We start from the raw sequence: 115,343 nt of genomic DNA, 5'->3' as shown, positions 1-115,343 counted from the left end.
TTTGCTAAGTATTTGATATAGCGCTCGATCAATGTGTTGTTGATGCCAAGGATTTTGTCATCTGTAATGTATTGACCCCAAGCGATTTCATTTTCTGTACCTTCGTGAAGCATTTGTGTCAATTCAGCCTCTAGTTCAGGAGTGAATAGTTCAGGGCGTTCGATGCGAAGCTCACGGATAATGTTTTGGAACAATACTAAGTGAGTCACTTCATCGCGATTGATGTATTTAAAGATCGTGGAAGTTGCGGTCATTTTACCTTGGCGAGCCAATGTGTAGAAGAAGCTAAATCCGGAGTAGAAATAGATGCCTTCTAAAATGTAGTTTGCCATGATAGTGCGAATCAAATTGTGCTCTGATGGTTCATCGCTAAAACGTTGGTAAATGTCAGCGATGAAGCGGTTACGAGCTAGTAAATGTTCATCTGTACGCCACTCATCATAAATGCGGTCACGAGTAATTGGATTCGTTACGGTATCTAAAATGTAAGAATAGGATTGGGCGTGAATTTCTTCTTGGAAGGCTTGGATGTTCAATAAAGAAGCCACCTCAGATGCCGTAATATAACGGCTCAAATTTGGTAAGTTCTCGCTTTGAATGGAGTCCAAGAAGTTCAAGAAAGAAATAATTTTGTCGAAGGCACGGCGTTCGCTGTCCGTTAAATAAGGGAATTGCTTAATATCTTCGTTCAAAGAAATTTCTTCAGGAATCCAGAAATTGTTCAGCATCGTGCGATACAATGTATTCGCCCAATCGTACTTAATACGATTCCATTCCCGTAAATTCGTCGTATTACCGCCCACCATACTTTGCGTGCCACGGTCGCCATGTTCATTAAAAATCAGTTTCTTTTCCATGAAAGTAACTCCTACCTTATCTATAATAACAATATATTTATAAATTATTATGAAAGCCTAGACATGATATGCTTTCATAGATTTGCAGTTCTTAAACTATCTTCTATTATACTAAAAATGCATACTAAAAAGATAGGGGGAGAGACGATTAATAGATAGAGTGTTGTGAGCTTTGATGTATTAATGGAGACATCCCGATGTTTATTTTTTAAATACTTTTTAATACTAGTTGCTGAAATGGGGACCCTATATTTTGTATCGTAAATGATAGGATTCGATTATACTCGAAATATATGTATATTCCAATGGTGATTTCGACTATACTCGAAAGTGTAAAAAGGTATTAGTATAGTCTCGATCATAAACAAAATACATATCAATCGTACTATATATAATACCTTTTAAATATCAACATATCGCAAATATTTGTGTTATAATAAAACCATAGAAGAGTCATCAACGTGAGTTGGGCTCATCTCTTCCTACTATGGGAGGAGGTGATACTATGACGAAATATGAAACAATCAGCTTGATCATTTCTATTTTATCTTTAGTAGTTAACATTATTGCTTTATATAAATAATGAAAACGCCTAACGTAAAGAGGTATCTCACCACCTCAACACGTTAGGCCATTTCATTTCATCATTTTTTTGAGATGAGCCTAACGCCACCACACGTTGAAGACTCTTCTTGTTTCTAAGTCAAGTATACCATAGTTACTTACAGAATACAAACATATCTATAAATGATGACCAATTTTTCATCGATTTTAAGTTTATTTACCCACTGTATCAAATCTAGGTATGTTCTTGAGGCTGAAAACTTACTGAGAATAGTTTAATGATAGAAACTTTAACCGTGTGCAATTCGACACGTTTAGAAAACAGTTAATAATAGAATTATCAAAGAAACTAACAAGAGAATATGGTAAGGGATTTTCAAGATAGAATTTGCAAAATATAAGGAACTTTTATTTGTTATATCCAATTTGCCAGATAGTGTCTAGCAAATTAAGTTGGTCACTAGGACAATACTATAGACATACCAAAAGAGCACAGTGTGCCCCGAACAAACATCATGAAATGCCGTTTGTGAGGAGCATGCCGTGCTCTTATATGTATCAGGTTTAACCCCACCAAAGATTAGGAGGAACAGCTAGTGCATTCATCCATTTCTAAGGATTGGTTACGGATATAGTAAATTGTCTTAATGCCTTGTTTATACGCTTCCACATATAAATCTAGAATTTCTTTTGCTTTCATTTGTGGCGTAATGTACAAGTTGAAAGACTGTGCTTGGTCGATGTGGCGTTGACGGATACCGCAAGCCTTGATGGACCATTGTTGATCAATCGTGTGGGCTTCTTTGTAGAACCACATGGTTTCGCTGCTCAAATCAGGTGCTGTTTTTGGTGTAAAGCTACCTTTTTTCTCTTCAATGAAGAATTTTTTGAAGATAGGATCGATACCAGCTGTGGTGTTAGCAATGTTGGATGTACTACCTGTTGGAGCGATAGCCATTAAGTAACCGTTACGGATACCGTATTTTGCCACATCTGCTCGCAGTTGTTGCCATCTTTCAGAGGTGTAACCACGGCGTTCAAAATATTCTCCCGTTTCCCATTGAGAACCTTTGAAAGCAGGGTAAGCACCTTTTTCTTTCGCCAATTCCATGGATGCCTTGATGGCAGCGTAGGCAATATTTTCAAACAATGTATCAGCCACAGCCAAATGCTCATCGCTTTCCCATTGTACTTTATGTTTCACCAAGTAGTGGTGGTAACCGCTAGTGCCTAAGCCGATAGCGCGATATTTTTCACTAGTTACGCGTGTTTCAGGCACAGGGAATTGGTTGATAGTAATAACGTTGTCTAACATACGGACTTGTAAGGCGATATTTTCTTCCAATTCTTCATCAGAGGTTTGACCTAGGTTGATAGAGTTCAAGTTACACGTTACCATGTCACCTGCTTTTGTGCGAGTCACGATGGATCCATCGTCTTGGATAATTTCTTCATCTAAATCGGTGAAACCAACGTTTTGTGCGATTTCATGACACAAGTTGGACGCATAAATCATACCTGCATGCTTATTAGGGTTCGCACGGTTCGTCGTATCTCGGAAGAAGATGAAAGGTGTACCAGTTTCTACAGCAGAACGCATAATTTTTTTCATCATATCCAAAGCACTGACTTCGATGCCGTGTAAATCTGGGCTAGCTTCACAAGCTAAATATTTTTCTGTGAATGCTTTATTCGTATCGTCATCGTAATAGTCTTCTAATTGGAAGCCCATCACACGAGATACTTCATGTGGATCGAATAAAGTGAAGTGCTTACGATTGATAACACGTTCCATGAAAATATCTGGTACAGATAGAGCAGGGAAAATGTCGTGTGCCTTACGGCGATCGTCACCATTGTTCGTACGAAGTTCAACAAATTCGTAGAAATCTTTGTGCCACACGTCAAGTGTTACTGTAGCACCGCCTTTGCGTTTTCCTAACTGGTCTACCGCAACGGCAGTATCATTGTATAAACGAATCCAAGGGATGACACCGCCAGAAGAATTTTTATAGCCACGAATGTCAGAGTTCAAGGCACGTACTTTACCAAGATAAATACCAAGAGCGCCACCATGCTTAGACACACGGGAGAATTTTGCATTCACATCGTAAATGGACCATAGATTATCTTCTACACCAGAAATAAAGCAAGAGCTTAGTTGATGAAATGGTGTACCAGCATTCGCCAATGTTGGTGTAGCTGTAGTCATTTTTAATTCGCTCATCAAATCATAGAACTTTTTAGCGTAGTAGACTTTTTTGTCCCCTTCGATGACAGCTAAATGCATAGCGATAGCCATGAAACGCTCTTGTGGAAGTTCGTAAATTTCTTTGTTGAAACCTTTCACTAGATAGCGGTCTGCCAATAATTTAATACCTTCATAGTTAAATAAATAGTCACGTTTTGGCTTGATATAGTCGCCAAGTTCTTCTAATTCAGATTCTGTATATTGTGTTAAGAAAAAATCTGCATAGCGACCAGCAGTAACTAAGGTTTTTACTAAATCAGTGAAGTTGCCATACCCAAAAGCTTTGTACTTGCGGTTAATAGCAGCTTCTTTGTATAAATCGAATAAGTATAGACGAGCAGCCACGAATTGCCAATCTTGGTTCATGCGGTTTACCATGTTGCCAAAACCATCGTCTACTTTTTGGATGACTTTCTCGATGGCAGTTTGAACAAGAGTTTGTTGAATTTGTTTCGTAGTCATGCCGTCCACGAACTGCAATTTACAGTCCATTTCAAGCTCGATAGGGTCACAAGAGTCTAAGCCTAAACAAGCAAAGGCAACCATTTTCTTCGTTTTTTCTACCGACAATGGCTCATAATGGCCATCCCGTTTCTTGATCATAATGCTCATGAGAGTCTCCTTTTTCTGACGATGTAGTTTTTGTACCTGTTGTAAAGATTATCCACATATATTGAATATATGTGAAAGCATATCCGGTTAACATAATGTATTAGGCCTTGACCATAAAAGGACTCCCATTTACGAATCGCAAATGAGAGTGCATAGATATGTTTTCACATGGACTCAATATCAATATGTTGTATAGAGATAAAGTGCTTTGGCACAACATCTTCTAAAATTATACTATATCAGTCATTTTTTCACAACGCCCTCAGCATGTCAAAAATGCATACCATAATGAGGAAAAGATACTTTACAAAATAAAGAGAATGAAAAATTTCGTCGTTTTTGTATAAGATAGTTTTAATGGGTACTTTTAGAAAAAGAAAATGGAAAAAAATAGATATGACTTGTAGTCGAGGTGTGATAAAAATCAATATATTGTAATATGAGTTTTAGTAATCTTAATAATGCAAAATAAATATATAAAATAAGGAAAATAAATTATGAGAAAAACTATCACATAATAAAAATGAGTAATTTTAGAAATAGTAAGAGGAAATTATTTCTAAAGAAACTTTTAATAATGACAAAAAATTATATAACCTAAAAAATTGTGTAATAACAAGATAGTTGGGGGAAAAGATAAAAGTACACTGTATAAGTATAAATTGAATGAGAATTACCTTGAAAATAATATATTGTTATATACTTACTTAAAACCTATGAAAAACGTTATCAAAACCGCTTAATCCCTTGTAAAAAGAGGGTTTTTAAGGGCTGCTGTGACAATTGTAACACTTTGGAATACCGTATATAATAAGGCTATAGATTGATGCATATATCAGTCATATATGCAGTTAAACATAGTTCCTTATTTTAAGAACAGTATGTAAGAGGTATAGTTCAAAATAAGACAAGTGTTTTTGAGGAGGTACGTATGGAACAATATGATGTTCTCGTAGTAGGTAGTGGTGGAGCAGGCCAACGAGCTGCTTTAGAAGCTGCACGACGTGATGGTTTGCGTGTAGCATTAATCACAAAAATTTTCCCAACACGTTCTGCCACAGCAATGGCACAAGGTGGTGTTAATGCGGCGTTAAATAACGTAGCAAAAGAAGACTCCACAGAAGTTCACACATTCGATACTGTAAAAGGTTCTGACTATCTTGGCGACCAAGATGCTATCGAATTCTTCTGTCAACGTTGCCCAGAAGGCGTATTAGAAATGGATTTCATGGGAACTCCTTTCTCTCGTACAGACGAAGGTAAAATCGCACAACGTAACTTTGGTGGACAATCCTATCCACGTACATGCTACAGTGCGGATAAAACTGGTCACGTAATTCTTCATACAACATATGAACAATGTCTTAAAGAAGGCGTACATTTCTTACAAGAATGGTACCTATTAGATATCGTTGTAAAAGACGGTAAAGCTGGTGGTGCTATTATCTGGAATATGAAAAAAGGTAAAGTAGAAATTATCAAAGCTAAATCCATCGTATTATCCACTGGTGGTGCTGGCCGTGTATTCTGGACTCGTACAACTAACCCATTCCTTTCTACTGGTGACGGCATGGCAGTAGCTTTCCGCGCTGGTGTAGGCTTAAAAGATATGGAAATGATCCAATTCCATCCAACTGGTCTTGGTAAAACTGGTATCTTGATGTCCGAAGCTGTTCGTGGTGAAGGCGGATACTTGTTAAATGTTGAGGGCGAACGTTTCATGAAAAAATACGCTCCTAACAAAATGGAATTAGCGTCTCGTGACGTTGTAGCAAAAGCAATCGAAGATGAAATTGCAGCTGGTCGTGGTTTCAATGGTTCTGGCCTTGATGCATACGTAGTAGCTGACCTTCGTCACTTAGGACCTGAAGTTATCATCGAAAAACTTCATGGTATCCGTGACTTGGCTCTTTGCTTTGAACATTGCGATCCTTTAACTGATCCAGTGCCAATTCGTCCTACTTGCCATTACATCATGGGCGGTATCGACGTAGTAGACTACAAAACTTGTGCCACAGAAGTTCCTGGTATCTTCGCATCTGGTGAAGCATCTTGTATCTCTATCCATGGTGCTAACCGCTTAGGTGGTAACTCTTTGGCAGACGGCGTTGTATTCGGTAAAGTATCCGGTGCGGGTGCTGCTGATTATGCACAAGCTAGCGCATTCGCAGATTGCGATGCTGAATTGAAAGCAAAAGCTGATGAGTGGGAAGCTAAATTCGTTGAAGTTACATCCCGTACATCTGGTCGTCCAGTAGCTGAAATTCGTGATGAATTAGCTGTGGCTATGTGGAATAAAGTAGGTATCTTCCGTAACGAAGCAGGTATCACAGAAGCTCTTGAAGTGATCGATCGTTTGACAGAAGAATATGAAACTTGCTATGTAGGTGACTCTAACCGTACTTACAATATGGCATTCGTAAACTACGTAGAAATCAAATCTATGTTGACAGTTGCGAAAGCTATCGCTTTGGGCGCTTTACATCGTAAAGAATCTCGTGGTGCTCACGTTCGTGAAGAATTCCCTAAACGTGATGATTCCCAATACTTAAAACACGCTATTTGGAAACTTGGCGAAAATGGCGAATACGTAATGTCCGAACGCGATGTAGTGTTCACTAAATATGAACCACAAGAAAGGAAGTACTAAGATGAGACAAATTACTTATCATATCCACCGCTTTAACGAAGGCCGCGCGTATGTACAGTCTTATACTTTCGATTATGAAGCAGACCGTACTATCCTTTGGGGCTTACAAAAAATTAAAGATACATTAGATCCAACATTAACTTTCGTAGCAGCTTGCCGTTCTGCAGTATGTGGCGCTTGCTCCGTGAAAGTTAACGGTCAAGCAATGCTTGGTTGTGAAGCTAAAATTGATGAAATTACAGAACGTTTCGGTTCTGATGAAATCACAGTAGCTCCAATCGGTAACTTTGATGTAATCCGTGACTTAGTAGTTGACTGGGAAGCAAAAGTTAGCCGCTTGAAAGAAGTAGCTCCTTGGATTTTCGTAAAACCAGAGTTCACTACTAAAACTGGTACACGTCAATCTGCTGCAGACTTCAAAAAATTCGTTATGAACACAGAATGTATCCTTTGCGGATGCTGTGCTTCCGAATGTAATAAATTGTCTGCTAACCGTGAAGACTTCTTGGATCCATATGTATATACAAAAGCTAATCGTTTTGTAATGGATTCCCGTGATGTGTCTCCAATGGCGCATACTACACCAGCTTTCAATCATGGCTTGTGGAAATGTGTGCATTGTATGAACTGTATCACTCGTTGTCCAAAACATTTGAAACCAGAAAAAGATATTTCCAACCTTCGCCGTGTAGCGACACAAGCAGGCTTGTCCAATAAAGGTACTCGTCATGCTATCGCGTTCAAACAAGACTTGTTAAAAACTGGTCGCCTAAACGAAGTAACAATGAGCTTGAAAACAGACGGATTATTGGATTCCGCAAAACAAGGTCTATACGCTCTTCGTTTATGGAAACATGGCAAAATCAATCCATTCGAATTGGTAGTTCCTCATAAACCAGTGAATGGTATTGAAGGTGTTCGTACAATCGGTCGTGCAGTAGAGGAGGCTGGAAAATAATGAAATACGGATTTTTCCCAGGTTGCGTATTAGAAGGCGCATCTAAAGAAGACTACTTAGCAACCGTTGCAGTAGCGAAAAAATTAGGTATCGAAATCCAAGAATTAGATGGATGGACTTGTTGCGGCGCATCTCATGTTCAAGATATCGATCCATTATTGACTCTTTCCACTAATGCTCGTAACATTGCGTTAGCTGAAAAAGAAGGCTTAGATATTCTTACAGTTTGTAACACTTGTACGTTAATGCTTCGTGAAGCTAAAAAAGAGCTTGATGACCATGAAGTAACTCGCCAAAAAGTCAACAACATTCTTGGCGAAGCTGGTATGAGCTACAAAGGTACTAGCGAAGTAACACATTTCTTGTGGGTACTTATCCGCGAATATGGTTTAGATAATTTGAAAGCAAAAGTGGTTCGTCCATTGACTGGTCTTCGTGTTGCTGAATATTATGGTTGCCATATCCTTCGTCCAGAAGAAGAAATGGGCTTCGAAGATATGCAAATCCCAACAAGCTTGGCAGATTTGATTACAGCATTAGGTGCTACTCCAATCGATTTCTCCCGTAAATTAGATTGCTGTGGTTTCCATGCAGTATATCCTGCACATGATTCTGTAATGCAAATGACTGGTTCTATCAATGCTGATGCGCAAAAAGAAGGTGCTGATTGTGTCGTAACACCATGCCCACTTTGCCAAATGCAATTGGATATGTTCCAAAAAGAAGCAAAAGCAACTGTTCCAATGAATGGTGATATGCCTATCATCCACATGAGCCAATTAATTGGCCTTGCATTGGGTTGCACTCCAGCAGAAATGGGTATGACAGATCGTCACTTGGCAAGCACTGCTTCCTTGAACCGTTTCTTATAATCAGAAATACAATCGTATTACACAAACTTACAACAGGTTGTCCCTCGGGGCAACCTGTTTTTTGCGTGCTCATGGAAGCCTTATATTGTAATTGTACATGTCTAACTGTGGCTTATAGGACAAAATGAGTTTGTTTTAATAGAGGTAATCCTAGTTAAATACTAGCTTCGTTGTATGTTAAAGTTGTTTTAAAAACGTTGAGGTCGGATATAATGAGATGAATTTTCTAGTGATAAACCAAGTCAAATACAGGGTGTATTGTGTAGTTATCTTTTTAAAATATAGTAAATTACTATACTATTGTAAGAACAATATACCGAACATATATATTGAAAATATAGAACAAATATGCTACTATACTAGTATGGAGGAGGGATAGTATGGCAGTGTATATGTGTTTAGATTTGAAGAGTTTTTATGCTTCTGTGGAGTGTGCAGATTTGGGGGTAGATCCCTTTACGACCCCATTAGTTGTAGCCGATGCATCACGTGGGCTAGGGGCGATTACACTAGCTATTTCTCCGGCATTAAAGCAATTAGGCGTCAAGAATCGATGTCGGTTGTTTGAGATTCCATCTACTATTGAGTATATGGCAGTAAAGCCTAGGATGCGACGATATATGGAAGTATCTGCCTCTATTTATGGCGTCTTATTGGACTATGTGGCACCAGAAGATATCCATGTGTACTCTATTGATGAGTATTTTATTGATGTGACTCCTTATAGCCGATTGTATAAGAAAACATGGCGAGAACTAGCATTGCTCTTTAAATATAAGGTATTAGAACAGACTCATATTCATGCTACAGTTGGATTAGGAACTAATTTGTTTTTAGCTAAGGTAGCTCTCGATGTGTTGGCCAAGCATGCACCACAGGGAATTGGTATTCTTAATGAGAAGCTATTTAAAGAAAAAATATGGCATCATCAACCGATTACAGATATTTGGCAAATCGGAAGGGGAATCGCAAGCCGGTTACATAAGTATGGCGTAGTGGATTTACATGGTATTACGACTGTGCCTGACGAACGCTGGTATAAGGAATTTGGGATTAATGCGGAGCTACTCATTGACCATGCTTGGGGGTGTGAGACGTGCACTATGAAAGAGATTCATATGTATCGACCAGCGAAACACTCTTTGTCGAGAGGGCAAATTTTGCTGAGGAATTATTCCTACGAGGAGTGTTTTGTGCCTCTTCAGGAGATGGTGGAATCTTTATTATTGGAACTGATTGCAGAGAAAGCGCTGACAAAATATATTTCCTTAGGGGTGCGGTATGCAGATAGAATGGTGAAAGGTACCGGTGGATCGAGACGGTTATCGAAGTATACGTGCTCCTTAGAGGGACTTTCACAGGCAGTGTTGGAGTTGTATAAAAAAACTACTCACCCTCATCAAGAGATTCGGCAGTTATCGGTGGGATTTGATGATTTGGTCAGTCGTGAAGCCGTACCTTGGGAAGAAGATTTGTTTTCTACGTCTCAGGATAGGGAAGAAAAAGCATACCAAGTGGAACGGACCGTATTGTCGATTAAGGAAAAATTTGGCGGTAATTCCATACTTCGTGCTAGCAGTTTGCAAGAAGAGGGGACCATGCAGTTTCGTAATACCTTGGTGGGAGGACATAATGCAACATAAACGACCAAAGATGACATTGTTACAGAGGGCTAAACAATTTATGCCCTTTGCTGCATTGAAAGGATTTCAAGAGTTATTGGAGGAAACAGCGCGATACAAAGAGAAACGTAAAGAACTTTCAGAGGAGCAATTGGAAGTATTGGATGCACAGTGTAAGGGGCTAGTGATAGGAAATGTAGTCAGTGTAGTCTATCACAATGGACGAGTTTATGATACGGTGCAAGGGCGATTACAACAGATTGATACAGTGTATCGAACGATGACTGTAGGAGATGTGCTTGTACCTATGTCTCATATTATGCGAGTCACCATCATCGGTTGAGTATTGACCATTTTTGTAAATCATGTAGAATGGTACATATAAGCTATGTGCTAGATATGCGAGCCATAGCGAACACATGAGAACAGGATGGACATAATGAAACAAAAGCGATATAGAACCTATGGGTGGTGGGCTATAGGATTGAGTCTAATCTTGGCTTTGCTAGGGTTAGGCTGGAATATGTATGTGAAATATACAACGCCGGTGACGAAATATGTGGTAGAAGCAGGCGATTTTGAATTGCAAATCCCTAAGTTAGGCATAACTAGTACAACTATCTCTTTAGCTTGGAACCCAGTGAATGATGACAGATTGGCGGGATATGATATTTACGTTAATCAAGAAAAAGTGAAAGAAATTCGTCCTAGTGCAAAGGGCGTATCTATCATTCCTAGAATAGAGTTGAAGGGATTAGAATCTGATACAGTATACTTAGTGCAAGTAAAAGCTGTGGATGATAGGGGCGCTACTTTGTCGGACTCTTCTAAGGTGCCAGTTAAAACATTGCCGAAAGAACCGCGTTTAGAGGCTACCGCCTATGGCGCTGTAGGAGATGGAATCACGGATAATACGTTAGCGTTACAAAAAGCGATACGTGATACCCCAGCGGGAGGTATCTTACATCTTAGTAAAGGGGTATATCGTACAGGAACGCTATTCTTGCACAGTTATATGACCTTAGAATTAGATGAGGATGCTGTGCTGATGGCGGTTAATGATAGCGCTGCCTTTGTGAAACCTAATTATGTGGTGACAGGAGGTACGCCATATTTAGGACTTTTACAGTTAGAAGGCGATGAGCAAGGACCTATCGAAAACGTTGTCATTCGTGGTGGTACTATTGATGGATATGGATGGAAAGAAGACCTTTTACAAGAGGAGAATACACTCGAAGCGGATGCAGTGACGCAAGATGTGCTTGATCATACTGGTTTGTTAAGTAAGTCGGAAGTACAAGCTGCTATGCGTAGAGGGGCTAGTTATGAAAAAGGTAATTCTACACGGTCTTCTTTAGTGGTTATCCATCATGGTAAGGATATTTTTCTGAAAAATACGGTGTTAAAAAATGCATCAGCTCATATGGTGGAGGCTACACAAGTGGATCAACTAAGCATCCAAGAGGTGCGTATGGAAGGTAGGCACAGTGGTGATGGCTTACATTGGGATGGTGTAGGGTTACTGACACAGAATCTTGTGATGGAACGTATGCAACAAGGGATTGTGGTATTAGCAGGACACCCTGTAGGATCCAGTGTAACGGAGCTGTGGAATGCGTACAATTTACAGATTCGTCATAGTCGCGTAGGCATTGCCTTTGCTAATACAGGAAATACTTGGATTCAACATATGTATTTACAAGGATTGACTATGGAAGATGTACTACTCGCTATGCGTGTTCGTGAGACTACAACCATAGGAGGCGGCATTCGTGATATTGTGGTACGAGATACTCAACTGCGAGGGATTGCACAACAAATAGATATAGGAAACAAACGAAATAGTCCTACAGAATGGATTCATACTACTGTAGAGCCCCTAAATTAACAAATAATAAAGGAGAGTTGATATTTCAACTCTCCTTTATTGTAAGTGTTTTATTTCTTGAGATTAGATTTGTTTTTGTAATGGATTGTAGAATAATCCTTGTTGTTTTTTGCGACGCTTATTAGGTACGTAGACCTGTAAAAACTTAGGCAATACTTCTAAGTCTACTGGTGCATCAGGTCCGATATCGCCATCCATGTTGGTGGACGCATCCATGGTGTCACACACTTCGATGCGAGCTTGTTTGACTTTTAATATGGTTACATATTTTGAATTATAAATAGAACCACTTAGAATGAGTGGCAAGATGAAGAATAGGTTCATGATGAAGTATTCTTTGAAAATAATAATACGCATATACCCATCATCTACGGAAGCAGTAGGCATAAAATGTTCAAAGCTAGATACCACATTAGTCAGTAAGGCGATGACCAATGGGGACATAAATTCTTGGGTCCCTTCTTCGGTAGTGATGCGGAATTTATAATCCTTGGTTGTAAATAAAGCTTGTCCACCTTTGGCAAAGTAGGCTAAGGGGCCCAGTAATTGTTTTTCTTTTGGAGTGACGGAGGCCACAACCTCAGGGATGACCCCAATGGCGATATTGTTGCAAAAAAACGAATCGTTACAACGACCTACATCGACATGGCGAATGGTACTATTTTTTAAGCCGTGAATAGCTTCTAATGGTTGTAAGGGGATGCCCAAAGCACGGCTCATATCATTGACAGTGCCAAGGGGAATGAAACCGAATTTAGAGCGACAGCCAGCTTTCACAATACCATTGACAGTTTCATTGATGGTGCCATCACCGCCCATACAAAAGATAGCATCGAACCCTTCGTTGGAGGCTTCGATGGCGAAGCGGGTGGCGTCGCCGGATTGTCGGGTAAATTTTACTTCTAAGCGATCAAAGAGCGCGCTTAGTTGCCATTGTAGTTCCATTACGTATCGGCGAGCCCGACCGCCGCCTGATACAGGGTTTATAATAATTAGACAACGACTCATGGTTGATTCCTATGTTAAACATAAATATAGTAGTTATTACTATTATAGCATAGGAAATTTAATTGTGGGAAAGGGTTGTTTCTGTAGATTTCATTGATTTTTAGGACCTACTTCACGTATAATGAAAGAAATGTGTTACGTATGCCAGACTAGGTGAAAATATAGAAAAGTAACATCCTGGAGGGGGATTCGATGGATAAGACGGAAGAGTATCGTTTGCATAGTATTGACTCAATTGGGCGACTGCCGTTGAGTGAGCAAGTATATATGTCGCTAAAGCAAGCTATTTTAACGGGTTCTTTAAAGCCAAAAATGAAATTAAGTGAAGTGCGTATTGCAGAGCAATTAAATGTGAGTGCCACACCGGTACGTGAAGCATTTCGTAAGTTAGCGAAAGATAATTTGGTAGTTATCAAGCCATGGAAAGGTGTGACGGTAAAAGGTTATTCTCCAGAAGAGATTGTAGCCATGTATCAATGTCGTGAAGTAATGGAAGGCTTGGGTGCTAGACTTTGTGCAGAACGATGCACAGAGGAGCAACTAGTAGAGTTACAAGAAGTGTGCGATGCAGGGATTCACACGGAAGATCCAGAAGAACGGGTAGCTATTAATAGTCGCTTTCATACGTTAATTGCAGAATTTTCTGGAAATGATCGTGTAGCAGATTATCTAGCAGATTTTCGGGAAATGGTCAATCGCGATATGTACATCAGTACATCAGATAAAACTCGAACAATCTCTTGTGACCTAGAACATCAACAAATTATGGAAGCTATCCATGATCGCAATGGACAGCTGGCAGAAGAACGAATGCGAGCTCATGTACGGAATGCGTTTGTATTTAAAAAGGCTCATGCAGAGTTATTAGCAAAACAGAAAGAGAAGTAAATATCCTATTGAAAGAATATTAATAGGCTATAATATAAATATTTTATAATGTTATATGTAAAAAATATATAAAAAAGCTTTAAATTTATGGTTCATGTGTTTACTTTTAAAGTATCATTTGCTATAATAACTCAGGCAAAGGGTTCACACTACCTTTGCTAGATAAAGATCTCTCTCTTTATCTACCTAACTTACAATAGGGAAGGGTTGATCTTATACCTTCCCAGGTAAAAGACCCTACTTTTACCGAAGGGGCGCCCCCCCCATTGCCCCAACAAAACATTTGAAGCTATTTCAAATGTTCTCTCTCTTTTTTCTCAAATACAAAGACCTCGGCTGTATTCTCTTGGCCGAGGTTTTTGTATTTTTTGCTTATAAGGAATGTCTATATATAGAGATTATTATATATGTTTAGAAAATAGATGTATAAATAGTCTTTAAGTGGCGCAAAAATAGTTTATAAATATAGGGAATATGATTGATGAAAAACGGTAAAAATGCTATTATTAAAGATGAACTTTGAGAGATTGATGTGTATCGAAAACACTTAATAAATAACAGTCTTTCTGTGGTCCTATATTACAATCCTAAGGAGGGTGAATCTCTTGCAAAAACGTAAAGATTTTATCTGGAAAATGGGCGGTCAGCAAGGTGAAGGTATTGAAAGCTGTGGCGAAATTTTAGCTACGATTCTTGCCAAAGAAGGCTATTCCTTGTACAGCCAACGTTTGTTTGCATCTCGTATCAAAGGTGGTCATACAACATTTGCATTACGTATCGCATTAGAACAAATTATGACAGTAGGCGAGCATATCGATTTCTTGGTAGCGCTTGACCAAGAAACTGTAGATATGCACGGTAAAGAAGTACGTGAAGGTGGCTTTATCATTTGCGATAGCAAAGTAAATCCTAATTTTGAAGCTTTCACAGGCACAGGTGTGACTTGTTTGGCCTTGCCGATTTCTGAAACGGCATTACAACAAGGTTCCTTGTTGATGCGTAACATCGTGGCATTGGGGATGTCTGTTGCCTTATTAGGCTTTGAAACAGAATTATTCTTAACAGCTATTAAAGCTCGCTTTGCGAAAAAATCCGAAGATATTATTAACAAAAACTTACAAGCATTCCAATTGGGTTATGATCTTGTAAAAGAACAATTGGGTGATGTAGAAGTAGATACATTGGACAAACCAACACCAAAAGATCAAATGTTCTTACTTGGTAATGAAGCCTTAGCATTAGGTGCGATTGCAGCGGGATCCCGTTTTATGGCGTCCTACCCAATTACACCGGCTTCTGAAGTAATGGAATACATGATTAAGAAAATGGATAAAGTTGGTTCTACTGTGGTACAAACAGAAGATGAGATTGCTGCATGTATGATGGCTATGGGTGGTGTATACGCTGGTGTTCGTGGCTTTACATGTACATCTGGCCCTGGCTTGAGCTTGATGGCGGAGTCTTTATCCATGGCATCTATGGCTGAATTGCCAATGCTTATCATCGATGTGCAACGTTCTGGCCCATCTACAGGCATGGCTACAAAGGTAGAAACATCTGATATCGATGCAGCTTGCTACAATGCGCATGGCGATTATTCCAATATCGTTATCGCACCTACAAGCATTGAAGAATGTTTCTACGAAATTCAACATGCCTTCAACTTGGCAGAACAATACCAATGTCCAGTTATTTTCATGCCTGATTTACAACAAGGCTTGAATAAACAATCTGTACCAACATTTGATTTGAACCGTGTTGGTATTGAACGTGGTAATTTAATGAAAGAAGAAGAATTGCCAGCATTGGAAAATCCTAAGTATTTCAAACGTTTTGAAATTACTGAAAGTGGTATTTCCCCTCGTACTATCCCAGGTATGAAAAATGGGCTATTCTTGTCTACTGGTCTAGAGCATAACGAAGAAGGTAAACCAGCAGAAGCCCCTTCTATGCACGTGGCACAAACAGATAAACGTTTCCGTAAATTATCTACAGTAGCAGATGTATATGAACCATTCTTAAACAATGCAAAACATGAGGAAGCAGATGTTCTTGTTATCGGTATCAACTCTAGCCGTGGTGCTATTGAAGAAGCTGTGGTGGAATTAGAGGCAGAAGGCCATAAAGTGAACCATTTACAACTTCGCTTGATTAAACCATTCCCGAAAGAACAATTGCTACCATTCTATAACAGTGCTAAAAAAGTTGTGATCTGCGAACAAAATGCTACAGGTCAATTGACTAACTTATTCCGCATCAACATGCCGAATAAAGAAAAACTTTCTAGTTGCTTAAAATATGATGGTAATCCATTTACAACATCTTATGTAAAAGCGGCAATTAAGGAGGTTTTATAATGGCTACAGCAAATGAATATAGAAATGATATCCGCCCTAACTGGTGTCCAGGTTGTGGTCATTATGGGGTACAAGCAGCCATCGCTGATGCAGTAGCTGCTCTTGATATTGCGCCTGAAAAATTGGCTGTTATCTCTGGTATCGGTTGTTCTAGCCGTATCGGTGGTTACTTCTATGCCTATGGTGCGCATACAACACATGGTCGTGCACTTCCTTATGCACAAGGTGTGAAATTAGCAAATGAAGATATGAACGTTGTGGTTTGCGGTGGTGACGGTGATGCATTTGCTATCGGTATGGGTCATACGATCCATGCGTTCAAACGTAATGTAAATATTACGTATGTGGTTATGGATAACCATGTATATGGTTTAACCAAAGGTCAAACATCTCCTCGTTCTGACGTGGGTTTTGTGACAAAAACGTCTCCACATGGTTCTTTTGAAAGTCCATTGCCAATCTGTGAAACAGCCATTGCTTCTGGTGCTACTTTCGTAGCACAAAGTTACATGGTAAACCGTGCACAATTGGTGGATTTAATTAAACAAGGTATGCAACACGAAGGATTCTCTTTCATTAACGTGTTCAGCCCTTGCGTAACGTACAATAAACAAAATGGCTATGATTACTTCAAAGATAATCTAGTAAACTTGCCAGAAGGTTACGATCCAACAAACCGTGCAGAAGCATTTGCTATGTTAGGTGAAACCAATGGTCTTGTAACAGGTTTGATTTATCAAGATACAACAAAACCATCCTTTGAACAAGCATTATATGCTGCCAACGGTGGTCCACATGCGCGTGCATTAGTACATGATGTGGTGAAACCAGATGCAGAGATGTTTGCATCTCTTTGCAACGAGTTTAAATAGAAACAACATATCTCGTTTGAGGATATGAAATGTGGCGAAAAGCCGTACAACTTCAGAAAACTGCCCTACGCGAAAGTTTTCTTGAAGTTATACGGCTTTTCTTTTGCATATAATACTCCGGGAGGAGATATGTTGTTTTATAGTTTGTGAATTTTTGCTATACTGTAGATGTTACCTCCCCAATACTGGTGACAGGAAGGGGGTGAACCAATGGACTTCTTAATCAGCTTTACAATCTCTGTTATGGCAGGAATAGTTAGTTATTATTTTTGCAAATGGCTAGACAGGAGATTTAAGGGTAACTAGCCTAATATGGAGGTAGCTCTCTAAAAAAAGCAGAAACCCCACAGCTGCAACTGTGGGGTTTCGTTGTCCCAATGGAACTTAATCAACTTGTTGGTTATAGTATATCATAAATAAAGAGAATTGTCATCTAAAAAAGTAGAACCTCCACAGTAGCCGCTGTGGGGTTCTTTATTTCGATGGAAACACTCAACCTATATGTCTGTAGTATAGCACAAGTCAAGAAGGCTGTCATATAAATGTTAAACTTCTTTTTGAGGTATATGTACAATATATGCCGAAGGTTTAGATTAGTATAGTCTATAAGGTTAGTTGCTTTCAAAACCTCAATTGTATTGTTATAATGAGAGTATATTGAAATGAGGAGTGATAATTAGATGAAATCTGTTTTATATACGATGATGATAGCGGCGTTTTTAAATCCCTTTGTATCGAGTTCTCTCACCATGTCTTTTCCAGATATGATGCAAGAGTTTGGGGCTACTACGAATGATATGGCATGGGTGGTGGAATCTTTTTTACTGTGCTGTACGGTGGCGGTGATTCCTGCTGGTAAACTAGCGGATATCTATGGAAAGCGCAAGCTATTTTATATAGGTAGTATTGTATTTACGATGATATCTGGGTTTATGTGCTTTGTTGACTCAGTAGAGATGCTGACGGTGTATCGAGCCTTGCAAGGGATTGCCTTAGGGGTTGTGTATACTACGTCTATGTCTATTTTGACTTTATCGGTACCATTAGAACGGCGTGGTTACGCATTTGGTATGATCGGAGGTATGGTCTATTTGGGGTTATCCTTGGGGCCGGCCGTAGGTGGATTTCTAAATTATTATTATGGTTGGCGCAGTATTTTTGTGTTTACTACCTTACTAGGTGTTGTAGCAAATGTGATGGCTTTTCGCTCTTTGCATGAGGAATGGGTACATACACCAGATAGTAGTATTTCTACGAGAAGTTTACTTTTATACGCCTTGGGTATCAGTGCAGTGATGATTGGTATTACGGAATGGGTTCGATTTTGGTGGAGTGCCTATGCTGTGGGAGCTGGTATACTAGCATTATGCCTATTAGGTTATGTAGAGTGGAATAGTAAAGATCCACTCATACCAGTTAGAATGTTCTTGTCTAATATAGTATTTACGATGTCCAGTATAGCTGCGATGATGAACTTTAGTGCCACCTTTGGTGTAGGTTTTGTATTATCTTTATTTTTACAAATGATTATGGGATTTGATTCTCGTATGACAGGATTGATTTTGTGCATACAAACCGGAATTATGGTGTTCTTGGCACCTCGCATGGGCGCACTGTCTGATCGATATAATCCCGTAGTATTTGCTCGTTGGGGCATGGTACTCATCGGTGTAGGTTTACTAGCTATGGCGTATGGCACTTTCACTGAAAGCATGACAATCATTATGGTGAGCTTAGCTGTTGTTGGTATTGGAGTTAGTTGCTTTGCACCGCCGAATAATAATCTAATTATGAGTTCTGTACCGAAAGAGTACATCGGTTTTGCATCGTCTACCATTTCCACAGTGCGGCTATTGGGGCAGACATTGAGTATGGCACTTATAGGGATTATTCTTGCGTATACAATAGAAGGAAGAACGGCGCTACAAATGATGGCGTATAACAGTACTATCGCATTAGTTGTGTTTGGTATTATTTGCTTGGTTGGGGCGATTCCTGCTGGATGGAATAAAAAGAGTATATAATGCAAATGTACTTGATTATGGTTTTTCATCATGAGATAACGAATAGTAGTGCATAGAGATTGATTAGAACAGCCATGTTGTTTCTAAAAACTTTCACGTAGGGTAGTTTTTAGAAGTGATGTGGCTGTTCTTGCCATGTGCTAGTTTGATATAGTAAGAGAGTTGATAGAGTGGTTTCTGCTGCTAAGTGGTTGTTAACTATTAGTTGACAACCACTTTATACTTGTGGGATCACGAACTAATAGCTGACAGTTGGCCCTGATTTTTGTATAATGATAAAGTAATATAGAATGCCCTAAGGGGATGTACAATGGATAATAAAATATTTCTATAAGGAAACGGATTAGATAAAGGAGTTATAGTATGATTAATCGCTACACTCGTGAAGAGATGGGACATATTTGGAGCGAACGCAATGAGTTCGATACGATGTTATTAGTTGAAATTTTGGCATCGGAAGCGCAGGCAGAATTGGGGATTATCCCAAAAGAAGCGGCCGTAGCGATTCGTGAAAAAGGGGACTTTCAAGTAGAACGGATTCGTGAGATTGAACGAGAAACGAATCATGACATTATTTCCTTTGTCACTGCTGTAGGCGAATACGTAGGACCTGAGTTTGCGAAATACATTCATCTTGGTTTAACGTCCACAGATGTAAAAGATACGGCCTTGGGATACATGATGAAACAAGCTTGCGACTTGTTGTTAAAAGGCTTGCGTAATTTCCGTGAGGTCCTAGCTCGCCGTGCGGTAGAGTTCAAATATACGCCGATGATTGGCCGTACGCATGGTATTCACGGGGAACCGATTACATTTGGCGTGAAGCTAGTGAACTGGATGTCCGAAATTGATCGTGACATTGCTCGTTTAGAACAGGCTCGTCAATCCGTAGCGGTAGGTAAATTGTCTGGTGCTGTAGGAACATACTCTAATATTGATCCATTTGTGGAACAATATGTATGTGAAAAATTGGGGTTAGAACCAGTGAAAGTAGCTACACAGGTGGTATCTCGTGACCGTCATGCAGAATTGTTGTCTATGATTGCAGTTATTGGTGGTACTTTAGATCGTATCGCTTTGGAAATTCGTCACTTACAACGTACAGAAGTCCGTGAAGCGGAAGAGTATTTTAGCCCAAAACAAAAAGGGTCCTCTGCAATGCCGCATAAACGAAACCCAATTACATGTGAAAGAATTTGTGGTCTAGCACGTATCTTGCGTGGTCATGCACAAGCAGCCTTTGAAGACCAAGCTTTATGGCATGAGCGCGATATTTCTCACAGCTCTGTAGAACGTGTGATTTTACCAGATGCGACAATTACATTAGATTATATGATTCATCTAGCTACCCGTACGGTAGATAAATTATTGGTATATCCTGAAAATATGATGAAAAACTTGAACTTAACAGGTGGTCTTGTATTTAGCCAAACGATTTTAACGCATTTGGTGGATAAAGGTGCTGTTCGTGATGAAGCCTATCGCTGGGTACAACGTCATGCTATGGCTCGTTGGTTAGAAGGCAAAGATTTCGCTACAGGATTGAAATCTGATCCAGAGATTGCAAAATACCTAAGTGCAGAAGAAATTGATGCCTGCTTTGATCCAACACCATTGTTACGTCATGTAGATACCATTATGGCTCGCTTTGGATTATAATAAGGGATAGCATGTATTTTAAACGTGAATGGTATATAATTAGGATAGTAAAACTAGGCATTGACTTCAACATGTTGTCAAACAAAAAAGGACGGTGGCTGCCGTCCTTTTTTTACGTTCTACTTCTTGTACTACCCAGTATCCTCTGTGGTAACAAGCAAACGTGTTCACAATGCACAAGCATTCCCAATCGATTACTATTTAATGACGAAGGATATTACTGTTGACTAAATATCTTAGCAAATTTTATTCATGATGTCCTTTTGATGAGAAACGTAAAACTATAAAAAAAGAAACATAAGTGAGGCTACTTTGTTATACCTGAAATCAGTTATATATCATGCATCTCACTTATGTTTCTTTTTATTTTTTATAGTTACATTTTAGACAGCTCTTATATGCAAGAAACTGAACATAGTATACCTTTATTCTACAGTGGTGTCTTTTGTAATCACATAGTAGTCAATAGGGAATACTTTCACATTTTTTACTCGTTTTGTTGTTACTACATTGGCACTTGGATAGTATAAGAAATAACCAGCGCTATCTTCAAGCAACACATTTTGAATATCCTTGACAATCGCTGTGCGTTCTTCTTCGTTAAATGTGGTTGTCATTTTATTAATTAACTCATCAACCTTCGGATTCGAATAGTCGCCACGATTGGATTTGGCACCACTTTTGAAAGCTAGGCTAAGGAACCAATATGGATCATTTGTGGACATTGTTACCCAGTTTGTTTCTCCCATATCAAAACCATTAGGAGCTAAAGTTAGTAATTCATCAGGACCTTGTACACGTTTTAATTCGACTTCAACACCAGCTCGTTTTAAATCATCTTGAAGTTTTTCGTAAACGCTACTATCTTTACCAAAAAGAGCTAACACTAAGTGTAATGGTTTGCCATCTTTCATGTAGGTATCACCTTGTTTTGTGTAACCAGCTTGTTTTAGTAATTCATCTGCTTTAGCTAAATCTTTATGTTGTTTATTTTTTAGCTCGTCAAAGCCTAGGTTGGCTGTTGGAGGGAATGGGGCACCTCCAGTAACGGCACCATTACCGATTACTTTTGCTAATGCATCATAATCGATCATATTTGCGATAGCTGCTCGTACGGTTGGATTTGATAATACATTGCCTTCTCGGACATTCAACTGTAGCATATATGTGCGAACCCCTGCGGACTCAATGATGTTATAATCCCCCTTTTCAAATAAACTTCGATTAGCACTATCTACCTTTTGAATCATATCTACATCTTTAGACTGTAGAGCCATAGCACGTTTATTATTATCTTCTAGATCTTTAACTGTTAAAGAATCTAAAGCAGGTGTTCCACCCCAGTATTCTTTGAACTGCGCCAACTGAATTTCTTCTTTTTTTGTATGTTTTACAATTTTGTAAGGACCAGTCAAAATTGGCGTATTATCCATATCTGTTGTACCTTGTACATCTACGATGACAAAAGCAGGCTCAGTTAAACTAGCTAGTAAATCAACATTTGGTTCTGTTGTTTTAATAATTAGATTTTGACCATCCACTGTAATAGAGGCTATCTTTATAGCTTCTTTGGAACGCTTGCTCTCGGCGATTGTACGTTCAATAGATGCTTTTACCGCCGTAGGTGTCATCATAGAACCATTATGGAATTTTACGTTTTCGCGAATATGGAATTTCCATGTTAAAGGATCTACCACTTCCCAGGAATCGGCTAACTGAGGTTCAAATTTCATATCTGAACTTACCGTTGCCAACGTTTCACCCGCACCGATTCGTGTTAATGTCCACGCATCCCATTCATGTGTAGGGTTCAATGTTTCACCAAACCAATATAAACCAAGATTTAAATGCTTGCCATTTTTGCTTGATTCATCAGAACCACAGCCAGCAATTAAACCGATAGCAACAAACAGCGTCATTGCTAGTGCAACCCATTTTTTCATATATCCTCCTTATAAAAAAACTAAAGAATAATTATAGTATACTGTATTCCTAGATAAAAGACAATGATTCTCATAAAAATTGATGCATATTGGGAGTATATAATTTACTAAATGCTTTTGCAATTCTATATTTAATCATATGTAGGGCATAAAATTAAATTGTTATATTTACAAAGAGAGGCTCTATCCTATATACTTTAATAGAGAATGTATATAAGAAAGGTGGATTGATATGGTACGGGTATTATTATATAAATTGGCATCTATGGTGGGTGTATTATTGGCAGTCACATTGGGAACGTTTCTCTTAATGCAAATGTCTTCTGTAGATCCCGTATCGGCACGGTTTTATCTGCAAGGTATGACACCAGATCCCACTATAGTGGAACAAATTCGACAAGAGTTAGGCCTTAATGATCCTTGGTATATACAATATGGTCGTTGGTTGTGGCAAATGTTACATGGAGATTTTGGGCAGTCTATCTTCCTGAATGTACCCGTTGTAGATTTGTTGCAAAGTGCTTTGCCAAGGACCTTATCCTTGGTGGCGGTTTCCATTGGTTTAGGCAGTATCCTATCGATAGGGTTAGGAGGACTGGCAGCGCATTATAAAGATACTTGGGTCGACTATGTGGTGCGTATAGTATCTTTTCTAGCATTGGCAGTACCAGCATTTTGGGTAGGATTGTTGTTATTATATGCGCTAGCTGTGAAGATTCCTATTTTCTCTGTGACAAATACGAAGGGGTTAAGTGCTTACGTGTTGCCGAGTATTACCTTGGCGATTTGGTTTTGTGGCTTATACATTCGTCGCGTTCGCAATGCAGTGGTGCAAGCGTATGCATCGTTGCCGGTGATAGGAGCAAAAACGATGGGTATACGTACTGCATATATCTATCGTGATTACATCATTCCTCAAGTGCGCCTTGTGCTGTTATCCATGTTAGGGATTACGACCGGCGCTATGTTGGGCGGTTCTGCAGTGATTGAAACGGTATTTTCTGTCAAAGGGATGGGCCAACTCATGGTGCATGGTATTATTAGTCGTGATTATATTGTGATTCAAAGTTATATCGTATGGATTTCTCTAGTCTATGTGGTGGTCAATACATCAGTGGATATATGGATGTACTTACTTCATCCTGAAAGAAGATATGGAGGGCGCCCATGATTCGTTTATGGAAACAAGATAAGCTACTCTTAGGGGCCATTTTACTGACTATACTTTGGATGGGACTCTTTCTATTTGGTTCTCAGTTAGCTCCCTTTGACCCTAATGAAACAAATTTAGGGGCTCGATTACAAGATGTAAGTGCAATGCATTTATTAGGCACGGACCAATTGGGGCGTGATGTACTTTCACGAATATTATGGGGCGGACAAGATTCGTTGTTCATAGCCATATCCATCATTGCCATTAGCAGTATCATTGGCATTTGTATCGGTGGTTTGCTAAGTATGAGTCCTTGGTATATTGATGAATTGGGATCTCGTTGCATCGATATGATACTAGGGTTCCCCAGCATGATTGTGGCCATTGCCTGCATCGGTATATTGGGGCCGTCTGTGGAAAATATTATCATTTCACTGTGCCTAACTCGTTGGGCAGAATACGCAAAGATTACGCGGAACTTGGTGAATTTGGAAAAACAAGCACAATATGTGGTTGTAGCACGTATGTCTGGAGCTTCCTTGTGGCGCATTATCCGTCGCTACATGATTCCCAATCTTCGAGGGACTCTATTGTTGGTCATCATTCAACATATGGGGGACACGATTATTACGGTGGCAAGCTTTTCCCTGATCGGCATTGGTGTACAACCGCCTACACCAGAATGGGGTGCTATCTTGCTGAATGCTCGAGATTTCTTGCAAACAGCGCCTTGGCTGTTGATCTATCCAGGGTTAGCAATTTTTATCACTGTTGTGTTATTAAATTACATTAGTGATGCCTTACAAGATGGTAGGCATGTGTAAAGGGCGAAATATTAGCCCCAATTTGATTCTTATGTAATGACAAAGGATAGTACCATTGACTAATACAGATTTAGTAAGCGTAGACAATTTATCCGTCTCTTACGATGGAGTAAAGGTCGTGAAAGAGGTATCTTTCACGTTAAAACAGAATGAAACCTTTGCCATCATTGGTGAAAGTGGGTCCGGAAAATCTACTGTAGCGAAAGCTCTCTTAGGTTTGTTAGAACAGGCAGACCTAACGGGAGCCATCCACTATGGGGGAGATAATTTGCTCACTTATGGACCTAAGGAATGGCAAGGTGTACGTGGTGTACATATAGCCATGATTTACCAAAATCCAGGTAATTATTTAAACCCATTCAAACGCATTGGGGAGCAGATGAAAGTAATCTTAGCCTCCCATGGAAAGGCCTACGATGAAGGTGATATTTTGAACCTGCTAGAGGCTGTTTCCTTACCACGAGGAAAGGCATTGCTTGAGTCCTATCCATTTCAACTGAGTGGGGGCATGCAACAGCGTGTGGCCATCGTTATGAGTTTACTCATACATCCACAACTACTTATTGCAGATGAACCGACTAGTGCTCTTGATGTATTGGTGCAACAGGATATTGTGAAAGTCCTAGAAGAGGTGCAACAGCGGTTGCAGAATACGTTGCTGTTTATCACACACAATATTCAGATCGCCCGTAGATTGGCGGATCGCGTAGGTATTATGCATGAAGGTGTGTTAGTTGAAATCGGTAAGACCGAAGAGGTTTTATCGAATCCGCAACATGAATATACGAAACTACTTTTACAGTCCTTGCAGGAGGTGAAAGTATGATACTAGAAGTTCAGGGCGTCAGCAAACTATATACCCGCAAAGGGGAAACGGTGACAGCACTGCAAGATGTGAGTTTGTCCGTGCAAGAACGAGAGCGCATCGGAATTGCAGGTGGCAGTGGATCTGGTAAAAGTACCTTATTGCGATTGCTATCCTTGCAAGAAGAGCCAACTTCAGGGAACCTTTCTTTGTTTGGAAAATCTGTTTCCCAATGGAAAGGAAATGAGAGAGAGCTCTATCGTTCCTTGCAAGTGATGTTCCAAAACTCCTTTCACAGCATTAGCCCTCGCATGGCAGTAGGTGAATTTATGCTAGAGCCTTGCGTGAATTTTGGGATAGGCACAAAACAAGAGGCGAAAGAGCGCTGTGAATGGTGGCTTTCAAAGGTGGGATTGGATACATCGGTGTGGAAGAAATACCGCCATGAATTGAGCGGAGGCCAGTTACAGCGATTGGTTTTAGCCCGCATGATGGCAGTCGGGGCTGAGCTTGTCTTATTTGATGAGCCGACGAGTGCCCTCGATGTGTGCAATCAAGCGCGGGTTATCGAACTGATTCAAAACGTTTACGAAGAGCAACCGTTTACCTATGTGTTCGTCAGCCATGACCTAGGCGTTTTGCAAACTCTCACCGATCGTATTATTGTGATGAAAGAGGGTACGATTGTAGAAACCTTGGCATCAAAAGATTTGGGATTGGCAACGCATCCGTATACAAAACAATTATTGGCAGCTAGCCGTGGGTAAATGGCTATCGTTTATACAGTAGCAAAGACCACAACATTTCCTTGTGAAAGTGTTGTGGTCTTTTTTTGATATAAATATTATCCTAGTGATAGCATGAATTGTAAAAAAATAGTATAATTGTATTTTAGAATATACGATACAAGTGATATAGAAGATGATAGGGAGGAACGTATGAAAGAAATCAAAGATGTGTCGAAACTGACTTACACGCATGTACAAGGTGGTCAGTTTCGTTGGATAACGGTGAGTACCATCATGCTAGCTTTGGGAACGATTTTACATGCTGTATCCCCAAGTGTGGCAGGGGTCACACCGAACTGGACTATAGCTACTTATTGCGTAGCTATCAACTTAACGCGTCCAACCCTTAGACAAAGTTTAGGTATTGGTTTGGTAGCGGCCTTGATTAATGTATTCACGTCAAAATCGGCATTGCCATATGGTAACCTGATTAGTGAGCCTTTGGGGGCTTTCACTTGTGCCGTGTTAGTGCATTATATTTCTAATCTGAAAATTGGTAGGCTAAATGTAATGCCGATTTTAAGTGCTTTCATCAGTACTGTAGCATCTGGTGGAGCTTTTATTACTTGCTTATATCTCGTGTTAGGATTGCCTAGCAATGTGTATTGGAATGCTATGTGGCCATTGGTGTTGATGGTATCCCTTTGTAATGCGGTAGTGGCACCATTCTTGTACATTCCAGCGCAAAAATTATTGGCTCGTCAAACTGTGAAAGGACAAGAATTGACGGACAGCAGTGATCACAGTGATTTACATATTGTACCGTCTGTGAAAGCACCGATTGTTATCGAGCATATGAGTTATCGCTATGGGAATCAAAGCCAGTATGCTGTGAAAGACATTAACTTAGTGGTACATGAAGGAGATTTCCTTGTCATTACAGGACCAGCAGGCTGTGGTAAATCTACCATCTGTATGGCTATGGCGGGAGCTGTGCCAAAGTTCTATGGGGGTACCATGGAAGGCATGGTATTCATCAATGGAAAAGCAGTGACGCAATTAGAAATTCCAGATGTAGCAGATGATATCGGTATCGTCTTAGCTGACTATGATACACAACTAGTGACCATGACAGTGGCAGAGGAAGTAGCCTTTGCCCTTGAAAATCGTGGCTATACAGCGGAGGCGATTCAAGAGCGTACAGCCATCGTGTTAGAACAAGTAGGCTTAACTGGATTGGAAGACCGCAATGTGTACAGCTTGTCTGGGGGGCAACGTCAGCGGTTGGCCATTGCCTCTGTGTTAGCTGTAAACCCATCTATTTTAGTGTTAGATGAACCGACTAGCTCTTTAGATCCAGAAGGCACAGAAGAATTATATCGCTTAGTAGGTTCCTTGAATCGTGACCATGGTATTACCGTTGTGGTTATTGACCACGATTTACACGCTGTCTTACCGTACGCAAATCGTATGGTATTAATCGATGGTGGGGAGCTAAAAATCGACAGCTCTGTAGAAGATGTATTGTCTTATATGTATGATACGAACACATACGTAGATGCATTGCCATCCTTATTTGTGACCTATAAATCCTTAGCAGCAAAAGGGATTGATTTAGATACACCATGGTTGTCTTTAGCATCTGCGCAGTCTAGTCTTATGAAAGGAGAACGCTAATATGTTGACAGTTGAAAATTTGCGCTTTTCCTATGTACCGGGACAAGATATTATGAAAGATGTAACTTTTACCATAGGAGATGGAGAATTCATTACATTAGGTGGCCGTAATGGGTGTGGTAAAACAACGGTAACTCGTTTATTAGTGGGTTTGGAAACACCCGTAGAAGGTAAGATTTCTTACGACGGCCAAGATATTACGAATATGCCTACCTCTGAAAGAGGACGTTTTATTGGCTATGTATTTCAACAGCCAGATCGTCAAATGTTCCGCCAGACTGTGGCAGAAGAGGTGGCATTTGGTCCTGAACAATTGGGATACGACAAAGCAACGGTAGACCGCATCGTACAAGATGCTCTAGAACGAGTAGGTATTTCCCATTTAGCAGAATCCTATCCATTAGGCTTACGCCGAGGGGAAAAGCAACGAGTAGCGATTGCCTCAGCGTTAGCGATGCAGTCTAAACTGTTGATTCTTGACGAACCTACTAGTGGACAAGATGGAACAGAAACAAAAGGTTTACTTGTGTTGTTACAAGAATTGCAAGCCCAAGGTTTGACCATATTACTCATTACCCATGATATGGAAATTATGGCAGAATATTCTACAGGAGTGATCATTATGGGATATGGCACAAAAGCCTTCGATGGATCCCCGGAAGAATTATTTACAAGCCGTGAGGACTTGTTGGAACTTGGTTTGACAAAACCGCCGAGTGTGGTGCTTAGTGAAACGGTACCAGACTTAGGGTATTGCAAATCGATGAAAGAGTTTGAACTGCGCTATGCAGAGTATGTGAAAGGATAGGAGGAGACCGATGAAATTTGTACCATTAACAAAAATTTGGGCAACAATCTTCGTGTCCATCTTAGCCATTGCTATGAAAACTCCGGAACTATTGTTAGCATTATTTGGAGTAGAATTGCTGGTAATGCTGATTGGTGGTATCTTGTTGCGTCAATGGAAAGCATTATTCGCCTTAATCGGGTTTTCTGCGTTCTTAGGTATTGTACAGTACTTGGGTAGCTGGTCCGTGGACTCCGCGGTTGTAACAGCTTTGCGTATGTTGACGATGACCACTATCTTTATGATGCTTATTGTAACAACGAAAACACAAGATTTAACAGTGGCTCTTGTACAACAATGTCGCATCCCCTATGCGTATGCCTTTATGTTTACAGCGGCCCTACGCTTTGTGCCTGACTTTTTACGTGAAAGTAAAGCGGTGCAAGAAGCACAGGCCTGTCGAGGTATGTCGTTAGAAGGGAATTGGCTGACAAAGATAAAATCTTACATGACGGTCATTCAACCGTTGATGCTGAAATCATTGAGTCGTTCGGAGACAATGGCATTGTCCTTGGAACTTCGAGGCTTTGGAAATCAGCAACATACATTTATGCGGAAAGTTAGCTTGCAAGGTATTGATTATGTGGCGGTTCTTGTTATGTTGGGCATCACATATGCTGTGATACATTACATCGTACTATAAGGGTCACTGGTGATGCTATACACCTTGTGGGGTGTCACTAGTTCCGCTATGCATCCTGTGGCGTTCGTAATTGAATAAGATAAAGGGAAGACCGTAACACACCCCTTCTCAAACTATACAGTGGTTATGTTTGTTCAGGGGTATGTTACGGTCTTCTTACGTTTGTATTATTTAGATAGTAAAGGAACGCCACAAGGTTGCTACTCGTAACGGCGTTCCTTAAAGGGAATCATTTGTAAACTTGTGCTTTGCTTAGTTTGCTTTATGGTAATAAAACGCATAAACAATACGAATATATTATGCTATAATGTAAATATGAAGGGTCAACAACGTGAGTTGGGCTCATCTCTTCCTATTGTAGGAGGAGGTGATACTATGACACTATTCGAAGTTTTAATGTTATTAATTCAATTCGGATTGCTTGTTGTAGCAGTTTTAACTTATATGCAAATGTAAGTGAAAAGCCTAACGTCAAAATAAGTGTCGGAAGCACTTATACACGTTAGGCACATTTCACTTTATAGAATTCTGAGATGAGTCTAACGCCACTACACGTTGATGACTCTTCTTTTGTTACCTATAGTATATCATATATTTAGAATATATGACAATTGTTTTGAGCTTGGTTATACAGCTTCTGGTAGTGGCATCTATAAATCTGCGTTTTACTGGGGTTGCTTAGGAAATGTCGTATTTACTTTGGTCGAGCTAAGTTTTTAATAATAACTTTCAAAATTATTCTGCAAGTACTTGAAATGGACATGGCTGTTAGTGCTATAATAGAATAAGGTAAGTTCGTGCAGGGGTTGAAAGGAGAATTGATGGATTATAAAGTAGCAGCTTCTTTTTGGACAGAGAAGGATAAAACTGCAAGAAAGATGGACCCACGTGAATTGCATGTTGAGATTGTTGATTTTTTGAAAGCCCATCATACGTGTGCTTTGTCGACGCATAGTGAAACAGGTGTCCGTTGCACTCCATTATCGTATACGGTACATGGTGGATACATTGATATTTTCTCTGAAGGTGGTGAGAAATTCTTTCATTTAGAAGAAGATAAAAATGTATCTCTTACTGTGTTCGATTCTTATGAGGGTCCAGGTACGGCGAAGAGTGTTCAGATTCAAGGTGTAGCAACGGTGCTAGGCCCTGATGATGAAGAGTATGCTAAGGTACTAACAGAAATTGGTATGGAAAAATTATTAGACCGGGATGATGCGTTGTATTTGATTCGTGTGAAATCGAATGAGATTGTTTACTTGAATGGTTCCTTGCGAGCACGTGGCTATTATATTCGCCAAGTTTTGGCGAGATAGGGTAGATTCTTTTTGCACATCTGCGTCAAGTATGATATAATAAATAAAGACCGCCGTTAGAGGTTTCATCTAACGGCGGTCTTTATTTTAGAAATGGAGACAATTAATGAATATACAACGTATCTTACTGAGTGCTCTATTAGGAGCAACGTTAGTAGTGACGGCTGCTTGTGGTACTGACGCAGCTCAGCAAGCAAAATCTGAAGTAGGAAAAGAAGTGAAAGTAGAAACAAAAATGCCTATCTTTGATGCGACACCAATTGCTGATGAATATGCTACGATTCATACGAATAAAGGCGATATCAAAGTGCGTCTATATGGTAGTAAGGCACCTATTACTGTGAAAAACTTTAAAAGTTTAATTGAGCAAGGATATTACAATAATCTAACCTTTCACCGTGTTATCGATGGATTCATGATCCAAGGTGGAGATAATAAAAAAGGCGGTCCTGGGTATACAATTCCTGATGAAGTAAGCAATGATTTGCACTTTAACAAAATGGGGATTTTGGCGATGGCTAATGCAGGCCCTAATACAGGGAATGCTCAGTTCTTTATTACAGTGGCACCAACGCCTTGGTTAGATAATAAGCATACCATCTTCGGAGTGGTTGTGCAGGGTATGGATGTAGTAGAAGCGATCAGTCGTGTGCCGAGAGATAAACGGGATACTCCAAAAGAACCAGTGGTGATTCAGTCTGTTGATTTAGCACCAATCCCAGCTGGTGAGTAAGATGGAAGAAAAATTTTACACCTATATGGTACGCTGTGCAGATGGCTCTCTCTATACGGGATGGACTACGGATTTAGAAAAACGTATACGAGCCCATAATGGTGAAATTAAGGGGGGCGCCAAGTATACACGAAGTCGAAGACCAGTCACTTTGGTATGGAGCACAGCTTTCAGTAGAAAGCAAGACGCTCAATCCATGGAACAGCAAGTAAAGCGCATGGAACGGTCCCAAAAAGATGCCCTCATTGCGGCAAATTGTGATATAATGAAATGATACAGATAGTGCGTGAATACGAGAGGAGGAATGCTAATGAAACGAGTCATTGTGTCCGTGAAAAGTACGCAACGTGATGCGGATGGAGAAGATACGGTGGTGGAATTAGTATCCTCTGGTAAGTATTATGAAACAGCCTTGGCGAAACACATCATTTATGATGAAAGTGAAGTCACTGGTTTGGGGAATACAAAAACAACCATTAAAGCCTATAAGGATTCGGTGGTACTCCTAAGAACTGGTGAATTTTCTATGCGCCATGAGTATCAACTGGGGAAGACTAACATTGCAAGTTTGGAAACGCCATATGGGGCGGTAGAACTAGCTATGTTAACCCATGAATTAGACATAGATTTGAAAGATGGCAAGGGCCATATTTGTTTAGGATATGATATCTCTGTTGGTGGTGAATGGCAATTTTACAACCAGCTATATGTAGAGATTCGGGAGGATGTACATTATGGACATGAAAGAAGTTTTGAAAGCAGCCATTAAGGATGCTTTGCAGATAGCTCTAGAACAAGGAGAATTACCAGAAGGTGCCTATCCAGAAGCACATTTGGAAGTGCCACCGCAGAAAGAATTTGGCGATTTTTCTACGAATATTGCTATGCAATCTGCACGGATAGCGAAATCCAACCCACGTGCTATTGCGGAAACGATCATTTCCCATATGAATTATGATTGGTTAACGCGCGCAGAAGTAGCAGGTGCGGGATTTATTAATTTCTTCCTAGCCTCTGATGTGATTTACGATACTTTAAAAAATATATTAACAGCTGGTGAAACATACGGTAATGTACCACTTCGTGAAGAAGATACTGTGCAAATCGAGTATGTGAGCGCAAACCCAACAGGATTGTTACACGTAGGTCATGGCCGTGGTGCTGCGTATGGTAGTGCCTTGGTAAATTTAATGCGTGCAGCTGGATATAATGTGTTTGCTGAATATTACATTAATGATGCAGGTAAGCAAATCGACAACTTAGCGGCCTCTGTGAATGCTCGTTATTTAGAACTATTAGATATGAAACATGAGTTCCCTGAGTCTGGCTATCGTGGTCAAGATGTCATCGATACAGCGCAGGAATTGATTAACTGGAGAGGTGATTTCTTTGCAGTACTTCCAGAAGAAGAGCGTGTTCCATTCTTTAAAGAATTTGCTTTAACAGAAAAATTAAATGGATTACGCAAAACATTACGTAATTTCCGTGTAGGGTTTGATCGTTGGTTTAGCGAACGTAGTTTGCATAAAAGCGGTGAGATTCGCACATTGGTGAATCAGTTATTAGAGTCTGGCGGAATGTATGAAAAAGATGGGGCTTACTGGTTGGCATCTATGCAATATGGAGATGACAAAGACCGTGTAGTTATCCGTGACAATGGAGAGCCAACATACTTAGCCGCAGATATTGCGTACCACAAAGATAAATACGAACGTGGTTACAAACAATTAATTAACATTTGGGGTGCTGACCATCATGGTTATATTGCTCGTGTGAAAGCAGCTATGGAAGCGCTTGGATTCAATCCAGATAAATTAGAAGTTCTGTTATTACAAATGGTATTCTTATACCGTGATGGGGAACTTGTAAAAATGTCCAAACGTACTGGTGAAACGATTACTTTGGATGAATTGATTGAAGACGTAGGAGTGGATGCAGCAAGATACTTCTTCTTGATGCGCTCCTTAGATAGTCAATTGGACTTCGACATCAATTTGGCATCCTCTAAATCTAACGACAATCCAGTGTACTACATCCAGTATGCACATGCTCGTATTCATAGTATTTTTGGACAAGTAAAAGAAGCGGGTATTGCCTATGGTGACTGGGCAAATACATCTTTTACAGCATTGCAAAGTGATCAAGAAGTAGAATTGATTAAAAAATTAGCGGCTTATCCAGAAGAAATTCAACTATCTGCTAATAATAAAGCGCCACATCGTATCGCTAAATACTTGTACGATGTAGCAAGTCTATTCCATTCCTTCTATAAACAAGGTCGTATCATGGGCGTTGAACCAGAATTGCAACAAGCTCGATTAGGCTTGATTACGGCAACAGCACATGTATTACAACATGGTCTTGGTATCTTAGGTATTTCCGCTCCTGAAAAAATGTAATCAGAAGCGCATAATTTATTAGGGAGGCATCATGTCAACAAAGTATATTTTCGTAACAGGTGGCGTCGTATCATCATTAGGTAAAGGCATTACTGCAGCATCCTTGGGACGTTTGTTGAAAAACCGTGGATATAAGGTGACAATTCAAAAATTTGATCCATATATTAATATTGACCCAGGTACAATGAGTCCCTATCAACATGGTGAAGTGTTCGTCACTGACGACGGTGCAGAAACTGACTTAGATTTAGGTCATTATGAACGTTTCATCGACATTAACTTAGGTAAAACATCCAATATTACAGCTGGTAAAGTATATTGGTCTGTCATCAATAAAGAACGTAAAGGTGAATATCTTGGCTCTACTGTGCAAGTTATCCCTCATATTACGAATGAAATTAAAAATGCTGTGTTCCGTGTAGGTAAAGAAGATAATGCAGATGTGGTGATTACAGAAATCGGTGGTACTGTAGGTGATATTGAAAGCTTACCGTTCTTGGAAGCTATCCGCCAAGTGAAAAAAGAAGTCAACCGTGATGATGTGTTATATATCCACGTAACATTGGTACCATATATTAGTGCAGCTGGTGAGTTGAAAACAAAACCAACACAACATAGCGTAAAAGAACTTCGTGGCATCGGTATTCAACCAGATATCATTGTATGCCGTACGGAAAAAGAAATTTCCCGTGAAATGAAAGATAAATTGGCATTATTCTGTGACGTGGATCCAGATGCTATCGTGGAAAACCGCACTTGCAGCACGATCTATGAAGTGCCTTTGATGATGCAAGATGAAGGATTAGACAGCATTGTTGTACGTAAATTGAACCTAGAAGATCGTCCTGCAGATATGACAGAATGGAAAGAAATGGTTCATAAAATCTTACATCCTAAACAAGAAATTACCATCGCTCTTGTTGGTAAATACGTAGCATTACATGATGCGTACATTTCTGTAGCAGAAGCGTTGGGTCATGCAGGTATCGTAGAAGATACAAAAGTGAACATTAAATGGGTTGATTCTGAAGCGGTAGAAGCTGAAGGTACTGATTTAGCCGAAGTATATAAAGATGTAGATGGTATCTTAGTACCAGGCGGTTTTGGTTGCCGTGGTGTAGAAGGTAAAATTGCTACGATCCAATATGCTCGTGAGCACAAAGTGCCGTTCCTTGGCATTTGCTTGGGCATGCAAACATCTGTGATGGAATTTGCTCGTTCCGTATTAGATATGAATGGCGCTACTTCTACAGAATTTGATGAAAGTTGCCAGTTCCCTGTGATCGACTTAATGGACGATCAAGTAGATGTAGATGAAAAAGGCGGTACAATGCGTCTTGGCGTATACCCATGTAAAACAGTACCTGGTACAAAAGTACATGAAGCATACGGCGAAGACTTGATTTACGAGCGCCATCGTCATCGTTGGGAATTCAACAATGCCTATCGTCAACAATTGACAGATGCAGGCTTGATTATCTCTGGTACATCCCCTGATAATCGTCTAGTAGAATGCGTTGAAGTAGCTGATCATCCTTGGTTCGTAGGCGTACAATTCCACCCAGAATTGAAATCTCGTCCAAACAATGCACATCCATTGTTCAAAGGATTCGTGAAAGCGGCCATCGAAAATAAAAAATAAGACATAGTGAGTATGTAACATAGAAAGGACTGTAACGAGAATACAATAGATTCTGGGTGCAGTCCTTTTGTACTATATAACAGAATTTATTCGTATTGTGTATACATCCAAAATAAAAAATACATTAGTCTATTGACAAGCGACTCAAAATACTATAGAATAGTCTTCAGTTACATAAAGCAAATGCGATGAACAGGTATAAAGATATAGTTAGTTGCTTTCAGAGAGCTACTGGTTGGTGTGAAGTAGTAGAACGGTTATATTGAAACTCCCCTGTGAGCAGCGATGGTGAAATCAAGTAGTCATCGACGGTAGTTCCGTTATAACTGTGAGAACCAACTAGGGTGGGACCGTGTTATTGAAATGATAATGCCCCTTGATGTGCGTTGCACATTGAGGGGCTTTTTGTATCATAGGTTGATTAGTGTTTCTTACATTTTACGATGAGATCTGTATAAGGTATGCAGTACAAGTAGACTCTATTAGAATGTTCTGATAGTTGTAAGTATAGCTTACTAGCAGTAGAATATGCGGTTGGTTGTGAACAAACCGCTACACAAGATAGAGAAAAATCTGTGATGTAGTACTACTAAAACTATAGTATGTAAAATGTAAAAACCTCTATGAAACCAATACGCTACATATAACGCCCCTAGGGATGCATAGTCATCTCTGGGGGCGTTTTTTATTTTTAGAAAGAGGAATCATCATGGACAACAGAATTTATTTTTTTGATACTACACTACGCGATGGGGAGCAAACACCAGGTGTGTCCCTTCAAACACCAGAAAAAGTAGAAATTGCACAATCTCTTGTACGCCTTGGATTAGATGTCATCGAAGCGGGGTTCCCAGCAGCATCGGAAGGTGACTTTGAAGCAGTATCTACGATTGCGAGAGAGGTACGTGGATGTACGATCGCAGCCCTTGCTCGATCCAACGAAAATGACGTGACAAAAGCAGCAGAGGCGCTAGCTAGTGCAGAGCGGAGTCGTCTTCATGTGTTTATTGCTACTAGCGATATTCACCTAGAATACAAATTAAAGAAAACTCGTGAAGAAGTACTAGCGATAGTGAAACATATCCTTGAGTTTGCGAAAGGTAAATTTGATGAAATCGAGTTTTCCGCAGAAGATGCATCTCGTACAGATTTAGATTATTTATGCCGTGTCTTTGAAGTGGCTATCGAAGGTGGAGCTTCTATCTTGAATGTGCCAGATACAGTAGGGTATATGACTCCAGAAGAGTTTGGCAATCGTATTCGCTACATTAAAGAGCATACGAAAGGTATCGAAAAAGCAATCATCAGTGTACATTGTCACAATGACTTAGGTCTTGCGAATGCCAATACGTTGGCAGCTATTGAAGCTGGGGCTCGTCAAGTAGAATGTACTATGAATGGCTTAGGAGAACGAGCTGGTAATGTGGCTATCGAAGAAGTAGTAATGGCCATTAAAACACGTCATGACCACTATCCATTTGATGTACACATCAACACACCACTATTTACTCGTACTAGCAAATTGGTGAGCAAACTTTGCGGAGTTGCCGTATCTCCTAATAAAGCTATCGTCGGAGCGAATGCCTTCGCTCATGAGTCTGGTATTCATCAACATGGTATGTTGAATAATCCAACTACCTATGAAATCATGACACCAGCTAGTGTAGGAGCGGAAAAAACGTCTATCGTATTAGGCAAACATTCTGGTCGTCATGCCTTTGAAGATCATCTAGTGAATTTAGGCTTTCAGTTAGAAGAAGAACGAGTGAATGAGCTATTTGTGCAGTTTAAAGCCTTAGCAGATAAGAAAAAACAAGTTTACGATGAAGATATCTACGCTTTGGTGATGGATACTATGCATCACGAACAAGCATTTCACGTGGTACAACACGATTACCGTTCCGATCAAAATGGATACGTTCTTGCTAGCATTCGTGTATTAACACCGAGTGGGGAACGCATGGATGCCGCTGTTGGTGATGGTCCAGTAGATGCTTCTTTCAGAGCTATCGAACGGTTAGTGAACACACCGTTTGTATTGGAAGATTTCCAAATCCGTTCCGTAACAGTGGGTAAGGATGCCCTTGGTGAGGCGGTTGTGAAAGTTAACTACAATGGCCGCAGATTCCAAGGCCGTGGGGTGAGCACAGATATCGTAAAATCTAGTGTAAACGCCTATATCAACGCAGTGAATGCCATTTATTTAGCAAAAGAATTAGAACAAGAGTTTGGAAACCAGGAGGGTTAATGTCATGGGTATGACCATAACAGAAAAAAATATGGCTCGTCACGCAGGGCTAGCAGAAGTAAAAGCAGGTCAAATGATCGAGTGTCAATTAGATTTCATCTTAATGAACGATATTACATTTCCGCCAGCGAAAAAAGAGTTTGAAAAAATTGGTAAACATGTATTCGATGCAAACCGCATCTATTTAGTACCAGACCATTTCACACCGAATAAAGATATTAAATCTGCTACACAAGCCAAAGTAATGCGCGATTTCGTGCGACAACATAAGATTACGCACTATTTTGAAGTAGGTCGTATGGGTATTGAGCACGTATTGTTACCAGAGCAAGGTTTGATTGGTCCAGGGGAAATGATCATTGGCGCCGACTCTCATACTTGTACCTATGGGGCATTGAATGCCTTTGCTACTGGCGTTGGTTCTACAGATGCTGGAGTAGCTATGGCAGAAGGTAAAACTTGGTTCAAAGTGCCAGAAACGATCAAAGTCGTGTTAGAAGGGAAACCTGCTAAATGGATTTCCGGTAAAGATATTGTATTGGACTTAATCGGTAAAATCGGTGTGGATGGAGCTCGTTATAAAGCTCTTGAGTTCCATGGTTCTGGTGTGCAATACATGACGATGGCAGACCGTTTGACCATCTGTAACATGGCCATCGAAGCGGGTGGTAAATGTGGTGTATTCCCCTACGATGCAGTGACAGAGGAGTATATTCAAGGTCGCATCACACGCCCTATTGAACCGATTGCAGCAGACGAAGATGCAGAATATTGCCAAGTAGTAACCATCCAATTGGACGAATTAACACCAGTGGTAGCGTACCCACATCTTCCTTCCAATACACATTACATGAAAGACATTGTGAAAGAAGACCGCATTCAAATCGACCAAGTCATCATCGGTTCTTGTACGAATGGACGCTTTGAAGATTTAGAAATGTGCGCAGAAATTTTTAAAGGTCGCAAGGTAGCGGATTTCGTGCGTTGCATTGTCATCCCAGGGTCCCAAGATGTATATAACCAAGCTGTAAAAGCAGGATTAATGGATATCTTCATCGAAGCAGGTTGTGCTGTAAGTACGCCAACTTGTGGTCCGTGCTTAGGTGGTTACATGGGTATCATGGCAGAGGGAGAACGTACCGTGTCTACCACAAACCGTAACTTCCGTGGTCGTATGGGACACGTGGACAGTGAAGTATATTTGGCAAGTCCCTATGTGGCGGCAGCAAGTGCAGTAGCAGGGTATTTAGCAAGCCCTGAGGAGGTATAATATGGCAGACTTTCAAGGAACAATTTGGCGCTACGGCGACAATGTAGATACAGACGTAATCATCCCAGCACGCTATTTGGCAATCGCGGATATGGCGGAATTAGCAGAACATGCTATGGAAGACATTGATACGACTTTTGCACCGAATGTGAAAGCTGGTGAAATTATGGTGGCTGGTAAAAACTTTGGTTGTGGTTCTTCTCGTGAACATGCGCCAGCGGTGATTAAAGAGAAAGGTATTTCTTGTATCGTAGCAGATAGCTTTGCTCGTATTTTCTTCCGCAATGCTATCAACATCGGTTTACCAGTGATTGAAATTGGTGATGCAGTGGATCGCATTCAAGAAGGTCACGAAATCGCTGTGGAAATGGCCACAGGTGTTGTTCATAATGTGACTACCGGTGAAAGCTACCAAGGAACAGCATTACCACAATTTGTGCAAAATATTGCCAAAGCAGGTGGACTGGTGAATTTTGCAAAAACAAGACAGGAGTAATATGATGAGTGAAAAACAAATTGTCCTAATTGCTGGTGACGGCATTGGGGAAGAAATAACAAATTCGGCGCGTGCTGTGGTGGACGCAGCTTTTGCCAAAGCTGGTGTAACAGCAAACTGGATTGAGAAAAAAGCAGGTGGTGCGGCTATCGATGCTTTTGGTGAGCCATTGCCACAAGATACTATCGATGCATGCCAAGCAGCAGATGCTGTATTATTAGGTGCTGTAGGCGGCCCTAAATGGGATGATGTAGATCCATCCATCCGCCCTGAAAAAGCCATCCTTGGTTTGCGCAAAGCATTGGGCTTGTTCTGTAACTTACGTCCAGTGAAAATCTATCCAGCATTGCGTGAATTTTCTCCGTTGAAACCAGAATTGGTAGAAAACGTTGATTTCGTTATCGTTCGTGAATTAACAGGCGGAATCTACTTTGGGGAACGGGAAGAAGCACAAGGAGAAGGCCCAACAGAATTTGCTTGGGACAAAGAGACTTATGCTCGTTATGAAGTGGAACGCATCATGGACGTAGCAGTAGAAACGGCACGTAAACGTTCTGGCAAAGTGGTGAGTGTAGACAAAGCTAATGTATTGGCGTCTTCTCGTTTATGGAGAAAAATTGCAAAAGAAAAAGCAGAAGCGAATCCAGACATCAATATGGATTACTACTATGTAGATAACACAGCCATGCAATTGGTAACAAACCCAGGTCAATTTGATGTACTAGTGACAACGAACTTATTTGGAGATATCTTGAGCGATGAAGGGGCTGTTATCTCTGGATCCCTTGGCTTGTTGCCATCTGCCTCCATCGGTACAGGTACTTCTTTGTATGAACCAATCCATGGATCGGCACCAGATATTGCAGGACAAGGCATTGCTAATCCACTAGGAACAATCTTGTCTGCTACTATGATGTGTCGTTACTCCTTGGACTTGCCAGCAGTAGCAGACTCCATTGAAGAAGCGGTGACAGCTGTTCTTGATGCGGGCTACCGTACAGGAGATATGTACCGTGAAGGATTTACGAAAGTGAATACTCAAGGCATGACTGATGCTGTCATAGCGCACTTAGGGTAAAGCATTATATAGGATATAAAAAATCGCGGCACACTCCTCCACAAACTGATACGATCGTTAAGTTTGCTCCGGAGCATGCCGCGCTTTTTTCATATATTGTTGTATAGATACCACTAACATCGCCTAGGGGCGCTATGAGGGAACTAGAGAAAAGTAGCTATGTATAATTTTAGGGAAAAGAGGAAGGTCTGTACAGACCTATCTCACAAGAAATATATATACTAGTTAAGGTTTCATGTACTTTTGTGTATAATAGTGTACATATGTCAGTGTTGGGAACGGAATGTAGGAGGAGTTACTATGTCAGATGAACGAGTTACAGATCTACAGTTGGCACACTCTGTGCTAGGCTATACAGGTGTACCTGGGGCTTATGCTTATGAAGTGTTACAGAATGTACTTTCAAAATATATAGAAAAAGGCGGATCCGTGGAAGGACAACGGATTGAGCGCTGTCAAAGTCATCGTGAGCTCGTACAGGCTGTTCACGAAGGGCGCATCGATTATGCTATATTGCCTATTGAAAACTCCATTGTTGGAGAAGTGCGAGATAGTACGGATTTAATCAAGGATAAGAATATCCACATCGTAGGAGAAGTACGACATCGTATTAGCCATAGTTTGTTGGGGATACCGGGGGCTAGCCTTGACACGATTCAAGAAGTGTACTCCCACGAGCAAGCACTCATGCAGTGTTCACAATTTTTGGCGACACACAGTTCGTGGCAACTAGGTCCTATGAACAATACCGCTATGAGTGCGAAATATGTAAGCGATACCCAGGATATCACGAAAGCATGCATTGCCAATGCATCCGCTAAAGAACTATATGGACTCACATTATTGGCGCCAGACATTGCGAACTTCAAGGAAAACTTTACACGATTCTTCATTATTACCCACAAGGATGTAGTGATTCATGATGCCCATAAGTTAAGTATCATTGTACAAACACCGAATACTCCAGGAGCACTGGTGAAAGTATTACGAGTCTTTGAAGATCATCAGCTGAACATGGTGAATATCAAGTCACGACCATGTATGCACACGCCGTGGGAGTACTTTTTCTACATTGATATAGAAGGGGAAGGCCGTGAAGAAGTAGTACAACAAGCTTTAACAGAAGTGCGAGAACTGTCCAATTACTTGCAAGTGTTAGGACATTATAAAATCTATAATGTACTGTGAGGGTTCAATCAGAATTTTGATGCTATAGAATGCTAATATAGAGACATAATGTTTTGCGATTTCTAGATGTTGTAATGATGGGTAGTATAAGAGGAGTAATTTAAAAGTTTGGTGAAGTTTGGATTTACCCCCTTGCCCACAGAAATAGAGGTATGATACTATATTTCTATGAACTATATAGAAATATATAGATATACTGTGTAGATGTATTATGCAGACATATTATACTAATGTACTATGCAAATCTAGTATAGGCGATCGCCAATTTCTATGTGAGTATTAAGAATGTGAAATTTGAGTAAGGAGACATAGTATGAAACGAAGCATTATTTCTTTTTTAGTAGGCGTAATCGTGACAGGTTGTGCAATGGGGTGGTTCTGGTATCACGATCGTGAACAGTATACACGTGCCATTCCAGCTGTAAAAGGGTCAGTCCAAGTAACGCCAGTGGTGAATGGGACACCAGCAGGAACGACAAGTAACGCTGTACAACAAACTGGAGCTGTAGCGCCACAAGCAACGCAGCAACAAGTACAAATTACGCAAGAAAAAGCGATGGAAATCTTCAAAACAGCATACCCTGACTATCGAATTGAAAAAGTCAAGTTCGATACAGATCATGGTCGTGCTCATTATGAAATCGATGGGGAAACCTTAACACGGGAAGTAGAAATTAAAATCGACGCTGTTACTGGGGAGATCTTCCAAGTTAAAGAAGGGCATTAATAGTTTTTATTTTAAATACGATAGTCTTTAACACTGTGGTACCGAAACGAGTAGGCAATGTATTGCAAGCGACTACTGTTGTGCCAGTACAAATTGCAGAATAATACCTAGTGACAGATTCTTATGATATAGAATATCATTGGATGCATTAAGAATACCTAACCTAAGTTTTGGGTTAGGTATTTTTTGCTTCTATGGATAGAGTTTTAATAGCTAAGTAGTATTATGTATAGGATACTTAGTACCTGTGTTAGTAGTCATCATAGCATGGATAATGAATGCGAGGTATCATAAACTAAGTCCATAGAATATTCGCAAAAATTAGGATACTTTGCTATAATTAAATTGATTACATTGAATATAAGAAATGTTATGACCTTATAGATTAGATTGTTCTATGTAGAAAATATAAGAGAGGAATTATAAATGAAGTTAAACCAAAATACATCGATTACAAAAGAAGAAACAGAGGTAATCGAACACTTAAAAAATTCCTATAATGAATTAGTGTATCCGTCTAAATCTTTTGGGGTTACCTCTATTAACAGTTTAGAAGCAAAGGCAAAATTGTGGGGGTTAAATCCAGTTCCAGCTAAAGAGGCTCGTGTGTTAGAACTAGGTTGTTCTATGGGTGGGAATATCATTGGGCAGGCTGTGTATCACCAAGGGGCTACTTTTGTAGGGGTGGATCTTAGCGAATCTCAAATTGAAATTGGTAACGAAATCATCAACGCTATGGAGTTAAAAAATGTAAAATTAGTAGAACAAGATATTCTAAAAATTGACAAAGACTTTGGAACCTTTGATTATATTATCGTTCATGGGATTTGGTCTTGGGTGCCAGATGTGGTAAAAGATAAAATTTTAGAAATCTGTAATGTAAACTTGTCCGAACGTGGGGTAGCCTATATTTCTTATAATGTATACCCAGGTTGGCATCGATTGAACCAAGTTCGTGAAATGATGATGTTTGCCACACAAAATGATCAAGGTATGGATTTATTAGAACGTACAGAAAAAGGAATTTCCTTTGTATATCATATGAATGAGCTTATTAAAGAGTCTAAAGATATTGTTCCTACCTTGGAGTGGAAAACAAATAGCTTTGATTCAGCATTGAATCATAAAACCTACTATATTGCTCATGAATATTTAGAACCTATCAATGATCCGGTATATGTGAGTGATTTCATTAAGAGATCTAAAAACTATAACATGGTATATGTAGCGGATACAGATTTCCAATTGTCGGCGATTACTTGGATGAAACAAGAACGCAGAAAATTAATTAATACTATGTCAGGTGGAGATTGGAATACAAAGGAACAAATTCTAGATTTTTATTATGATACACAATTCCGTCGTTCCCTATTATGCCATGAGTCGCAAGCTCATTTACTACGCCATAATGAAGAGTTTTTAATTGAAACTTTAGATTCTTTGTATTTTGGTATGGTTAATAAAGGTAAAGAGTTGAAGGATACTGACAATGCTATAGAGCAAGCCGTTGTAAATCAATGCCGAAAAGGAGAATTCTTTAATGTCACAGATTGTAAAGCAGAACTGGAACGATTGCAGAATGGTGCAGAATACAATGAAATAGAATTATACAGTATGCTTATTCGTTTCTTGTTATGTGGATTCATTGTACCTGTGACGGAGAAAAAAGACATCAATACATTCCAAGAAGGTATGTCCACAGTGCCAAAAGAGATGGCTAATTATGTACAAACTGTTGTGGATAGAGGCGGCCATAAGTTCATCAATATCTCCGACTTATACAACGACAGCATTACAGGCTTTAACTCCGCCCATGTACTGATGATGAAAGAATTGGAAACACCTAAAACGTTGGAAGAACTTTACAAAGTAGCGGATAAAATTTTGAAAGTAGATGAAACGAAACCATCTGGTGAAGTAGTGCCGTTACAAGGCCATACTGTGGTAGATAGTACATTAGATGATTTAGGTCAACTTGGTTTCTTGCGTAATAACTAGAACTATTGGCAGATAGCTTAGGTAGTGGAAGCAAGATGATTATAAAAAGAGCTGTACTAGCATGTCTAATTGACATGTGAGTACAGCTCTTTTATTGATTATGTTATTGTAATTTTTCTAATAAGGTTAATAAGAATTTAGATACTGTATCTACTGCTGGCAAGTGTAACCGTTCTTTTGGAGTATGAGCACCTAAGATAGTAGGACCAAAGCTAATCATTTGTGTATTCGGTAATTGTGCTTTTAATAAGCCACATTCAAGGCCTGCATGTACGGCTGTTACGTGAGGTTCTACACCGATTACCTCTTTGTATAGAGCAATCGCTTGTTCTTCTAAACGGCTACCACGTTCGTATTCCCAAGCTGGGTAATGACCTTGCTCGGAAGCCGTGAAGCCATGTGCTTTTGCCAATGTCATGATGCGGTCACGTAGGTATGCTAGTTGACTCATAGTCAAGCTACGTACGGAGATAAGAATATCTAATTGTGTGTCATTATCTTCTACGATAGCGATATTGTTGCTGGTATCTACTAAGCCCTCTAACTTTTTACTCATACCAAATACACCATGAGGTGCTAAGTATAAGAATTGCAAGAAGGTGTGTGCTTGTGCATCACTATAGATTGTAGCAGGTGTGTCACAAGGAGTGACTTTCACTTGTAGATTTGGATCTTGTGGAGATAATTCGTGACGAATGATCTCAGCGTTGCCTTGAATATGAGCTTGTAATGCATCTGCATCAGAAGGTTGGCAAAGAATAGTTGCCTCTGCAAAGCGAGGAATCGCATTATGTTTAGAACCACCTGTAAAATGGCTTAAAGAAATAGGGGATTCTTGTTGTGCTTCCACTAATAAGCGAGCTAGGATTGTCACAGCATTACCAAGTTGTTCACCAATTTCAATGCCGGAGTGACCACCATGAAGTCCATCTACGGAGACTTTCAAAGCAGTTAATCTAGCTGGTGTTGGTACAGCATTCGTTGGTAAGGTAAGGTCCAAACGACAGCCCCCAGCACAGGCTACAATAAACTCATGTTCTTGTTCTGTATCGATATTGAGCAAATATTGTCCGTGTAAGCGGTCGCCTTTCACAGCCATGGCACCATTCATACCTGTTTCTTCATTAGTGGTAAATAGGCATTCTAAAGGTCCATGCGGGATGGTTGGATCATCTAGCACGGCCAGTGCCATCGCCACAGCGATGCCATTATCGGCACCTAGAGTAGTTTCGTTGGCGTGCAACCATTCACCTTCTTCAATCAGCTCGATGGGGTCCTTGGAAAAATCGTGAGTGGATGTGTCAGATTTTTCTGCCACCATATCGATATGACCTTGTAAAATGATGGATGGATGATTTTCATAGCCAGCAGTTGCATTAGCACGAATGATGACATTTAATTCTTCGTCTTGTTCTGCTTCTAAACCTCTATCTTTGGCAAATTGCATTAGAAAATCGCTAATACCCTGCTCATTGCCAGATTCACGAGGGATTTGACTGATTTCACGGAACCAGTGTAATACATTAGTTGTATAGTTAGTATGTGTCATAATAAACCCTTTCTTAGGATGGATGAAATATTCAATAAAATAACTATACTCTATTAGCCGTAAGGGGTCAATATAAGAATAAACGATTCTTTTATGATGAAAGTCTATGTCAATGGTATGCCAAGGAATGCTATAATAAGAATAGTGATTTCAAAGGAGGTTATCACATGAAGGATACAAAGATTATGATTATAGGCACAGGAGGTACCATTGCAGGTACAGGAAATGGGTCTAGTGCATTAACGGAATATAGAGCGGGATCGATTGGTATAGATGATTTGATGCAGGCTGTGCCTGCCTTGAATGAGTATGGTCCTTTTGAAAGTGTGCAATTCTCTAATATAGATAGTTCTGAAATGAGCCCTTATCGTTGGGTACGGTTAGCATTACTTGTGAATGAAGTGGCTGAGCGAGATGATATAGGTGGTATTGTTATTACCCACGGCACAGATACGATGGAGGAAACTGCGTATTTCTTGCAATTGACAGTACATACGAAGAAACCGGTTGTGATGACTGGTTCCATGCGTCCTGCAACAGCACTTAGTGCTGATGGTCCGGTGAATTTGCTGCAAGCAGTGCAAGTGGCGCGCAGTGAAAGTGCTATTCACCAAGGTGTTCTTGTGGTGATGAATGGATACATTGATAGCGGTAGAGAGGTAGCAAAGTTACATACCACCGATGTGGCTACCTTTGGAAATGCCCAATTAGGTCATATGGGGTGCATACAAAATGGAAAGGCTTATTTTTACTATACTCCGTGTCGTAAGCATACAAGTGACAGCGAATTTATTTTGCGTGAGGAAGTGGAATTGCCACAAGTGGGAATTGTGAATCTCTATGGAGGTATGGATACAGAAATACTAACTATGGTAGCAAGTCGATCACAAGGGTTAATTGTGGGTGGTTTTGGGCATGGCACATTGCCACAGGCTGTACGAGATACGCTCAAAAAAATTACCATTCCCAAAGTACGATCATCTCGCATTGGAAATGGTATTGTGTCCAGTAATTCATCAGATGTAAAAGAAGGCTTTATCGTTAGCGATTCCTTGTCACCTGTGAAAGCTAGAATTCTTTTGATGTTGGCTTTACAACAAGAACGAAGTCGAGAAGATTTAGAGAGCTTATTTGCACTCTATTAAGGCATCTCTTGTTCTGCTATGCATTCTATAGAGGTCTAGGTTAATGAAATGGTAGCAAAAAGCCCGTATATTTATAGATCCAAGGTAGCTGTGTTTTCTAATGCTTTTTCTATAGCACTTCGCACGGCTTTAGCTAAGGTGTCACCAAATTGGGAGAAGGTTCCTGTATCTGTCAGAAGCTCTCCGTTTGGGTCGATGGTCATGATGACGCCATCTGTGGATGTACCAGTGGCAGGCTGATTAGATAGAACGCTAGTGATTCCTATAGATTGAAGTGCCACTGTTTTGGCTTCGGTAATTGTGAGAAGTGATTTTGTAAGTGCTCCATCAGTAAGTGCACAATTAGTAAAGACTAAGAGATTGATGGTGCCTCCAGCGTGAAAAACTCCATCTTTTTCATAGTAGGTATACCCATCACCAGCTCGATGAGCTGTTTTTTCAACCCCCGCTGTAGCGATTACTTCTATGATAATGGAACCCTCTGACTGACAGACATAGGCGTGACGATTCATAGAGGCAGTGGTTAGTAAAGCGGTACAGAAATGGATGGGTAAGTCTAATTGAACGCACTCTTTTGCTAAATAGGCAGAGGTGGACCCACCAGGCAATTCACTTTCATCGTTGACGAAAAATGTGAGTTGTTGATTGCGTACTGCCATGACATGGTGCAGGCCACCGTTGAAAGGGCTCGTGCTGATGGCATAATAGGGCATATCATAGGTCACGGTAATGGCTGAACTATGGATATCCACGTAGCCACCACTACGTAGTGTAGTAGGAACCTTGTATTGATTGTAATTGGGCATATATCCTCCTAGTAAGTAACATGTTATTTTATATAGTTATAGTACCATAAAAAGAACTAGGATAGTATAATAGATTATATAATTATTGAGGAGGAGTCTATCATGGAAGAGAGTCATTTTTTTGCGCTATTGCAGCGTATGAAATATATTCAGCGCTGGAGCTTAATGCGCAATACAGAAGTAGAAAACTTACAAGGCCATAGTTTGGAAACAGCTATGATTGCGCACCAATTAGGCGTGTTACGGAATACCTATTTTGATGGGGCTGTAGATGTGAACCGATTAGCGGTATTGGCTATGTATCACGATGTGAGTGAAGTTTTTACAGGAGATATGCCGACACCGGTAAAATATTTTAACCCTAAGTTGCGCGCCCTCTATGGGGAAGTAGAACAGTTGGCAAATGAAACTTTGTGGCACACATTGCCAGAAGAGGTTCAACCGTGCTATGAGGAAGCTTTATTAGGTAGCTCTGATGAATATGTAGTCTTAATTAAAGCAGCAGATACGATGTCAGCATTTATGAAATGCGTCACAGAAAAAGCTGCTGGTAATGATGAGTTTAATGCAGCCTATGACAGTATTTATAAACGTTTGCAGGATATGAATTTACCAGAGGTGAATTTATTTTTGAAAGTGTATGTTCCGAGCTTGACAAAGTCTTTAGATGAAATGAATGTGTCTTTTACAAAGTAAGAGTGTACTTATTACTTTTCATGTATGCAAAGGACATGTTACCTATACGAGTACAACTATGCAGGCTTTAAAGGTGTCTAAAAAGAACCCTGGGATTGTTATTAAGGGGAACCTGTACTATCTCTAGAAAATATAGAGGGTTTATAGTTTGTCATATTGACGTCATTACATGCTTTCACGTATACTAATATTATATAGATAATGACTAAGAAGAGGAAAAATCTTTTGAACGCATCACAGAGAGCATTGGGTTGGTGGAACAATGTATGTAATAGAAAGAGGGTAGCCTCGGAGTTGGCATGGTGAACTAGAGTAAGTGTGCCCGCTGATCAGCGTTAACGATAATGAGTGATTGCTACGGCAATAATCTAGGTGGTACCGCGGAAGTATAGACCCTTTCGTCCTAATGGACGAAGGGGTCTTTTTGTATATACTAAAGAATATCTATCATTTTTGCGACTCTGCAAGTTTATCATAGAAATATGCTGATTGAAGGGTAGCAATGTAAAGATATATTTGAAGTAGGAGGACATATGAAGGAATATAAAAATCTCACAACTTACAATCCAAAAGAGATTGAACAACAATGGTATACATATTGGGAAGAGAAAGGGTACTTTCACGAGGAAGTAGATACGAATAAAGAGCCGTTTAGCATTGTGTTACCACCACCAAATGTAACAGGCCAATTACACATGGGTCATGCCCTTGATAACACCTTGCAAGATATTTTGATTCGTACGAAACGTATGCAAGGCTATAACGTGTTGTGGATGCCTGGTACAGACCATGCAGGGATTGCAACGCAAGTAAAAGTAGAAGAAAATATCATGAAAATAGAGGGAAAATCTCGTCATGATTTAGGTCGTGAAGAGTTCTTGAAACGTGTATGGGAGTGGAAACAAGAGTACGGTAGCACCATCGTAAAACAAATCCGTAGTTTAGGTGCTTCTTGTGACTGGACGAGAGAGCGTTTTACCTTGGATGAAGGTTACCATGAAGCAGTATTAAAAGTATTCGTAGAGTTATACGAAAAAGGTTTAATCTATCGTGGAGAACGCATCACTAACTGGTGCCCTAATTGTTTGACAGCTTTATCCGATATCGAAGTAGAACACGAAGATGAAAATGGTCATTTATGGCATATTAAATATCCTGTGATCGGGGAAGAAGATGTATTTTTAACAGTAGCTACCACACGCCCTGAAACGATGTTTGGTGACGTAGCCGTAGCGGTGAACCCTAACGACGAGCGCTATGCCCATTTAGTAGGCAAAGAATTATTGCTTCCATTCGTGAATCGGCATATCCCAATCATTGCTGATGAATACGTAGATCAATCTTTCGGTACTGGTTGCGTAAAAATCACTCCAGCTCATGACCCTAATGACTTTGAAATGGGACAACGCCATAACTTAGAAAGTATCGTGGTGATGAACCCAGATGGCACCATGAATGCAGGAGCAGGTCACTTTGTGAACATGCCTCGTGAATTAGCGCGTAAACAAGTAGTAGCAGAACTTGAGGCTCAAGGTTTATTAGAAAAAGTGGAAGAACATGGGCATAGTGTAGGTCATTGTTCTCGTTGTAACACGACAGTAGAACCTATGGTGTCGAAACAGTGGTTCGTATCTATGGAGCCATTGGCAAAACCTGCCTTAGAAGTGGTACGTGATAAATCTATTGAATTTGTACCAGAACGTTTTACTAAAACATATACCAACTGGTTAGAGTCTATTCGTGATTGGTGTATTTCTCGTCAATTGTGGTGGGGACATCGTATCCCAGCGTGGTACTGTCAAGATTGTGGGGAAACGATTGTAACGACAGAAACATTGACAGAATGTCCACATTGCCATGGCAAAGTAGAACAAGATCCAGACGTACTAGATACATGGTTCAGCTCCGCTTTATGGCCATTTGCCACAATGGGTTGGCCTGACAATACAGAGGAAGTGAAACATTGGTATCCAACTAGCGTCATGGTAACAGGGTATGACATTATCTTCTTCTGGGTAGCTCGTATGATTTTTATGGGCTTAGAATTTAAAGAAGAAATTCCTTTCAAACACGTATTCATTCATGGCCTAGTACGTGATAGCCAAGGTCGCAAAATGAGTAAATCCTTGGGCAATGGTATCAATCCATTAGAAGTGATCGAAGAATACGGTGCCGATGCGTTGCGCTTTACCTTGGTAACAGGCAATACACCGGGGAACGATATGCGTTTTTACATGGAACGTGTGGAAGCAAACCGTAATTTCGCTAATAAAATTTGGAATGCATCCAAATTTGTGTTGATGAACTTAGAAGGCTTTGATGAAAGTTTTGTACCAAGCGCAGAAGACTACACATTGGCAGATAAATGGATTCTAGAAGAATACAATAAAACAGTCACAAACATTACGAATAACCTTGATAAATTTGAATTAGGGGAAGCAGCGAGCGCTGTATACGATTTCATTTGGAATACGTACTGCGACTGGTACATTGAATTAGCGAAACCTCGTTTGTACAACAAAGAAGGTGGCCGTGACCGTCAAACAGCTCAATACCTATTGGTATCCATTCTTCGTCATATGATGGAATTATTGCACCCATTCATGCCATTCGTAACAGAACATATTTGGCAACACTTGTCACATGAAGGGGAGAGCATCATGGTTGCTCCATGGCCAAGTACATTATCCATGGAAGGTTTCGGCTCTGCAGCGGCACATATGAATGTGATGATGGACGGCATTAAAGGTATCCGTAACATGCGTGCAGAAATGAATGTACCAATGGGCAAACGTTCTGAAGTTATCTTAGTGCCTGCTACAGAAGAATTGAAAGGTATCTTAGAAACCCATGGTGATTACTTCCATACCTTAGGTTGGGCAGAAAAAGTAACAGTACTTTCACCAGATGCGCCAAAACCAGAAAACGCTACAGTAACTGTGGTGAACGGCTTAGAAGTGTACTTGTTGTTGAAAGATTTAATTGACGCAGACAAAGAAAAAGAACGTATCGCCAAAGAACAAGCCACAGTATTGAAAGAAATCGCTCGTTTAGAAGGTAAATTGAACAACCAAGGATTCTTAGCGAAAGCTCCTGAAGCGGTAGTAGCGAAAGAAAAAGAAAAATTGGAAGAATACAAACAAAAACAACAAGCCTTGAACGAACGTGAAGAGTTCTTAAAAACATTAGCATAAGGAGATCCATCATGAATTATACGGAAGCGATTGCCTACCTAGAAGAGGTAGCCTCCTTTGGGATTCATCCAGGATTAGAACGGATTACAGCGCTATTAGAAGAGCTAGGAAATCCACAACATACATATAAAACGATTCATGTCACAGGAACGAATGGAAAAGGGTCTGTTTCTACTTATATTACCTATGGCTTGTATATGAGCGGGCTTCGAGTGGGGATATTTACGTCCCCGCATCTGCAATCCTACACGGAGCGCATGCGTGTGAATACGGCCTGCATTACAGAAGAGGCTTTTGCTGATTTGATTGAACGTGTAAGCCATGCTGTGAAAACCATCATGGATCGCGGTGTGGAAGCACCCACACAATTTGAAATCTTAACAGCAGCGGCATTCCTATTCTTCCAAGAACAAGGTGTGGACTATGCCGTTATCGAAGTAGGCTTAGGTGGATTACTAGACTCTACGAATGTCATCACTCCAGAAGTGGCAGTAATTACAAATGTGACCATTGACCATCAAGCGTACTGTGGAGATACCGTAGAGGAGATTGCCCGCCATAAAGCAGGTATCATCAAACAAGGAGTACCTCTTGTAACAGCAGCTCAAGGGAGCGCTCTAGATGTGATCAAGGAAACGGCTCGTTCTCTAGGCGTGACCTACCATGTGTTCAATGAGGACTTTACCATCGATAGTCGCAGTGCGATGGCGATGGGACAAATGATTACTGTAAAAGATAAAGAAGGACATAAAGACATGCTCTTTACTTCTATGCATGGTATCCATCAAGCCCTGAATTTAGCGTGTGCAGCAAGGGTATTGCAAATCCTGAAAGACAAAGAACAAGCAGTGAGCGAAGAAACGTACCGTGAAGGCTTAGCTCGTGCTACTTGGCCAGGACGGTTTGAAACCTTCAAAGTCCATGGCAGGACAATCATTTTAGATGGGGCTCATAATGCGAGCGGAGCAGAAGCCTTTTCTATGACTTTCAATGAACTGTATCCAGAAAAAGCGAAAACTGTGGTTTTATCAATTTTGGAAGATAAAGATGTATCCACTATGGTTAGTTATTTAGTGGGACAAAAAGACCGTGTTATTACGGTGCCAGCACCAACACCACGAGGCATTGCGCCGCAACAGTTGGCAAAACAAATGCCCGTCCAAGCAGATCCTATGGAGACAATCCAAGAGGGCTTAGACCATGCTATGAAAATAACTAAGGAAGGCGATATCATCGCTGTGGTGGGATCCTTATATATTCTTGGGGATGTGCAACAATGGCTCGCCCAAGAAATGGGGCACTAATGGATGCCCTACGTAGACTATCTGTGGACCAATGGATAGTCTACCTCCTCTATGGAGCCACCGTGTGCATTCCCTTAGTACCCATAGGTGGCAATATTCTTGTCCTTGTGGCGGGGATACTAGCATTGCTATTTGATAGGCAACGATTTTCTGGGGCCTTACATTGGCTACAATGGGCAGTTCTGGGGTTTATTCTTTGGACGGGATTTTCTATCGTTAATTCCATGAATATACAATGGTCGGCTATGAGCTGGTTTTACCATATAGGTATGTATGGCAGTATCTATTGGTTGATGACATATTATATAGATAATGAATTACGGCAGAAAACGTTTTTGTCCTTATTTTGTATGACTGGAGTTCTCGTGTGCTTAGGTGCGGGGTATCAGTATTTTTATATGACTCCGGAACATATTCATGAATGGGTGGATAATGTTCATTTTCCAGGACTCATGCGACGCATGTATGGGACGTTACAGAACCCTAATTTATTGGGTGAGTATTTATTGTTTGTCCTATCCGTTGGTGGATTAGGAACGATACAGGTATTGAAAGCTAAAGATTGGAAACGCTTTACCTGCATGGCATTAGCAGTCATATGTATGCTACTATGCCTTGTTCTTACTTATTCGAGAGGCATGTGGCTTAGTTTGGCTATTGTTGTATTTGTGGCAGGTATTTGTGTAGAGCGAAGACTATTATATGCTCTTCTAGTAGTGCCGTTAGTGTTATTCTTTTACCATGGGGAAGTATCCAGTCGATTATGGTCGCTTTTTAGTGGGCAAGATACATCGGTCATGCTCCGGTGGGCATTATGGGATAGCACTATGTACATGATAGAAGATTTTCCTATCTTTGGTATTGGTTGGGATGCATTTTGGATGACCTATCCAGACTATAATTATTTTATCCAAGATCCAACGGTCATAATCTATCATGCCCATAATTTGTATTTGCAAGTGGCTGCAGAAACGGGTCCGATTTCCTTGTGCTTGTTGTTAGCAATTTTATTAGGGCATAGTAGAAATATACAAAAACAAAAGCACCTTGCCATTCCATATCGCTATAGTATGACCTTGATTACCGTAGTTGTTTTGGTAAGCGGTCTCTTTGATCATGCTTTATATAGCCAGCAAGTAAGTATGGTCTTATGGCAACTATTAGGCTTTTCTATGAGTGTCATACGAAATAAAAAAATAATATAAAACTTAAAAAGTATAGAGAAGGTCTTATGACTATCTCTATACTTTTTATATGTAGTAATCATTGTATTTAGATTGTATATTGTCTATAACAATATTTGCATACATCAATTGTTATAGAAGAGTATGAATATTGAATTAAGAAATATGAAAAGTGATACTGTTGTTTTGAAGTTAAAGGAATCATTAATTATATAGCTTTGAGTGGACCAACACAGTAAACTAAAAAACTATAACTTGGGAAATAACAAAAAAGAATAAAAGCAAATAACTGTTAGTTATGAATAATATAACACGTAGAAATGCATAAACATAAATAGAGTGTATGTGTAAGAGTTGAAATATCGAAAAAAGTTGTACTACACCAACATTTATAGATATAGGTAGATAAAGGGTATAACAAAAAGTTATACTCGCATTGGATTTATCTGTTCTGTATGCTTATTATGCATATATTTGCATATATGGTTGACAATAATAAGAAAAATGAGTAGTATTTATGAGAATTAACAAATGTCACACTTTGAGTAGATATTTAATCTTATATTTCTATAACAGTTTTGTAAGTAAGAAATTTCTTTCATAATAGAAATAAAAGAATTGAATGTATAGTGTGATTGTTAGATAGCTGAATAAGTCATTCAAACTAAAGGAGATGGTAGTATGATCGACATTTTAGATCGCGTGCAAGGCGCAGCGTTGCAAGCAAAAATTACTACAGCAGAAGAAGCAGCTAAATTGATTAATCCAGGAGACCATGTAGGTATCAGTGGTTTTACACCATCTGGTTACCCTAAAGCAGTGCCATTGGCTCTAGCAAAACGCATGGAATCAGATCCTTTCCAAATTGATCTTTGGACTGGTGCATCAGTTGGTGATGAAGCAGACGGAGCGTTAACTCGTGTAAACGGTATTCGTCGTCGTTTCCCATATCAAACAAATAACGATACTCGTAAAGCTTTAAATAGCCAAAAAATTCGTTATATTGATATGCACCTTAGCCAAATGGCTCAACAAATCCGGTATGGTTTCTTCGGTGACACTGACGTAGCTATCATTGAAGCGGTTTGCATCCGTGAAGATGGTGGTATCGTTCCTAGTACATCCGTTGGTAACTCTCCAACATTTGTTAGCCAAGCTAAAAAAGTTATCGTAGAAGTGAACGTATCTCAACCAATGTCTTTGGTAGGTATGCACGATATCTATGAACCACAAGATCCTCCATACCGTGAGCCATTCCCAATCAAAGCGGCTGGCGATCGTATCGGAACAGATTACATCCCATGTGATCCTGCGAAAATCGTAGCTATCGTTCCATGTGATGTACCTGACACAACTCGTCCACTAGCACCAATCGATGATGATGCAAAAGCGATGAGTCAACATTTGATTAACTTCTTCTTAGAAGAGGTAAAAGCAGGTCGCTTACCTGAAAACTTATTGCCATTACAATCTGGCGTAGGTTCCGTAGCAAATGCTGTTGTGTCTGGCTTGGCGGAAGGTCCTTTCACAAACTTATCCATTTTCACAGAAGTTATCCAAGATGGTATGTTGGACTTAATCGATGCAGGTAAAGTAACAGATTGCTCTGGTACAGCATTATCCCCATCCCCAGATGGATTGAAACGCTTCTATGACAATATTGAAAAATACAGCAAACATATTCTCTTGCGCCCACAAGAGATTTCCAATAACCCTGGATTAGCTCGTAGACTTGGTGTTATCACTATGAATACAGCGATTGAATTCGATATCTTTGGTAATGTAAACTCTACTCATATCATGGGTAGCAAAATGATGAATGGTATCGGTGGTTCCGGGGACTTCACTCGAAATGGTTATATCTCCATTTTCTGTACGAACTCTGTAGCAAAAGGCGGAGACATCAGTTCCATCGTTCCTTTTGTATCCCACATTGACCATACAGAACATGATGTACAAGTATTCTGTACAGAACAAGGTATTGCCGATGTTCGTGGTTTGGCTCCAATTGAAAGAGCATACAAAATCATTGAAAACTGTGCTCACCCAGACTACAAACAAGAATTACTTAACTACCTCGAAAGAGCTATTGAAAAGACAAATGGCGCCCATACACCTATCTTATTAGATGAAGCTCTTTCTTGGCATAAACGCTTCACTGAAACAGGAAGCATGAAAAAACAAGGTTAATTTTATAGGAGGATGATGAACATGGCTAATGACAACTTAAAAGCCAAACTTGCTGAATATGATGCAGCGTACGCTAAAAACTGTGAGAAAGTACCTGCTCGTCAAAACTTACCAGAACAACCGGTATACACACCGCTTGATTTAGAAGGTTTTGATTATGAACGTGATCTTGGATTCCCAGGATTCTATCCTTACACTCGTGGTGTGCAACCTACTATGTACCGTGGCCGTTTCTGGACAATGCGTATGTATGCTGGTTTCGCAACTGCTGAAGAGTCCAACAAACGTTACCGTTACTTAATCGAGTCCGGTGCAACTGGTCTTTCTTGCGCATTCGACTTACCAACACAAATCGGTTATGACTCTGATGATGTTATGGCTGAAGGCGAAGTTGGTAAAGTAGGTGTTGCGATTGACTCCTTAAAAGATATGGAAATCTTGTTCCAAGGTATCGACTTAGGCAAAGTTTCCACTTCTATGACAATCAACGCTCCTGCATCTGTACTTCTTGCTATGTACATTGCAGTTGCTGAAAAACAAGGTGTACCTTCCACTGAACTTCGCGGTACAATTCAAAATGATATTTTGAAAGAGTACGCAGCTCGCGGAACTTACATCTTCCCTCCAAAACCATCCATGCGTTTAATCACTAATATTTTCGAATATTGCTCTCAATATGTGCCAAAATGGAATACTATCTCCATCTCCGGTTACCATATTCGTGAAGCTGGTTCCACTGCTGCGCAAGAAATCGCTTTCACAATTGCTGATGGTATTGCATACATCGAAGCAGCTCTTAAAGCTGGCTTAGAAGTTGACGATTTTGCAGGTCGTTTATCCTTCTTCTGGAATGCACACAACAATGTATTAGAAGAAGTTGCAAAATTCCGTGCATCCCGTCGTCTATGGGCACATATCTTGAAAGAACGTTTTGGTGCTAAAAAACCTAAATCCATGATGTTACGTGTACATACTCAAACAGCTGGTTCTATGTTGACTGCACAACAAGTTGACAACAACATCGTTCGTGTTGCTCTTCAAACTGCAGCTGCTGTAATGGGTGGTACTCAATCCTTACATACTAACTCTCGTGACGAAGCATTGGCTCTTCCAACTGAAGCATCTGTACAAATCGCTCTTCGTACTCAACAAATCGTTGCTTACGAATCCGGTTTAGCTGACGTAGTTGACCCATTGGGTGGTTCTTACTATGTAGAAGCTATGACTAATGCTATCTATGAAGAAGCTAAAGCATACATCCAAAAAATCGATGAAATGGGTGGCGCTGTTGAAGCTATCGAAAAAGGTTACATCCAAAAAGAAATCCAAGAGTCTGCTTATAAATGGCAAATGGAAGTGGAATCTGGCCTTCGTACAATCGTAGGTGTTAACAAATTCCAAGTTGAGGAAAAACCAGTTGAAGGTCTTCTTCGTATCGATGCTTCTGTAGGTATCAACCAATCTAAGAAAACACAACAAGTTCGTGCAGACCGTGATCAAGCAGCAGTTGATGCAGCATTAGCAGCATTAAAAGCTGGTGCAGAAGATGAATCTGTAAACTTGATGCCATTAATCTTGGCTGCCGTTAAAACATATGCTACATTAGGTGAAATTTGTAACGTATTGCGCGGCGTATTCGGTGAATACCAAGCTCATTCCACACTATAATTAATCGAACCTATTTGGAGGTATAACATCATGGCAGAAAAACGTATCAGAGTAATCGTAGCAAAACCAGGTCTTGATGGTCATGACCGTGGTGCAAAAGTAGTAGCACGCGCACTTCGCGATGCTGGTTTCGAAGTTATCTACACAGGTCTTCGTCAAACTCCAGAACAAATCGTTGAAGCTGCTCTTTCTGAAGACGTTAACGTAGTTGCGTTATCTCTTCTTTCTGGCGCGCACAACACATTGTTCCCTAAAATCGTTGAAATGCTTAAAGAAAAAGGCATGGGCGATGTATTAGTAGTTGGTGGTGGCGTTATTCCTGACGCTGATATCCCTGGCTTAAAAGAAGCTGGCGTATCCGCAGTATTCACACCAGGCACTCCAACAGCTGATGTAATTGAATTCATCAAAGCTAACGTAAAATAATATACTTGAGCTAGGCTCGGGCATGTATGTTCGAGCCTAGACGTATATATAATTGGGACGGTGACAATATGGATTTAATCAAAGAACTATTAGAAGGTTCTCGTCTTGCTTTGGCTCGGTCGATTACGGCTGTAGAAAATGAATACGATAATGCGATCGACATTATGAAATCTATCTATCCACGTACTGGTAAGGCTCGTATCTTGGGTATCACAGGTGCTCCAGGAGCTGGTAAAAGTACATTGACAGATAAAGTGGTTAAGCATTATCTAGAACAAGGTAAGAGAATCGGCATCGTTGCTGTTGACCCAACCAGTCCATTCTCGGGCGGCGCTATTTTAGGTGACCGTATTCGGATGAATGATTTGACATTAAATGAAAATGTATTTATCCGTAGTATGGGTACACGTGGTAGCCTAGGTGGATTATCTAAAAAAACAGCAGATGTTGTTAAATTAATGGATGCATTTGGCATGGATCTTGTTATCATAGAAACCGTAGGTGTTGGACAATCCGAAGTAGATATCGTTAAAAATGCAGATACTACATTGGTTGTATTGGTACCAGGTTTAGGTGATGATATCCAAGCAATCAAAGCGGGTATTTTAGAGATTGGCGATGTATTCGCTATCAATAAAGCAGATCGCGATGGCTGTGATAAGCTTAATGTTGAAATTGAAATGATGCTAGATTTAGATTCTCGTGAACTTGATTGGAGACCACCAATTAAGAGAACTATCGCTAGTAAAGATGAAGGTGTTGATGAATTAGTGGAAGCACTAGATGAACACTTTGAATATCTTGAAGATAGTGGAGAATTAGCAGCTCGCCGTGCAGAACGTACGCATGATGAACTAGTAGCGATGATCAATGAGCAAATTATGCGTTATGTTCATGAACATGTGGTTGAAAGCGACGCTTTCAAACAAGATGTAGCAGCTGTTAATAATAGAACTAACGACCCTTATAGTGTTGTTAACTCGGTATTAGAAAAGTCCTTAAAAAGATAATAAAAAGAATGATAAAAATCTAATATCGTGGTATCATATAAGTAATCGAAAGATGACAAAAATCACTTTCGAGTTGCAGCTCATTTGAAAGGAGAGTTATTATGGCATTCAAAGTATTACAAGTAGACCACATCGGTATCGGTGTATCTGACTTGGCAGCAACAAAAGAGTTTTATAAAAACGCACTTGGTATGGAACATCTACCAGAAGATGAAGTAGTTGAAGAGCAAAAAGTAAAAGTAAGCTTCTTCCCTTGCGGTGATGCTGAACTTGAGTTCTTAGAATCTACAACTCCAGATGGCCCTATCGGTCGTTTCATCGAAAAAAATGGTGGCCGTAATGGTATCCAACACGTAGCACTTCGCGTTGATGACATCAAAGCAGCGATTGCTGACTTAAAAGCAAAAGGTGTTCAATTAATCGACGAAGAACCTCGCTATGGTGCTGGTGGATCTGCAATTGCATTCCTTCATCCAAAAGCTACTGGCGGTGTTTTATTAGAACTTTGCCAACGTATGAAATAATAAACTATATCCGTAATTATTCTATGGAGGTGTAAAATGGCAACGGTTCAGGAAAAAATTGAATTATTGCACAAAAAGCTGTCCACTGTTAAACAAGGTGGCGGTGAAAAACGCGTAGAAAAACAACATGCGAGCGGTAAATATACAGCTCGTGAACGTATTGAAAAATTATTCGACGAAAATAGTTTTGTTGAATTAGATCAATTCGTTAAACATCGTTGTGTGAACTTCGGTCAAGAGAAAAAAGAATTACCAGGTGAAGGCGTAGTGACTGGTTACGGTACTATCGACGGACGTTTGGTATTTGCTTTTGCTCAAGATTTTACAGTAGAAGGTGGTTCCCTTGGGGAAATGCACGCTGCTAAAATCGTTAAAGCACAACGTATGGCAATGAAAATGGGCGCTCCTATTATCGGCATCAATGACTCCGGTGGAGCTCGTATTCAAGAAGCAGTAGACGCATTAGCTGGCTACGGTAAAATCTTCTTTGAAAACACTAACGCTTCTGGCGTTATCCCACAAATTTCCGTTATCATGGGACCATGTGCAGGTGGTGCGGTATACTCTCCAGCATTAACTGACTTCATTTACATGGTTAAACATACATCTCAAATGTTCATCACTGGTCCAGCAGTTATCAAATCTGTAACAGCAGAAGAAGTAACAGCAGAAGACCTTGGTGGTGCAATGGCTCATAACAGTGTATCTGGTGTAGCTCACTTTGCAACAGAAAACGAAGATGATTGCTTAGCACAAATTCGTTACTTGTTGAGCTTCTTACCAAGCAACAATATGGAAGATACTCCATTAGTTGACACTGGTGATGACCCAGCTCGTGAAGATGAAGGTTTAAATACTTTACTTCCAGATAATCCAAATATGCCTTACGACATGTTTGATGTGATTCGTGCAACAGTAGATAATGGTGAATACTATGAAGTACAACCACACTACGCACAAAATATCATTACATGTTTCGCACGTTTTGCTGGACAAAGCGTAGGTATCATTGCTAACCAACCACGCGTAATGGCAGGTTGCTTAGATATCAATGCATCTGACAAATCTTCCCGCTTTATCCGTTTCTGCGATGCTTTCAATATCCCTGTTGTAAACTTCGTTGACGTACCGGGCTTCCTACCGGGCACAAACCAAGAATGGGGCGGCATCATTCGTCACGGTGCGAAAATGTTATATGCTTACTCTGAAGCAACAGTACCTAAAATTACTGTTATCACTCGTAAAGCATATGGTGGATCTTACCTTGCAATGTGTTCCCAAGATTTGGGTGCAGACCAAGTGTATGCATGGCCTACATCTGAAATTGCTGTAATGGGACCTGCTGGTGCAGCGAACATCATTTTCAAACGTGATGAAGATAAAGATGAAAAAACAGCTAAATACGTAGAAGAGTTTGCAACTCCATACAAAGCTGCTGAACGTGGATTCGTTGACGTGGTAATTGAACCTAAACATACTCGACCTGCTATCATCAATGCATTAGCAATGTTGGCAAGTAAACGCGAAACCCGTGCTCCGAAAAAACACGGTAATATCCCTCTATAAACTATTTCCTAGAGGCATACTACACACTTTGCTTCTTGCATGATTCTACTATCATGGTTCTCTATTAATGAGGTGAAAGTATGACAGATAATCCGTGGCTAATTATGGCCATCAATATGACAATTGTATTCGCCGTTCTAATTTTGTTAGGCGTGCTTATGCATATTATTTATCTAGTAGATCCTACAAAAAAAAAGTCAACTAAGGCTGAGGTAGCAGAGGTACCATCAGCCACAGCTCCTAGTGTGGCAAGTACCACAACAAAACATGACGAAGTGGTTGCAGCCATTGTGGCAGCAGTATGTGCGATGGGATATTCCAAATCACAAATTGCTTCCGTAAGACCGATTGTGAGCACAGGTTGGAAATTGGACGGTAGACTGCTAGGTAGGAATGTAACCAGATAGTTTGGAGGAGAACTTAATGAATAAGACTACCAACGCACAAGCTGCAAACAAAGAAACAGAAGTTGTAGCAGCTATTGTCAGTGCTATCGTTGCTATGGGCTATTCGCAAAATCAAATTGCATCCATTCGCCCAGTAGTGTCTAATTCTTGGCGACTAGCTAGTCGTTTACAGGCCCTATAAGCTAATCTAAGCTTATGAAAAAGTTTCATTACAAATAGGTAATTCAGGAGGAAGTTATAATGAAAAAGTTCAATGTTACAGTAAACGGTACAGTTTATGAAGTAGAAGTAAATGAAGTTGGCGGCGCAGCTCCAGTAGCAGCAGCTCCTAAAGCAGCAGCTCCAGCTCCTAAAGCAGCTCCAGCAGCGGCTCCAGCTCCAGCAGCGGCAGCAGCTCCAGTTCCAGCAGGCGCAGAAACAGTAAAATGCCCAATGCCAGGTAAAATCTTATCCGTAGCAGTTACAGCTGGTCAAGCAGTTAAAAAAGGCGATCTTCTTTGCATCTTAGAAGCTATGAAAATGCAAAATGAAATCTATGCTCCACATGATGCAACAGTAGCTGAAGTTCGCGTAGCAGCTAACCAAACTGTAGCAACTGGCGACGCTTTAGTTGTTTTAGGCTAATCATAACTTTATACTGCTTAAACTAAACCCTTCTATTTCTTAAGGAGGAACTCCATATGGACGCTTTTCTTGTTGCACTCAACTCTGTTTGGGTGGATAGTGGTTTTATTAGTTTCACAATGGGTCATGGTATCATGATCCTTGTAGGAATTATCTTATTGTATTTAGCTTTTGCGAAAGGCTTTGAACCTCTATTGTTGAGTCCAATCGCATTTGGATGTATTTTGGCTAATATTCCTAATAATGGTTTCCATGAAGGTGTTATGAACCTCATTGGATTAGGGATTAAATACGAAATTTTTCCACCTCTTATCTTCCTAGGGGTAGGTGCTATGACTGACTTCGGTCCACTCATTGCAAATCCTAAAACATTATTATTAGGCGCAGCAGCTCAAATCGGCGTATTCGTGGCTCTTGGTGGAGCGATGATGGTTGGATTTACTGCGAAACAAGCAGCAGCTATCGGTATCATCGGTGGTGCTGATGGTCCTACATCCATTTACTTAGCTTCAAAATTAGCTCCTGAGTTATTAGGTGCTATCGCAGTAGCGGCATATTCCTATATGTCTCTTGTACCATTGATTCAACCTCCGGTTATGAAGTTATTTACAACTAAAAAAGACCGTGAGATTGTAATGGAACAATTGCGTGAAGTAACTCGTTTTGAAAAAGTTGTTTTCCCAGTAGTAGCGACAATTTCCATTTCCTTGTTGTTACCGCCAATCACTTCTTTATTAGGCATGTTGATGCTTGGTAATTTATTCCGTGAATCTGGTGTAACAGCTCGTTTGGCAGATACTTCTGAAAACGCTTTGATTAACACAGTAACAATCTTCTTAGCTACTGGTACTGGTCTTACAATGACAGCAGACAGTTTCTTAAATTTAGAAACCATTAAAATTATCGTATTAGGCTTAATCGCTTTTATCGGTGGCACCGCAGGTGGTGTTATCTTCGGTAAATTAATGTGCTGGGTAGATGGTGGTAAAACAAATCCATTGATCGGCTCTGCAGGTGTATCTGCGGTACCAATGGCGGCCCGCGTATCTCAAGTTGTTGGTTCACAGGCAAATCCAGCGAACTTCCTATTAATGCATGCGATGGGGCCAAATGTAGCAGGTGTTATCGGTACAGCTGTAGCAGCTGGTACGATGCTTGCTATGTTGAAATAATTTGCAACAGTGTCTAGGCAATTCGTCTAAAAGGATTGCCTAGGCTATTGCAGATACTTTTTATGATGAACTATATAGTTTGTCTTAAAGCGCTTTAGAAATACTTAGACTTTTTTCACTTTTATTATGTATGAGGTGACGCCTATGATATTATCAGACGAAGGAAAGGTTTTTGCTTGTATTTGTATTGCGCTTTTTATTTTTATTATCACCGCACTCCTATTAGGTGAAGAGCGAAAATCTAAATGGTTTCAAAAACGAAAAACATATAGCTTTTTTCTCCGCCGTGGCCTACTTGGAGAGTGGCTACATTTTGGATACCCTTGTACAGCAGAAGGGTATGGAGTAGCGGCGATTATGTTATTTCTTATTGGCCTATCTTCCTATATTATATTCGCTTTTTTTTAAAGCGTTTTGCAGCTAATAAGAAATGTATCCCTTAGTGAGGAGTTGATTCTTATGGATCCGGCTGTACAAACCTTAATTGTCCTTGGTGTAATGGCGTTATTATTTGTAACAGAAATTATTCCACTCGCAATTACTTCTATCGGTGGTGCTATGGCACTTGGTTTATTAGGTGTTATTCCAATGAAGCAAGTATTTAGTGGTTTATCCGATAGTACAGTAGTTTTATTCGCAGGTATGTTTATTATTGGTGCTGCATTATTCCATACTGGTTTAGCACAAAAAATTGGTATTTCCGTTGTTAATAAAGCAGGTAAAAGTGAAAATGGTCTTATGATTGCTTTAATGCTTGTAACAGCAGGTATGTCCTCTGTGCTTTCTAACACAGGTACGGCAGCAGCGTTATTGCCAGTAGTTATTGGTATTTGTACATCTGCTAAAATTCCAGCATCTCGTCAATTGATGCCTATGGCATTTGCTGCTGGGATTGGTGGTATCATCACTTTAGTAGGTACACCTCCTAATATCATCATCAATGGTGCATTAGGCCAAGCTAAACTACCTCAATTCGGTTTCTTTGAATTTGCATGGATTGGTATTCCTTTAACAGTTGCATTTATGATCTACATGGTAACGATTGGTAAACATTTCTTACCTAAACATGATGGTAATGCAGATGCTGAAGTAGAACAAGAAGTGGATGCTAGTGAAATTTCTAATGACCCTAAAAAAATGTGGTACTCTGGTATCATCTTATTAGGCGTTGTATTATTCATGGCATTGTCTGATCCATTAAAAAGTATTGGTATTAATGTTCCTCTTCATGTAGCTGCTATCGTAGGTGCTATTTTAGCTGTTTTAGCTGGTTGCTTGAAAGAGAAACAAGCATATCAATCTATAGATTGGGTAACTATTTTCCTATTTGCAGGTATGATGCCAGTAGCAGCTGCTATGAATGATTCTGGGGCTGGTAAAATGATTGCTCATGCAGTAGTAGGTATTATGGGTGATAACCCAAGCCCTTACTTTGCAACAGCTGTGTTGTTCTTATTATCTTGTATTTTGACACAATTTATGTCCAATACAGCATCTTGTGCATTGTTAGCTCCAATTGGTATCTCCATTGCACAAGCGATGGGTGCAAGCCCTCATGCAGTACTTATGGCGATTGGCGTTGCCGCATCTTGTGCATTTGCCACACCTGTAGGTACACCACCTAATACAATCGTATTAACACCTGGTAATTACAAATTTATGGACTATGTAAAAGCAGGTACTCCATTGATCGTGGTTTGCTTTATCGTAAGTCTTATTATCATTCCAATGGTATGGCCTTTCAATATGCCATAATGTAACGTAGATTATTACGGTATAATACAAAATCAAATAGGTAATCTATAAGGACTGACTAAGGATCTTGTTTGCAAGATTTTGTAGTCAGTCCTTTTTATGAAAGGTATTAAAGAAATAATCTAAAAGGATTGCATATACTTTTATAGCATGGTACATTAGTAATACAAATAATTATTTAGAATAGTTAGGAGCTATTATAATAGTTTAATAAATAGTAGTTAATACTAGGTTTTATATACTAATAATAAGAAGGTGAATGTGTGAGACCTACATATGTAGAAATTGATACAGCACAAATACGAAGTAATTTACGGAAAATTAAAGATTGTTTACCAGAGTGGTGCACGAGTACTGCAGTGGTGAAAGCAAATGCTTATGGACATGGTAGTGTTATGGTAGGACGTATTGCCGTAGAGGAAGGGTATGAGTCGCTAGCCGTAGCTTTTCCAGAAGAGGCGATTCCTTTGCGTGAGGCAGGTATAACGGTACCTATTTATCTATTAGGTCTGACGCTGCCCCAATCCTTTGATTTAGTGATAGAAGGGCATTCTAGACCTGCTATTTGTGAATCCACAGATTTAGAAGCGTTGGATGAATGTGCTCGTCGACATGAAACAATTGTAGAGTGCGCTATTGCTGTAGATACAGGTATGCATCGTATCGGTAGTAAGCCAGATGATGTATTAGCATTTTTAGAAACAGTAGAGTCTTATGAATATTTACGAGTAGATGGATTTTTTACACACCTAGCCAATGGCGATGCTGCGGATCAAACTCATGCCAATCAACAAGTACAACAATTTCGAGATGTGGTGGAGTTAATTCGTGCCAATCGTACTGAGGATTATCGCTTTTCTTTAGCCAATAGTGCTGGATTGTTGGCAGTAAGAGATAGTTTATTTAACGATGCTCGACCAGGTATTATTCAATATGGCATTATGCCTTCCATGGATGTGCCTAATCGATTGGGATTGAAACCAGCTTTGAGTTTATATAGTAAGGTAGTACATGTACAACATTTACCCAAAGGGTCATCTATCGGTTATGGAAGTACCTATACAACGATGGCTGAGGAAACGATCGCTACTATACCTGTGGGTTATGCCGATGGATATCCTAGGGCGTTGTCTAATAAAGGATCCGTGCTTATCCATGGTACACGCTGTCCTATAGTAGGGCGTATCTGTATGGACCAATTTATGGTGAAAGTGCCAAGTCATATTACCGTAGCTCCAGGAGATGCTGTTGTGCTATTAGGACAACAAGGACAAGAGAGTATTACAGCGCTTGAATTGGCTTATTTGGTTGGGACCATTCCTTATGAAATATTCTGTAATTTCTCAGAACGGGTGCCAAGACATTATATTTAGAGGCTATCTTGTTACACCCCCTTTTACTAGAGATATGTTGTTACACTCTCCTTTGAGCAATATAACTATAAATGTAACTACAATGATAAGATTAAGATGAATACAAAGAATGCTCTACTTAGGTTCTCTTTGAGAGAGGCACTAGGTAGAGCATTTTTATTGTAATTTGTATGTATACTATACGTATTGTAGGCTATATAGAGTTTCTTATTTATTGGTTTTCATATATGGGAGAGCTAAATAAAGAACGTGCTGCATTTTCGATATACAGAGCTGTATTAGATTGGTTCATTGTGTATAAATGAATACCAGATACGCCTTCTGTCACAAGGTCTACGATTTGATTTAAGGCGTAAGCAAGACCAGCATCACGAAGGGCGATTGGATCATGCTCATATTTGTCTAAAATAGCTTTAAATTTGCGTGGAATAGCGGTAGCATTGCTTGTTAATAGACGCAAAGCTTGGTTGCGGTTGATGATAGGCATTACTCCGGCTAAGATTGGTACATCAATGCCTGCTAAAGCGCATTTTTCTTGGAAATCGTAGAATACATTGTTATCTAAGAAAAATTGTGTTACTAATAGTTCACAGCCGGCATCTACTTTTTCTTTTAGAAATTTAATGTCCTGTAATTGATTGGGTGAGTCTGGATGCACTTCTGGATAGCAAGCACCAGAAATTTGGAAATGCGGAGCATAGTCTTTTACAAAATGTACGAGTTCAGAAGCATATTTGAAGTCTCCTACTGGTGGTAGGTCTTCTAAAATATCGCCACGAAGTGCCAGTAGCTTATGGATACCTAGTTGATCTAATTGATCAATAACGGAGCGCACTTGCTCTTTAGATAAATAAATAGCTGGTAAATGGGCTTTCGTAGGGATATGCAATGTGTTTTGTACATAGTTGGACAACTTGATAGTTGTTTCTTCAATATTGCGTTGTTTATTACTGCAGGTAACAGAGATGAACTCTGGTTTTAAACTTTTTAATTCGTCTAAGACCGTAATGATTTTTTCATCGCCTACTTGTGTGTTAGGAGGGAATATTTCGTAAGATAATGTTGGTCGTTTTTGTTGTATAGTTTCGCTCATGGCTGGTTCCTTTCATATCAGTAAAACATGTTCTTATGATACCAATTTTTTTCTATATAGACCAATTCTTAATATATATAGTTTGTTATAGGTAAAAGCTATAGAATGAAATGTAATGAAAATTAGAATCTAGTGATATGCATATGAAATTAGCATAGAGAAAACAGGAGAATCGTATGCTATATGTATTGGAACTTTCATTAGAAATCTATATAATAGTAGTATTCGGAATACTGCTATTGCTAGTTAGTTATAGTAGGACTTTCAGAAGAAGAGAAAAATGAGGGAATGTAATTCCTGTAGTCATAGAGTTGTGCATGTCTATTGTGCAAGAAAGGAGAAAGTGATGAGTCAATTACTAGAAGAAATTGAATCCTTGCGAAGATCCATGAAAACATTAAATGATTTTTTCTTCGACCATCCAGAACTAGGGAATGAAGAGTTTTTAGCCCATGGTAAATTAACAGATTTACTGGAAAGTGAAGGGTTTACTGTAGACCGTGAAGTGAGTGGTTTACAAACCGCATTTCGTGCTGTGTACCATGTGCAAGGAGGAGGACCGAAAATTGGGCTTCTCTGCGAATATGATGCCTTAGAAGGTTTGGGTCATGCTTGTGGGCATAATCTGCAAGGGCCTTCCATCTGTGCAGCAGCCATTGGTTTACGTCGTACCTTGCAAGTGCCAGCTACCTTGGTGGTGTATGGGACACCAGCAGAGGAAACAGCATCTGGCAAATTGGTGATGGCAAAAGAAGGCGTTTTTGACGATTTAGACGTGGCTTTCATGATGCACGGTAGTGATTCTACAACGGTAGATGGCAAGTCCTTGGCGCTTAACTTGGTAAATATCAAATTCCATGGCAAATCGGCTCATGCAGCGATTGCTCCAGAAAAAGGCATCAGTGCTTTGGATGCAGTGTTGTTATTCTTTAATGGCATGGAATATCTTCGAGAACATGTGCCTACAGAAGTACGTATGCATGGGATTATTACAGATGGTGGTAAGGCAGCGAATATCGTACCAGATTATGCGTGTACACAGTGGTATATTCGTTCCTCTAGTCGCATTCGCTTAGATGAAGTAGTGGAGCGCGTGAAACAAGTGGCTCAAGGGGCAGCCTTGCAAGTGGGAGCTACTATGGAATGGGACGAAGTAAAAGCCTATGATAACAAGGTCAATGTGCAAAGTTTAAATGATTTACTCTTAAAGAATGCGGAAATCGTAGGCGCTCCAGATATTTCAGAACCGAGAAAGGTAACTGGTTCTACTGACTTTTCCAGTGTTACGTTCCGCGTACCAGGAGCTTGTTTACGGGTTAAATTTGTAGGCAGAGGGGTGACGAGTCATTCTCAAGAATGGTTAGATAACGGCAAAACGCAATTGGCAGAGGATGCCATTATGTACGGTGCTAAAGGCATTGCTGTAACAGTAGAGGAAATCCTCACCACACCGGGCTTATTGGCTCAGATTCAAGAAGACTTTCAACAGTCGAAAGCAAATTATTAATTAGCCTATCTTCATAGGTAAAGGAGAAGTAGTTATGAATTTATTGTTGTGCGCTATCGTAATTTTAGGCGCAGGTACATTGGTGATTAAAAAGTTTAAAGCACAAACAGTATTGTTGTTAGGCGGTTTAATCATGATGCTAGGGGCGTACTTCCTTGGCTATACAACAGAGTTTGTAGATGCAAAAAAAGGAACAGGCATGATGTTCTTTGATGCTTTTGAGTGGATTAATAATACCACTGCAAAGGATGCAGCAGGCTTGGGTCTCATGATTATGACATGTACTGGTTTTGCTAAATACATGGATCATATCGGTGCTAGCTCTCGTTTGGTGACAACTGCGATTAAACCATTGCAAGCGATGAAAGCGCCTTATTTGGTATTATCTTTAACATTCTTAGTGAATATGTTTATGTCCTTGGTAATCCCTAGCGCATCCGGTCTAGCTATGTTGATGATGGTCACTATTTTCCCTATCTTGGTACGCTTAGGCGTAAGTCCAGTTGGGGCGGCGGCAGCGGTAGCTACTGGTCATTTGTTGGATATTGGACCAGCCTCTGCTACAAGTCTATTAGTGTCTAAAACAGTGGGGTTAGGAGTAGAAGAATACTTCGTAGGCTATCAATTGAAAGTATATATTATCTGTGGTATTGTGACGGCCGTTGCTCATTACATTTGGCAACAATATATGGATAAAAAATCTGGTCATGTTCCGTCCGAAGTAGTACATACAGAAGCACAAGAAGAAGTAGCAGTAGGACCTCTTGTGTACCTAGTATTACCATTCTTGCCACTTGTATTTATGTTAGGATTTAGTAAATATGGCATTGCGGGCATTAAGATGAATGTAAACTTGGCGATGTTCTTGAGCTTATTCATTGCTATGGTGTTTGAATTCATTCGATTCCGTGATTTCCGAAAAGTAGCTGCGTCTATCCAAACATTCTTTAAAGGTATGGGCGATCAATTTACAAATACCGTAACTTTAATCGTAGCAGGGGAAACCTTTGCATTTGGTTTGACATCGTTAGGAATTGTTAATGAGTTCGTAGCATTCATTAAAACCTTCTCCATCCAAGCAGATATAGTAGGTGTTATTGTATCTGGTATTATTTTAGTGTTGAGCATTGTGATGGGCTCTGGTGTGGCCTCTATGTTTGCATTCTCCCCATTAGTGCCAAACTTTGCCAAAGAATTAGGTGGTAATGCAATTACTATGCTACTTGGTATGCAAAATGCGGCCTCTGTAGGACGTTTGTTAAGTCCAATTAGTGCAGTTATGATTGCCGTGGCTGGTGTGGCAAATATTTCTAGTTTTGATTTAGTAAAACGAACTGCAGTGCCAGTATTAATTACTTTCATTACTTCTACCATTTGTATTTTGATTTTCCATTAATTGGTGAAAGTCGTATAGAAGTAAGGTTTTCTGTAATTCCTAAGAATTTGATAGAAATTAAATGTTGACGATGAGAGGTCTTTTTTGTATTATATTTGTACAAGACTATTACCCTATGAGGGTGAATAATGGAATCGTTAACAACATGAAGTACCTAACGTGTAAGTATGTATATCTTACTCGTTAGGTTTTTCATTCCTATGAAAGTAATGATCAATGGATGTACTTCATGATAGATATAGAAAAGGCCAATACAGATGAGAATACAACAATTACAATATTTAGAAAAAATTGCAGAAAAAGGATCTATTAATGAAGCGGCTAAGGAATTATATTTATCCCAACCTAGCTTATCCAATGCAGTGAAAGAATTAGAACATGAAATGGGTGTTCAACTACTATTGCGTACTAAATCAGGAGTTACTTTGACTCATGATGGTCGAGAATTTATGATTTATGCTCGGCAAGTGCTAGATCAAATTCAATTATTAGAAGAGCGATATAAATCGAATACCAAACGAAAAGAACATTTCTTTATTTCCGCTCAGCATTATGCCTTTGTGGTCCATGCATTTGTAGAGCTTATCAAAAGTGTAGATACTGATGAATATCAATTTGGTTTACGTGAAACAGAAACGCAAAATATTTTTGAAGATTTAGCTACTTTCAAAAGTGAATTAGGTATTTTGTATTTGAACAACTTCAATCGTCAAGTGATGGAGAAATTATTTAAAGAGTATAAATTGACATTTTATCCATTATTTGAAGCGGAACCACATGTATTTTTGTGTCGTGAACATCCATTAGCGAAACAAGATAAAATTACACTAGAAGAATTAGAAGACTTCCCATACTTAAGTTATGACCAAGGGGAAGATAACTCCTTCTATTTTTCAGAAGAAATTTTAAGTACTTTAGACAGAAAAATGACTATCAAAGTATCGGACCGTGCTACAATTTTCAACTTAATGGTCGGCTTAAATGGATATACCATTAGTTCTGGTATTTTGAGTCGTGAGTTAAACGATGATAAGATCATCGCCATTCCTCTAGATGTAGAAGATACGATGACTATGGGTTACTTAATGCCACATATGCTAGAGCCAAGTCCCATTGCGAAAAAATATTTAAAACTCTTGAAAGAACATATTCGTAACTATGGTTTTGAAGTCATGGAATGGAAAAAGAAATAAGCTTTTGTAATAGAATATAAGCGATAGAACAGAGGTATGCTACTGTAGGCGTACCTCTGTTTTTGCATATCTAGTAGGTGCTATTGCATAGAATGGGAAGTTCTTTTGAAAAAGGAGTGAGTGATGGTAGAAGAGTGAAGGCCTGTAAGAAGATGAAAGAGAGGCGAGTTAGTAGACAGTGTGTAGAGAGACTTAGGGATATAGAGAGATGTGCATATGTTAGGATGTAACGAGTCTATTGAGGATAAATATAGATTATACATTAAATAACTATTAGTAATGAATAGATGGTCTATTATGAGATAGATGCTAATCATTGCGTTAGTAAGATTGTAAAATGCGTTATAAGTATCTTGCGATAACTGAAAATTATGTAAATGTGAAATATTGTTATAGTCCATAAAGGCCGTTCTATTCTTTCAGAAAACAGTTTATAATCAAGGTATAACTTTATATTCGCCTTACTGGTGCCGCAAGGCTTAATAGGGAAGCTTGGTGAAAAGCCAACACGGTCCCGCCGCTGTAAAGGGGAGCGAAACTTCATGTAGCGTCACTGGGAAACTGGGAAGGCGAAGCGTAGCGAAGATCCTGAGTCAGAAGAACTGCCGTAAGAAGCATGTCGTTAGATCCGCGAGAGACGGGTAGAGATGGTTTTGCGCTAAGTGCATACGCTAAATCATAACCTACCGTTTTCAATCGAAAACGGTTTTTCTTTTATGAATGATAGTTATATCTTTCAGTAAGAGACTAGGTAGGGTGATGAGTTATAGGGATGGGTAGGGTATACCCAGTTTCTAATTGTTTATTTTATTTTATGAGAGCTGCAACGATTACATAAGCTATTAGAATCTCTATAATGAGGCAAATCTCACTAGAAAAGTGGTTTGAGTAAGGGAACGTATGCCTATGTGGTCAGAGAAAGGAAGCTAGACTATGGGACAAGACAAGCATCATGAACCACAAGTTCACGAAGAACAGTTTGAGCTACCAGATGTATCGTTTGATGAGTTTTCTATCCCTACCTACGAGGAGTGGAAAACGACGGTAGAAGGTATCTTGAAAGGGAAAGATTTCCAAAAAAGTATGTATACAAAAACATACGAAGGAATTACTTTACAACCAATGTATTGGTTGAGCGACCAAGAGGGATTGACTCAAAACTTGACATATCCTGGTCGTGATAGCAATTTACGGGGGGCGAAAGCTAGTGGATATATCCATACACCTTGGACAATTGCACAACGTTGTGACGGAAAAACAATTGCTGACATGCATGACATGTTACAATTTGAATTAGATAAAGGTAGCACAGCTATCAGTTTCACACTGGATAGTGCTACACGGAAAGGACAAGATGCTACGAAAGCTGAAGCTAAAGATGTGGCTGACGCAGGGGTGTCTTTGTCTACTGTAGAAGAAGTGGAAGCTTTATTAAAAGGCATGGACTTAACTACAAAAGAATTAGATATTCGTACAGGTGCTAGTAGCGTATGCTGGGCGGCTGCATTACATGCGCTTTGCGAATCTCAAGGGGTGGATGTAAAATCCTTGTCCGGTATGATTGGGGCAGATCCAATTGGTACTTTGGCACAAGATGGTCATTTATCACGCCCTATGGACGAATATTTCGATGATATGGCACATACCATTGCTTGGGCATCTGCACATGCACCACAATTGCGCACAGTTTTGGTAGATACAGATGTATACCATAATGGCGGTGGCAATGACGTACAAGAATTGGGTTTTGCTATGTCTACGGCTGTGACATATTTACGTGAGATGGAACGCCGTGGTATCGATGTGAATACATTTGCAAAACAAATTCGTTTCCATGTCAGTGTAGGAGCTAATTTCTTCATGGAAATAGCTAAACTACGTGCTATAAAAATGGTATGGGCTCAAATTATTGAACATTGTGGTGGTAATGAAGAAGCGAAGAAAATTAACTTGTTCGTAAGTACATCTCACTTTACACAAACTGTATTTGATCCATATGTAAACTTATTACGTGCTGGTTCTCAATCCTTCTCCGCAGTAGTAGGTGGTATGGATGGTATGTTTGTACGACCTCTTGATGGCTGCATTCGTCCAAGTGATGAATTCTCTCGCCGTATTGCCCGTAATATTCAAATCATGGAGCAACAAGAGTTCAACTTTATTCAACCAGTTGACCCTGCCGGCGGTAGCTGGTACTTAGAACCATTGACACAAGAATTGACTGAAAAATCTTGGGCATTGTTCCAAGAATTAGAAGGTAAAGGTGGCATCTTAGAAACATTAGTATCTGGTGAAACGCAAGAAGCCGTGGATGCTATTTTACAAAGCCGCTTTAAAAACTTGGCAACCCGTAAAGATCGTGCCGTTGGTAGTAACATGTATCCAAATATGACGGAAGAATTACTAGAAGTGCCAGTGGTAGATTTTGAGGGCTTACGCCAAGTTCGTGTAGCAGCATTAGCTAATGTGGGTACAACTGATGCAGCTGAATTAGCTCTAAAAAAATTACAAGAATCCGACTTCAGTGAAATTGGTTCTTTGGTAAGTGCTGCGTATACTGCATTAGTAGCGGGCGCTAGCTTTGGACAAGTTTTTGAAGCCTTAGCAGATGGTAGTGAAGGTATCACTGTGAAAGCAATTCTATCTCATCGTTGGACAGAACAATACGAAGAATTGCGTATGCGCACTGAAAACTTCAAAGAAACACATAATGGGGATAATGTTAAAATCTTCTTGGCTAACATGGGTCCAATTCCTCAACATAAAGCGAGAGCCGATTTTGTTACTTCTTTCATGCAAGTAGCTGAATTTGATGTGCTTACAAATGATGGATTCCCAACTGTAGACGAAGCAGTAGCAGCTGCCTTAGCATCGAATGCAGATGTGACAATCGTATGTTCCACTGACGATACATACCCAGAATTGGCACCAGCAGTGACAAAAGCAATCAAAGCCGCTCGCCCAGCTATGAAAGTATTCTTGGCAGGGGCTCCATCTCCAGAGTTGAAAGAACTTTGCGATGCAGCAGGCATGGATGATTATATTAGTGTACGCTCCAATTGCTATCAAACATTATTAGCAATGCAACGCGAGAAAGGAATGATGTAGATGATTCCGGATTTTAGAAATATTCCTTTTACAGCTGCTAGCCCAAAAGCATCCGATTTCGATGCATGGAAAGAGCAATTACAAGCTGAAACTGGCAAGTCCTATGATGACAACTTCATTCGTACTATGGAACAAATCGATGTGGGTCCTGTGTATGATGCCTCCATTTATGATCAATGTAACCATTTACAATATGTAGCGGGTATTCCTCCGTATCTTCGTGGACCATATGGCACAATGTATGTACAACGTCCTTGGACAGTACGTCAGTATGCAGGTTTCTCCACAGCGGAAGAATCCAATGCCTTTTATCGTCGTAACTTAGCGGCAGGTCAAAAAGGTTTGTCTATCGCCTTCGACTTGGCTACTCACCGTGGTTACGACTCTGACCACCCTCGTGTAGTCGGTGACGTTGGTAAAGCCGGCGTTGCGGTAGACTCTATCTTGGATATGGAAATCTTGTTCTCTGGTATTCCATTGGACCAAATGTCTGTATCTATGACAATGAATGGTGCTGTATTACCAGTTATGGCCTTCTATATCTTAGCCGGTGAAGAACAAGGCGTAGATAAATCCGTTATGGCAGGTACGATCCAAAATGATATTTTGAAAGAGTTCATGGTGCGTAATACTTACATTTATCCACCAGCAGCTTCTATGCGTATCATCGGTGATATCTTCGCCTATACATCTAAATACATGCCTAAATTCAATAGTATTTCTATCTCTGGTTACCATATGCAAGAAGCAGGTGCTACAGCAGATATCGAATTAGGTTACACCTTGGCCGATGGTTTGGAATACTTGCGTACAGGTGTGGCAGCGGGTCTTACAGTTGACCAATTCGCACCGCGCTTATCCTTCTTCTGGGCGATGGGTAAAAACTACTTCATGGAAATCGCTAAAATGCGTGCAGGCCGTATGTTATGGGCTAAAATTGTTAAATCCTTTGGTCCAAAAAATGTTAAATCTATGGCATTGCGTACTCACTCCCAAACATCTGGTTGGTCTTTAACAGAACAAGATCCATTCAATAACATCACTCGTACTTGTATCGAAGCGATGGCAGCAGCTTTGGGTCATACCCAATCCTTACATACAAATGCTCTTGACGAAGCGATTGCGTTGCCTACAGACTTCTCGGCGCGTATCGCTCGTAATACGCAATTGTATATCCAAGATGAAACTAATGTATGTAAAGTTATCGACCCATGGGGCGGTTCTTACTATGTAGAATTCTTGACTAACCAATTGATCCGTAAAGCTTGGGCTCATATTCAAGAAGTTGAAGCCTTGGGTGGTATGTCTAAAGCGATTGATACAGGTCTTCCAAAAATGCGTATCGAAGAAGCGGCAGCTCGTCGCCAAGCGCACATTGACTCTGGTAGTGAAAAAATCGTCGGTGTCAACTACTTACGCCTTGATAAAGAAGATCCATTAGATATCTTGGAAGTAGACAATACAGCTGTACGTTTGGCACAGATCGAACGCTTGAAAACATTGCGTGCTAATCGTGATAATGACAAAGTACGTAGCTGTTTGGATGCGATTACAAAAGCGATGGAAACAGGAGAAGGAAACTTGCTTGAATTAGCCGTAGAAGCAGCTCGTGCTCGTGCGTCTAAAGGTGAAATCTCTGATGCAGTAGAAAAAGTATGTGGCCGTCATAAAGCGATTATTCGCTCCATTTCTGGCGTATACAGCAGCGAATTCAGCGATGATGATGTAATCACAGAAGTACGCAGCATGACTGAAAAATTTGAAGAGAAACATGGTCGCCGTCCACGTATTTTCGTAGCGAAAATGGGTCAAGATGGTCACGACCGCGGAGCTAAGGTAATTTCTACAGCCTTCGCAGATATGGGCTATGACGTAGATATTGGACCTTTATTCCAAACTCCAGAAGAAGCAGCAAAAGATGCGGTAGATAATGACGTACATATCGTAGGTATGAGTTCCTTAGCAGCTGGTCACAAAACATTGATGCCTCAATTATGTGAAGAGCTTAAAAAGCTAGGCCGTGAAGATATTATGGTTGTTATCGGTGGCGTTATCCCAGCTCAAGATTATGATTATCTCTATGAGCATGGTGCAGCAGCGATCTTTGGACCTGGTACCATCATTCCAGTATGTGCTAAAAAAGTACTTGAATTGTTAGAAGAACGTCTAGAAGAGGAAGAATAATTAGTATTCAAAATCTGATATACGTATATAGGTAAGACATGACACGTAGTCAGTGCCTCGTGCTACTTTGTAGCTGGCTACTGATTGCGTGTTTGTCATATTCGAATCGGTGAAAGGAGGGTGTCTTATGAGTGATGATACCTATAAGCCTTCTTGGGTTCCTGAGGAGAAAGATGATAAATTTGCATGCCGTGTTATGCGCGGTGTGGACGGTGGCCATGATGGGATGGATGCACATACCCATGCGCCACAAAAGCCAGTAGCTCCTAAGGTAGTAAAACGGAAAAAATTGACCGTTGATGACTATGTAGAAGGGGTGCTAGCTGGTAATCGAATGGTTTTATCCCGTGCCATTACTTTAATTGAAAGTAATGCAGCTGCCCATTTCGAAATGGCGCAGCAGGTAATCCAACGATTATTGCCATATACTGGTAAATCTACCCGTGTAGGGATAACAGGGGTACCGGGTGCTGGTAAATCGACTTTGATTGAAGCACTGGGCACAAAGCTATGTCAAAACGGTCATAAGGTGGCTGTTCTTGCAGTAGACCCATCGAGTACAGTGACAGGCGGATCTATCCTAGGGGATAAAACGCGGATGGAACAACTTTCACGGGAGCCGAATGCATTCATTCGCCCATCCCCATCAGGTGGCACTTTGGGCGGGTTGACTCGTAAAAGTAGAGAAACCTTGCTGTTATGTGAAGCGGCAGGGTACGATACAATCCTAGTAGAAACCGTAGGAGTAGGACAAAGTGAAACTACAGTACGTTCCATGGTAGACTTTTTCTTGCTTGTAGTGCTTACTGGCGCTGGGGATGAATTACAAGGCATGAAAAAAGGTGTTATGGAATTAGCCGATGCTATAGTGGTCAATAAAGCTGATGGTGACAATTTACAACGGGCAAAAGTGACACGCCAAGAATACGAACGTATTTTATGGTTTATTCGTGATGCGACGGAACAATGGACAACCCATGCCTACACATGCTCTGCTTACACAGGGGATGGTATCATGGAGTTATGGCAAGGGGTTATCGAAAAATTCATGGAACAATGTGAAGGCAATGGAGTGCTACAAGCACGTCGCCGTGATCAAACCTTATCGTGGGTATATTCCATGGTAGAAGAACATTTACAAAACTTGTTCTATCGTGCACCAGAAATTGTAGCGTGTCGTGGTGGCATCGAAGACGCGGTTATTGAGGGACGTTTAACACCAACATTGGCGGTGCAACAATTCATTAATACATTTACACAAACAGCTTTGGGGGATCAAGCAAAGAATACCCCATTATTTGAGCTGAAATAAAATAGAAACAGGAGGGGGAACTCTCCTGTTTTGTGCTACTGAGGGCGAAATCCTAGTAGATTTTAGGGTATATGAATTTTGAAAGATACATGATGAAAAACGTTTAATAAAAATCTACATGTGTGATAAAAGTAACATAAAAACAATATAAATGTGTATTCTAAATGGATGCGTAAAATTTTGTTAGAACTTAAAAGAATAGAAAGATAAATGGCATATGCCTTTCTTTTCACAAGCCTGAATATTTGTTATAATATGGTGAAAAGTTTATGAATACATAACTAGTATTGTTTACACTATGTGAGGTGCATAATAATGAGTTTCGAAAGTCGATTCCAACATCTTGATCGCCGTGCCCCTATTGCTGAGGATAATGTGGCGATTATTCATGATTTAGAAAAATGTAAGAACTGTACTCTTTGTCGTAAAGCATGTGCTGACACTATGAGCGTACTTGATTACTATGATTTGGAAGCAACAGGAGATAATCCTATTTGTATCCAATGTGGTCAATGTGCGGTAATTTGCCCATTTGGTGCAATGTACGAACGTACAGAATTAGATAAAGTAAAAGAAGCCATTGCAGATCCAGAGAAAATTGTGGTTATCCAAACAGCGCCAGCTGTTCGTGTATCCATCGGTGAAGAATTTGGATTTGAGCCTGGTACATACCAAGAAGGCAAAATGGTAGGTGCTCTTCGTGCGTTAGGTGCTGACTATGTAGTAGATACTAACTTTGGTGCGGACTTAACCATCATGGAAGAAGCAAATGAACTATTAGAACGTAAATTACATGGCACAGGTCCATTGCCACAATTTACTAGCTGTTGTCCAGCATGGGTAAAATTCTGTGAAACATTCTTCCCAGAATACGTATCTCATATTTCTTCAGCTCGTAGTTGTATCGCTATGGAATCTGCTATGGTAAAAACATATTTTGCAAAAAATATGAACATTGATCCTAAGAAAATTGTATCCGTGTCTGTCGCTCCTTGTACTGCTAAAAAAGCGGAAATTCGTCGTCCTGAGCAAAACAATGCGTCTCGTTATACTGGTGAAGACTTAGGCCCAGATACAGATATCTGTATCACTACACGTGAGTTTGCACAATGGATTCGTGAAGCAGAATTAGATTTTGCCGCAGTAGAAGACTCTGCATACGATAAATTCATCGGTGCTGCTACTGGTGGCGGTGTTATCTTCGGTAATACTGGTGGTGTTATGGAAGCAGCGATGCGTGCATCCTACAAATTCATCACTGGTGATGAACCATCTCCAGCTCCACTTCTTAACTTAACAGATGTGCGTGGTATGGACGGTGTGAAAGAAGCAACCGTAGAAATCGGTGGACATACCATCAACGTGGCTGTGTGTCATGGTGGTAAAAACATCCGTGAATTCTTGAACGAATTGAAAGAATCTGGTAAAACATATGATTTCATCGAAATGATGGCATGCCCAGGCGGCTGTATCGGCGGTGGTGGACAACCACGTGCTAAATTACCAGTGGCTAATAAAGTAAAAGGTGAACGTATTGAAGGTCTTTATAATTGGGACTCCAACATGAAGCTTCGTTCTTCCTATGAAAACCCTGAAATTAAAGATGCATACGCTAATTTCTTGGAAAAACCATTGGGACATATTGCGCATGAATTGTTACATACTACCTATGTAGATCGCAGCAGTGACTTAGGAGCTCGTAAAGACGTGACTCCTGAAACATGTCCAACATCTCCAAAATTTAAAAAGCCGGAATAATTTAGTTAGTAACTTCAACTCCGGTGAGTCAGCGAATGTGTAAGTTGGTTTGCTGCTGAACGAAGTTATTATATAGTCATCTAAGGATGACAACATACTGCAAGACGAAAAGACTCTTATGGGGATCATCCCGTAAGAGTCTTTTCTATTCTATATATACTCTTGTACATTTTCCGTGTTGGGTGTATAATAGTTTTTATCTAAAATACAAATTAGTGAGTATTCATATGATGTAAAGAGCTAGAAGGATAGATATACGTATACTTTCACGGCTTTCACAGGTATGAAATAGTAGGAGGACAGTATGGCAAAGATTGATATGAATAATTTAGATTTTAGTTATAAAGAAACGCCATTCCGTTATGTGTCTAATTTCAAGGATGGTCAATGGGATGAAGGCGGTTTGACGGATGAGGCGAGTATTGTCCTTAATGAATGTGCTGGTGTATTCCAATATGCACAAACAATTTTTGAAGGTTTGAAAGCGTATTACACGAAGGATGGTCACATTGTGTGTTTCCGTCCAGATTTAAATGCACAGCGTTTGCATGATTCTGCAAAATATCTTGTGATGCAACCATTTCCAACGGATCGTTTTATCGAGGCTGTGAAAGAAGTAGTAAAAGCGAACCAAGACTTTGTTCCTCCATACAGCACGGGTGGTAGTTTGTATCTTCGTCCATTCTTGATGGGTACGAACAGTGTTATCGGTGTTAAACCGGCAGATGAGTTCCAATTCCGTATTTTTGGTACTCCAGTAGGGGATTATTTTAAAGGCGGTGTGAAGCCATTAAAAATCCAAATTTCCGATTTTGACCGTGCAGCACCACATGGTACAGGTCATATTAAAGCGGGTTTGAACTATGCTATGAGCTTGCATGCTCTAGAAGCAGCCCATGAAGCAGGGTATGCAGAGAATATGTACTTGGATCCACAAACTCGTACAAAAGTAGAAGAAACTGGTGGAGCGAACTTTATTTTCATCACGAAAGATGGCAAATTAGTAACGCCTAAATCCGATAGTATTCTTCCATCGATTACACGTCGTTCCTTGATGTATGTAGCTGAACATTATTTGGGCATGACCGTAGAACATCGTGAAGTGTATAAAGAAGAATTGAAAGACTTCGCTGAATGTGGTCTTTGCGGTACAGCGGCTGTTATTTCTCCTGTTGGCATGGTTCATACAAAAGAAGAAGATATCTTCTTCCCAAGCGGCATGGATGAAATGGGACCAACATTAACAAAATTGCGCGAAACATTACTTGGCATTCAACATGGTGAAATCGAAGCACCAGAAGGCTGGATTGTTCGCATCGTATAATAGAATACTTTTACAATGACGTAAACGCATGGTTACCTTAGGGTAGCTATGCGTTTTTGTGTATTCCTATATAGGGAGATATGAAAGTAGCACGAGAAGGGCCAAATTTAAGAATACATGTATACATAAGTAATGTGTATTGAAATATACAATAATTTTTGCTAGTATAATATACAGTTCTATATTCTATAGAATAATAACTATTATATATAACTGATATACACTGAAGTTATGTATTAAGATAAGAATCTAATTCTTACAGAAGAAAGATCAAAAAGGTACATACTCATCCGGTTTATAGTTAGACAGCTATACGTATAGTCAAAAAGCATAGGTGAATTAGAACTTTCAGTATATGTATGCCTAGTGTTAAGTACGCTAGTGTAGTGATAGAGAGCCTAAAGGAGGAGAGGGTTATGATGGAAATGAGTACCATTGCAAAACAACATGAGGAGCAGCGACATTTGGAAGCAAATGGTTTGTATAGTTCCCAATTTGAAAAAGATGCGTGCGGTATGGGATTTGTAGTCAATATTAAAGGTAAAAAATCCCACGATATCATCGACGATGGTTTACGTATTCTTGAGCGCTTGGAACACCGTGGTGGTGCTGGCGCCGATAAGGATACTGGCGATGGAGCGGGCATCTTAGTGCAAATTCCACATGATTTTTTCCGCCGTGAGTGCGAAGTGTTAGGTATCCATTTACCACCTGCTGGTGACTACGGGGTGGGTATGGTTTTTGCTCATAAGTACGAAACATTACGGAATGAGCAAAAGCGAATCTTAGAAGAAGTAGTTCGTGAGGAAGGACAAATTGTATTGGGCTGGCGGGAAGTTCCGGTAGACTCTACAGCAGTTGGCCATGAGGCGGCATTAATTCGTCCTTGGATGATCCAAATTCTTATCGGTAAAGGTCAAGATGTGACAAACCAAGCGGAGTTTGAACGCAAATTATATATGATTCGTAAAATTGCAGAAAAGCGTATCGTCCCATTGAGCAAAGAAATGAGTAGCGATTTCTACATTGCCTCTTTGTCTTCTAAAACGATCGTCTACAAAGGTATGTTGACACCAGTGCAATTACGAAACTTTTACCTAGATTTGAATGATTTAGATTTTACCTCTGCCTTGGCGATGGTTCATTCTCGTTTCAGTACGAATACATTCCCAAGCTGGGCACGGGCTCATCCTAACCGTTATTTAGTACATAATGGGGAAATCAACACCATTCGTGGTAATGTAAACTGGATCAATGCTCGTGAAGGTAAAGCAGAGTCGCCATTGTTCCCGGATATTAAAAAAGTGTTCCCTGTTGTTGATGATACAGGATCTGACTCTGCCATGTTCGACAATACTCTTGAGTTCTTGCATATGACAGGCCGTAGCTTACCTCATGCGATTATGATGATGATTCCAGAACCATGGGAACGCAATACCTTGATGAGCCAAGAGAAACATGACTTCTATGAGTTCAATAGTTTTATGATGGAACCATGGGATGGTCCAGCGGCGATGGGCTTTACGGATGGAACAGTTATCGGTGGTGTGTTGGATAGAAATGGCTTGCGTCCAGCTCGTTACTATGTGACAGCAGATGACCGTGTGATTATGGCATCCGAAGTGGGCGTTGTAAACGAAGCAGATGATATGATTCGTGCCAAAGGCCGTTTAGAACCAGGTAAAATGCTATTAATCGACACAGAAGAAGGTCGCATCATTTCTGATGAAGAAATCAAACACCGTGTGGCTACAGAACTTCCTTACAACGAGTGGGTAAAAGAACATGTTATCCATTTGTCGGAGATTCAACAAGCTACGGAAGATAGCATCCCTGAGGTAGGGGACTTGTTCATGCAACAACAAGTATTCGGTTATACCCAAGAAGATTTGGTACGCATGATTATCCCTATGGCAAAAGATGGGAAAGATCCTGTAGGATCTATGGGGGCTGATGCGCCGCTAGCAATCTTGTCGGACAAACCACAAATGTTATACTCCTATTTTAAACAGCTTTTTGCACAGGTGACAAATCCGCCAATCGATGCTATCCGCGAAGAAATGGTCACCTCCACACGAGTGATGCTCGGCAATAGCGGTAACTTGACGGACCCTAATAAAGTGGGCACCTACGCCGTATCTATGCGGACACCTATTATGACGAACCAAGAATTGGCAAGTATTAAACAATTGGACTGCCGTCGTATGAAATCTGTGACTTTGTCCATCTTGTTTGATCCTGCCAAAGGTGCTGAGGGTATGAAAGAAGCCTTAGACCGTTTGTGCAAGGATGCAGAGGAAGCAGCTCGCACGGACCAAAATGTGTTGATCTTGTCTGACCGTGGCGTGGACGAACACCATGCGCCGATTCCAGCTTTATTGGCAGTGGCAGCGGTGCATAATCATTTAATTAACACTGTATTACGCACAGAAATGGGCTTAATTTTAGAATCTGGGGAACCTCGTGAAGTGCATCATTTCTGTACACTCTTAGGCTATGGCGTAACGGCCATCAATCCATATGTAGCATTAGCAACAGTACGTGACTTACAAGCCACCAACCGATTGGGAGACCTTACACCAGAGGAAGCAGAAGCAAACTACATCAAGGCCTCTGTGTCGGGCATTATGAAAGTGATGTCGAAAATGGGTATTTCCACTGTACGTAGCTACCATGGGGCACAAATCTTTGAGGCATTGGGATTGAATACGAACTTTATTAGTACCTACTTCCCGAACACACCGACTCGCATTGGTGGTATCGGCTTAGGTGGCGTCGCTCATGAAGCATTAGAGCGATTCCAACGAGCTTTCAAAGAGGATGTGAAAGTCCTTGAACCAGGCGGTTGGTACGGACCTATGAAAGATGGGGAAGAGCATTTATTCAATCCAGATACGATTAAGTTATTACAAACATCCTTAATCGAAGGGGATTACAATAGATACAAAGAATATTCCAAAATGATTCGAAATGATTACCATGTGACCTTACGGAGCTTGATGGAATTGAACTTCCCTGTAGGTGGCGGTATTCCTGTGGAAGAAGTAGAACCAGTGGAAGACATTGTGAAACGCTTTAAAGCTGGCGCTATGAGTTACGGTGCTATCAGTAAAGAGGCCCACGAAACTATTGCCATCGCTATGAACCGTTTAGGATCTACATCGAACTCTGGGGAAGGCGGCGAAGATACAAGTCGCTTTGTTCTCGATGCCAATGGAGATAATCGCAATAGTGAAGTAAAACAAATTGCATCAGGTCGCTTTGGGGTAACAACGAATTACTTGGTCCATGCGAAAGAATTGCAAATCAAATGTGCCCAAGGTGCGAAACCAGGTGAAGGTGGTCAATTACCGGGTAAAAAGGTATATCCAGACATTGCGAAAGCTCGTCACTCCACGCCAGGGGTAGAACTAGTATCTCCGCCACCACATCACGATATTTATTCTATCGAAGACTTAGCAGAGTTGATTTACGACTTGAAATGCGTCAATCCAAGTGCAGCGATTTCCGTAAAATTGACCTCAGAAGCTGGGGTAGGTACCATTGCCGCAGGGGTAGCCAAAGCGAAAGCAGACAGCATCCTCATCTCCGGCTACGATGGTGGTACTGGCGCAGCAGGTCGTACATCTGTAAAACATGCAGGTGTGCCATGGGAATTGGGCCTTTCAGAAACGCATCAAACCTTGATGTTGAACCGTTTGCGTGACCGTGTACAGCTGGAAGTGGACAGTAAACTGATGACTGGTTATGATGTGGCGATCGCAGCCTTGTTGGGAGCAGAATTATTCGGATTTGGTACCTTGCCATTAGTGGCAGTGGGCTGTCGTATGGCACGGGTTTGCCATATGAATACATGTCCGTATGGTGTGGCCACACAAGATGAGAAATTGCGTGCTAAGTTTACAGGTAAACCAGAATATGTGGAAAACTTGATGAAGTTTATCGCCCAAGAATTGCGTGAAATCATGGCTCGTTTAGGTATCCGCAGTGTGCGTGAGTTAGTAGGTCGTATTGACTTAGTACGCCAACGCTCACAGGACGATAATTTCAAATTGTCTCGTGTGGACTTGAAACGAATCTTGTTCAAACCATATACAGATGCGTCTGTGGGACATTTACACAGCATCGACCAAGACCATGAATTGGAACGCACCTTGGATATGAAAAAATTACTTCGCATGTGTCGTCCTGCTTTGGATGATAAAAAACCAATTCGTGCTAAATTGGCAATCAGTAATGTGAATCGTGTGGTAGGTACCTTAGTCGGTGGCGAAGTAGTTCGTCGTTATGGCGAAGCGGGCTTGCCAGAGAATACGATCAAATTGAATTTCGTTGGTTCTGCTGGTCAAAGTTTTGGTGCTTTCATCCCGAACGGTATGACATTGGAACTCGAAGGGGATGCCAACGATTATCTTGGCAAAGGCTTGTCTGGTGGTACTATCATTGCGTACCCACCAAAAGCTGCTACCTATGAGGCACATGAAAACATCTTAATCGGTAACGTAGCCTTCTATGGGGCTACTTCTGGTACTGCCTATATCAACGGTGTGGCTGGGGAACGGTTCTGCGTTCGTAACAGCGGTATTACCGCCGTTGTAGAAGGTGTAGGTGACCATGGTTGCGAATACATGACTGGTGGTGAGGTCCTTGTCCTTGGCCGTGTGGGTCGTAACTTTGGGGCTGGCATGTCCGGTGGTTATGCGTACGTGCTTGATTTAGATGGACGCTACTGTAATACAGGACTTGTGGAACTTCGTAAAACTAGTGAAAGTGATCTAGCACGGATTCATGAGCTAATACAACAACATGTATTGCATACGAACTCTAAACAAGGTCGACATATGTTAGAAAACTGGGTATTGTACAAAGATCGCTTTACGAAAATCGTGCCAACAGCTTACGAAGAAATGGAGCAAAGTATTGCTCATTACCAAGGCGAAGGTATGTCATTAGAAGAAGCGCAATTAGCAGCATTTAAAGCAAAATATATGAGTGGAAAATAGAGGGTAGATCTTAGGTAACCGATATATCTAGGGGGAACTCTATCCATAAACTGAATCGTTGTGTAAAAAAGAGGAAAGTTGAGCAAAATGCATCAACTTTCCTCTCTATTTATACTCTGATAACTAAAAAAGGGTCCGAGAGGACCCTTTTTGCATAGTATATTAATTTATGAAGATTACTCTTCATGACTTTTTAATTGCATACCTTCTAACAATGTTTTCTCCGATTCTTCCATATGGATGCGAGCAATCTGGCGAGCTCGTTCCACATCGCGATCGGAGATAGCTTCCACAAGTTGACGATGTTCATCCCAAGTTTTGGCAAGACGACCTGTTTGGCTCATAGACAATGTACGGAACCGCAATGTTTGTTCCCGTAGATTGTTTATCATTTCAACAAGACGATCATTACGAGAAGCTTTATAAAGGATTTCATGGAATAGAATATCGGCTTGTACGACTTTGTCTAAGTTATTTTCGTTCATGTAATTGCCGATTTCTACAAGATGTTGCTCTAAGGCCTCGATTTCTTCATTCGTAATACGTTCTGCAGCTAGTTCTGCGGCTAATTCTTCTAAGATAGAACGAAGTTCAAACACTTCTGTTACATCTTTCAAACTCATATCTGCCACATAGGTACCACGGCGAGGAATCATAACAATGAGTCCTTCTTGCTCTAAAATGCGGATGGCTTCACGGATAGGAGTGCGGCTCACACCGAGTTCTTCTGCCAAAGGAATCTCCATGAGACGTTCTCCTGGTGGTAAAATACCATCGCGAATAGCTTGGCGCAAAGCATCGCTAACAATCTCACGAAGCGGTTTGTAAGCGTCTAAACGGATGGGTTGTAAACGTGGTGCATTCATCGTAGGGCCTCCTCATCATGTGTTTTCGTAATTAGTGAAAGCCAGTTATAACCAGCTTGTTTGATGTATTCTTGTAATCGAATCGCATCCAGTGCTTTTTCCAATAGAACCACCATAGTAGGACCGCTACCAGTCATGATGGTAGGAAATCCACGGTCTAAGAAAAACTGTTTGCATGCGGTAAGCTCTGGGTGGACCGGAAACATTAATTCTTCAAAGGTGTTATCACTCGCCATGAAAGCTTGACGGAAGTCTTTTGCTTTCATATGTGCGGTAACGGTATCCATCGTATCAGAAGTCACACGAGACGTACCCGTAAATCTACCGTAGGCTTTTGCTGTGGAAATGCTCACTTCTGGTTTTACGATCAGTAGCCATTGAGCACTGCTAGTTGGTAAAATTTCTAATCGTTCTCCTCGACCAGTGCCACGCGCAGTGCCGCCTTTCAGTAAGAAAGGAACATCAGATCCGAGTTTAGAAGCCATGGTCAATAGTTCTTCATCGGTTAAGCGAAGGTCCCAAAACTTGTTAAGGCCTAGTAGCATAGCGGCACCGTCACCACTACCACCGCCCATACCAGCACAAGGGGGAACTCGTTTTAACAAATGAATGGCAGCCCCTTGGGTACAGCCCGTATAGTCTTGTACCATACGAAGGGCTTTCATAGCAATATTACTTTCTGTATAGGGAATTAATTGTGCCATATAATAAGGCAGTTCAGGCGCATCGCCAGAGAACACCACAGAATGGTGACGTGCGAAATAGAGGGAATCCCCTAAGAAAATAGATTGAAAAATGGTATCTATATCGTGGTACCCATCATCACGTTTGCCCGTGATAGCAAGACCTACATTGATTTTACTAAAAGCTCGTTGTTCCATAAGATTGTCACCTCAGTGAAGTCATCGAAAATGTTTACATGTACTCTTTATTATATCATAATTAGCTTAAGAAGTGACGATTCTCTGAAAGTATGGTATTCTATTGTGTAGCGGCAATTGGAAAGGAAGTGACTGTATGACTGATGAAGAGTATATGCGTGAAGCCTTGGTAGAGGCACGTAAGGCCTATGATATGGGTGAGATTCCTATTGGTGCAGTATTAGTGCATGAAGGCAAGATTATCAGTCGTCATCACAACAGACGCGAGATTGACCATGATGCGACGGCTCATGCAGAGGTCCTTGTCATCCGTGAGGCGAATGCTATGCTTGAAAGGTGGCGGTTGACCGGTTGTACGCTTTATGTTACCATAGAGCCGTGCCCTATGTGTGCTGGTGCTATTATTAATAGTCGTATAGATCGTGTTGTCTATGGCAGTAGTGATTATAAGGGCGGTGCGGTAGAATCTTTGTTTAATGTACTTTCACATCCGAATTTAAACCATGAACCACAGGTGTTGGCGGGTGTATTGCAAGAAGAATGCAGTCAAATTATGAAAGATTTTTTCAAAGAACGCCGACGTATACGGAGAGGTACTCAAGTGGCTGAAGAGTCCGCACTCGAAATGCGGTAGGTCAGGAAACTGGCGCGGGGGTTCAAATCCCCCTCTCTCCGCCAAAGTAAGGGCTGTGTCAGTAGATGCAGCCCTTTTTTACAAAATGACGTAGTTGTAGGAGGCATGATATGGAAGTATATTACTCCCCTTTACAAGAGGTTAATCAAGAATTAATTCATAAACGATTAGATTTTTTGTTGCGTAAAATTGGTTTTGGTGAAATTGGTTGCGCTGGCAAAAAAGTGGCTCTACTTCGCAATGATTTGCATAGCGATTATGAGGCCTATGAAACGGTAGTGGCATATATGAAAGCACGCATCGAATCCGAAGGCGGCACTGTGGTCTATGTAGATGAGCCTAGCCATCATTCCCGTGAGGTTATTATTCCTGATGGTGAATCTGTGAAAGTAGCCTATATCGATGAACGCATTGCAACTAGTGATGTGGTGATTTCCGTGAATCACATTAAAGCGAATGAGTACAGCGGATTCTCTGGGGCTGTGAACAATACAGGATGGTACTCCGCCAGCTTAGAAGGTCGTCGTGAATTGGTAGCTTTAACAGGTACAGAGCATCATAAAGCGGTGGCTGAATATGCAGCAGCTGCCACACGGAATCGTCAACGATTCCATGTAGGGGTAGCGATGGACGTTGTGGCGGATTATGTGAACCAAGAAAAATTAAAAGACGCAGGTGCCACTAACGAAATCGTAGGAAACCTAGGTATCGTTGTGTCCTACGATATGGTGGCGATGGACGAAGCCTTAGGCGATATTATTACCCAAGCTACACCAGTGGAAAACGGTGTATTAAGCACAGTGGAAAAACGCACATGGGATTATTTCAAAGATATTTCCCCTAATAGCGAATGGCAAGCCATTTTATTACGTGCAGACCGCATGGGACTTGGTACACGTTCCTATGCTTTAGTGAAAGACGAAGAGTTAATCTTCTATGGTGAAAAAATTTAATAGATAATAAAAATCTCTAGTGTAAGCGAGTGCGTAAGGCATAGCTTATACTAGAGATTTTTGCATATTTGTATATGATGTAATGGATGTATCCCAAAAAAGTATATATAAGGGGATACACTGTGTCGTAACAATTCTAATGTATTAGGAGTGACGGTATAGATAGAGAAGCAATAGTTGCCTTGTTATATACAGTTTAGCATTCATTAGGTGTATTAACGAGGATAATACATAATAATCAATACCCCGATGATAGACACAATGCCACCGATGATATCATAGCGATCGGGTGTGATTCCATCTACATAATAGCCCCATAAAATAGAGAGGGCAATGAAGATGCCACCATAGGCGGCGTATACTTTACCGAAAGGCGCTTCTTGTAAGGTAGGGATAATTCCATAAATGATGAGTGTAATAGCACCTGCGAGCATATACCACGGGCTTTTATCGTCTTTCAGGTAAAGCCATACTAAATAACCGCCACCGATTTCAGCAATACCGGCTAGAATAAAATAAAATATTGATAAGAGAATTTGCGACATAGTAAATACCTTTATGTTAACTGCCTTTCATAGGATGAAATACATACGGTACGTTGTGCAAGAATTTTATAATTTCAATATACCGTGTACTAAGACCGTATGTAATATATAGTAAATGATATATATTTTCATTATATAAACTAATCATAATAATTTCAACCACCAAGGCATAAAAAAGCAACCAATCCGAAGATTGGTTGCTGTAGTATCCTATTATTTGGAGTACAATTCGACGATTAATGTTTCGTTTACTTCGATAGGAAGTTCTTCACGTTCAGGAAGGCGAGTTAATGTGCCTTGGAAAGCGTCAAGATTTTTTTCGATGTAAGGAAGTTCGAAAGAACGAAGTTCTTGGAAGTTCACTTTGAACATTTCGTTGTCACGGCTAGCTTCACGAAGTTCGATTACATCGCCAACTTTACATTGGTAGGATGGAATGTCAACGCGTTTGCCGTTAACAAGAATGTGGCCATGGTTTACCATTTGACGTGCTTGACGGATGGAGTTACCGAAGCCAATGCGATATACAAGGTTGTCCAAACGGCATTCCAACAATTTCAACATGTTTTGGCCTGTAACACCATGCATTTTTTTCGCTTTATCGTAATAGCGTACGAACTGGCGTTCTAGCAAGTTGTAGTATGCTTTAACTTTTTGTTTTTCTAATAATTGAAGACCATATTCAGACATTTTCTTTTGACGTTGGTCTTTTTTTACACGTTTTAAAGCCTTCGCGTGACCGAAAACGTTCACACCGAAGCGACGGCATAACTTAAATCGTGCTTCTCTTCTCGTTGCCATGTGATTATCACCTCATAGATTAATAAAACTTTGCACAAATCGTGCTTAATTATTATACCCTATGAAAATGAAAAAGTCAAAGGGCTATAACCATTGTCAAGGGCCGTGTATGTGCTATAATAAAGGGTACAGTATTAGTATTTCCATTGGGAAATGATGTAAGAGGAGATTCACAATGAATGTGTCCTATAATGTTAAAGAAGAATTATGTATAGAACATACACCAGGTGCAGGTGCCATCGTTATTTTTGGGGCCTCTGGAGACCTGACAAAGCGTAAATTATTACCAGCTATTTATTCCTTGTTTCAACGTGGTTTGCTTTCACCGAAGGTAGCCGTAGTGGGCGTAGCACGGACAGCCATGAGCCACGACGAGTTTCGTGAACAAGTGAAAGCATCCATATTAGGCGATCGTGAACCAAGTGCAGAAGAATTAGCATTTATTGAACGCTTTTCCTATGTGTCTGGTCAATATACAGAACCTTCTACGTATGTAGCGTTGCGAGAAGAGTTAGAGCGTGTGGCAACGGCGCATTGCACAGGTGGTAATGCACTATTTTATCTAGCCATGCCACCAGAGTTATTTGAACCTATCGTCCGTGAATTACATGGGGCGAAGCTATTAGAAGAAGTAGGTTCTTGGTCTCGAGTAATCATTGAGAAACCTTTTGGGCATGATTTAGAAAGTGCTATCGCATTAGATGAATCATTAAAACAATATATAACAGAAGAGCAAACCTATCGTATTGATCATTATTTAGGGAAAGAAACGGTACAAAATATCTTGATGCTTCGTTTCGCCAATGCTATATTTGAACCGCTTTGGAATCGTAAATATATTGAACGTGTAGAAATTACGGTGGCTGAAGAGTTAGGTGTAGAAAAACGTGCTGGCTATTATGATGGGGCAGGCGCTTTGCGTGATATGGTGCAAAACCATATGATCCAGGTATTATCTTTGATTGCTATGGAACCACCTGCCAGTTTTAATGCCGACGATTACCGTGATGAAATCGCTAAATTGATTTCGTCTATTCGTGGTTTACATCGTCAAAAATTAGGCGATATTGCAGTGCGTGGTCAATATACAGATTCTGGTAATACAGAACGTCCAGCCCCAGAGTATCGGAAGGAAGAAAATGTGCCACCGACGTCTACGACAGAAACTTATGTGGCTTTGAAACTGTTCATTGATAATTGGAGATGGCGTGATGTGCCGTTCTATTTACGTACAGGGAAACGATTGCCGAAGAAATCGAGTGAAATTGCTATTACTTTCAAACCAATTCCGCACTCCATTTTTAAACCGTTCCATGCGAAAGACTTTAACCAAAACGTATTGGTTCTTCGCATGCAACCAAATGAAGGAATGGGATTGTCCTTAGAGGTAAAATCTCCAGGATCGAAATTAAGTGTCAATACGCTAGAAATGGACTTTTCTTATAGCAATTCTAAGGAATTAGCAGACATTCCAGATGCTTATGAAAGATTGATTTTAGATGGTTTATTAGGAGACCAAACATTATTCGTTCGCAATGATGCGGTAGAAAAATCTTGGCGTTTATTTAAGCCATTGATTGAGGCATGGGAACGAAATGATGAAGAAACACCGTTATGCTTCTATCCAGCTTTCAGTGAGGGACCAAAAGAGGCAGAAGAGTTATTAGAAGGAGGATCTTGGTCGTGGCGAGAGATATAATTCATGCATTTCCTACAGGAGATGACGTGGCGAAAGCAGTGGCCGATCGTTTTTTAACTTATACAAACGAATGCATTGCAGAAACGGGTGCTTGCGTGGTGGCTGTATCTGGAGGGACTACACCAAATGCATTGTTTTCGTTGCTCGATTCTGATGAGTATACAAATCGTATCGATTGGGAGCATATTTTCTTCCTTTGGGTAGATGAACGATTTGTGCCACAGTCGAATCCAGATAACAATTTTGGCCGTGCAAAAGATCGCTTATTTGGAAATATTATGGGAGCTGCTCACTATTATCCAGTACCAACGAATAATGGTACTGTGGAGGAAGCAGCAGATAAATATGAACAAGAAGTAAAAATGGTCTTGAAGCGCACAGAAAAGGAATCCATAGATTTAGTCTTACTAGGCTTAGGTGATGATGGACATACAGCGTCCCTATTCCCTAAATCGGAAGCTTTGTATGAACGTGATCGTATGGTAGTGGCTGTGAAAGATGGCAAAGTATGGGAACGTGTGACATTGACATTCCCAATGCTGGTGAATGCGAAATCTGTGTGGTTCACGGTGGTAGGCGCTTCTAAAGAGGCGGCCTTAGCTCGTGTGCTTCGCCAACGTAAAGAATATGAAGAATATTCTTGGGAGGATCGAGTAGACCATTGTTTACCAGGTGCGGTATTAACTCATGAACCAGTAGAATGGTATGTAGATGATTCTGCGCATAAAAATTAATTGATTTGAAATGCGAGGTATTAGGTATGTTTAATTTTGGTACACAAGAGTTATTTCTTATTTTAATTATTGCCCTTGTTATCTTTGGACCTAAAAAGTTACCTGAAATTGGTAAGGCCATTGGTAAAAGTATTAATGAATTTAAAGATGCTGTTAGTGGCGATAAAAAAGTAGCTAAAGAAGAACCTGCAAAAGCGGAAACCATTGATGTAGAAGCTGGTGCTACTAATAGTCATAAACAAAATAATTAGGATGTGCTATAATGAATTTAGTCATATTTCTGCTCCTTATTTAGGGGCTAAAAATAGTCATAAACAAAATAATTAGGAGGAACTATGTGTAAAGATTGCGGTTGCGGTAGCACAGGTAATGTGACTACGAAATTATTTCATGTTCCAGGTATGATGTGTGAAAATTGTGAAAATACGGTCAATACAGCTGTCCGTGGTTTACTAGGCGTGTTGGAATCTGTTGTCGATTTAGCGACAAAAGAAGTAAGAATTCGCTTTGATCATACAAAAATAGATGAAGCAACAATTCGTGCAGCTATCGACGAAACAGGTTTTGAAGTGGAATCTGTGAAAGACTATGTTCATGAACATGGTGGCATTTTGGGCGCTATTAAGAAAATATTCAAATAAGGCGTACTATCTGGTGATATGCCGGGTATATATTAGAATACAAGGAGGGGCTATCTGGATTGATTTCAAGATGGCCCTTTTATAGGAGTTAGTATGATACGCAAGTTTAATCAAAAAGAATACACCTGGGATGGAGTCGACACGTTGGTATACAAGCAAGATAATAGCCCTTTTAAAGATGTGACCCGTCAAGTTTTGTTTGATGGAGCTTGGGATATTCCATGCCAATTCCGTTATTTTGAGGTACAACCAGGTGGGTATAGCACTATGGAGCGCCATGAGCATACGCATATGGTTATGATTTTCCGTGGGAAAGGCCAATGTTTACTAGGCGACACCGTGGAAGACGTCCAAGAAGGAGATATGATTGAAATCCCTAAATTGATGGCACACCAATTCCGTGCGAACCAAGACGATCATTTAGGCTTCCTCTGCTTGGTTAATGTGGACCGAGATAAGGTGCAAGTTATCACAGAGGAAGAACAAGCTGTGATGATGGAAAATCCTGTAATCGAGGAGTTTTTAAATAGCTAGTTAATCAGTTTACATACAACTGTCTCACAAGGAAGAAATATAAGTGATGAGGAATCTAGGCATCTAATATTGATGTTAGGAGTTATCGTTACTTATGTTTCTTTTTTATTTTGAAGTGAAATTTCATTATACAATTAAGTAGATAACATTTTCTGATATACAATAACGGAGTCTAGTTATAATCATGAGAGTGGGACGAAAACTATACGATGCATATCACAGCTAATAGTTGTAACACATAAATGGACAAATATATTATAAATTTAAGATAAATCCCTTTTATTAGAAAGAAATATTTGTTATAATTGAAAAGTTCTCATTTTTTATAGAAAGTAGGTTACATATGAGTTTTATTCGTAGTATCAATCGACTGTTCAATGATTATCTAGCATGGATTGTGTTAGCTATGGCAGTTATCGCATTTTTAGTGCCAGAAATATTCATGGGAGCAGCGAAACAAACAGTTCCTTTGTTACAATTAGTTATGTTCAGCATGGGCTTAACATTAACAGGGAAAGTATTCTTAGATGTATTTAAACAACCGTGGCAAGTGATCTTGGTGTCCTTGATTCAATTCTTATGGATGCCACTAGCAGGTTGGTTAGTGGGGAACTTGTTTGGATTCCCACCAGAAATCGCCTTAGGCTTTATCCTATTGGGGGCAGCACCAGGCGGTACCGCTTCTAATGTAATGACATTCTTGGCAAATGGTAATGTGCCGTTATCCGTATCTGCCACAACAGTATCCACATTATTGGCACCAGTGTTAACACCAATCTTCATCGTGTTATATGCTGGACAAACCGTAGATATTGCATTTTGGCCGATGTTCATGTCTATTGTGAAAATCATTGCGGTCCCAATTGCGCTAGGAATTATTGTAAATTATTTCATCGGTTCTCGTATTGAACCTGTGAAAGAAGTATTGCCAACAGTAGGTGCCGTAGCTGTATTGATCATCTTAGCTGGCGTCACTGCCGTTAGCCGGGATAATATCTTAGCTCACGGAGTGATGATTTTCTTGGCTTGTTTGGTGCAAAATGTGAGCGGTTATGTAGTGACGTATTTCATTTGCCGTCTATTTGGTTCTAATGTACCAGATCGCCGTGCTATGCAAATCGAAGTGGCAATGCAAAACTCTGCCTTGGCAGCTAGCTTGGCATTGAAACACTTTACACCACAAGCAGCCGTAGCAGGCGCCGTGTTCTCCATTATCCATAACTTTACAGGATCTATCTTTGCGGGCATTTGCCGAAGAAACGATTCTAAAAGTACACATTAATCCATAAGTTAATGTACTTTGGGTATTAGAGCATTTAGAAAATTAAATATCTAGTAGAAACGTCATGTACTTTCATAGCCTTCTATAGGATGAAAGTATGTGACGTTTTTTCCTTGTAAAATCCTAAAATAAAGTATATAATAGACTGTCGTAGTACAATTTGTACAAATATTAGGAATACCCTACTTAAGTAGATAAAGGAGTATAGAATGATTCGTGAAAATCTTCGCAATGTGGCGATTATCGCCCACGTTGACCATGGTAAAACAACATTGGTAGACGCATTGCTTAAACAAAGTCATATTTTCCGTGACAATGAAAAAGTTGCTGAGCGTGTAATGGACTCTAACGACTTAGAACGTGAAAGAGGGATTACGATCCTTTCCAAAAATACAGCAGTTATGCATAACGATGTAAAAATTAACATCGTGGACACACCGGGCCATGCTGACTTCGGTGGTGAAGTAGAACGTGTATTGAACATGGTTGATGGCGTATTGTTATTGGTGGACTCTTTCGAAGGTCCAATGCCACAAACTAAATATGTATTGCGCAAAGCTTTGGAACAAGGATTGAAACCAATCGTGGTTATCAACAAAATTGACCGTCCTGACCAACGCGTTCATGAAGTAGAAGATGAAGTATTAGAATTATTCATGGAATTGGAAGCAGACGATGATCAATTGGACTTCCCAGTGGTGTATGCCTCTGCTCGTGATGGCATTGCGAAAGCATCCATGGAAGATGATTCCACAGATATGACTGCATTATTCGATGTATTGATCAAAGAAATTCCTGCTCCACAAGGCGACATCGATGGTCCATTGCAATTCATGGTAACTACCCTTGACTATGATGATTTCGTAGGAAAAATTGCAGTAGGTCGTATCGTTCGTGGTCGCATGAAAACCAATCAACAAGTGGTGTTGATGAATGGCGAAAGCACTCGTAAAGGCAAAATCGGCCGTGTGTACACATACAATGGCTTAAATCGTGTAGAAACAGATGAAGCAGGCATGGGCGACATCATCGCTTTCGTAGGTATCGATGACATCAATATCGGTGAGACTGTAGCGGATGCAGAAAATCCAGAAGCACTACCAACAATCTCTATCGATGAGCCAACATTATCCATGATGTTCTCCGTTAATAACTCTCCATTCGCAGGCCGTGAAGGTGACTATGTAACAAGTCGTCATTTACGTGACCGTTTGTTCAAAGAAGTAGAAACTAACGTATCCATGCGTGTAGAAGAAACAGATTCTCCGGACTCTTTCAAAGTATCTGGCCGTGGCGAATTGCATTTGGCAGTATTGATCGAAACTATGCGCCGTGAAGGTTACGAATTGCAAGTGGGTAAACCTCGTGTAATTTTCAAAGATATCAATGGTCAAAAATGTGAACCATTGGAGCATTTAACTATCGATGTGCCACAAGAATTTATGGGCGCTGTTATGGAAAACTTAGGTGTTCGTAAAGCTGAGTTAATCAACATGGTTGAATTAGCTGGTTACTTACGTATGGAATTCGTAGTACCTGCTCGTGGTTTGATTGGTTTCCGTGCACAATTCTTAACAGCTACAAAAGGTAATGGTATCATGAACCATGTATTCCATGGCTATGCACCATACAAAGGGGATATCCCAGGCCGTACCCGCGGTGCCTTGGTAGCCTTCGAAGATGGCGAAACAACACCATATGGTTTGAACTCTGTACAAGACCGTGGTACTTTATTCTTGGGTGCTAATGTGCCAGTATACACAGGTCAAGTTATCGGCGAAAATGCTCGTGAAAATGACATGGACGTAAACCCTAACAAAAAGAAACATGTTACTAACATGCGTTCTAGCTCCTCTGATGAGGCAGTTCGTTTGACACCTCCACGTATCTTCAGCTTGGAACAAGCCTTAGAGTGGATTAACGATGACGAATTGGTAGAAGTAACACCAGAAAACATCCGTATGCGTAAAGCCATCTTGGATCGTTCTGCTCGTGCGAAAGCAGCAAAAGCAGCAAAATAATTACATATACTAGACTAGGAATAGTCTATGTACATAGAAATAGAGAAAGTAGTGGGATACCATGGCTTTCTCTATTTTGTTGTGTTTTATAGGGGTGAAAGCCTATAATAGATATATAAGTAATACATTAGTAATGATATAGGAGATACAGGAGATAGGATGAAAGAACTTCGCACACTGCCAGATGGCAGCATTACTTATGAACTGCATAGAAAACGCGTGAAGAACATGAATCTTCGTGTCACCACCAGTGGCGTAGTACGAGTGTCTGCCTCCCCTCGTGTCCCCCTAGGAATGATTGAAGCCTTCATCTGTCGTCATCGAACTTTCATAGAAAAGGCGCTGCAAAATCGAAAAAGCAGAGGCGGTCATCCGATGGTACCAGATTTAGATACAGAAATCATTGTGATGGGCAAGATGTATCGAGTAGTACTAGAAAAGCCTCATACAGTATCTGCCTACTTGAAAACATCTTCGCAGGATAGTCAATTAAGCGATACTCCGTCAGATTCTCCATTGCAAGGTAGTTCATCAAAAAGGAAAGCCGTACAAGGTAGTCTTTCACACAGAAAACTATGGGGCGGGAGCGCCTCTACTTATGCAGTAACAGTAGCAAATGATATATTGCTAGTGCGATATCCAAGTGATCATGAGACCTTGGATGCTAGCAAAGTAGAACGAATGTGGCTTAGCTTTTGGAAAACTCTTGGGCAGGACTTCATGGAAGAGTTAGCACAACAAGTGTATAGTGAGTTTCAACAAGCGGGGTATACAGTGCCGACACCGACCTTGCGATTGCGATATATGACGAGCCGTTGGGGATCCTGTATGCCTGTAAAAGAAATTATCACTATGAATACTCGATTGCTATTAGGGCCTACCGAGTTTGCTCACTATGTGATGGTCCATGAATTTGCCCATTTTATCGAGGCGAACCATTCATCACGCTTTTACAAGGTCATGAGTGATGTGTTGCCGAACTGGCAACAAGTGAAAGCGGAGATGAAGGCATATTATACATAAATTTGCCTAGCATTGATGTACCAAGCAGTAACATGTATCAAATAAAACAATGCCTGTGTAATTGGCTGTGCGAATTACATAGGCATTTTTAAGTTTGAAAGGATGCAGTAATTGATGGGTGTCAAACGCTTTCACGGTACACTGAAATATGCAAATTATGATATAATAGAGGAAATGAAAGCATATCGCGTTACGTTAGTAAGGAGGGCCCATGAGACCATTTGTACATCTGCATAGTCATAGTGAATATAGCCTCATTGATGGCATTAGCCGATTGCCACAAATGGTGAGTCGTGCGAAAGAACTCAATATGCCTGCCCTAGCGTTAACGGACCATGGTAATATGTATGGAGCCATATATTTTTATAAAGAGGCCATGGCACAAGGTATCAAACCCATCTTAGGATGCGAAGTGTATGTGACCGAAGGCAGTCGTTTTGACCGCCCTGAAGGTAAGACCTATGAACGATTAAAGCATTTAATTCTCTTAGCAGAAACCATGGAAGGATACGAAAATATTGTAAAAATTGTATCTAAATCCTCTACAGAAGGGTTCTACCGCAAGCCGCGTGCTGATCGAGATTTGCTATCTACCTACAATAAAGGAATTATTGCTTTGAGTGCTTGTATTGCAGGAGAAATTCCGCAACTGATTTTACAGGACAACATTGAGGGCGCTCATCGTGCTTTGGAATGGTATCTTGAGACCTATGGAAAAGAGAACTTTTTCTTAGAGATTCAGAACCATGGAGATCCTAAGGAATTACGTGTTCAAGATGTGTTGGTAGATATGGCGGAGCAATATGGTGTGGGACTTGTATGTTCTAATGACTTTCACTATGTTTATGCAGACGATGCGGAAGCTCATGATATTAAGGTATGTATTGCTACGGGTGCAAGGCGGAATGATGTAGATCGCATGAAGTTTTTCAGTAATGAGTTTTACATGAAAAGCGGCGATGAGATGGAAGAACTCTTTGGTCATATTCCAGAAGCTTTGGATAATACCTTGAAGATTGCGGAACGTTGCCATGTAGAGTTCAATTTTGATGCACACCATTTGCCAAAATTTGATGTACCAGAAGGGGAAACAGCACATTCTTACTTGCGTAAAGTTTGTGAGTCCTATATTCCTCAATTCTATCCAGAGGTAACACCGGTATTACAAGAGCGACTAGATTATGAGTTAGGTGTTATTAGTCGCATGGGCTTTGAAGATTACTTCCTCATCGTTTGGGACTATGTTAAATATGCTCGTGAACATGGGGTACTAGTAGGCCCGGGTCGTGGTAGTGCAGCAGGGTCAGTGGTAGCCTACTTATTAGGGATTACAGGTCTAGATCCTATTAAATACGATTTGCTCTTTGAACGGTTCTTGAATCCGGAGCGGGTGAGCATGCCCGATATCGATATCGACTTCTGCTATGAAACTCGGAATAAGGTCATCGAATATGTGACAGAAAAATATGGACAAGAGCGAGTAGCACAAATTATTACCTTCGGTACCGAAGCGGCTCGTGCTGTTATTCGTGATGTAGGTCGCGTGCTAGATATGCCTTTGCCAGAGGTGAATCGATTAGCTAAGATGATTCCCAATGAGCTAGGTATCACTTTGAAAAAATCTTTAGAGGTAAAAGAACTCAAAGATCTATATGAAAGTGATGCATCGGTAAAAGAACTATTTGATCTTTGCTTGCGCTTAGAAGGCATTGCGAGAAACTCTTCTACCCATGCGGCGGGGGTCGTAATTTCAGCAGCACCATTAGATGAGTATGTGCCGGTACAAAACTCCAATGAAGATGGTTTTGTCACGCAATATGATAAAGATAATATCGAAGAACTAGGCCTATTGAAGATGGACTTTTTGGGACTTCGTACGTTGACAGTGATGGGTGAGGCACTACGCCTCATTAAGGAAAATCATGGTGTTGAGCTAGACTTGGATGCCATCCCGTTAGATGACAAGGCATCTTGTGAAATCTTATGTAAAGGGGAAACAGCAGGGGTCTTCCAGTTAGAATCGGAAGGGATTACAAAATTAGTAATGGATTTGAAGCCAGAACATTTTGAAGATTTAATTCCTTTAGTGGCCCTCTATCGTCCAGGACCGTTGGGATCGGGCATGGTAGAAGATTTTATCAAGCGTCGTCATAAAGAAAAAGAAGTGACCTATTTACATCCTATATTAGAGCCTATTTTAGAGGATACATTTGGGGTTATCCTATACCAAGAACAAGTTATGCAGATTGCCTCTGCTATGGGGGGATTCTCCTTGGGGCAGGCGGACTTAATGCGCCGTGCCATGGGTAAGAAAAAGGAATCTGTACTAAAAGCACAACGAGATTCCTTTGTGTCTGGTTCTGTGAACAATGGTATCGATGAGAAGCTAGCCAATGAAGTATTTGATCTCTTGCTATATTTCGCAGGTTATGGATTTAATAAATCCCACTCTGCCGCTTATGCCTATATTGCATATCAAACGGCGTACCTGAAAGCCCATTATTTCCCAGAGTTTATGGCTGCTACTATGACAAGCTTTATGGGTAATATGGATAAAATGACGAATTATATCAATGTGTGTAAAGCGAAACAGGTGGCTGTATTAGGACCAGATATCAACCATTCGGAGCGTATGTTTACCGTACAAAATGGACAAATTCGTTTTGGTTTAGGTGGTATCAAAAATGTAGGTGATAATGCTATTGAAGAATTGCTTGCAGAGCGTAAGGCCAATGGACAATTTACATCCATTGTTGATTTTTGCGAACGCATTCCGTATCGTGTGGTGAATAAGCGCTTGTTAGAAAGTTTAATCCGATGCGGGGCGATGGACTCTTTCAAAGAAAATCGTAATCAGCTATTGCAGATTTATGAACAAGCCCAAGGGATTGGTTCTAAAGGACAAAAAAATAGTGCCTTAGGAGCGGTGAGTCTCTTTGCGGAGGTAGAGGAAATGGAAACTATCCATGTTCCTAACCTGCCAGACTTGCCCAAAGAGCTGAAACTAAAAGATGAAAAGGAATATACCGGCTTTTATATTACGGGCCATCCTTTAGATGCCTATCGTGATGAATTGGAAGGGCTGTTTCAATTAGGGCGCTTAGCAGAAAATCCAGAAGATTTTGATGGCAAAACTGTTACTATTGGTGGATTGATTACGGAAAAAGTAGATCGATTAACGAAAGCGAAACAGGAAAAAATGTGCACCTTAACCTTGGAAGATTTCACAGGCACCGTACAAGTGGTAGTATTCCCACAAGGGTATCAAAAAAGTCATATGCTATTGCAACGGGATGGTGTGGTAGCTATCGAGGGACGCATTGATGCGGATGAAAAAGGTGTGCAATGCATTGCTAGTTCCGTACAATTATTGAAAGTAGAATATGATAGAGTACGACAGATTCGTATTCATATTGATATAGCTCATGATACACCGCAAGTGAGCCAACAATTACAAAAGCTGTTGCAAGAATTACAAGGAGATACACCAGTCACTCTATTCTTGCAACGTCAAAAACGCAGCTTAGCGGTGAACCGTAGTTTTTATTTCACCCCATCAAAAGAATCTATTGGGCGTGTGCAAGCCTTACTAGGGGCCAATGCAGTAGAGTTACTATAAGGAGATAGAAATGAATAAAAAAACAAAGATTGTTTGTACCATGGGACCTAGTACAGATAGTTTAGAAATGGTAGAATCCTTATTGCGAGCAGGTATGAACGTGGCACGTTTTAACTTCTCTCATGGTTCTCATGAAGAGCAAGCAAAGCGTATGGAGCTCGTTCGCTTAGCCTCTACTAGAACAGGTATTCCAGTGGCATTAATGCTAGATACAAAAGGCCCTGAAATTCGCCTTGGCTTATTCAAAGAAGGCAAAGTGTGTTTAGAAGAAGGACAAGCTTTTACGTTGACTACAAGAGATGTGGAAGGAACGAAGGAGATTTGCTCCGTGAATCATGCGGGATTGCCAGAAGATGTGAAAGAGGCAAAACAAATTCTCTTATCTGATGGATTAGTGACATTGCGTATTGATTCTATCGAGGGCACGGAGATTCATACGACTGTTATGAACACGGGTATGATGAGCAATCGCAAACGAGTGGCTGTACCAGGAGTATCCTTATCCTTGCCGCCAGTGTCGGAACAAGATGAAAAAGATTTGGTATTTGGTTGTGAAATGGGTGTGGACTATGTAGCAGCTTCTTTCATGCAACGGGCCAGCGATGTAGTGGCAATTCGTCGTATTTTGGAATCCAAAGGGGCAGATATTCGTATCATTTCTAAAATCGAAAATGAAGAAGGTCTTAATAATTTAGATGATATTTTAGAAGTCTCTGATGGATTAATGGTGGCTCGTGGTGACTTGGGTGTAGAGATTCCAGCCGAAGAAGTGCCTGTATTGCAAAAAATGATGATTCAAAAATGTAATGCCGCCTCCAAGCCTGTGATTACAGCGACCCAGATGTTAGAGTCCATGGTAACCAATCCAAGACCTACAAGAGCAGAAGCTAGTGACGTTGCGAATGCCATATTAGATGGTACTGATGCGGTCATGTTATCTGGGGAAACTGCAGGGGGGGACTACCCATTGGAAGCGGTAACAACTATGGCTCGTATTGCAAAAGTAACAGAAACATCTGATTTATATGTGAATAGTAATCATACAGTACCGTTAGAAGAAGCAAAAACGACAGATGCTATTTGTTCTGCTACTGTTGAAGTAGGACGTTCTTTGGGAGCTGGTGCGATCATTACTTGTACTGAATCGGGTATTACAGCTATGAGTATTTCTCGTCATCGTCCAAACTGTCAAATTATTGCAGTCACACCACATGAACATGCTGTACGCCGTATGCAGTTATACTGGGGGGTGACACCGATTCAAGGACCATCCCACTCCAATTCAGATGAAATGGTACACTGCGCTATGAGTGCCGCCTTAGGAGAAGGATTGATTCAATCTGGTGATTTAGTGGTTGTTACAGCTGGTGTGCCATCTGGCTTATCTGGTACAACTAATATGATTCGTGTTCATGTCACTGGTAATGTATTGACCAAAGGTCGTGGAGTTGGTAAACTATCTGTAACGGGACCAATCCATCACGCTGATTCTACAGAGTCTATGACAGATGGAAGTATTCTAGTAGTTCGTGATTTAGAACCTGAATATATGGAATTAGCGAAACGAGCTGGTGCTATTATTACCGCAGAAGAAGGATACACATCGACAGCAGCTATTGCAGGCATTCAATTTGGTATTCCTGTTATTTTAGGTGCTCATGAGCAATCGCAATTGACAAATGGTCAAGTGGTAACAGTCGATGGTATTCGTGGTAATGTCTATGAAGGTATTGCAAACGCAAGATAGGAGGTAATTATGGAGTATCATATTCCTACACAAGCAGATACAGTGGTAGTAGAAGAAATTGTAAATCGTAAATTGCGCAATTCTATGCTTTGGATGGTGTGGGGCTTATTGACTACAGCCATCATTGGGTTTATGGCGTTGACGAACTCCAGTTGGTTGCGCTTTGCCCATTCCAACTTTAATATCATTTTGTTAGCTGAAGTGGCGGTAGTGTTCTTATTTTCCTTCCGTCAATACACGGCGTCTAACACATTTTTGAAAGCTATGTTTTTCCTCTATTCTATTATGAATGGATTGACCTTGACCGCTATCGCGTTACACTATTCCTTTGAGGTGGTAGTATATGCTTTAACAGGGGCTGTAGCGGTATTTGGTAGCTTTGCCTTTTTAGGAGTAGTGGTAAAAAAAGATTTGTCTGGATTAGGCACATTTTTAATGGGTGCAGTGATTGCGCTACTCATTGCTAGTTTGATTATGATGTTCTTTGGTGCTAGCGACTTTGGATTATTAGTATACAGCTATATAGCCGTAGGGATTTTTTCTTTATTTACCATGTATGATGTATATCGCATTAAACGGACCATAATGGAAGTAGCTTATGAAGATGAAAGTGTTCTGGAACGTGTTGAATTGATTGGTGCTTTAGGTTTATATCTAGATTTCATCAATATTTTCATCAATCTACTTCGCGTTTTCGGTCGTCGGTAATGTATCGTTAATTTGTGAGAGCACATTTATAAAAGGGGGGAGCTATAAGCTCTCCCTTTTAGTATGCAAATCTTTCGATATATGAGATAATATATAATAGATTAACACAAGTAAGGAGGTTGTATATGGAAGCAAAAGAATGGCAAACCTTCGTCACAGTGGTGGAAGAAGGCAATATTACGAAAGCAGCAGAAAAATTATTTCTTTCACAACCTGCATTAAGCTATCGATTAAAGCAAGTAGAAGATATTTTAGGGCGTCCCTTATTAATTCGTGCTAATGATGGCATTGCGTTAACTGCAGAAGGCGAGCTGTATTACGATTATTGCCGACGTATGATTCGGTCCCGGGAGGAATTGCGACAAAATATTGGAAAGGTGACGGGAAAAATACAAGGTACCTTAAAAATTGCTGCATCCATTAATTTTGCGGACTATGAGTTGCCTCATTTACTCAATAATTTCACAAAACAGTATCCTAAGATTCGTATTGAAGTAAAGACAGGGTATAGCTCCCATGTGAATAAAATGTTTAATTCTGGAGAGGTGATGATTGCCTTTGCCCGTGGTGAATATAATCATGTGCCGAATGGTGTGCGTCTTTTTGATGAACCCTATTGTTTAGTCTATAAACATCCTGTAGATTACAAGGAATTACGAGATATTCCGATGCTTAACTATCGCACGGATGGATCCATTGCGACAGTGGTAGAAAATTGGAAGAAAGAACATAGCGTGGGGGATGTGAGACCAGCCATGGAACTGGATTCTATGGTGACTTGCCGTCACTTTGTGCGAGAAGGATTAGGTTGGGCTATTTTACCATATTTAGGACTTGGTAGTTGCCGTGAACATGGTATTTATGTAGAACCTTTGCGGATGAAAGATAATCGTCCATTGGTACGTTCTACCTATTTGTTCCACGATGAAGTAAGTACAAAGCTTATTGCAGTGAAAACTTTCATTGATTATGTAACAGAGTATTACGAAAATCATCAAATCGTTACATTATCGGGATATACAAGCTAAGAGGCTGATGTGCGTATGGTAAGGATTTACAACTGTCAGGTATTTTTGTCCATAGATATAAGTATACAACTTAATGGATTTGTATATATTTGGTCAGCAAAAAATATGTCCCTGACTACGTATATAGATAGATAGGGGTTACATGTCTGGTCGAACAAGGCCTCATAGTTGATAAAGCGTATAAAGTATTACATATAAAGAGCGCAGCTAATTGAGTTGCGTTCTTTTTGTATGTGGTTTGCATTGTAGTTGGTACTTTTGTATATTAGTATGCTTGAGTTTTTACAATGTATAGATTTTTCTAATGCTAATATTTGATTAGTTTATAATACTATTAACAGACTGTTAATGTATATGAAAGTAGCAATTATTATAGATATATATCATGAAAATAGGAACAATTTAGTAGGAATAACATAAAAACCGCATGATACCTATGTTTATAATGTATTCTCTAAATGCATACATGAAGGCTTTTTGATGATAATAAAATTTTTATAAGCCTTATAAAGGATTTTTATTTTTACCTTCTGAAATGATTGGATATAATGAGAGCGTAAAAAGACCTAGACATTTGCACGTTCTAGTATTCTAGTAAGTGGTGAACCGCCCTTATATACATTCATTTATATATATATTAAGTTTCACGTTTATAGAAAGTATGAGTGCAAGCAACATAGGCAATGTATTTATATCTTATGTAGTAAGGAGACACAAGATGAACAAAAAAGTAATCAATGCTTTGATTATGTTGTTAATCCCAATCGTGATCTGGTATAGCCCAGCTCCAGAAGGATTAGCAGATGGTGCTTGGAAACTATTTGGTTTCTATTTAGCAGCTATCGTAGGCTTAATTTTGAAGCCATTTCCAGCTCCTGTAGTAGTATTATCCGCTATTGCAGGTTCTGCATTATTTTTGGGTAACACAAAAGCAGTTCTTTCTGGTTATGCTACAACAACAGCATGGTTGGTATTCTCTGCATTTGCTTTATCTGTAGCATTTGTAAAGACTGGTTTAGGCCGTCGTATTGCGTATCATCTAATCAATGCATTTGGCGGTACAGTACTTCGTTTAGGCTATGTAACGGCTTTATTAGACGGAATCATTTCCCCAGCTACACCATCTAACACTGCTCGTTGTGGTGGTATCGTATTCCCAATCATGAACTCCGTAGCGAAATCCTTGGGTTCTGAACCTGGTGAAACAGCGAACAAAGCTGGTCGTTTCTTAATGGTTAATACGTACATGGTAACAAAAGTTACGTCCTTAATGTTCCTAACAGCGATGGCACCAAATGCACTAGCAGGTGACTTCATGGCAAAAATGTTAGGTGTACATTTAGATTGGGGATTATGGGCATTGGCTATGTCAGTACCAGGCATAGTAATGTTATTAATAGTTCCATATGTAACATACTTATTAAACAAACCAACGTTGACTACAGTTGACAATAAGAAAATTGCGGCAGAAGGCTTAGCAGAATTAGGACCTATGACTAGCGCTGAAAAAACATTAGTTGGTATTTTCATCTTTGCATTAGTAGGTTGGGCATTGCCTTCTATCTTAGCAGCATTTGGTATTAAATTTAAAATTGATGCTACTGCAGTAGCTATTGTAGCTATGGTTGCTAGTTTCTGCTTAGGCGCGATTAAATGGGATGATATGGTTGCCAATAAAGGTGGCTGGAACACATTGATGTGGTTCGGTGGTATCATCGGTTTATCTGATGCGTTATCTAAAGCAAAATTCTTCGAATGGTTAGCAGATGTAATGCAAACACATCTTCACTTCGGAGATAATGGATTTGTAGCACTTGTTATTATCGGTATTATTTCCGTAGCAATTCGTTACTTATTTGCATCTGGATCTGCTTATGTAGTAGCAATGCTACCTGTATTCTTGGCAGTAGGCCCAGCAGCAGGTGTAAATCCTATGGCATTAGCATTAGTGCTTTGTGCATCTAACTCTTATGGTGGTGCATTAACACACTACGGCGGAGCAGCAGCACCAATCGTATTTGGCGCAGGTTACAATGATGTAAAAGATTGGTGGATTACTGGCGGTATTATCGCTGTATTGTGCTTAACCCTTACATTCGTAGTAGGCTATCCATGGTGGGGTATGCTAGGCATCCTATAGGACAAGGTAATTTGTATAGTCAGAGTCTACAGGGGAAATACCTCTGTAGAACCTGACTTTTATGCTATATTTTGATGTAATAGAAAGGATTTGCTATGAAACATCTAGTGAAAGCAGCTATGGCTGGCTTTGATGAAAAAAATGATGTATTGGTAACGGTTGAACCAATTGCATCTGGTATCGAAGTAGAATTAAAATCAAAAGTTGAGCGTGCTTATGGTAAGCATATTCGTGCTTTCATTGAAGCCACTGTAAAAGAAGCAGGCTTCGATGGCGTGAAAGTAACAGCTATCGATAAAGCAGCTTGGGATTATACTATTAAAGCCCGTGTATTGGGTGCATTAGAAAGAGGGAGCGAAGCATAATGAGCCAATTAACTGAATTAGCAAAAAAACGTTTATCTCGTTCCATGATGTTCGTACCAGGTAACACGCCTAAAATGATTAACAGTGCTGATATCCACGGTGCAGACTCCATCATGTTTGATATTGAAGACTCTGTAGCAGTCACTGAAAAAGATACAGCTCGTTTATTGACAGCAGAAGCTTTGAAAACTTTAAAATTCAAAGGCGAAACAGTGGTTCGTATCAACCATCCTACACAAACTCCATATGGTTATGCTGACCTTGATGTGATTGTACCAGCAAAACCTGACTTGATTCGTCTTCCAAAAACTGAAGATGTATCTGAAGTAGAAATCGTTGCTAAGAAAATTGAAGAAGTAGAAAAAGCGAATGGTTGGGAAGAAGGCACCATCAACATTATCGTAGCTATCGAATCTGTAAAAGGTTTATACAATGTACGTGAAATTGCACAAGGTCCTCGTGTAGTAGCGATCGCTCTTGGCGCGGAAGACTACCGTGCTGACCTTCGTACAGGTAAACATAAACCAGCTCATGAATTGTTATTTGCTCGCCAAACGATCCTTCATGCAGCTCGTGAAGCAGGTATCCGCGTGCTTGACACAGTATTCTCAGATGTGAAAGACCCACAAGGCTTCCGTGAAGAAGTAGAATTCATTAAAGCTCTTGGTTATGATGGAAAATCTTGTATTCACCCAAGCCAAATCAAAATTATCCATGAAGTGTTCACTCCAGATGAAAAAGAAATTGCTCATTCTGTGAAAGTGTTGAACTCTTATGCAGAAGCACTTCGCAACAATAAAGGCGTTATCGCTGTAGATGGTAAAATGATTGACGGTCCTATCGTAGTACGTGCACAACGCGTGGTAGATAAAGCCCGTGCAGCAGGAATCAAAGTAGAGCTTGAGGAAGGAGCAGAAATCGATGTTAAATAAAATTGGTCGCGATATTCCTATGGAATTAGAATGCCTTCAAGGTCGTCGTCTCTATGAAGGACAATTTGCAATGACAGAAACTGCAGTTCGTGCAGGTAAACCAGTGAAACTTCACACTCCAGGCGAAGATAAATTAGTAGGCTCTATCGATGAAGCTATTGAAAAAGTAGGTCTGAAAGATGGCATGTCTATTTCCTTCCACCATCATTTACGTAATGGTGACTATGTAATGCAACTTGTGATGGACCGTGTACAAGCTAAAGGAATCAAAGATATTACAATCCTTAATTCTTCCTTAGCACCTTGCCATGAATTCTTAATCGATATGATTAAAGATGGTACAGTAACAGCCATCGAAACATCTGGTCTTCGTGATGCATTGGGCAAATTCTTAAGCTTGAACCCAGGCGTATTAAAACGCCCAGTAGTAATTCGTTCCCATGGTGGACGTGCTCGTGCCGTTTGCACTGGGGAAGCTCATATTGACGTAGCTTTCATGGGCGTACCTGCTTGTGATCGTCGTGGTAATGCGACAGGCCGTAAAGGTAAATCCGCTTGCGGTGCGTTGGGTTATGCTATGGTTGACTCTCACTATGCAGACCAAACTGTATTATTAACAGATAACTTAATCGACAATGTATACCCAATCTCCATCCCTCAAACAGATGTAGATTACATCGTAGAAGTAGAGGCTATCGGTGATCCAGAAGGTATCGCATCTGGTGCTGTGGGAATCACAAAAAATCCTGTACAAATTAAAATTGCGGAAATGGCCGCAGAATTCCTTGATGAAGCGGGGATTATCCAAGAAGGTTTCTCTTTCCAATTAGGCGCTGGCGGAGCTCCATTAGCAGTAGCTAAATTCATCGGTGAAAAATTAGAGAAAAAAGGCGTTGTTGGTGGATTCGGTGTTGGCGGTGCTACAGGCGTACTAGTAAGCATGCTTGAAAAAGGTCACATCAAAGCGATTTATGATACACAAACATTTGACACAACAGCAGCGGCATCTTTGGATACAAATCCAAATCATATCGAAATGAGCGCATCCATGTACGCAGACCCTACAACAGACTGCATGACAAACTACTTAGATGTAGTATTCTTGGGCGCTACAGAAATCGATACAGATTTCAACGTAAACTGTATGACTGACTCCAACGGTATCTTGATGGGTGCATCTGGTGGTCACTCTGATACAGCAGCAGGCGCAAAAGTAACTGTTATTACATGCCCATTGATTCGTGGTCGCTTGCCAATGATTCGTGAACGCGTGGAAACAGTTATCACTCCAGGTGAAAGTATCGACGTTTTGGTAACAGAACGTGGTATCGCGATCAATCCAAATCGTCAAGATTTAATTGAACGTTTCAAAGATTCTAACTTGCCAATTTACACAATTGAAGAGTTACAACAAATGGCGTACGACATGGTTGGTAAACCAGAAGGTATTGAAGTATCTCAAGATCCTAAAGATGTAGTAGCTATCATCGAATATCGTGATGGATCTATCATCGACGTAGTACGTAAACCATTACTATAATTACATACTGTCAAATACAAAAGGATTGAACTCAACGAGTTCAATCCTTTTTGTATATCTAGTATATGTATATGCAATAGACTATTATATAGTGCTTTTTATATAGGTAATAAAGGTATGAACAGCTCTACGTTGTAGGGAATTTGCTTGATAATAAAGCTTTGTTTCTCGTAATAGAGGAGTACCATCTTCCCATAGTAATGGATCAAAGGTAAATTCATCAGAGAACCTTCCCAATCCTGTTTCTGGGAGAACAGACCATCCTAAATTTTTTCTGATGAATTGTCGACATGTAGCCATGGTATCAACTTTTATACTATCGTTGGGAGGGACTTGGTAATGCTGTTTCCACCATTTATCGATGATAGTATATAAATCATGGGCTGTTGCATATCGTATAAATGGCAAAGTCAAGATGTCTTCTCTGGGCATAGGTTTAGAAGGTAAAGACGTATTGGTTACTAAACCGATGCGATCTGTATGAATTAACAATGATTCACCGTCAATGGATTGAGGACCGCGAATAATAGCAACCTCTACCTCATTAGACTGAAATAATTGAGCTATTTTAGAGCTAATGCCAGTATAAACTTCTAACTTTACCTTTGGATAGGCTTGCGTAAACCCTGATAAAATATCAGGTAACATATAATTGGCATAGATGCTTGAGACGCCAAGCCGTAATGTTCCTGTTACTTCTTTATTATAATTGGATAGAGTGTTTTCAAATTCACGCTTTCTATGTAGCATATCTAAGGCATAGTGATAATATAATTCCCCTGTTTCTGTTAAGGTAACGCCACGAGATGTACGTATAAATAAAGGTTTATTGAACTGCTTTTCTAGTTGCTGTAAACGATACGATAACGCAGGCTGAGAGATATATAAACGATTGGCTGCCTTCGTCATATTTCCCTCTTCTGCAATAGCAATAAAAAAATGCCAATCTTTTTCCATAGTTTCCATGGTAGCCCTCCTTTAATAAAAATATTTTATCACATAAGATAAATGTAATCTATTTTATTTATTTACTTACAACATATATACTTAAACTATAAAGGCCTTCAAGTAAGGTAAAACCGTAGTTAGTCATAAGTAGGAGGACTAAGATGGCAGGAAAAAGTTTAATCTATAAAATATTAGAATCTCATTTAGTAGAGGGAAGATTGGTTGTAGGTGAAGATATTGCTGTTGCCATAGACCAAACGTTAACACAGGATGCCACAGGGACTATGGCGTACTTAGAATTTGAATCACTAGGTTTAGATACAGTAAAAACCCTATCCGTATCCTATGTAGATCATAATACATTACAAGATGGATTTGAAAATGCAGATGATCATAAATATTTACAAGATGTAGCAAGTAAATATGGTATTTATTACTCAAAAGCAGGTAATGGGATTTGCCATCAAGTACATTTGGAACGATTTGCTAGACCAGGTCAAACCTTAGTAGGTGCAGATAGTCATACTCCAACTGCTGGAGGTTTAGGGATGTTTGCTGTCGGTGTTGGGGGTATGGATGTGGCGGCATCTATGGCAGGAAAGCCATTCCATTTAACTTGTCCTAAAGTTACGAATATTAAATTAAATGGGCGTTTACAACCTTGGTGTGCAGCAAAAGATATCGTGTTAAAAGTATTAAGTATTTTAACCACTAAAGGAAATGTAGGAACAGCCATCGAGTATACAGGTGAAGGTGTGGTATCTTTAACAGTACCGGAGAGAGCAACAATCACAAATATGGGTGCAGAAATGGGAATTACTACATCCATTTTCCCAAGTGATGCAAAAACAAAAGAGTTTTTGCGCGCTCAAGGTCGTGAAGATGTATGGGTGGAATTACAGGCAGATAAAGATGCACAGTATGATGAAGTCATTGAAATTGATCTAAATGCATTAGTGCCTATGATTGCATGTCCACACTCTCCAGATAATGTAAAAACAGTAGCAGAATTAAAAGATGTTGCCGTAGATCAAGTGTTAGTGGGAAGCTGTACCAATTCCAGTTATCGAGACTTAATGATCGTAGCAACAATGTTGAAAGGGCGTAAAATTCATCCAGATGTGAGTTTTGGAGTAGCTCCTGGATCCAAGCAAGCATTAGCAATGATTACAAAAAATGGAGCCTTAGCAGATATAATTGCTTCCGGAGCACGTCTTTTTGAAAGTGCCTGTGGATTCTGTGTAGGTTGTGGGCAAGCACCACGAACAAAATCTATTTCTTTACGTACGAATAACCGTAACTATGAGGGTCGTAGTGGGACTAAAGATGCCTTAGTGCATTTAGTTTCAGTAGAAACAGCGGTAGCCTCTGCTTTAACGGGAACGATTACAGATCCTCGTGAAATAGGGATAGAAGTACCAACAATTGAGCTCCCTGAGGTATATGAAATTGATGATTCCTTGATTGTTGCACCAAAATGTGATGTAAACCAATCTATTTTACGTGGCCCTAATATTGGTGAACCTCCAAGTAATAGTGCCTTACCAGAAACGATTTCTGCTAAAGTGGCTATAAAAGTAGAGGATAAAATTACTACAGATCATATTATGCCAGCTGGACCATATTTGAAATTTAGATCGAATGTACCTAAATATAGTCAATATGTATTTAGTCCTGTAAAAGCAGATTTTGCTGAGCAATGTAAAGAAAATGTTGAGCATGGATACTATAATGTGATTGTAGCTCGTGAAAGTTATGGACAAGGATCTTCTCGTGAACATGCCGCACTTTGCCCAATGTATTTAGGAGTAAAAGCAGTGATTGCAAAATCTATTGAACGGATTCATATGGATAATCTTGTTAACTTTGGTATTTTGCCTTTATTATTTGAAAATGATGCAGATTATGAGAGTATTCAAGAAGGTGATGAATTATTCTATCATTGTGATGATGCTTCCTTTGCAGCTGGTGTATTTACCGTAGAGAATAAAACAAAATCTACTATTTATACATTAAGAACACCATTAAATGAACGACAACTAGAAATTGTTCGAGCAGGAGGTAAATTGAACTTCTTGCGTAATGGTGGACAATAATTAGTAATAATAGTTAATATATGCAGTAGGAGATGGCACAGTGCAGACTGTGTCATCCTCTATATTCGAGGTGTATGATGAAAGATTATATGAAATTACCCGTATTATACATGCGTGGCGGAACTAGTAAAGGAGCTTATTTATATGCTCCAGACTTGCCAACAGATCCAACAGAACGAGATGCAATGATTCTATCCCTCTATGGGAGTCCAGATGTACGTCAAATTGATGGGATTGGAGGAGCAGACCCTTTAACGAGTAAACTGGCTATTGTGGGACCTGCTTCGGTAGAAGGATGTGATGTAGATTATACATTTGCTTACGTAGGTATCGATAGG

Annotated in this window: 91 protein-coding genes, 1 tRNA gene, 1 riboswitch and 2 other annotated features (2 of these 95 cut by a window edge); of the genes, 80 read left to right on the top strand and 12 right to left on the bottom strand. The window is 40.2% G+C overall.

Annotation, left to right across the window (positions count from 1 at the left end; translation table 11 throughout):
- Both HMPREF3032_RS00850 and HMPREF3032_RS00845 read right to left on the bottom strand, forming a co-directional pair.
- A protein-coding gene (locus HMPREF3032_RS00850) for a ribonucleotide-diphosphate reductase subunit beta (protein WP_062401135.1) crosses the window boundary here: on the bottom strand, positions 1-857 show its 5' portion. 172 nt of this gene lie to the left of the window's left edge; only the first 857 of its 1,029 coding nucleotides appear in the window; its start codon is at positions 855-857; the stop codon falls past the left edge of the window.
- A 1,144-nt stretch (positions 858-2,001) separates the two neighbouring features.
- Positions 2,002-4,284: a ribonucleoside-diphosphate reductase subunit alpha gene (locus tag HMPREF3032_RS00845; RefSeq protein WP_062401133.1), complete on the bottom strand. Its 2,283-nt coding sequence runs from the start codon at positions 4,282-4,284 to the stop codon at positions 2,002-2,004.
- 931 nt (positions 4,285-5,215) lie between these two features.
- Here HMPREF3032_RS00845 and HMPREF3032_RS00840 point away from each other — a divergent pair.
- From HMPREF3032_RS00840 to HMPREF3032_RS00815, 6 genes are all read left to right on the top strand, one after another.
- Positions 5,216-6,934 carry an FAD-binding protein gene (locus HMPREF3032_RS00840; RefSeq protein ID WP_062401131.1) on the top strand — a complete coding sequence of 573 codons (1,719 nt, stop codon included), beginning with the start codon at positions 5,216-5,218 and terminating at the stop codon, positions 6,932-6,934.
- 1 nt (position 6,935) lies between these two features.
- Positions 6,936-7,892, top strand: a complete 957-nt coding sequence (locus HMPREF3032_RS00835) for a succinate dehydrogenase/fumarate reductase iron-sulfur subunit (protein ID WP_062401129.1) — start codon at positions 6,936-6,938, stop codon at positions 7,890-7,892.
- Complete coding sequence (locus HMPREF3032_RS00830; protein ID WP_062401127.1) at positions 7,892-8,764, top strand: CoB--CoM heterodisulfide reductase iron-sulfur subunit B family protein; 873 nt, start codon at positions 7,892-7,894, stop codon at positions 8,762-8,764. Before HMPREF3032_RS00835 ends, HMPREF3032_RS00830 begins: the two co-directional genes overlap by 1 nt.
- A gap of 380 nt (positions 8,765-9,144) precedes the next feature.
- Positions 9,145-10,407, top strand: a complete 1,263-nt coding sequence (locus tag HMPREF3032_RS00825; protein ID WP_062401125.1) for a Y-family DNA polymerase — start codon at positions 9,145-9,147, stop codon at positions 10,405-10,407.
- Positions 10,397-10,729: a hypothetical protein gene (locus HMPREF3032_RS00820; protein ID WP_231723388.1), complete on the top strand. Its 333-nt coding sequence runs from the start codon at positions 10,397-10,399 to the stop codon at positions 10,727-10,729. The genes HMPREF3032_RS00825 and HMPREF3032_RS00820 overlap by 11 nt, the downstream gene beginning before the upstream one ends.
- A 96-nt stretch (positions 10,730-10,825) precedes the next feature.
- The gene (locus HMPREF3032_RS00815) at positions 10,826-12,274 is read left to right on the top strand and encodes a glycosyl hydrolase family 28-related protein (RefSeq protein ID WP_062401123.1); all 1,449 of its coding nucleotides are present in this window, start codon (positions 10,826-10,828) and stop codon (positions 12,272-12,274) included.
- 63 nt (positions 12,275-12,337) lie between these two features.
- On the opposite strand, the gene HMPREF3032_RS00810 is transcribed toward HMPREF3032_RS00815, so the two are convergent.
- Entirely contained in the window at positions 12,338-13,282 is a 945-nt protein-coding gene (locus tag HMPREF3032_RS00810; RefSeq protein ID WP_009352836.1) for a diacylglycerol/lipid kinase family protein, read from the bottom strand.
- A gap of 192 nt (positions 13,283-13,474) precedes the next feature.
- Between HMPREF3032_RS00810 and HMPREF3032_RS00805 the strand changes: the two genes are divergently transcribed.
- From HMPREF3032_RS00805 to purB, 5 genes are all read left to right on the top strand, one after another.
- The gene (locus HMPREF3032_RS00805) at positions 13,475-14,170 is read left to right on the top strand and encodes a GntR family transcriptional regulator (RefSeq protein WP_009352927.1); all 696 of its coding nucleotides are present in this window, start codon (positions 13,475-13,477) and stop codon (positions 14,168-14,170) included.
- 605 nt (positions 14,171-14,775) lie between these two features.
- Complete coding sequence (locus tag HMPREF3032_RS00800) at positions 14,776-16,527, top strand: 2-oxoacid:acceptor oxidoreductase subunit alpha (protein WP_009352980.1); 1,752 nt, start codon at positions 14,776-14,778, stop codon at positions 16,525-16,527.
- Positions 16,527-17,399 carry a 2-oxoacid:ferredoxin oxidoreductase subunit beta gene (locus HMPREF3032_RS00795; protein ID WP_009352915.1) on the top strand — a complete coding sequence of 291 codons (873 nt, stop codon included), beginning with the start codon at positions 16,527-16,529 and terminating at the stop codon, positions 17,397-17,399. The genes HMPREF3032_RS00800 and HMPREF3032_RS00795 overlap by 1 nt, the downstream gene beginning before the upstream one ends.
- Positions 17,400-18,079: 680 nt before the next feature.
- Positions 18,080-19,423, top strand: a complete 1,344-nt coding sequence (locus tag HMPREF3032_RS00790) for an MFS transporter (RefSeq protein ID WP_062401121.1) — start codon at positions 18,080-18,082, stop codon at positions 19,421-19,423.
- Between the two features lie 363 nt (positions 19,424-19,786).
- Entirely contained in the window at positions 19,787-21,082 is a 1,296-nt protein-coding gene (gene purB, locus HMPREF3032_RS00785; protein WP_009352931.1) for an adenylosuccinate lyase, read from the top strand.
- 425 nt (positions 21,083-21,507) lie between these two features.
- Here purB and HMPREF3032_RS00780 read toward each other — a convergent pair whose 3' ends face one another.
- A complete protein-coding gene (locus HMPREF3032_RS00780) occupies positions 21,508-23,025 on the bottom strand; it encodes an ABC transporter substrate-binding protein (protein WP_062401119.1) in 1,518 nt (505 codons plus the stop codon).
- A gap of 232 nt (positions 23,026-23,257) precedes the next feature.
- Between HMPREF3032_RS00780 and HMPREF3032_RS00775 the strand changes: the two genes are divergently transcribed.
- The 21 genes from HMPREF3032_RS00775 (at position 23,258) to HMPREF3032_RS00680 (ending at position 44,797) form a co-directional block, all read left to right on the top strand.
- Positions 23,258-24,196, top strand: a complete 939-nt coding sequence (locus tag HMPREF3032_RS00775) for an ABC transporter permease (RefSeq protein ID WP_062401117.1) — start codon at positions 23,258-23,260, stop codon at positions 24,194-24,196.
- Complete coding sequence (locus tag HMPREF3032_RS00770) at positions 24,193-25,002, top strand: ABC transporter permease (RefSeq protein WP_062401115.1); 810 nt, start codon at positions 24,193-24,195, stop codon at positions 25,000-25,002. Before HMPREF3032_RS00775 ends, HMPREF3032_RS00770 begins: the two co-directional genes overlap by 4 nt.
- 55 nt (positions 25,003-25,057) lie before the next feature.
- Positions 25,058-25,828 carry an ABC transporter ATP-binding protein gene (locus HMPREF3032_RS00765; RefSeq protein WP_009352902.1) on the top strand — a complete coding sequence of 257 codons (771 nt, stop codon included), beginning with the start codon at positions 25,058-25,060 and terminating at the stop codon, positions 25,826-25,828.
- Positions 25,828-26,574 (top strand): ATP-binding cassette domain-containing protein, encoded by a 747-nt coding sequence (locus tag HMPREF3032_RS00760; protein ID WP_038144371.1) that lies wholly within the window; start codon positions 25,828-25,830, stop codon positions 26,572-26,574. The genes HMPREF3032_RS00765 and HMPREF3032_RS00760 overlap by 1 nt, the downstream gene beginning before the upstream one ends.
- A 171-nt stretch (positions 26,575-26,745) precedes the next feature.
- On the top strand, positions 26,746-28,212 hold the full coding sequence (locus HMPREF3032_RS00755) for an energy-coupling factor ABC transporter ATP-binding protein (RefSeq protein ID WP_062401113.1): 1,467 nt from the start codon (positions 26,746-26,748) through the stop codon (positions 28,210-28,212).
- A gap of 1 nt (position 28,213) precedes the next feature.
- Positions 28,214-29,020: an energy-coupling factor ABC transporter ATP-binding protein gene (locus tag HMPREF3032_RS00750; RefSeq protein WP_062401111.1), complete on the top strand. Its 807-nt coding sequence runs from the start codon at positions 28,214-28,216 to the stop codon at positions 29,018-29,020.
- A 10-nt stretch (positions 29,021-29,030) separates the two neighbouring features.
- A complete protein-coding gene (locus HMPREF3032_RS00745) occupies positions 29,031-29,702 on the top strand; it encodes an energy-coupling factor transporter transmembrane component T family protein (RefSeq protein WP_062401109.1) in 672 nt (223 codons plus the stop codon).
- 264 nt (positions 29,703-29,966) lie between these two features.
- A complete protein-coding gene (locus HMPREF3032_RS07740) occupies positions 29,967-30,158 on the top strand; it encodes a putative holin-like toxin (RefSeq protein ID WP_369813336.1) in 192 nt (63 codons plus the stop codon).
- Between the two features lie 365 nt (positions 30,159-30,523).
- Positions 30,524-31,018, top strand: a complete 495-nt coding sequence (locus tag HMPREF3032_RS00740; protein ID WP_062401107.1) for a pyridoxamine 5'-phosphate oxidase family protein — start codon at positions 30,524-30,526, stop codon at positions 31,016-31,018.
- Between the two features lie 106 nt (positions 31,019-31,124).
- Positions 31,125-31,751, top strand: coding sequence for a peptidylprolyl isomerase (locus HMPREF3032_RS00735; RefSeq protein WP_062401105.1), 627 nt, complete (start codon positions 31,125-31,127; stop codon positions 31,749-31,751).
- A gap of 1 nt (position 31,752) precedes the next feature.
- A complete protein-coding gene (locus HMPREF3032_RS00730) occupies positions 31,753-32,025 on the top strand; it encodes a GIY-YIG nuclease family protein (RefSeq protein WP_062401102.1) in 273 nt (90 codons plus the stop codon).
- A gap of 36 nt (positions 32,026-32,061) precedes the next feature.
- Complete coding sequence (locus HMPREF3032_RS00725; RefSeq protein WP_038144345.1) at positions 32,062-32,520, top strand: YwiB family protein; 459 nt, start codon at positions 32,062-32,064, stop codon at positions 32,518-32,520.
- A complete protein-coding gene (gene argS, locus HMPREF3032_RS00720; protein ID WP_062401100.1) occupies positions 32,486-34,150 on the top strand; it encodes an arginine--tRNA ligase in 1,665 nt (554 codons plus the stop codon). The genes HMPREF3032_RS00725 and argS overlap by 35 nt, the downstream gene beginning before the upstream one ends.
- A gap of 31 nt (positions 34,151-34,181) precedes the next feature.
- The gene (locus tag HMPREF3032_RS00715; protein ID WP_062401096.1) at positions 34,182-35,792 is read left to right on the top strand and encodes a CTP synthase; all 1,611 of its coding nucleotides are present in this window, start codon (positions 34,182-34,184) and stop codon (positions 35,790-35,792) included.
- 179 nt (positions 35,793-35,971) lie between these two features.
- Positions 35,972-36,172: a binding site (T-box leader), on the top strand.
- Between the two features lie 329 nt (positions 36,173-36,501).
- Positions 36,502-38,040: a 2-isopropylmalate synthase gene (locus tag HMPREF3032_RS00710; protein WP_062401094.1), complete on the top strand. Its 1,539-nt coding sequence runs from the start codon at positions 36,502-36,504 to the stop codon at positions 38,038-38,040.
- 4 nt (positions 38,041-38,044) lie between these two features.
- Entirely contained in the window at positions 38,045-39,310 is a 1,266-nt protein-coding gene (gene leuC / locus HMPREF3032_RS00705) for a 3-isopropylmalate dehydratase large subunit (protein WP_062401092.1), read from the top strand.
- A gap of 1 nt (position 39,311) precedes the next feature.
- Positions 39,312-39,806, top strand: coding sequence for a 3-isopropylmalate dehydratase small subunit (locus HMPREF3032_RS00700; RefSeq protein ID WP_009352818.1), 495 nt, complete (start codon positions 39,312-39,314; stop codon positions 39,804-39,806).
- A gap of 4 nt (positions 39,807-39,810) precedes the next feature.
- The gene (gene leuB, locus HMPREF3032_RS00695; RefSeq protein WP_062401178.1) at positions 39,811-40,884 is read left to right on the top strand and encodes a 3-isopropylmalate dehydrogenase; all 1,074 of its coding nucleotides are present in this window, start codon (positions 39,811-39,813) and stop codon (positions 40,882-40,884) included.
- A gap of 300 nt (positions 40,885-41,184) precedes the next feature.
- Positions 41,185-42,072 carry a prephenate dehydratase gene (gene pheA, locus HMPREF3032_RS00690; protein WP_062401090.1) on the top strand — a complete coding sequence of 296 codons (888 nt, stop codon included), beginning with the start codon at positions 41,185-41,187 and terminating at the stop codon, positions 42,070-42,072.
- A gap of 313 nt (positions 42,073-42,385) precedes the next feature.
- Complete coding sequence (locus tag HMPREF3032_RS00685) at positions 42,386-42,799, top strand: PepSY domain-containing protein (RefSeq protein WP_062401088.1); 414 nt, start codon at positions 42,386-42,388, stop codon at positions 42,797-42,799.
- Positions 42,800-43,225: 426 nt separating this feature from the next.
- Positions 43,226-44,797: a methyltransferase regulatory domain-containing protein gene (locus HMPREF3032_RS00680; protein WP_062401086.1), complete on the top strand. Its 1,572-nt coding sequence runs from the start codon at positions 43,226-43,228 to the stop codon at positions 44,795-44,797.
- Between the two features lie 103 nt (positions 44,798-44,900).
- Here HMPREF3032_RS00680 and HMPREF3032_RS00675 read toward each other — a convergent pair whose 3' ends face one another.
- Positions 44,901-46,346 carry an aminoacyl-histidine dipeptidase gene (locus HMPREF3032_RS00675; protein ID WP_062401083.1) on the bottom strand — a complete coding sequence of 482 codons (1,446 nt, stop codon included), beginning with the start codon at positions 46,344-46,346 and terminating at the stop codon, positions 44,901-44,903.
- Positions 46,347-46,513: 167 nt separating this feature from the next.
- On the opposite strand from HMPREF3032_RS00675, the gene HMPREF3032_RS00670 reads away from it, so the two are divergent.
- Positions 46,514-47,491: an asparaginase gene (locus HMPREF3032_RS00670; RefSeq protein ID WP_062401081.1), complete on the top strand. Its 978-nt coding sequence runs from the start codon at positions 46,514-46,516 to the stop codon at positions 47,489-47,491.
- A gap of 71 nt (positions 47,492-47,562) precedes the next feature.
- Here HMPREF3032_RS00670 and HMPREF3032_RS00665 read toward each other — a convergent pair whose 3' ends face one another.
- Entirely contained in the window at positions 47,563-48,297 is a 735-nt protein-coding gene (locus HMPREF3032_RS00665; protein ID WP_062401079.1) for an adenosylcobinamide amidohydrolase, read from the bottom strand.
- A gap of 102 nt (positions 48,298-48,399) precedes the next feature.
- Between HMPREF3032_RS00665 and yfbR the strand changes: the two genes are divergently transcribed.
- From yfbR to alr, 17 genes are all read left to right on the top strand, one after another.
- Positions 48,400-48,993, top strand: coding sequence for a 5'-deoxynucleotidase (gene yfbR, locus HMPREF3032_RS00660; protein WP_062401078.1), 594 nt, complete (start codon positions 48,400-48,402; stop codon positions 48,991-48,993).
- 198 nt (positions 48,994-49,191) lie between these two features.
- Positions 49,192-49,402, top strand: a binding site (T-box leader).
- Between the two features lie 124 nt (positions 49,403-49,526).
- A complete protein-coding gene (locus tag HMPREF3032_RS00655; protein WP_062401076.1) occupies positions 49,527-52,187 on the top strand; it encodes a valine--tRNA ligase in 2,661 nt (886 codons plus the stop codon).
- Between the two features lie 11 nt (positions 52,188-52,198).
- Entirely contained in the window at positions 52,199-53,491 is a 1,293-nt protein-coding gene (locus HMPREF3032_RS00650) for a bifunctional folylpolyglutamate synthase/dihydrofolate synthase (protein ID WP_062401074.1), read from the top strand.
- The gene (locus tag HMPREF3032_RS00645; RefSeq protein ID WP_082717762.1) at positions 53,464-54,696 is read left to right on the top strand and encodes an O-antigen ligase family protein; all 1,233 of its coding nucleotides are present in this window, start codon (positions 53,464-53,466) and stop codon (positions 54,694-54,696) included. Before HMPREF3032_RS00650 ends, HMPREF3032_RS00645 begins: the two co-directional genes overlap by 28 nt.
- Before the next feature lie 660 nt (positions 54,697-55,356).
- Positions 55,357-56,865: an acetyl-CoA hydrolase/transferase family protein gene (locus tag HMPREF3032_RS00640; protein ID WP_009352985.1), complete on the top strand. Its 1,509-nt coding sequence runs from the start codon at positions 55,357-55,359 to the stop codon at positions 56,863-56,865.
- A gap of 21 nt (positions 56,866-56,886) precedes the next feature.
- Positions 56,887-58,533 carry an acyl-CoA mutase large subunit family protein gene (locus HMPREF3032_RS00635; RefSeq protein WP_062401070.1) on the top strand — a complete coding sequence of 549 codons (1,647 nt, stop codon included), beginning with the start codon at positions 56,887-56,889 and terminating at the stop codon, positions 58,531-58,533.
- 30 nt (positions 58,534-58,563) lie between these two features.
- Positions 58,564-58,959, top strand: a complete 396-nt coding sequence (locus HMPREF3032_RS00630) for a cobalamin B12-binding domain-containing protein (protein WP_009352817.1) — start codon at positions 58,564-58,566, stop codon at positions 58,957-58,959.
- 68 nt (positions 58,960-59,027) lie between these two features.
- Entirely contained in the window at positions 59,028-59,969 is a 942-nt protein-coding gene (gene meaB / locus HMPREF3032_RS00625; protein ID WP_062401068.1) for a methylmalonyl Co-A mutase-associated GTPase MeaB, read from the top strand.
- 101 nt (positions 59,970-60,070) lie between these two features.
- Positions 60,071-60,493: a methylmalonyl-CoA epimerase gene (mce, locus tag HMPREF3032_RS00620; protein ID WP_009352819.1), complete on the top strand. Its 423-nt coding sequence runs from the start codon at positions 60,071-60,073 to the stop codon at positions 60,491-60,493.
- Positions 60,494-60,529: 36 nt separating this feature from the next.
- Positions 60,530-62,059: a methylmalonyl-CoA decarboxylase subunit alpha gene (locus HMPREF3032_RS00615; protein ID WP_062401066.1), complete on the top strand. Its 1,530-nt coding sequence runs from the start codon at positions 60,530-60,532 to the stop codon at positions 62,057-62,059.
- An 80-nt stretch (positions 62,060-62,139) separates the two neighbouring features.
- A complete protein-coding gene (locus HMPREF3032_RS00610; protein ID WP_062401065.1) occupies positions 62,140-62,466 on the top strand; it encodes a methylmalonyl-CoA decarboxylase subunit epsilon in 327 nt (108 codons plus the stop codon).
- A 16-nt stretch (positions 62,467-62,482) separates the two neighbouring features.
- The gene (locus HMPREF3032_RS07615) at positions 62,483-62,647 is read left to right on the top strand and encodes a methylmalonyl-CoA decarboxylase subunit epsilon (protein WP_009352831.1); all 165 of its coding nucleotides are present in this window, start codon (positions 62,483-62,485) and stop codon (positions 62,645-62,647) included.
- Positions 62,648-62,706: 59 nt separating this feature from the next.
- Positions 62,707-63,090: a methylmalonyl-CoA decarboxylase subunit gamma gene (locus tag HMPREF3032_RS00605; protein WP_009352906.1), complete on the top strand. Its 384-nt coding sequence runs from the start codon at positions 62,707-62,709 to the stop codon at positions 63,088-63,090.
- Positions 63,091-63,146: 56 nt separating this feature from the next.
- Positions 63,147-64,262, top strand: a complete 1,116-nt coding sequence (locus HMPREF3032_RS00600; protein ID WP_062401063.1) for a methylmalonyl-CoA decarboxylase subunit beta — start codon at positions 63,147-63,149, stop codon at positions 64,260-64,262.
- 144 nt (positions 64,263-64,406) lie between these two features.
- Positions 64,407-64,670, top strand: a complete 264-nt coding sequence (locus HMPREF3032_RS00595; protein WP_082717761.1) for a hypothetical protein — start codon at positions 64,407-64,409, stop codon at positions 64,668-64,670.
- A gap of 51 nt (positions 64,671-64,721) precedes the next feature.
- Complete coding sequence (locus HMPREF3032_RS00590) at positions 64,722-66,017, top strand: SLC13 family permease (protein ID WP_062401061.1); 1,296 nt, start codon at positions 64,722-64,724, stop codon at positions 66,015-66,017.
- A gap of 263 nt (positions 66,018-66,280) precedes the next feature.
- A complete protein-coding gene (gene alr / locus HMPREF3032_RS00585; RefSeq protein WP_062401058.1) occupies positions 66,281-67,390 on the top strand; it encodes an alanine racemase in 1,110 nt (369 codons plus the stop codon).
- A gap of 211 nt (positions 67,391-67,601) precedes the next feature.
- Here alr and metF read toward each other — a convergent pair whose 3' ends face one another.
- Positions 67,602-68,483, bottom strand: coding sequence for a methylenetetrahydrofolate reductase [NAD(P)H] (metF, locus tag HMPREF3032_RS00580; RefSeq protein ID WP_062401056.1), 882 nt, complete (start codon positions 68,481-68,483; stop codon positions 67,602-67,604).
- 346 nt (positions 68,484-68,829) lie between these two features.
- Between metF and HMPREF3032_RS00575 the strand changes: the two genes are divergently transcribed.
- The 9 genes from HMPREF3032_RS00575 to gltB all read left to right on the top strand — a co-directional run bounded on the left by HMPREF3032_RS00575 (position 68,830) and on the right by gltB (position 87,268).
- Positions 68,830-69,990, top strand: a complete 1,161-nt coding sequence (locus HMPREF3032_RS00575; protein ID WP_062401054.1) for a M20 family metallopeptidase — start codon at positions 68,830-68,832, stop codon at positions 69,988-69,990.
- Between the two features lie 34 nt (positions 69,991-70,024).
- Positions 70,025-71,386, top strand: coding sequence for a C4-dicarboxylate transporter DcuC (dcuC, locus tag HMPREF3032_RS00570; RefSeq protein WP_062401052.1), 1,362 nt, complete (start codon positions 70,025-70,027; stop codon positions 71,384-71,386).
- A 257-nt stretch (positions 71,387-71,643) separates the two neighbouring features.
- On the top strand, positions 71,644-72,579 hold the full coding sequence (locus HMPREF3032_RS00565) for a LysR family transcriptional regulator (protein ID WP_062401051.1): 936 nt from the start codon (positions 71,644-71,646) through the stop codon (positions 72,577-72,579).
- Between the two features lie 448 nt (positions 72,580-73,027).
- A riboswitch (cobalamin riboswitch) is annotated at positions 73,028-73,204 on the top strand.
- A 308-nt stretch (positions 73,205-73,512) separates the two neighbouring features.
- A complete protein-coding gene (locus HMPREF3032_RS00560) occupies positions 73,513-75,687 on the top strand; it encodes a methylmalonyl-CoA mutase family protein (RefSeq protein WP_062401049.1) in 2,175 nt (724 codons plus the stop codon).
- Positions 75,688-77,871, top strand: coding sequence for a methylmalonyl-CoA mutase (gene scpA, locus HMPREF3032_RS00555; RefSeq protein ID WP_062401047.1), 2,184 nt, complete (start codon positions 75,688-75,690; stop codon positions 77,869-77,871). It abuts the gene before it with no gap.
- A 127-nt stretch (positions 77,872-77,998) separates the two neighbouring features.
- Positions 77,999-79,183, top strand: a complete 1,185-nt coding sequence (gene meaB / locus HMPREF3032_RS00550; protein WP_062401045.1) for a methylmalonyl Co-A mutase-associated GTPase MeaB — start codon at positions 77,999-78,001, stop codon at positions 79,181-79,183.
- A gap of 315 nt (positions 79,184-79,498) precedes the next feature.
- Entirely contained in the window at positions 79,499-80,941 is a 1,443-nt protein-coding gene (locus tag HMPREF3032_RS00545; RefSeq protein WP_062401043.1) for a [FeFe] hydrogenase, group A, read from the top strand.
- Between the two features lie 304 nt (positions 80,942-81,245).
- A complete protein-coding gene (locus tag HMPREF3032_RS00540; RefSeq protein ID WP_062401041.1) occupies positions 81,246-82,265 on the top strand; it encodes a branched-chain amino acid aminotransferase in 1,020 nt (339 codons plus the stop codon).
- 416 nt (positions 82,266-82,681) lie between these two features.
- Positions 82,682-87,268 (top strand): glutamate synthase large subunit, encoded by a 4,587-nt coding sequence (gene gltB / locus HMPREF3032_RS00535; RefSeq protein ID WP_369813335.1) that lies wholly within the window; start codon positions 82,682-82,684, stop codon positions 87,266-87,268.
- 176 nt (positions 87,269-87,444) lie between these two features.
- On the opposite strand, the gene HMPREF3032_RS00530 is transcribed toward gltB, so the two are convergent.
- Both HMPREF3032_RS00530 and ispE read right to left on the bottom strand, forming a co-directional pair.
- Positions 87,445-88,134, bottom strand: a complete 690-nt coding sequence (locus tag HMPREF3032_RS00530; protein WP_062401039.1) for a GntR family transcriptional regulator — start codon at positions 88,132-88,134, stop codon at positions 87,445-87,447.
- Positions 88,131-89,015: a 4-(cytidine 5'-diphospho)-2-C-methyl-D-erythritol kinase gene (gene ispE / locus HMPREF3032_RS00525; protein ID WP_062401036.1), complete on the bottom strand. Its 885-nt coding sequence runs from the start codon at positions 89,013-89,015 to the stop codon at positions 88,131-88,133. The genes HMPREF3032_RS00530 and ispE overlap by 4 nt, the downstream gene beginning before the upstream one ends.
- A gap of 136 nt (positions 89,016-89,151) precedes the next feature.
- Here ispE and tadA point away from each other — a divergent pair, with 136 nt between their 5' ends.
- The 3 genes from tadA (at position 89,152) to HMPREF3032_RS00510 (ending at position 90,602) form a co-directional block, all read left to right on the top strand.
- On the top strand, positions 89,152-89,649 hold the full coding sequence (gene tadA, locus HMPREF3032_RS00520) for a tRNA adenosine(34) deaminase TadA (protein WP_072270739.1): 498 nt from the start codon (positions 89,152-89,154) through the stop codon (positions 89,647-89,649).
- Positions 89,603-89,693: transfer RNA gene (locus tag HMPREF3032_RS00515), tRNA-Ser, on the top strand. Before tadA ends, HMPREF3032_RS00515 begins: the two co-directional genes overlap by 47 nt.
- 66 nt (positions 89,694-89,759) lie before the next feature.
- The gene (locus tag HMPREF3032_RS00510) at positions 89,760-90,602 is read left to right on the top strand and encodes a DUF362 domain-containing protein (RefSeq protein WP_062401034.1); all 843 of its coding nucleotides are present in this window, start codon (positions 89,760-89,762) and stop codon (positions 90,600-90,602) included.
- A gap of 215 nt (positions 90,603-90,817) precedes the next feature.
- Here the strand turns inward: HMPREF3032_RS00510 and HMPREF3032_RS00505 are convergent, their stop codons facing one another.
- Both HMPREF3032_RS00505 and rpsD read right to left on the bottom strand, forming a co-directional pair.
- A complete protein-coding gene (locus HMPREF3032_RS00505; RefSeq protein ID WP_197413469.1) occupies positions 90,818-91,138 on the bottom strand; it encodes a YnfA family protein in 321 nt (106 codons plus the stop codon).
- A gap of 222 nt (positions 91,139-91,360) precedes the next feature.
- Positions 91,361-91,948: a 30S ribosomal protein S4 gene (gene rpsD, locus HMPREF3032_RS00500; protein ID WP_009353000.1), complete on the bottom strand. Its 588-nt coding sequence runs from the start codon at positions 91,946-91,948 to the stop codon at positions 91,361-91,363.
- A 175-nt stretch (positions 91,949-92,123) separates the two neighbouring features.
- On the opposite strand from rpsD, the gene zwf reads away from it, so the two are divergent.
- From zwf to citF, 16 genes are all read left to right on the top strand, one after another.
- Positions 92,124-93,647 (top strand): glucose-6-phosphate dehydrogenase, encoded by a 1,524-nt coding sequence (gene zwf / locus HMPREF3032_RS00495; RefSeq protein WP_062401030.1) that lies wholly within the window; start codon positions 92,124-92,126, stop codon positions 93,645-93,647.
- Positions 93,632-94,381, top strand: coding sequence for a 6-phosphogluconolactonase (pgl, locus tag HMPREF3032_RS00490; protein WP_009352975.1), 750 nt, complete (start codon positions 93,632-93,634; stop codon positions 94,379-94,381). The genes zwf and pgl overlap by 16 nt, the downstream gene beginning before the upstream one ends.
- A gap of 26 nt (positions 94,382-94,407) precedes the next feature.
- Positions 94,408-94,632, top strand: a complete 225-nt coding sequence (locus tag HMPREF3032_RS00485) for a Sec-independent protein translocase subunit TatA/TatB (protein ID WP_009352849.1) — start codon at positions 94,408-94,410, stop codon at positions 94,630-94,632.
- A gap of 84 nt (positions 94,633-94,716) precedes the next feature.
- Positions 94,717-95,022 (top strand): heavy-metal-associated domain-containing protein, encoded by a 306-nt coding sequence (locus HMPREF3032_RS00480; RefSeq protein ID WP_062401028.1) that lies wholly within the window; start codon positions 94,717-94,719, stop codon positions 95,020-95,022.
- Positions 95,023-95,115: 93 nt separating this feature from the next.
- Complete coding sequence (locus tag HMPREF3032_RS00475) at positions 95,116-95,556, top strand: cupin domain-containing protein (protein WP_009352998.1); 441 nt, start codon at positions 95,116-95,118, stop codon at positions 95,554-95,556.
- A gap of 343 nt (positions 95,557-95,899) precedes the next feature.
- Positions 95,900-96,838 carry a bile acid:sodium symporter family protein gene (locus HMPREF3032_RS00470; RefSeq protein WP_082717760.1) on the top strand — a complete coding sequence of 313 codons (939 nt, stop codon included), beginning with the start codon at positions 95,900-95,902 and terminating at the stop codon, positions 96,836-96,838.
- 209 nt (positions 96,839-97,047) lie between these two features.
- Positions 97,048-98,859, top strand: a complete 1,812-nt coding sequence (typA, locus tag HMPREF3032_RS00465) for a translational GTPase TypA (protein ID WP_009352910.1) — start codon at positions 97,048-97,050, stop codon at positions 98,857-98,859.
- 159 nt (positions 98,860-99,018) lie between these two features.
- Complete coding sequence (locus HMPREF3032_RS00460) at positions 99,019-99,882, top strand: M48 family metallopeptidase (RefSeq protein ID WP_062401024.1); 864 nt, start codon at positions 99,019-99,021, stop codon at positions 99,880-99,882.
- A gap of 211 nt (positions 99,883-100,093) precedes the next feature.
- Positions 100,094-103,501 carry a DNA polymerase III subunit alpha gene (locus tag HMPREF3032_RS00455; protein WP_062401022.1) on the top strand — a complete coding sequence of 1,136 codons (3,408 nt, stop codon included), beginning with the start codon at positions 100,094-100,096 and terminating at the stop codon, positions 103,499-103,501.
- A gap of 10 nt (positions 103,502-103,511) precedes the next feature.
- The gene (gene pyk, locus HMPREF3032_RS00450) at positions 103,512-105,248 is read left to right on the top strand and encodes a pyruvate kinase (RefSeq protein ID WP_062401021.1); all 1,737 of its coding nucleotides are present in this window, start codon (positions 103,512-103,514) and stop codon (positions 105,246-105,248) included.
- A gap of 9 nt (positions 105,249-105,257) precedes the next feature.
- Positions 105,258-105,956: a Bax inhibitor-1/YccA family protein gene (locus tag HMPREF3032_RS00445; RefSeq protein ID WP_062401019.1), complete on the top strand. Its 699-nt coding sequence runs from the start codon at positions 105,258-105,260 to the stop codon at positions 105,954-105,956.
- Positions 105,957-106,081: 125 nt separating this feature from the next.
- On the top strand, positions 106,082-106,984 hold the full coding sequence (locus HMPREF3032_RS00440; RefSeq protein ID WP_062401016.1) for a LysR family transcriptional regulator: 903 nt from the start codon (positions 106,082-106,084) through the stop codon (positions 106,982-106,984).
- Between the two features lie 718 nt (positions 106,985-107,702).
- A complete protein-coding gene (locus tag HMPREF3032_RS00435) occupies positions 107,703-109,124 on the top strand; it encodes an anion permease (RefSeq protein ID WP_062401015.1) in 1,422 nt (473 codons plus the stop codon).
- Between the two features lie 95 nt (positions 109,125-109,219).
- Entirely contained in the window at positions 109,220-109,489 is a 270-nt protein-coding gene (locus HMPREF3032_RS00430) for a citrate lyase ACP (protein ID WP_009352869.1), read from the top strand.
- A complete protein-coding gene (locus HMPREF3032_RS00425; RefSeq protein WP_009352816.1) occupies positions 109,489-110,421 on the top strand; it encodes an HpcH/HpaI aldolase/citrate lyase family protein in 933 nt (310 codons plus the stop codon). The genes HMPREF3032_RS00430 and HMPREF3032_RS00425 overlap by 1 nt, the downstream gene beginning before the upstream one ends.
- Positions 110,411-111,961, top strand: coding sequence for a citrate lyase subunit alpha (gene citF, locus HMPREF3032_RS00420; RefSeq protein WP_062401013.1), 1,551 nt, complete (start codon positions 110,411-110,413; stop codon positions 111,959-111,961). The genes HMPREF3032_RS00425 and citF overlap by 11 nt, the downstream gene beginning before the upstream one ends.
- Before the next feature lie 84 nt (positions 111,962-112,045).
- On the opposite strand, the gene HMPREF3032_RS00415 is transcribed toward citF, so the two are convergent.
- Positions 112,046-112,927: a LysR family transcriptional regulator gene (locus tag HMPREF3032_RS00415; protein WP_062401011.1), complete on the bottom strand. Its 882-nt coding sequence runs from the start codon at positions 112,925-112,927 to the stop codon at positions 112,046-112,048.
- 143 nt (positions 112,928-113,070) lie between these two features.
- Between HMPREF3032_RS00415 and HMPREF3032_RS00410 the strand changes: the two genes are divergently transcribed.
- Positions 113,071-115,005, top strand: coding sequence for an aconitate hydratase (locus HMPREF3032_RS00410; protein ID WP_062401009.1), 1,935 nt, complete (start codon positions 113,071-113,073; stop codon positions 115,003-115,005).
- A gap of 77 nt (positions 115,006-115,082) precedes the next feature.
- Positions 115,083-115,343, top strand: partial view of a 2-methylaconitate cis-trans isomerase PrpF family protein gene (locus tag HMPREF3032_RS00405; protein WP_062401007.1) — the beginning only. 906 nt of this gene lie beyond the right edge of the window; the window shows 261 of its 1,167 coding nt (coding positions 1-261); it begins with the start codon at positions 115,083-115,085; its stop codon lies off the right edge, out of view.

Source organism: Veillonella sp. DNF00869, assembly GCF_001553345.1.
Taxonomy (GTDB): Bacteria; Bacillota; Negativicutes; order Veillonellales; family Veillonellaceae; genus F0422.
Note: the sequence above shows the minus strand (reverse complement) of the source record. Positions and strands in the feature narration are given on the sequence as shown.

Bases quoted from the DNA above. Each gene is read 5' to 3' on its own strand.
- tadA (WP_072270739.1), top strand. From the start codon at position 89,152: ATGACTGATGAAGAGTATATGCGTGAAGCCTTGGTAGAGGCACGTAAG.
- HMPREF3032_RS00575 (WP_062401054.1), top strand. From the start codon at position 68,830: ATGAGTCAATTACTAGAAGAAATTGAATCCTTGCGAAGATCCATGAAA.
- HMPREF3032_RS00485 (WP_009352849.1), top strand. From the start codon at position 94,408: ATGTTTAATTTTGGTACACAAGAGTTATTTCTTATTTTAATTATTGCC.
- HMPREF3032_RS00655 (WP_062401076.1), top strand. From the start codon at position 49,527: ATGAAGGAATATAAAAATCTCACAACTTACAATCCAAAAGAGATTGAA.
- HMPREF3032_RS00790 (WP_062401121.1), top strand. From the start codon at position 18,080: ATGAAATCTGTTTTATATACGATGATGATAGCGGCGTTTTTAAATCCC.
- pyk (WP_062401021.1), top strand. From the start codon at position 103,512: ATGAATAAAAAAACAAAGATTGTTTGTACCATGGGACCTAGTACAGAT.
- HMPREF3032_RS00595 (WP_082717761.1), top strand. From the start codon at position 64,407: ATGATATTATCAGACGAAGGAAAGGTTTTTGCTTGTATTTGTATTGCG.
- HMPREF3032_RS00670 (WP_062401081.1), top strand. From the start codon at position 46,514: ATGAAGGATACAAAGATTATGATTATAGGCACAGGAGGTACCATTGCA.
- HMPREF3032_RS00605 (WP_009352906.1), top strand. From the start codon at position 62,707: ATGAAAAAGTTCAATGTTACAGTAAACGGTACAGTTTATGAAGTAGAA.
- typA (WP_009352910.1), top strand. From the start codon at position 97,048: ATGATTCGTGAAAATCTTCGCAATGTGGCGATTATCGCCCACGTTGAC.
- ispE (WP_062401036.1), bottom strand. From the start codon at position 89,015: ATGGAACAACGAGCTTTTAGTAAAATCAATGTAGGTCTTGCTATCACG.
- HMPREF3032_RS00415 (WP_062401011.1), bottom strand. From the start codon at position 112,927: ATGGAAACTATGGAAAAAGATTGGCATTTTTTTATTGCTATTGCAGAA.
- HMPREF3032_RS00565 (WP_062401051.1), top strand. From the start codon at position 71,644: ATGAGAATACAACAATTACAATATTTAGAAAAAATTGCAGAAAAAGGA.
- HMPREF3032_RS00665 (WP_062401079.1), bottom strand. From the start codon at position 48,297: ATGCCCAATTACAATCAATACAAGGTTCCTACTACACTACGTAGTGGT.
- HMPREF3032_RS00745 (WP_062401109.1), top strand. From the start codon at position 29,031: ATGAAATTTGTACCATTAACAAAAATTTGGGCAACAATCTTCGTGTCC.
- HMPREF3032_RS00480 (WP_062401028.1), top strand. From the start codon at position 94,717: ATGTGTAAAGATTGCGGTTGCGGTAGCACAGGTAATGTGACTACGAAA.
- HMPREF3032_RS00700 (WP_009352818.1), top strand. From the start codon at position 39,312: ATGGCAGACTTTCAAGGAACAATTTGGCGCTACGGCGACAATGTAGAT.
- HMPREF3032_RS00675 (WP_062401083.1), bottom strand. From the start codon at position 46,346: ATGACACATACTAACTATACAACTAATGTATTACACTGGTTCCGTGAA.
- HMPREF3032_RS00825 (WP_062401125.1), top strand. From the start codon at position 9,145: ATGGCAGTGTATATGTGTTTAGATTTGAAGAGTTTTTATGCTTCTGTG.
- HMPREF3032_RS00710 (WP_062401094.1), top strand. From the start codon at position 36,502: ATGGACAACAGAATTTATTTTTTTGATACTACACTACGCGATGGGGAG.
- HMPREF3032_RS00775 (WP_062401117.1), top strand. From the start codon at position 23,258: ATGGTACGGGTATTATTATATAAATTGGCATCTATGGTGGGTGTATTA.
- HMPREF3032_RS00840 (WP_062401131.1), top strand. From the start codon at position 5,216: ATGGAACAATATGATGTTCTCGTAGTAGGTAGTGGTGGAGCAGGCCAA.
- HMPREF3032_RS00435 (WP_062401015.1), top strand. From the start codon at position 107,703: ATGAACAAAAAAGTAATCAATGCTTTGATTATGTTGTTAATCCCAATC.
- HMPREF3032_RS00530 (WP_062401039.1), bottom strand. From the start codon at position 88,134: ATGAATGCACCACGTTTACAACCCATCCGTTTAGACGCTTACAAACCG.
- purB (WP_009352931.1), top strand. From the start codon at position 19,787: ATGATTAATCGCTACACTCGTGAAGAGATGGGACATATTTGGAGCGAA.
- HMPREF3032_RS00730 (WP_062401102.1), top strand. From the start codon at position 31,753: ATGGAAGAAAAATTTTACACCTATATGGTACGCTGTGCAGATGGCTCT.
- HMPREF3032_RS00475 (WP_009352998.1), top strand. From the start codon at position 95,116: ATGATACGCAAGTTTAATCAAAAAGAATACACCTGGGATGGAGTCGAC.
- leuB (WP_062401178.1), top strand. From the start codon at position 39,811: ATGAGTGAAAAACAAATTGTCCTAATTGCTGGTGACGGCATTGGGGAA.
- HMPREF3032_RS00715 (WP_062401096.1), top strand. From the start codon at position 34,182: ATGTCAACAAAGTATATTTTCGTAACAGGTGGCGTCGTATCATCATTA.
- meaB (WP_062401045.1), top strand. From the start codon at position 77,999: ATGAGTGATGATACCTATAAGCCTTCTTGGGTTCCTGAGGAGAAAGAT.
- argS (WP_062401100.1), top strand. From the start codon at position 32,486: ATGGACATGAAAGAAGTTTTGAAAGCAGCCATTAAGGATGCTTTGCAG.
- HMPREF3032_RS00810 (WP_009352836.1), bottom strand. From the start codon at position 13,282: ATGAGTCGTTGTCTAATTATTATAAACCCTGTATCAGGCGGCGGTCGG.
- HMPREF3032_RS00750 (WP_062401111.1), top strand. From the start codon at position 28,214: ATGTTGACAGTTGAAAATTTGCGCTTTTCCTATGTACCGGGACAAGAT.
- scpA (WP_062401047.1), top strand. From the start codon at position 75,688: ATGATTCCGGATTTTAGAAATATTCCTTTTACAGCTGCTAGCCCAAAA.
- HMPREF3032_RS00430 (WP_009352869.1), top strand. From the start codon at position 109,220: ATGAAACATCTAGTGAAAGCAGCTATGGCTGGCTTTGATGAAAAAAAT.
- HMPREF3032_RS00460 (WP_062401024.1), top strand. From the start codon at position 99,019: ATGAAAGAACTTCGCACACTGCCAGATGGCAGCATTACTTATGAACTG.
- HMPREF3032_RS07615 (WP_009352831.1), top strand. From the start codon at position 62,483: ATGAATAAGACTACCAACGCACAAGCTGCAAACAAAGAAACAGAAGTT.
- HMPREF3032_RS00735 (WP_062401105.1), top strand. From the start codon at position 31,125: ATGAATATACAACGTATCTTACTGAGTGCTCTATTAGGAGCAACGTTA.
- citF (WP_062401013.1), top strand. From the start codon at position 110,411: ATGTTAAATAAAATTGGTCGCGATATTCCTATGGAATTAGAATGCCTT.
- HMPREF3032_RS00685 (WP_062401088.1), top strand. From the start codon at position 42,386: ATGAAACGAAGCATTATTTCTTTTTTAGTAGGCGTAATCGTGACAGGT.
- HMPREF3032_RS00795 (WP_009352915.1), top strand. From the start codon at position 16,527: ATGGCTACAGCAAATGAATATAGAAATGATATCCGCCCTAACTGGTGT.
- HMPREF3032_RS00410 (WP_062401009.1), top strand. From the start codon at position 113,071: ATGGCAGGAAAAAGTTTAATCTATAAAATATTAGAATCTCATTTAGTA.
- zwf (WP_062401030.1), top strand. From the start codon at position 92,124: ATGAATGTGTCCTATAATGTTAAAGAAGAATTATGTATAGAACATACA.
- pheA (WP_062401090.1), top strand. From the start codon at position 41,185: ATGTCAGATGAACGAGTTACAGATCTACAGTTGGCACACTCTGTGCTA.
- HMPREF3032_RS00680 (WP_062401086.1), top strand. From the start codon at position 43,226: ATGAAGTTAAACCAAAATACATCGATTACAAAAGAAGAAACAGAGGTA.
- HMPREF3032_RS00725 (WP_038144345.1), top strand. From the start codon at position 32,062: ATGAAACGAGTCATTGTGTCCGTGAAAAGTACGCAACGTGATGCGGAT.
- HMPREF3032_RS00425 (WP_009352816.1), top strand. From the start codon at position 109,489: ATGAGCCAATTAACTGAATTAGCAAAAAAACGTTTATCTCGTTCCATG.
- HMPREF3032_RS00805 (WP_009352927.1), top strand. From the start codon at position 13,475: ATGGATAAGACGGAAGAGTATCGTTTGCATAGTATTGACTCAATTGGG.
- HMPREF3032_RS00815 (WP_062401123.1), top strand. From the start codon at position 10,826: ATGAAACAAAAGCGATATAGAACCTATGGGTGGTGGGCTATAGGATTG.
- HMPREF3032_RS00455 (WP_062401022.1), top strand. From the start codon at position 100,094: ATGAGACCATTTGTACATCTGCATAGTCATAGTGAATATAGCCTCATT.
- HMPREF3032_RS00740 (WP_062401107.1), top strand. From the start codon at position 30,524: ATGGATTATAAAGTAGCAGCTTCTTTTTGGACAGAGAAGGATAAAACT.
- HMPREF3032_RS00470 (WP_082717760.1), top strand. From the start codon at position 95,900: ATGAGTTTTATTCGTAGTATCAATCGACTGTTCAATGATTATCTAGCA.
- HMPREF3032_RS00440 (WP_062401016.1), top strand. From the start codon at position 106,082: ATGGAAGCAAAAGAATGGCAAACCTTCGTCACAGTGGTGGAAGAAGGC.
- HMPREF3032_RS00600 (WP_062401063.1), top strand. From the start codon at position 63,147: ATGGACGCTTTTCTTGTTGCACTCAACTCTGTTTGGGTGGATAGTGGT.
- HMPREF3032_RS00540 (WP_062401041.1), top strand. From the start codon at position 81,246: ATGGCAAAGATTGATATGAATAATTTAGATTTTAGTTATAAAGAAACG.
- HMPREF3032_RS00635 (WP_062401070.1), top strand. From the start codon at position 56,887: ATGGCTAATGACAACTTAAAAGCCAAACTTGCTGAATATGATGCAGCG.
- yfbR (WP_062401078.1), top strand. From the start codon at position 48,400: ATGGAAGAGAGTCATTTTTTTGCGCTATTGCAGCGTATGAAATATATT.
- HMPREF3032_RS00770 (WP_062401115.1), top strand. From the start codon at position 24,193: ATGATTCGTTTATGGAAACAAGATAAGCTACTCTTAGGGGCCATTTTA.
- meaB (WP_062401068.1), top strand. From the start codon at position 59,028: ATGGATTTAATCAAAGAACTATTAGAAGGTTCTCGTCTTGCTTTGGCT.
- rpsD (WP_009353000.1), bottom strand. From the start codon at position 91,948: ATGGCAACGAGAAGAGAAGCACGATTTAAGTTATGCCGTCGCTTCGGT.
- HMPREF3032_RS00830 (WP_062401127.1), top strand. From the start codon at position 7,892: ATGAAATACGGATTTTTCCCAGGTTGCGTATTAGAAGGCGCATCTAAA.
- HMPREF3032_RS00630 (WP_009352817.1), top strand. From the start codon at position 58,564: ATGGCAGAAAAACGTATCAGAGTAATCGTAGCAAAACCAGGTCTTGAT.
- HMPREF3032_RS00845 (WP_062401133.1), bottom strand. From the start codon at position 4,284: ATGAGCATTATGATCAAGAAACGGGATGGCCATTATGAGCCATTGTCG.
- gltB (WP_369813335.1), top strand. From the start codon at position 82,682: ATGATGGAAATGAGTACCATTGCAAAACAACATGAGGAGCAGCGACAT.
- HMPREF3032_RS00560 (WP_062401049.1), top strand. From the start codon at position 73,513: ATGGGACAAGACAAGCATCATGAACCACAAGTTCACGAAGAACAGTTT.
- HMPREF3032_RS00640 (WP_009352985.1), top strand. From the start codon at position 55,357: ATGATCGACATTTTAGATCGCGTGCAAGGCGCAGCGTTGCAAGCAAAA.
- HMPREF3032_RS00755 (WP_062401113.1), top strand. From the start codon at position 26,746: ATGAAAGAAATCAAAGATGTGTCGAAACTGACTTACACGCATGTACAA.
- HMPREF3032_RS00835 (WP_062401129.1), top strand. From the start codon at position 6,936: ATGAGACAAATTACTTATCATATCCACCGCTTTAACGAAGGCCGCGCG.
- mce (WP_009352819.1), top strand. From the start codon at position 60,071: ATGGCATTCAAAGTATTACAAGTAGACCACATCGGTATCGGTGTATCT.
- HMPREF3032_RS07740 (WP_369813336.1), top strand. From the start codon at position 29,967: ATGGTAATAAAACGCATAAACAATACGAATATATTATGCTATAATGTA.
- HMPREF3032_RS00510 (WP_062401034.1), top strand. From the start codon at position 89,760: ATGGAAGTATATTACTCCCCTTTACAAGAGGTTAATCAAGAATTAATT.
- HMPREF3032_RS00545 (WP_062401043.1), top strand. From the start codon at position 79,499: ATGAGTTTCGAAAGTCGATTCCAACATCTTGATCGCCGTGCCCCTATT.
- dcuC (WP_062401052.1), top strand. From the start codon at position 70,025: ATGAATTTATTGTTGTGCGCTATCGTAATTTTAGGCGCAGGTACATTG.
- HMPREF3032_RS00645 (WP_082717762.1), top strand. From the start codon at position 53,464: ATGGCTCGCCCAAGAAATGGGGCACTAATGGATGCCCTACGTAGACTA.
- HMPREF3032_RS00610 (WP_062401065.1), top strand. From the start codon at position 62,140: ATGACAGATAATCCGTGGCTAATTATGGCCATCAATATGACAATTGTA.
- leuC (WP_062401092.1), top strand. From the start codon at position 38,045: ATGGGTATGACCATAACAGAAAAAAATATGGCTCGTCACGCAGGGCTA.
- HMPREF3032_RS00445 (WP_062401019.1), top strand. From the start codon at position 105,258: ATGGAGTATCATATTCCTACACAAGCAGATACAGTGGTAGTAGAAGAA.
- HMPREF3032_RS00780 (WP_062401119.1), bottom strand. From the start codon at position 23,025: ATGAAAAAATGGGTTGCACTAGCAATGACGCTGTTTGTTGCTATCGGT.
- HMPREF3032_RS00590 (WP_062401061.1), top strand. From the start codon at position 64,722: ATGGATCCGGCTGTACAAACCTTAATTGTCCTTGGTGTAATGGCGTTA.
- HMPREF3032_RS00820 (WP_231723388.1), top strand. From the start codon at position 10,397: ATGCAACATAAACGACCAAAGATGACATTGTTACAGAGGGCTAAACAA.
- HMPREF3032_RS00615 (WP_062401066.1), top strand. From the start codon at position 60,530: ATGGCAACGGTTCAGGAAAAAATTGAATTATTGCACAAAAAGCTGTCC.
- HMPREF3032_RS00650 (WP_062401074.1), top strand. From the start codon at position 52,199: ATGAATTATACGGAAGCGATTGCCTACCTAGAAGAGGTAGCCTCCTTT.
- metF (WP_062401056.1), bottom strand. From the start codon at position 68,483: ATGAGCGAAACTATACAACAAAAACGACCAACATTATCTTACGAAATA.